Annotated in this window: 100 protein-coding genes, 1 tRNA gene and 3 pseudogenes (1 of these 104 cut by a window edge); 37 read left to right on the forward strand and 67 right to left on the reverse strand. The window is 41.0% G+C overall.

Features of this window, described 5'->3' with window-relative positions:
• On the reverse strand, positions 1-3,589 hold a 3,589-nt coding region (locus tag MTN96_RS11075), incomplete at its 3' end, for a retention module-containing protein (protein ID WP_248531572.1).
• Between the two features lie 224 nt (positions 3,590-3,813).
• Here MTN96_RS11075 and MTN96_RS37005 point away from each other — a divergent pair.
• Genes MTN96_RS37005 through MTN96_RS11100 form a run of 5 tightly spaced genes read left to right on the forward strand, consistent with a single transcriptional unit; the run spans position 3,814 to position 10,009 of the window.
• Complete coding sequence (locus MTN96_RS37005) at positions 3,814-4,095, forward strand: TolC family protein (protein WP_282452019.1); 282 nt, start codon at positions 3,814-3,816, stop codon at positions 4,093-4,095.
• Entirely contained in the window at positions 4,070-5,788 is a 1,719-nt protein-coding gene (locus MTN96_RS37010) for a TolC family protein (RefSeq protein WP_282452020.1), read from the forward strand. Before MTN96_RS37005 ends, MTN96_RS37010 begins: the two co-directional genes overlap by 26 nt.
• 53 nt (positions 5,789-5,841) lie before the next feature.
• On the forward strand, positions 5,842-7,980 hold the full coding sequence (locus MTN96_RS11090) for a type I secretion system permease/ATPase (protein ID WP_248531574.1): 2,139 nt from the start codon (positions 5,842-5,844) through the stop codon (positions 7,978-7,980).
• A complete protein-coding gene (locus MTN96_RS11095) occupies positions 7,977-9,398 on the forward strand; it encodes an HlyD family type I secretion periplasmic adaptor subunit (protein WP_055252885.1) in 1,422 nt (473 codons plus the stop codon). The genes MTN96_RS11090 and MTN96_RS11095 overlap by 4 nt, the downstream gene beginning before the upstream one ends.
• 23 nt (positions 9,399-9,421) lie before the next feature.
• Complete coding sequence (locus tag MTN96_RS11100) at positions 9,422-10,009, forward strand: LuxR C-terminal-related transcriptional regulator (protein WP_248531576.1); 588 nt, start codon at positions 9,422-9,424, stop codon at positions 10,007-10,009.
• A 134-nt stretch (positions 10,010-10,143) separates the two neighbouring features.
• Here the strand turns inward: MTN96_RS11100 and MTN96_RS11105 are convergent, their stop codons facing one another.
• The 3 genes from MTN96_RS11105 to MTN96_RS11115 all read right to left on the reverse strand — a co-directional run bounded on the left by MTN96_RS11105 (position 10,144) and on the right by MTN96_RS11115 (position 13,641).
• Complete coding sequence (locus MTN96_RS11105; protein ID WP_248531577.1) at positions 10,144-12,102, reverse strand: LapD/MoxY N-terminal periplasmic domain-containing protein; 1,959 nt, start codon at positions 12,100-12,102, stop codon at positions 10,144-10,146.
• Positions 12,102-12,809 carry a transglutaminase-like cysteine peptidase gene (locus MTN96_RS11110; protein WP_374275124.1) on the reverse strand — a complete coding sequence of 236 codons (708 nt, stop codon included), beginning with the start codon at positions 12,807-12,809 and terminating at the stop codon, positions 12,102-12,104. The genes MTN96_RS11105 and MTN96_RS11110 overlap by 1 nt, the downstream gene beginning before the upstream one ends.
• A gap of 376 nt (positions 12,810-13,185) precedes the next feature.
• Positions 13,186-13,641 carry an LPP20 family lipoprotein gene (locus MTN96_RS11115; protein ID WP_004589651.1) on the reverse strand — a complete coding sequence of 152 codons (456 nt, stop codon included), beginning with the start codon at positions 13,639-13,641 and terminating at the stop codon, positions 13,186-13,188.
• A 129-nt stretch (positions 13,642-13,770) separates the two neighbouring features.
• On the opposite strand from MTN96_RS11115, the gene MTN96_RS11120 reads away from it, so the two are divergent.
• Positions 13,771-14,964: a flagellar assembly protein FlgT gene (locus MTN96_RS11120; protein ID WP_248531579.1), complete on the forward strand. Its 1,194-nt coding sequence runs from the start codon at positions 13,771-13,773 to the stop codon at positions 14,962-14,964.
• Here MTN96_RS11120 and MTN96_RS11125 read toward each other — a convergent pair.
• Positions 14,961-15,851 carry a LysR substrate-binding domain-containing protein gene (locus MTN96_RS11125; RefSeq protein WP_171036133.1) on the reverse strand — a complete coding sequence of 297 codons (891 nt, stop codon included), beginning with the start codon at positions 15,849-15,851 and terminating at the stop codon, positions 14,961-14,963. The two genes, MTN96_RS11120 and MTN96_RS11125, sit on opposite strands and share 4 nt — an antisense overlap.
• Before the next feature lie 109 nt (positions 15,852-15,960).
• On the opposite strand from MTN96_RS11125, the gene MTN96_RS11130 reads away from it, so the two are divergent.
• The 3 genes from MTN96_RS11130 (at position 15,961) to MTN96_RS11140 (ending at position 19,470) form a co-directional block, all read left to right on the forward strand.
• Positions 15,961-16,689, forward strand: a complete 729-nt coding sequence (locus MTN96_RS11130) for a glutathione peroxidase (protein WP_138579905.1) — start codon at positions 15,961-15,963, stop codon at positions 16,687-16,689.
• A gap of 82 nt (positions 16,690-16,771) precedes the next feature.
• A complete protein-coding gene (locus MTN96_RS11135) occupies positions 16,772-18,220 on the forward strand; it encodes a dihydrolipoyl dehydrogenase (protein ID WP_029774513.1) in 1,449 nt (482 codons plus the stop codon).
• Between the two features lie 317 nt (positions 18,221-18,537).
• Positions 18,538-19,470 carry an exopolyphosphatase gene (locus tag MTN96_RS11140; RefSeq protein ID WP_248531581.1) on the forward strand — a complete coding sequence of 311 codons (933 nt, stop codon included), beginning with the start codon at positions 18,538-18,540 and terminating at the stop codon, positions 19,468-19,470.
• A 115-nt stretch (positions 19,471-19,585) separates the two neighbouring features.
• Here the strand turns inward: MTN96_RS11140 and MTN96_RS11145 are convergent.
• A pseudogene (locus tag MTN96_RS11145) lies at positions 19,586-19,852 on the reverse strand (integrase core domain-containing protein); the annotation flags it as partial.
• Between the two features lie 521 nt (positions 19,853-20,373).
• Here MTN96_RS11145 and drt3a point away from each other — a divergent pair.
• Both drt3a and drt3b read left to right on the forward strand, forming a co-directional pair.
• Positions 20,374-21,552 (forward strand): antiviral reverse transcriptase Drt3a, encoded by a 1,179-nt coding sequence (gene drt3a / locus MTN96_RS11150; RefSeq protein ID WP_248531583.1) that lies wholly within the window; start codon positions 20,374-20,376, stop codon positions 21,550-21,552.
• Positions 21,545-23,461, forward strand: a complete 1,917-nt coding sequence (drt3b, locus tag MTN96_RS11155; protein ID WP_248531585.1) for an antiviral reverse transcriptase Drt3b — start codon at positions 21,545-21,547, stop codon at positions 23,459-23,461. Before drt3a ends, drt3b begins: the two co-directional genes overlap by 8 nt.
• Positions 23,462-23,728: 267 nt before the next feature.
• Here drt3b and MTN96_RS11160 read toward each other — a convergent pair.
• From MTN96_RS11160 to rppH, 12 genes are all read right to left on the reverse strand, one after another.
• Positions 23,729-23,803, reverse strand: a tRNA-Arg gene (locus MTN96_RS11160).
• 108 nt (positions 23,804-23,911) lie between these two features.
• Positions 23,912-24,589: a FlgO family outer membrane protein gene (locus tag MTN96_RS11165; protein ID WP_004586249.1), complete on the reverse strand. Its 678-nt coding sequence runs from the start codon at positions 24,587-24,589 to the stop codon at positions 23,912-23,914.
• 8 nt (positions 24,590-24,597) lie between these two features.
• Positions 24,598-25,290, reverse strand: coding sequence for a FlgO family outer membrane protein (locus MTN96_RS11170; RefSeq protein WP_248531587.1), 693 nt, complete (start codon positions 25,288-25,290; stop codon positions 24,598-24,600).
• 13 nt (positions 25,291-25,303) lie between these two features.
• Entirely contained in the window at positions 25,304-25,897 is a 594-nt protein-coding gene (locus MTN96_RS11175) for a FlgO family outer membrane protein (protein WP_248531592.1), read from the reverse strand.
• Positions 25,898-26,056: 159 nt separating this feature from the next.
• Positions 26,057-26,635, reverse strand: a complete 579-nt coding sequence (locus tag MTN96_RS11180) for an SPOR domain-containing protein (RefSeq protein WP_004586246.1) — start codon at positions 26,633-26,635, stop codon at positions 26,057-26,059.
• 210 nt (positions 26,636-26,845) lie between these two features.
• Entirely contained in the window at positions 26,846-27,544 is a 699-nt protein-coding gene (locus tag MTN96_RS11185) for an SPOR domain-containing protein (RefSeq protein WP_029771919.1), read from the reverse strand.
• Positions 27,545-27,921: 377 nt separating this feature from the next.
• Positions 27,922-28,800, reverse strand: coding sequence for a UTP--glucose-1-phosphate uridylyltransferase GalU (gene galU / locus MTN96_RS11190; protein ID WP_004586244.1), 879 nt, complete (start codon positions 28,798-28,800; stop codon positions 27,922-27,924).
• Between the two features lie 19 nt (positions 28,801-28,819).
• Positions 28,820-29,671 (reverse strand): thymidylate synthase, encoded by an 852-nt coding sequence (locus MTN96_RS11195; protein WP_248531594.1) that lies wholly within the window; start codon positions 29,669-29,671, stop codon positions 28,820-28,822.
• Between the two features lie 12 nt (positions 29,672-29,683).
• Positions 29,684-30,487 (reverse strand): prolipoprotein diacylglyceryl transferase, encoded by an 804-nt coding sequence (gene lgt, locus MTN96_RS11200; protein WP_004586242.1) that lies wholly within the window; start codon positions 30,485-30,487, stop codon positions 29,684-29,686.
• A 10-nt stretch (positions 30,488-30,497) separates the two neighbouring features.
• Entirely contained in the window at positions 30,498-31,307 is an 810-nt protein-coding gene (locus MTN96_RS11205; RefSeq protein ID WP_248531596.1) for a sulfite exporter TauE/SafE family protein, read from the reverse strand.
• Between the two features lie 72 nt (positions 31,308-31,379).
• A complete protein-coding gene (ptsP, locus tag MTN96_RS11210; RefSeq protein ID WP_004586240.1) occupies positions 31,380-33,644 on the reverse strand; it encodes a phosphoenolpyruvate--protein phosphotransferase in 2,265 nt (754 codons plus the stop codon).
• Positions 33,645-33,673: 29 nt separating this feature from the next.
• Positions 33,674-34,192: an RNA pyrophosphohydrolase gene (gene rppH, locus MTN96_RS11215; protein WP_004586239.1), complete on the reverse strand. Its 519-nt coding sequence runs from the start codon at positions 34,190-34,192 to the stop codon at positions 33,674-33,676.
• 577 nt (positions 34,193-34,769) lie between these two features.
• Between rppH and mutH the strand changes: the two genes are divergently transcribed.
• Entirely contained in the window at positions 34,770-35,441 is a 672-nt protein-coding gene (mutH, locus tag MTN96_RS11220; protein ID WP_248462370.1) for a DNA mismatch repair endonuclease MutH, read from the forward strand.
• A gap of 292 nt (positions 35,442-35,733) precedes the next feature.
• Here mutH and eno read toward each other — a convergent pair whose 3' ends face one another.
• The 5 genes from eno to rlmD all read right to left on the reverse strand — a co-directional run bounded on the left by eno (position 35,734) and on the right by rlmD (position 43,247).
• Positions 35,734-37,032 (reverse strand): phosphopyruvate hydratase, encoded by a 1,299-nt coding sequence (gene eno, locus MTN96_RS11225; RefSeq protein ID WP_029771921.1) that lies wholly within the window; start codon positions 37,030-37,032, stop codon positions 35,734-35,736.
• A gap of 113 nt (positions 37,033-37,145) precedes the next feature.
• Positions 37,146-38,780: a CTP synthase gene (locus tag MTN96_RS11230; RefSeq protein WP_004586236.1), complete on the reverse strand. Its 1,635-nt coding sequence runs from the start codon at positions 38,778-38,780 to the stop codon at positions 37,146-37,148.
• Positions 38,781-38,957: 177 nt separating this feature from the next.
• Positions 38,958-39,755, reverse strand: a complete 798-nt coding sequence (gene mazG, locus MTN96_RS11235; protein WP_248531649.1) for a nucleoside triphosphate pyrophosphohydrolase — start codon at positions 39,753-39,755, stop codon at positions 38,958-38,960.
• Between the two features lies 1 nt (position 39,756).
• Positions 39,757-41,913 carry a GTP diphosphokinase gene (gene relA, locus MTN96_RS11240; RefSeq protein WP_024033076.1) on the reverse strand — a complete coding sequence of 719 codons (2,157 nt, stop codon included), beginning with the start codon at positions 41,911-41,913 and terminating at the stop codon, positions 39,757-39,759.
• An 8-nt stretch (positions 41,914-41,921) separates the two neighbouring features.
• On the reverse strand, positions 41,922-43,247 hold the full coding sequence (rlmD, locus tag MTN96_RS11245) for a 23S rRNA (uracil(1939)-C(5))-methyltransferase RlmD (protein WP_248531604.1): 1,326 nt from the start codon (positions 43,245-43,247) through the stop codon (positions 41,922-41,924).
• Positions 43,248-43,358: 111 nt separating this feature from the next.
• Between rlmD and barA the strand changes: the two genes are divergently transcribed.
• Positions 43,359-46,133, forward strand: coding sequence for a two-component sensor histidine kinase BarA (gene barA, locus MTN96_RS11250; RefSeq protein ID WP_096739223.1), 2,775 nt, complete (start codon positions 43,359-43,361; stop codon positions 46,131-46,133).
• Between the two features lie 104 nt (positions 46,134-46,237).
• On the opposite strand, the gene pdxJ is transcribed toward barA, so the two are convergent.
• From pdxJ to rpoE, 10 genes are all read right to left on the reverse strand, one after another.
• Positions 46,238-46,969 (reverse strand): pyridoxine 5'-phosphate synthase, encoded by a 732-nt coding sequence (gene pdxJ / locus MTN96_RS11255; RefSeq protein WP_248531605.1) that lies wholly within the window; start codon positions 46,967-46,969, stop codon positions 46,238-46,240.
• A gap of 21 nt (positions 46,970-46,990) precedes the next feature.
• On the reverse strand, positions 46,991-47,683 hold the full coding sequence (gene recO, locus MTN96_RS11260) for a DNA repair protein RecO (RefSeq protein WP_024033080.1): 693 nt from the start codon (positions 47,681-47,683) through the stop codon (positions 46,991-46,993).
• Between the two features lie 20 nt (positions 47,684-47,703).
• A complete protein-coding gene (gene era, locus MTN96_RS11265; protein WP_004586229.1) occupies positions 47,704-48,636 on the reverse strand; it encodes a GTPase Era in 933 nt (310 codons plus the stop codon).
• Complete coding sequence (gene rnc / locus MTN96_RS11270; RefSeq protein WP_004586228.1) at positions 48,626-49,303, reverse strand: ribonuclease III; 678 nt, start codon at positions 49,301-49,303, stop codon at positions 48,626-48,628. Before rnc ends, era begins: the two co-directional genes overlap by 11 nt.
• Before the next feature lie 2 nt (positions 49,304-49,305).
• Positions 49,306-50,241 (reverse strand): signal peptidase I, encoded by a 936-nt coding sequence (lepB, locus tag MTN96_RS11275; protein WP_004586227.1) that lies wholly within the window; start codon positions 50,239-50,241, stop codon positions 49,306-49,308.
• 16 nt (positions 50,242-50,257) lie between these two features.
• Entirely contained in the window at positions 50,258-52,045 is a 1,788-nt protein-coding gene (gene lepA / locus MTN96_RS11280) for a translation elongation factor 4 (RefSeq protein ID WP_248531606.1), read from the reverse strand.
• A 189-nt stretch (positions 52,046-52,234) separates the two neighbouring features.
• A complete protein-coding gene (locus MTN96_RS11285) occupies positions 52,235-52,684 on the reverse strand; it encodes a SoxR reducing system RseC family protein (protein WP_004586225.1) in 450 nt (149 codons plus the stop codon).
• A 19-nt stretch (positions 52,685-52,703) separates the two neighbouring features.
• Complete coding sequence (locus tag MTN96_RS11290; protein WP_054982697.1) at positions 52,704-53,654, reverse strand: MucB/RseB C-terminal domain-containing protein; 951 nt, start codon at positions 53,652-53,654, stop codon at positions 52,704-52,706.
• 4 nt (positions 53,655-53,658) lie between these two features.
• Complete coding sequence (locus MTN96_RS11295; protein ID WP_024033083.1) at positions 53,659-54,285, reverse strand: sigma-E factor negative regulatory protein; 627 nt, start codon at positions 54,283-54,285, stop codon at positions 53,659-53,661.
• Position 54,286: 1 nt separating this feature from the next.
• Positions 54,287-54,868: an RNA polymerase sigma factor RpoE gene (gene rpoE, locus MTN96_RS11300; RefSeq protein ID WP_004586222.1), complete on the reverse strand. Its 582-nt coding sequence runs from the start codon at positions 54,866-54,868 to the stop codon at positions 54,287-54,289.
• 245 nt (positions 54,869-55,113) lie between these two features.
• Here rpoE and nadB point away from each other — a divergent pair, with 245 nt between their 5' ends.
• Positions 55,114-56,724 carry an L-aspartate oxidase gene (gene nadB, locus MTN96_RS11305; protein ID WP_024033085.1) on the forward strand — a complete coding sequence of 537 codons (1,611 nt, stop codon included), beginning with the start codon at positions 55,114-55,116 and terminating at the stop codon, positions 56,722-56,724.
• Here the strand turns inward: nadB and MTN96_RS11310 are convergent.
• Together MTN96_RS11310 and MTN96_RS11315 are read right to left on the reverse strand one after the other, a co-directional pair.
• Positions 56,699-57,118, reverse strand: a complete 420-nt coding sequence (locus MTN96_RS11310) for a hypothetical protein (protein ID WP_248531607.1) — start codon at positions 57,116-57,118, stop codon at positions 56,699-56,701. The two genes, nadB and MTN96_RS11310, sit on opposite strands and share 26 nt — an antisense overlap.
• Positions 57,111-57,362, reverse strand: a complete 252-nt coding sequence (locus MTN96_RS11315) for a succinate dehydrogenase assembly factor 2 (protein WP_004586219.1) — start codon at positions 57,360-57,362, stop codon at positions 57,111-57,113. Before MTN96_RS11315 ends, MTN96_RS11310 begins: the two co-directional genes overlap by 8 nt.
• A 162-nt stretch (positions 57,363-57,524) precedes the next feature.
• On the opposite strand from MTN96_RS11315, the gene MTN96_RS11320 reads away from it, so the two are divergent.
• Positions 57,525-58,436 carry a folate-binding protein YgfZ gene (locus MTN96_RS11320; RefSeq protein ID WP_121637844.1) on the forward strand — a complete coding sequence of 304 codons (912 nt, stop codon included), beginning with the start codon at positions 57,525-57,527 and terminating at the stop codon, positions 58,434-58,436.
• A gap of 12 nt (positions 58,437-58,448) precedes the next feature.
• The gene (locus MTN96_RS11325) at positions 58,449-58,934 is read left to right on the forward strand and encodes a peptidylprolyl isomerase (protein WP_004586217.1); all 486 of its coding nucleotides are present in this window, start codon (positions 58,449-58,451) and stop codon (positions 58,932-58,934) included.
• Between the two features lie 42 nt (positions 58,935-58,976).
• Here MTN96_RS11325 and MTN96_RS11330 read toward each other — a convergent pair whose 3' ends face one another.
• The 3 genes from MTN96_RS11330 to MTN96_RS11340 all read right to left on the reverse strand — a co-directional run bounded on the left by MTN96_RS11330 (position 58,977) and on the right by MTN96_RS11340 (position 60,657).
• Positions 58,977-59,465, reverse strand: a complete 489-nt coding sequence (locus tag MTN96_RS11330; protein WP_004586216.1) for a hypothetical protein — start codon at positions 59,463-59,465, stop codon at positions 58,977-58,979.
• A gap of 16 nt (positions 59,466-59,481) precedes the next feature.
• Positions 59,482-60,261 carry a DUF481 domain-containing protein gene (locus tag MTN96_RS11335; RefSeq protein ID WP_276537847.1) on the reverse strand — a complete coding sequence of 260 codons (780 nt, stop codon included), beginning with the start codon at positions 60,259-60,261 and terminating at the stop codon, positions 59,482-59,484.
• A 66-nt stretch (positions 60,262-60,327) separates the two neighbouring features.
• Complete coding sequence (locus MTN96_RS11340; RefSeq protein WP_004586214.1) at positions 60,328-60,657, reverse strand: HI1450 family dsDNA-mimic protein; 330 nt, start codon at positions 60,655-60,657, stop codon at positions 60,328-60,330.
• 249 nt (positions 60,658-60,906) lie between these two features.
• Between MTN96_RS11340 and MTN96_RS11345 the strand changes: the two genes are divergently transcribed.
• From MTN96_RS11345 to MTN96_RS11360, 4 genes are all read left to right on the forward strand, one after another.
• On the forward strand, positions 60,907-61,698 hold the full coding sequence (locus tag MTN96_RS11345; RefSeq protein ID WP_248531608.1) for a crotonase/enoyl-CoA hydratase family protein: 792 nt from the start codon (positions 60,907-60,909) through the stop codon (positions 61,696-61,698).
• Between the two features lie 72 nt (positions 61,699-61,770).
• On the forward strand, positions 61,771-62,124 hold the full coding sequence (locus MTN96_RS11350) for a CidA/LrgA family protein (RefSeq protein ID WP_004586211.1): 354 nt from the start codon (positions 61,771-61,773) through the stop codon (positions 62,122-62,124).
• Positions 62,117-62,836: an LrgB family protein gene (locus MTN96_RS11355; RefSeq protein ID WP_121637848.1), complete on the forward strand. Its 720-nt coding sequence runs from the start codon at positions 62,117-62,119 to the stop codon at positions 62,834-62,836. Before MTN96_RS11350 ends, MTN96_RS11355 begins: the two co-directional genes overlap by 8 nt.
• Positions 62,837-62,873: 37 nt before the next feature.
• Positions 62,874-63,707: a mechanosensitive ion channel family protein gene (locus MTN96_RS11360; protein ID WP_029774567.1), complete on the forward strand. Its 834-nt coding sequence runs from the start codon at positions 62,874-62,876 to the stop codon at positions 63,705-63,707.
• Between the two features lie 42 nt (positions 63,708-63,749).
• Here the strand turns inward: MTN96_RS11360 and MTN96_RS11365 are convergent, their stop codons facing one another.
• The 4 genes from MTN96_RS11365 to MTN96_RS11380 all read right to left on the reverse strand — a co-directional run bounded on the left by MTN96_RS11365 (position 63,750) and on the right by MTN96_RS11380 (position 68,716).
• Positions 63,750-65,102 carry a magnesium transporter gene (locus MTN96_RS11365; RefSeq protein WP_024033089.1) on the reverse strand — a complete coding sequence of 451 codons (1,353 nt, stop codon included), beginning with the start codon at positions 65,100-65,102 and terminating at the stop codon, positions 63,750-63,752.
• Between the two features lie 270 nt (positions 65,103-65,372).
• Complete coding sequence (locus tag MTN96_RS11370) at positions 65,373-66,122, reverse strand: serine/threonine protein kinase (RefSeq protein ID WP_024033091.1); 750 nt, start codon at positions 66,120-66,122, stop codon at positions 65,373-65,375.
• Positions 66,123-66,268: 146 nt separating this feature from the next.
• On the reverse strand, positions 66,269-66,742 hold the full coding sequence (locus MTN96_RS11375; protein WP_052026274.1) for a MarR family winged helix-turn-helix transcriptional regulator: 474 nt from the start codon (positions 66,740-66,742) through the stop codon (positions 66,269-66,271).
• Between the two features lie 306 nt (positions 66,743-67,048).
• The gene (locus MTN96_RS11380) at positions 67,049-68,716 is read right to left on the reverse strand and encodes a methyl-accepting chemotaxis protein (RefSeq protein ID WP_248531609.1); all 1,668 of its coding nucleotides are present in this window, start codon (positions 68,714-68,716) and stop codon (positions 67,049-67,051) included.
• 405 nt (positions 68,717-69,121) lie between these two features.
• Here MTN96_RS11380 and MTN96_RS11385 point away from each other — a divergent pair, with 405 nt between their 5' ends.
• The 8 genes from MTN96_RS11385 (at position 69,122) to MTN96_RS11420 (ending at position 81,163) form a co-directional block, all read left to right on the forward strand.
• Positions 69,122-71,830, forward strand: a complete 2,709-nt coding sequence (locus tag MTN96_RS11385) for an endo alpha-1,4 polygalactosaminidase (protein ID WP_248531610.1) — start codon at positions 69,122-69,124, stop codon at positions 71,828-71,830.
• A complete protein-coding gene (locus tag MTN96_RS11390; RefSeq protein WP_248531611.1) occupies positions 71,830-75,117 on the forward strand; it encodes a tetratricopeptide repeat protein in 3,288 nt (1,095 codons plus the stop codon). Before MTN96_RS11385 ends, MTN96_RS11390 begins: the two co-directional genes overlap by 1 nt.
• A 14-nt stretch (positions 75,118-75,131) precedes the next feature.
• On the forward strand, positions 75,132-75,647 hold the full coding sequence (locus tag MTN96_RS11395; protein WP_055252862.1) for a hypothetical protein: 516 nt from the start codon (positions 75,132-75,134) through the stop codon (positions 75,645-75,647).
• A complete protein-coding gene (locus MTN96_RS37130; RefSeq protein ID WP_248531612.1) occupies positions 75,644-76,939 on the forward strand; it encodes a PelD GGDEF domain-containing protein in 1,296 nt (431 codons plus the stop codon). Before MTN96_RS11395 ends, MTN96_RS37130 begins: the two co-directional genes overlap by 4 nt.
• Positions 76,932-77,915, forward strand: a complete 984-nt coding sequence (locus MTN96_RS11405; protein WP_248531613.1) for a lipopolysaccharide assembly protein LapB — start codon at positions 76,932-76,934, stop codon at positions 77,913-77,915. Before MTN96_RS37130 ends, MTN96_RS11405 begins: the two co-directional genes overlap by 8 nt.
• Positions 77,908-79,425: a GT4 family glycosyltransferase PelF gene (gene pelF / locus MTN96_RS11410; RefSeq protein ID WP_248531614.1), complete on the forward strand. Its 1,518-nt coding sequence runs from the start codon at positions 77,908-77,910 to the stop codon at positions 79,423-79,425. Before MTN96_RS11405 ends, pelF begins: the two co-directional genes overlap by 8 nt.
• Complete coding sequence (gene pelG, locus MTN96_RS11415) at positions 79,413-80,777, forward strand: exopolysaccharide Pel transporter PelG (RefSeq protein ID WP_024033100.1); 1,365 nt, start codon at positions 79,413-79,415, stop codon at positions 80,775-80,777. The genes pelF and pelG overlap by 13 nt, the downstream gene beginning before the upstream one ends.
• A 68-nt stretch (positions 80,778-80,845) precedes the next feature.
• Positions 80,846-81,163: a hypothetical protein gene (locus tag MTN96_RS11420; protein WP_024033101.1), complete on the forward strand. Its 318-nt coding sequence runs from the start codon at positions 80,846-80,848 to the stop codon at positions 81,161-81,163.
• Between the two features lie 191 nt (positions 81,164-81,354).
• Here the strand turns inward: MTN96_RS11420 and MTN96_RS11425 are convergent, their stop codons facing one another.
• From MTN96_RS11425 to MTN96_RS11435, 3 genes are all read right to left on the reverse strand, one after another.
• Positions 81,355-82,356, reverse strand: coding sequence for a D-Ala-D-Ala carboxypeptidase family metallohydrolase (locus MTN96_RS11425; protein ID WP_248531615.1), 1,002 nt, complete (start codon positions 82,354-82,356; stop codon positions 81,355-81,357).
• A gap of 15 nt (positions 82,357-82,371) precedes the next feature.
• Positions 82,372-83,688 carry a murein L,D-transpeptidase gene (locus MTN96_RS11430; protein ID WP_248531617.1) on the reverse strand — a complete coding sequence of 439 codons (1,317 nt, stop codon included), beginning with the start codon at positions 83,686-83,688 and terminating at the stop codon, positions 82,372-82,374.
• A gap of 211 nt (positions 83,689-83,899) precedes the next feature.
• On the reverse strand, positions 83,900-84,877 hold the full coding sequence (locus MTN96_RS11435) for a DNA topoisomerase IB (protein WP_138684452.1): 978 nt from the start codon (positions 84,875-84,877) through the stop codon (positions 83,900-83,902).
• A gap of 343 nt (positions 84,878-85,220) precedes the next feature.
• Between MTN96_RS11435 and MTN96_RS11440 the strand changes: the two genes are divergently transcribed.
• Together MTN96_RS11440 and purU are read left to right on the forward strand one after the other, a co-directional pair.
• Complete coding sequence (locus tag MTN96_RS11440; protein ID WP_248531619.1) at positions 85,221-87,107, forward strand: hypothetical protein; 1,887 nt, start codon at positions 85,221-85,223, stop codon at positions 87,105-87,107.
• Positions 87,108-87,404: 297 nt separating this feature from the next.
• Positions 87,405-88,235: a formyltetrahydrofolate deformylase gene (gene purU / locus MTN96_RS11445; RefSeq protein WP_024033106.1), complete on the forward strand. Its 831-nt coding sequence runs from the start codon at positions 87,405-87,407 to the stop codon at positions 88,233-88,235.
• A 145-nt stretch (positions 88,236-88,380) separates the two neighbouring features.
• Here the strand turns inward: purU and MTN96_RS11450 are convergent, their stop codons facing one another.
• From MTN96_RS11450 to acs, 3 genes are all read right to left on the reverse strand, one after another.
• On the reverse strand, positions 88,381-89,976 hold the full coding sequence (locus MTN96_RS11450; protein WP_054982716.1) for an AbgT family transporter: 1,596 nt from the start codon (positions 89,974-89,976) through the stop codon (positions 88,381-88,383).
• Between the two features lie 274 nt (positions 89,977-90,250).
• Positions 90,251-90,901 (reverse strand): response regulator transcription factor, encoded by a 651-nt coding sequence (locus MTN96_RS11455; protein ID WP_004586197.1) that lies wholly within the window; start codon positions 90,899-90,901, stop codon positions 90,251-90,253.
• Between the two features lie 104 nt (positions 90,902-91,005).
• On the reverse strand, positions 91,006-92,946 hold the full coding sequence (gene acs, locus MTN96_RS11460) for an acetate--CoA ligase (protein ID WP_024033109.1): 1,941 nt from the start codon (positions 92,944-92,946) through the stop codon (positions 91,006-91,008).
• Between the two features lie 420 nt (positions 92,947-93,366).
• Here acs and MTN96_RS11465 point away from each other — a divergent pair, with 420 nt between their 5' ends.
• Positions 93,367-94,536 (forward strand): DcaP family trimeric outer membrane transporter, encoded by a 1,170-nt coding sequence (locus MTN96_RS11465; protein ID WP_004586195.1) that lies wholly within the window; start codon positions 93,367-93,369, stop codon positions 94,534-94,536.
• Between the two features lie 405 nt (positions 94,537-94,941).
• Positions 94,942-97,065 carry a TonB-dependent siderophore receptor gene (locus MTN96_RS11470; RefSeq protein ID WP_248531621.1) on the forward strand — a complete coding sequence of 708 codons (2,124 nt, stop codon included), beginning with the start codon at positions 94,942-94,944 and terminating at the stop codon, positions 97,063-97,065.
• A gap of 335 nt (positions 97,066-97,400) precedes the next feature.
• Here MTN96_RS11470 and recA read toward each other — a convergent pair whose 3' ends face one another.
• Entirely contained in the window at positions 97,401-98,444 is a 1,044-nt protein-coding gene (gene recA, locus MTN96_RS11475) for a recombinase RecA (RefSeq protein WP_004586193.1), read from the reverse strand.
• Positions 98,445-98,509: 65 nt separating this feature from the next.
• Positions 98,510-99,001, reverse strand: coding sequence for a CinA family protein (locus tag MTN96_RS11480; protein WP_004586192.1), 492 nt, complete (start codon positions 98,999-99,001; stop codon positions 98,510-98,512).
• A gap of 21 nt (positions 99,002-99,022) precedes the next feature.
• On the opposite strand from MTN96_RS11480, the gene mutS reads away from it, so the two are divergent.
• Positions 99,023-101,608, forward strand: a complete 2,586-nt coding sequence (mutS, locus tag MTN96_RS11485; RefSeq protein WP_248531623.1) for a DNA mismatch repair protein MutS — start codon at positions 99,023-99,025, stop codon at positions 101,606-101,608.
• Positions 101,609-101,740: 132 nt separating this feature from the next.
• On the opposite strand, the gene rpoS is transcribed toward mutS, so the two are convergent.
• From rpoS to MTN96_RS11540, 11 genes are all read right to left on the reverse strand, one after another.
• Positions 101,741-102,715, reverse strand: a complete 975-nt coding sequence (rpoS, locus tag MTN96_RS11490) for an RNA polymerase sigma factor RpoS (protein ID WP_024033114.1) — start codon at positions 102,713-102,715, stop codon at positions 101,741-101,743.
• Positions 102,716-102,750: 35 nt separating this feature from the next.
• Positions 102,751-103,575 carry a peptidoglycan DD-metalloendopeptidase family protein gene (locus MTN96_RS11495; RefSeq protein ID WP_248531626.1) on the reverse strand — a complete coding sequence of 275 codons (825 nt, stop codon included), beginning with the start codon at positions 103,573-103,575 and terminating at the stop codon, positions 102,751-102,753.
• Positions 103,576-103,616: 41 nt separating this feature from the next.
• Positions 103,617-104,195, reverse strand: coding sequence for a YqaA family protein (locus MTN96_RS11500; protein WP_248531628.1), 579 nt, complete (start codon positions 104,193-104,195; stop codon positions 103,617-103,619).
• A 9-nt stretch (positions 104,196-104,204) separates the two neighbouring features.
• Complete coding sequence (locus MTN96_RS11505; protein ID WP_004586187.1) at positions 104,205-104,843, reverse strand: protein-L-isoaspartate(D-aspartate) O-methyltransferase; 639 nt, start codon at positions 104,841-104,843, stop codon at positions 104,205-104,207.
• Positions 104,833-105,597: a 5'/3'-nucleotidase SurE gene (gene surE, locus MTN96_RS11510; protein ID WP_054982722.1), complete on the reverse strand. Its 765-nt coding sequence runs from the start codon at positions 105,595-105,597 to the stop codon at positions 104,833-104,835. Before surE ends, MTN96_RS11505 begins: the two co-directional genes overlap by 11 nt.
• Positions 105,578-106,627, reverse strand: a complete 1,050-nt coding sequence (gene truD / locus MTN96_RS11515) for a tRNA pseudouridine(13) synthase TruD (protein ID WP_054982723.1) — start codon at positions 106,625-106,627, stop codon at positions 105,578-105,580. Before truD ends, surE begins: the two co-directional genes overlap by 20 nt.
• Positions 106,624-107,121 carry a 2-C-methyl-D-erythritol 2,4-cyclodiphosphate synthase gene (gene ispF / locus MTN96_RS11520; RefSeq protein ID WP_096041260.1) on the reverse strand — a complete coding sequence of 166 codons (498 nt, stop codon included), beginning with the start codon at positions 107,119-107,121 and terminating at the stop codon, positions 106,624-106,626. Before ispF ends, truD begins: the two co-directional genes overlap by 4 nt.
• The gene (ispD, locus tag MTN96_RS11525; protein WP_248452033.1) at positions 107,118-107,819 is read right to left on the reverse strand and encodes a 2-C-methyl-D-erythritol 4-phosphate cytidylyltransferase; all 702 of its coding nucleotides are present in this window, start codon (positions 107,817-107,819) and stop codon (positions 107,118-107,120) included. Before ispD ends, ispF begins: the two co-directional genes overlap by 4 nt.
• The gene (gene ftsB, locus MTN96_RS11530) at positions 107,809-108,096 is read right to left on the reverse strand and encodes a cell division protein FtsB (protein WP_004586182.1); all 288 of its coding nucleotides are present in this window, start codon (positions 108,094-108,096) and stop codon (positions 107,809-107,811) included. Before ftsB ends, ispD begins: the two co-directional genes overlap by 11 nt.
• Positions 108,097-108,126: 30 nt before the next feature.
• Entirely contained in the window at positions 108,127-108,756 is a 630-nt protein-coding gene (locus MTN96_RS11535) for a hypothetical protein (protein ID WP_096739193.1), read from the reverse strand.
• 75 nt (positions 108,757-108,831) lie between these two features.
• Positions 108,832-109,311 carry a DUF2947 domain-containing protein gene (locus MTN96_RS11540; protein ID WP_024033120.1) on the reverse strand — a complete coding sequence of 160 codons (480 nt, stop codon included), beginning with the start codon at positions 109,309-109,311 and terminating at the stop codon, positions 108,832-108,834.
• Positions 109,312-109,371: 60 nt separating this feature from the next.
• Between MTN96_RS11540 and MTN96_RS11545 the strand changes: the two genes are divergently transcribed.
• From MTN96_RS11545 to MTN96_RS11555, 3 genes are read left to right on the forward strand one after another with little or no spacing between them, the layout of a single operon-like run.
• Positions 109,372-109,611 carry a DUF1653 domain-containing protein gene (locus tag MTN96_RS11545; RefSeq protein WP_248452032.1) on the forward strand — a complete coding sequence of 80 codons (240 nt, stop codon included), beginning with the start codon at positions 109,372-109,374 and terminating at the stop codon, positions 109,609-109,611.
• Between the two features lie 52 nt (positions 109,612-109,663).
• A complete protein-coding gene (locus MTN96_RS11550; protein ID WP_004586178.1) occupies positions 109,664-110,512 on the forward strand; it encodes a MoxR family ATPase in 849 nt (282 codons plus the stop codon).
• Position 110,513: 1 nt separating this feature from the next.
• The gene (locus MTN96_RS11555) at positions 110,514-111,701 is read left to right on the forward strand and encodes a VWA domain-containing protein (RefSeq protein WP_248531630.1); all 1,188 of its coding nucleotides are present in this window, start codon (positions 110,514-110,516) and stop codon (positions 111,699-111,701) included.
• Between the two features lie 31 nt (positions 111,702-111,732).
• Here MTN96_RS11555 and MTN96_RS37290 read toward each other — a convergent pair.
• Positions 111,733-111,879, reverse strand: a pseudogene (locus tag MTN96_RS37290) (RHS repeat-associated core domain-containing protein); the annotation flags it as partial.
• A 74-nt stretch (positions 111,880-111,953) separates the two neighbouring features.
• Positions 111,954-112,325 (reverse strand): hypothetical protein, encoded by a 372-nt coding sequence (locus MTN96_RS11560; protein WP_248531637.1) that lies wholly within the window; start codon positions 112,323-112,325, stop codon positions 111,954-111,956.
• A 39-nt stretch (positions 112,326-112,364) separates the two neighbouring features.
• On the opposite strand from MTN96_RS11560, the gene MTN96_RS11565 reads away from it, so the two are divergent.
• A protein-coding gene (locus MTN96_RS11565) for an IS3 family transposase (protein ID WP_248531639.1) occupies positions 112,365-113,512 on the forward strand; the annotation gives its coding sequence in 2 pieces (ribosomal slippage) (positions 112,365-112,602 and positions 112,602-113,512; 1,149 coding nt in all).
• 101 nt (positions 113,513-113,613) lie between these two features.
• On the opposite strand, the gene MTN96_RS11570 is transcribed toward MTN96_RS11565, so the two are convergent.
• From MTN96_RS11570 to MTN96_RS37020, 4 genes and pseudogenes are all read right to left on the reverse strand, one after another.
• Entirely contained in the window at positions 113,614-114,039 is a 426-nt protein-coding gene (locus tag MTN96_RS11570; protein WP_248531641.1) for a hypothetical protein, read from the reverse strand.
• A gap of 269 nt (positions 114,040-114,308) precedes the next feature.
• On the reverse strand, positions 114,309-114,731 hold the full coding sequence (locus tag MTN96_RS11575; RefSeq protein ID WP_248531643.1) for a hypothetical protein: 423 nt from the start codon (positions 114,729-114,731) through the stop codon (positions 114,309-114,311).
• Entirely contained in the window at positions 114,728-115,138 is a 411-nt protein-coding gene (locus MTN96_RS11580; RefSeq protein WP_248531645.1) for a hypothetical protein, read from the reverse strand. Before MTN96_RS11580 ends, MTN96_RS11575 begins: the two co-directional genes overlap by 4 nt.
• A gap of 57 nt (positions 115,139-115,195) precedes the next feature.
• Positions 115,196-115,343 (reverse strand): annotated as a pseudogene (locus MTN96_RS37020) (RHS repeat-associated core domain-containing protein); its annotated part runs 62 nt beyond the window's last position; the annotation flags it as partial.

A 115,343-nucleotide genomic window follows, 5' to 3' on the forward strand; every position in this document is an offset into this window, starting at 1 on the left:
CGGTAAATTCACCTTCACTTAGCTCATTCGGTACATCCACACTAAAGGTGCCATCGGCTTGCACTTCGGTAGTAATGGTTTGTGGGTTACCAGCTTCATCCGTCACAGTGATCGTAACAACTGTGCCCTCTGGCTCGCCCGTGGCAGACCCTGAAATAGTGGGTGTGGTGTCGTTTGTATCACCCACCGGATCTATTATTACTGTAGGCGCTGCGGTATCTATAACGCCTGTAGTTGTGGCTGAGGCTTCATTTCCAGCTGCATCAGTGGCTGTGGCCGTGATTGTAAACTCCCCCTCAGCAATTGCAGTCGTTGCACCTACTTGCCAAGAACCATCTTCTGCCACAACTGCCGTCAAGGTTTGCGAATCACCATTAGAGTCTGTTACTGATACAGTGATCAAGCTACCTGGCTCTACATCAGTTGTGGTACCACTAAATACAGGTGTTGAATCGTTAGAGTCAGTAAAGTCATTTACACTAATAGTTGGTGCGGTTAAATCTATAGTGCCAGTTTGTGAGTCTTGCGCGCTATTACCAGCACTATCACTTACATTTGCCACCACACTAAACTCACCCTCAGCTAATGCTTGTGGGACATCTATACTCCATGTGCCATCACCATTTATAGCAGTGACAAATTGCTGCTCAGCGCCAGCATCATCAGTCACAATCACTGTAACCACACTACCCGCTGCTAAACCTTGAGTAGAGCCGCTTATAGTAGGCGTTGTATCGTTTGTATCACCAATATTATCTATAGTTACGCTAGGTGCGGTTAAATCTATGGTGCCAGTAACCGTTGCTGTACTGCTATTGCCTGCTTCGTCACTTACACTCGCAGTAACTGTAAAGTCACCTTCGCTAAGCTCATTAAGTATATCGGCGCTATAGTTTCCATCGGCATTAGTAACCGCTGTAATAGTTTGTTGATTACCGTCACTATCTGTTATTAATAAGGTAACCTCAGTACCTTGAGGTACATCTACTACGCTACCTGTCACAGTCGGTGTTGTATCGTTTGTATCTGTAATTGGGTTAATAGTAATTGCAGGATCAGTTAAATCAATTTCCCCTACTTCTGTTGCAGAGGCTGTATTGCCAGCAGCATCGGTTACTGTTGCAACCACCGTAAATTGACCCTCTACCAACTCCTCGGTTGCTTCGATTGACCACGACCCATCAGCATTTGTGGTTACTTGCACAGTTTCTGTTGCGCCATCGCTGCCTGTAAAGGTAACAGTAACAACCGCACCTGCGTCAACATCTTGCGTAGTACCACTAATTGTTGGAGTGGTATCATTAGTATCAATAATAAAATTAATACTTACGGTTAAATCTACATTACCGACCGTACTTGCTTGTGCCTCATTACCCGCATCGTCTATTACGGCTGCAACTACGGTAAAATCCCCTTCAGGCAGAGGCTCTGTAACTTGAGCGCTCCAAGAACCATCTTCTTGAGTGACCGCTAAAAGATTAAAAGTACTGCCATCACTTGCGGTAATCGTTAGGGTTATAGTGGTACCAGCAGGCACGTTACCGGTATTACCGCTTAAAAATGGCGTGGTATCGTTTGTATCTGCAATAGAGTCAATTTGAATAGAAATAGGGGCAAATGTAACTTCACCACTTGTTTGCGCGGATGCTTCGTTACCCGCAGGGTCACTCACTGTCGCGGTAACACTAAACTCTCCGCCAGGAATAGCGTTGGGCGATTCAACACTCCACGTGCCATCAGCCTCAAGTGTCGTTGTTAAGGTTTGTATATTACCGTCGCTATCGGTTACTAAAACAGTAATTACAGAGCCCTCTGGTGCCCCTTCAACACGGCCTACAAAAGTAGGGGTTGTGTCATTAGTGTCTGCAATGGCCGTAACCGTTATCTCAGGGCTAGTTAAATCAACTAACCCTTGCTCTACAGCTTGTGCTTCATTACCTGCAGTGTCGGTCACGGTTGCATTAACTTCAAACTCACCTTGTGCTAAAGGTGTAGAAACACTTACAGACCAGCTGCCATCATCATTTGTTTGCGTTAACAGCGTTTGAACTTGCCCATTAATATCAGTAATAACCACGGTAATTACCGAGCCTGCTGGCACATCTTGCGCAGAGCCAGTAATAATAGGGGTTGTATCTTGCGTATCGGCAATCGCATTAATTTCTACAATTGGCGCCGTTAAGTCAATAACTCCAGCATCACTTGCAAGTGCTTGGTTGCCTACGCTATCACTCACCTGCGCATCAACAGTAAAATCACCTTCTGGTAGTGCCACAACCACATCAACAGCCCAGCTACCATCTTCACCGGTAATGGCTGTTAAAAGCTGCACTTCGCCTGCACTGTCGGTTACTGTGATTGTTACTTCAGTACCTTGTGGCACACCGGTTGTAGTACCAGTTAATGGTGGCGTAGCATTATTAGTTTCACCCGCTACTGTAACTGTAATTTCTGGAGCGGTTAAATCAATACTCGCAACAGCTTGGTCAATTGCTTGGTTACCAGCGGCATCAACTGCTATTGCGTTAACATTAAACTCCCCTTCTGCTAAAGGCGATGTAGTGGTAATACTCCAATTACCTTGTGCATCAACTTGTGTAACAATTGTTTGTTGTGTGCCTGTACTATCGGTAAGAGTTACAGAGACGTTGTCGCCAGTATTCAAACCCGCTACCGAACCCGTAACCGTTACTGTCTGAGATGCAGAGTCTGCAACTGGGTCAATATTAATCACAGGCGCTGTGGTGTCTATTTCAATAGAAATAGCATCGTTAAACGCATTACCATCTGGGTCGGTGGCTTCTACAACTACGCTCACGGGTCCATCGGCTATCGGGTTAGGTAGTGTAATTTCAAACGTGCCATCTGGGCCAATAACCGCGCTTACTACTTGAGAGTTACCATTTTCATCTGTCACAGTAATATTTACTGTTTCACCCACTAAGTTTTCACTTGTACCACTAATTGTTGGTTGAGATGAATTAGTTAAACCTACTTCATTTAATGATATAGACGCAGTGCCATCATCAGGAACTACCCCATCAGAGGTGTCGCGAATATTTAGCGCCTCTGTAGAATCAGGATCAAAGCTTGAATCAAATGCAACGCTATTAGGGTTAACCCCCTCCGCAATACGTGTAAGCTGAACAAATGAGCTTCCTCCACCAGAGCCCGCACCACCAGCACCACCTGCGGCTGTTGCTTCTAAATTATCTAAAATATCACCATCGCCCTCTAAGGCATCTAAAAAGTCAGTAACATCAGAATTAGCCGCCGTTTGGCCATCGTTATTATCAGTTTGTTCTAAGCTTGCAATGGCCGCATCTAGACTTTCGTCAAACACGGTGGTTTCGCTGCTATCGCGGGTTTCTTGTGCTAATAAATCAGGGGTGATCTTTACGTTTTGATTAGCAGGAATCGACAGTGTTTCTCCTTGCACATCAATTGTTAGCGATGAATTATCGGCGGTAACCACTAAATCGCCCACAGTAATAGTATCGCCCACTTCAAGTGGCTTAATTGTGCCATCTTCTAAAACAACACCAGCAGACCCTTTTAAGTCTATTACTAATAATTGATTAGATTCCATTTTACTTACCTCAAACATAAGAATTAAAAACTATTAATTAAAATGTAGAACAGCAAAACGCATTAGATACTGTACTCAAGTACAGTTTTTGAAAAAACATTAAAAATAAAAAAGTGGTAGATAATAAATTTTATGCTAGCCAAAACGATTATTTGCGAAATATGCATTTATTGACTAAACCATATGGTAGGTATTGATAGCCCAAGTAACCCTAAGAGGAAGAAATGATTACAAAAAATACTTTACTAAAGCAAAAAGGAAAGCTGCTTATAGGTTTAACGCTAAGTGCGCTTGGCGCAACTAACGTGGTAAAAGCCGATGACAGCTCTGTGGCACCGCTTACATACGTCACCAGTAAAGCAATTGAAAATAATCCAGAGGTACAACAAGCATGGCATACATTTAAATCCTCAATTTATGGCGTAGATGCAGCCCGCTCAGGCTACTTACCTAGCGTTGATGTATCTGCCAGCGCAGGTTATGAGCGCCGAAACTACGGGTATTGAAGACGAATACAACCGCAACACTGCAGAGCTTAGTGTTACTCAAATGCTTTACGACGGATTTAGAACATCTAACACCGTTGAAAGGTTTGAGCGTATTCAGCTCATTCGGTATTTTGAATTACTCTCACAAACAGAGCAAACTGCATTAGATGCATCTATTGCATTTTTAGATGTGCAAAAATTTAAAGAACTTGTGACACTCGCTGAAGAAAACCTGCAAGAACACGAGTCTGTATACCAACAAATTGAACAAAGTGTAGGAGCCGGTGTTGCCCGAGCAGCAGATCTAGAGCAAATTAGCGGGCGCTTATCGCTAGCGCAATCTAATGTGCTAACCGAGTACGCTAACCTGCACGATGTAACTGCGCGTTATTTAAGAGTTGTTGGCGAGCTACCCGTTAATGATATAAAACAAGCCAAATTAGATGAGCAAAACGTGCCCATTTCTATTAACCAAGCGCTTGATATAGCCTATAAAAACAGCCCTGCTTTTTACGCATCGCTTTATAATATAGAGGCGCAAGAAGCCAATGCTCAGGCACAAAAGGCTGCGTTTCATCCAAACGTAGACTTATCTGCCCGTTACGGCACACAAGACAGAGACGAGCTAGGTTTAAACGAAACAAGAACCGAAGCACGGGTAGGTATAGACATAACCTATAACCTTTACAACGGGGGCCTAGATAGCGCCAACCTTGAACAAGCATACCAAGATGTAAATATTGCCAAGTATCAACGCGATCAAGCTTGTGTTGATATTCGTCAAAGCCTACAAATTGCCTATCATAATGTGAACAATATAGAGCAAAAGCTACCCACGCTTGAAAGCTATAAAAACTCGTCAAACAGAGTAAAAATAGCCTACCGAGACCAATTTGATATTGGCCAACGGACCCTGCTTGATGTACTTGACGCTGAAAACGAAGCGTTTCAATCTAACCGCTCGTACATTGTTGCTCAATACGATAGACAAACAGCCATTTTAACTATGCTTAACGAAATGGGTAAACTATTGCCAGCTCTAAATGTTATGTCTGACAAGTACCCAACATTAACAGAGTTAACAGATGACCCAATCGTGCATAACGCACAAAATATATGCCCAAGTTACGATGTAGCTGCCACCTTTAAACGCAAAGCTTTTTTACAAAAAAAAGCCAAGCAAGATAACGCCTACATGAGCGTTACAGCAATGCCTAGGTATTTAGAAATGCCACCAGAGACCCCTAGCGCATCGAGTTTTGCAGATGACGATAACGACGGCGTACCTAACGAGCAAGACACCTGCCCAAGCACCCCAGCGGGAACAAATGTAGACCTGTCTGGGTGTACTTTGTATGACCAAGCGACCGACTCAGTTGAAATAGGCATTCCCTTTTCAGCCGACTCAAGCCAAGTGCGCCCAGAGTACTTGCAAGAGGTAGAAAAGCTCGCGGAGTTTTTAAAAAATAACCCTGACAAAAAGGTAGAGATCCAAGGTCACGCCTCATTAGATGGCGATAGAACATACAACCGCAAACTTTCAGAGCAACGCGCCTTTGCCGTAGCACAATTACTTATTGAGCAATTTGGTATAGCACCAAATCGTGTTCAATCATTTGGTTATGGTATTGATCAGCCACGCGTTAATGAAATTTCGGTACGTGCTAATGCGGCAAACCGCCGTATTGAGGCGGTTATTACCGATAGTTAAGAGGTGCTTAAAACAAATAAATTTAGAATGTTTTACATAACATTGGATGGTATATGGAATTAAATGATGTACTTGATCATGGCGGCGCACTGGTAAATTGCCTTGCAGTATTGTGCCGCTTTCATGATAAAGATTTTTCAAGGGAGGCCTTATTAAATGGCCTCCCACTAACAGATGGAAACTTAACGCCCTCAGGATTTGCACGTGCTGCAAAACGTGTGGGCTTTAAATCAAAAGTTGTAAATAAGCCTCTTAATCAAATTAATACTGCTTTATTACCCGCTATTATTATTTTAAATAATAACCAAGCGTGCGTGGTAACCGCTATTGATAACCAAAAACAAACAGCGCAAGTTACTTACCCCGAGCTAACCGAGTCTGTTGTAGAAGAAGACCTAGAACAGTTAATTGAAAAATCAACAGGTTTAATTATTTATGCTCATCCAGAGTTTATGTTTGATGAGCGCTCCCCGGTGCTTGAAAAGCTCTCTAAAGACGGCTGGTTTTGGGGCGTAATAAAAGAATGCCGCGCACTGTACAAAGACGTCATAATCTCCGCCATTGCATTAGGCGTTTTGTCTGTTGCCATGCCTTTATTTGTAATGAATGTATATGACCGCGTAGTTCCTAACCATGCAACAGAAACCCTCTGGGTTTTAGCCATCGGTATTTTAATAGCCCTGACCGCCGACTTTCTACTGCGCTTAGTACGCAGCTACTTTGTAGAGCTTGCGGCAAGTCGTATAGATGTAAAAGTGTCTGCGGTTATTATGGAGCGCGTACTTGGTATGAAGCTTAAAAATAGGCCCTCATCAGCGGGGTCATTTGCGAGTAACATACAATCGTTTGAAGCCGTACGTAACTTTTTTAGCTCAATAACCTTGGTCGCGCTGGTTGATTTACCCTTTGTTGCTATATACCTAATTGTTATTGCAATAATAGGTGTACCGCTAAGCCTACCCATTATCGCAGGTGCCCTAATACTTTTAAGTTATGGCATAGCAGCCCACAGAAAACTTGAAGCGCTGTCAGAGCAAACCATGAAAGCAAGCTCAATGCGCAACTCCATACTTGTAGAAAGCTTAACCAACATTGAAGATGTAAAAAGTTTTCACAGCGAGTGCAAAACCCAATCAGCATGGGAAAAATCAACTATTTATATTGCTCAGGTTAATGCGCAAAGTCGCTTAATCTCAAGTTCAATCTCTAATAGTGCAGCGTGGATACAACAATGTGTTGGCGTGATCATTATGATCATCGGTGTTCATTTAGTTATTGAAGGCGAGCTCACGCAAGGGGGATTAATAGCCGCTTACTTACTTTCATCACGTGCAATGGGGCCGCTTGGGCAATGCGCCGCCGTACTTGCGCAATATCATCATGCTGCTATTGCTATGCAATCGCTTAACGAAATAATGGAGAAAGACGTTGAGCGCCCGCCAAATAAACATTGGTTAAGCCACCCCGTATTAAACGGCGAAATAGAATTTAAAGACGTATGCTTTAAGTATGAAGACGACGCGGCCGATGCGCTTAGTAATATTAGCTTTAAAATAAAAGCAGGCGAAAAAGTGGCTATTTTGGGGCGCAATGGTTCGGGTAAAAGCACCCTCGAAAAACTTATTTTAGGCCTTTATGACCCAACCGCAGGCTCCGTAATGGTCGATAACAACAATATACAACAAATAGACCCCGCAGAACTTCGTCATAACATAGGGTACGTACCACAAAATATAGCGTTGTTTTTTGGTAGCTTAAAAGACAATCTCACTATTAGCGCATGGCATGCTAAAGATGAGCAAATAATTAGCGCATGCGAAAAAAGCCAGTTATTCGAGTTAATCAACTCTCACCCCGATGGGTTTGACCTACAAGTTGGTGAGCAAGGTCGCTTGCTATCTGGCGGCCAAAAACAAGCAATTGGTATAGCGCGTGCACTTATAAACGACCCCCCTATTATGCTGTTAGATGAGCCTACCTCATCGCTTGATCACAATAGTGAAAATAAAATTATTCAAAATTTAAAAACCGCCACCCAAGACAAAACCTTAATTGTAGTTACTCACCGCTCCTCTTTACTTTCGTTGGTTGATCGCATCATCGTGCTCGATAACGGAAAAATAGTTGCCGATGGGCCTAAACAAAAAGTAATTGCCGCACTGAATAATCAAACAGTGGAGCAAGCATCATGAGCGACAATAAAAAGCCACTAGAGCAGCGCTCTTTTGAATCGGTAAGTAAAGCGATAGAAGCACGTAAAAAAGGTAAGCCTTCGATCTTTAATCGCTTATTTAAAGGCTGGCTTTCGCCTCCTGAATCACAAGATTGGGTAGTCGATGCGCAGTGGGAAAAAATGCAGCAAGAGCCTGCCAGCGCACGTTTTTTGTTATACCTCATTTGCATTGCATTTATTTTGCTTACAATTTGGGCAGGCTTTGCGCCACTCGATGAGGTAGCTCGTGGTGAAGGACGCGTTATCCCATCAAATAAATTACAGTTAGTGCAATCTTATGATGGCGGTATGGTAGAAAAAATAAACATTCGAGAAGGGCAAATTGTTGAAGAAGGTGACGTATTAATAAAAATCGACCCTACTCGTTTTATTTCAAGCTTTAGAGAAAACCAATCTAAAGTGCAATCACTCACTGCAAAAGTAGCCAGATTACAAGCCCTTACCAGAAAAGAAGATCTCGTTTTTCCTGATGAGCTTGTTAAGCAAGTACCCGAGGCGGTCGCTCATGAGCGCTCAATATATTTAAGTAATCGCCAAGAATTAGAGCAGCAAGTGGCAATTCATAAACGCCAGCTAGAACAACGCAGACAAGATCACATTGAAGCAAAAGCCGCTTTGCAACAACACACTAGCGCTCTAAGGCTAAGTAATCGTGAGCTGCAAGTAACACGCCCACTGTTAAGAACCGGTGCTGTATCTGATATCGACATCATTAGGTTAGAGCGTGAAATAGTTGATTTAAACGGCGAAATAAACCGCACTAAAGCCGTTATTAACCGGAGTTTATCGGCTATCAACGAAGCTAAAAACAAAGTAACAGAAGTGGAACTTGCTATGATCAACCGCTGGAACAACGAGCTTTCGGAAGCATTGCTGCGTTTAGAGTCGATAAAAGAAACCGAATCAGGGCTTGCCGATAAAGTGGCCCAAACTGAGATCAAATCACCGGTTAAAGGCACGGTACAACGTTTATTGGTTAATACCGTAGGCGGCATTTTACAACCCGGCAGTGACGTTTTAGAAATAGTCCCTTTAGACGATCAACTTATTGTTGAGGCTAAAATACCGCCGAAAGATATTGCCTTTTTACGCCCTGGGCAGCCCGCCATGATTAAATTTAGCGCCTATGATTTTGCAGTATACGGCGGACTAGAAGCCGAGGTACTGCATATAAGTGCAGATACAATTACCGACGACAGAGAAAATACTTTTTATTTAGTGCAATTAAAAACCACTAAAAATAACTTTTCAGAAGAGTTGACTATAATTCCAGGAATGACCACACAAGTGGATATTATTACTGGTAAAAAAACCGTCTTGGAATATTTACTTAAACCCGTACTCAGAGCTACATCGCAAGCAATGACAGAACGCTAAACTGAATTTATTGGAGTAAATTAATGCGTCAAAGTATATTTATTACACAACCCGAACTTGAATCGAGCCACTGGCGAAGTGCGTTTGCAGGTTGTGTAATATGCACCAAAGAACCAAAACAAATTAATACATCAAGTATTATATGGGTTCTAGCGGGCACTTCGGGATGGCTTGAACTGGTAAAAAAATATGCCCACAAACGCTTGCCAGTTATTGTAATGACCACAAATCTAGAAATAGAGGAACTTAGAGCAGCCCTGCAAGCGGGCGCAAGAGGCTATGTAGAAGCACTTGCATCTAAAGTAATATTACAACAAGTACTTGAGACTATTTGCTCAGGCGGTCTGTGGTTACCTGGGCAATTGCTTTCTAATATTGTTGGGGCACTAAGCCAGCAGCAAATAAATTACACCCAAGCCTGCGATATTCAAAGCTTAACTAAACGCGAACGCCAAGTTGTTGATATAGTTATAACAGGGGCAACCAATAAACAAGCCGCTGAGTCACTTAATATTACAGAGCGGACAATTAAAGAGCACATGAGCTCAATTTTCACTAAGTTAAAAGTGCGCGACCGTATACAACTTATGTTAGCCGTTAAAGGTAACTAGCTTAAGCTGGAATAATAAAACCTTCGCCAGTTATAGTTAAACTTACTAAACAACGGCTTATAGGTTAAATACTGAATTGCATTTACCTATTCGCCGCCATTATTAAACCACTCCCCTTTAATTAAAGAGTCGCTTTACGACTCTTTAATAACTCCATCAAAGCCAAGATTAACCAGTGTATCTATATCGTCTTGACTTGTTACGCCCTGCGCGACCACTTTAATACCAATAGAATGTGCTAATGTGCAAACACCGCGTAAGAAGGTTTGATTGTCTTGGCTGTAACTAATGTTATGCGCGTAAATGCTGTCTATTTTAAGCATTTCTAAGCCAAATTCTTGAATGTTCTTAATCTTAGTAAATTCAGGCCCCACACGTTTAAGTGCCACTTTAGCGCCCATACAACGCACCTGCTCACAAAACTCCTTAAATATATCTTTTTCGTTTACGACAATGTTTTCGCGTATATCAAAACATATATTTTTTGCCAAATCAGGAAAGGCTGACACATAGGTTAATACCGAGGCAAGCGCGGTATCATCCATTAATGTTTGCGCCGAAAGCTCTACAGCAATCAATTCATTTGGCGGCGCTTCACCGTACTGTTTAACAATTTGCTTGATTAAACTCCAATCCAAACGCGCTAATAGGTTTAAGCGATTAGCCCATTGATAGTAGTAGCTGGATTTATAATGTTGGCCGCCAAATTCTAAACTTAAACTAAGCTGATGCTGCAACAAGGTGTCGTTAAAACCCATAACCTCTAAACAATTTAACTGTATAGTTTTTTGCTCAAGTGCATCCTCAATAGCCTTTTGCCAGCCAGTTGAGTCATCAAAAATTTCACTCTTTTGTTTATTATCAATGACTTTTGCTTGCACCCCAGGTTTGTTACCTGCTGTTTTTAATAAACCATCTACACGGCGTAATAAATCAAATCGGGTGTCGTTTTTCTCAATGTAGGTACAACTGTGTACAATGGCCAAATCAATATTTTTGTATTCATCAACAATCGATTTATGCAATGCGGTTATTTGCTCGCTAAGCGCTTGAATATCATCAGTATCGCTAAACAACACAGTAAAGTCGGTATGTGATATACGCGCAATATAGTTTTCTGAAAAGTGCGCCTGATTCGACTCTAAAAACTGCGTTAACACCTGAGAAAAACGGCGCAAAAAGTTAACCATTTCTACACGGCTAATCGATTCACTTATTTTATCTAAATTAACCACCCTAAATAAAAACAAAGCACCATGGGCATGATCTTTCACTTTTTGTAAATGAGCCTCTAATGTGGCACTAAAATACTCTCGATTGGCAAGCCCTGTTAGCTCATCGTGCTGTGCTTTAAAGCGCAACTCCTCTAAGCGTTTATTATCTTCTTTTATAATGCGGCTAAACCGTGTCGATAATAAATTCATCGACTGCACAAGGCGCGCAAACTCAAAGGTTTTTGGCACTTTTGATTTAATAAAGCGCTTATCGCCAAAGGCGTTAGCTTGGTACACCACATCATCAAGTGGCGTTAAAATTTTACGTAATAAATATGCACTTATGGCACAAGCAAAAAAGGCCACCACTAAAAAGCTAAAAAACAATTTGAGAGCGCTTTCCCACAATGCTTGCTCAGCATATTGGCTGTGGCTTTCAACAAATAAAGTGCCAAATTGCTGCCAACCGTTGTTAACCTGCCCTACACCTGGCTGTACATTAAGCCCATATACCGCTCTAAACCAAGCTGGTGCGGTATTTTCTAACGTGTCGGTAAATACGCGCTTTACAATAACCTCACCATTTGGGTCTTGCAGTTCTATACGTTTGTAGTGGCCGGTATCAAAAGTGGCCGACACTAACAGCTCAAGCTCTACAGGGTCTTTTTCAAGCTGACTAATCATCAGCGCTAAAGAGCTAGCATTATCAACATTTTTTAAATACAGCTGCGTAGAAAAATAGTTTCTAGCAGAGTTAGTACTTATTAACACGCTACTTATAAAGCCAACAAAAATCACCACCAGCAAAGTGATCCACAGCTCTTGCCTAAGAGTGATTTTTCTTTTTTTGAAAAACTTAAATAAGGAAAATGACGCCATTACCACATAACCCCTTCTTGTGATGTCTGCTCCAAAATTTTACGCCAACGCGATAGCCTTGCTGTCGGGCTGGCTACACTTTTAGTCGAGTTATTTGCCCATAAACCTTGGCTGTTAAAACTAAATACCGGGCTTAAATCAACGCGTTTTGCTGCAGGTAACACTTTTGTTATTAAACTATCTAAAATAAGCGGCTGAGCATTAGGCGTAGCAAAGTAGCCTAATACCATGTGTGCTTGTGTTTTGTTTGTACCAGCAAGCTTAGCTTTTACATATATAAGCCTAAGCTTGTCGTCGCTTACGCCTAAGGCGCGTAAACTAATGTATTTAGCAATGGCATAATCTTCACAATCACCTAAACCACGGCCAAGAGTTTCTAATGGCGTAGCCCAATAGTCGTTTTGCTTCCAAAGCTGTATATCGGTTTGGTATCGAAGATTGCGTGCAAAAAAGTCGTTAACAATTAAAATTTGTTGTTGTTCTGGTTTATTTTGGGTGCGCACCAGCATAGTTTGCCAATTACGCGCTACAGTGACTCGCGCAGGGCCATATTTTTGCCCCATTAATTCTATAAAGGTATTAAATTGAATAGTTAAACGGCTCGCAAACACGCCGCTTGAAAGTAAAAAAAATAGCAGTAAATAGCGCAAATTGCTTTTGCACCAAAAAAATAGCTTATTTGAGGAAAGAGTGAGCCTAAGTGTCATTCACAGCCCAAAAAAAGAAAAATTAAAAACATATACCAAACGCTACACTACTTGTTCAAATATTATTCGTAACAACAGCATAGCACTCAATATAAAAGGATGAGATATTTTGTATGTGTTTTTTTACTAGATTTAAATTTTAACTCGGTCATTTCAACTTTGCTTAATACATTAACTAACGTTTTGAATCATCGTTGTATTTAAAGCTGATTTATCAAACCCTAGATTTACAGAAAAACGCTCCAAACTCTCCCGTAAATAGCAAAGTTATGTATTGCTGTACGAGTATATTCCACGCGCACGCGCTTAACGCTAAAACCAGCTGCTAAAATAGCAGCTTAATATAGCTTTACTATTTAAAGTACTGGCCAGTTACTTAGTAGTAGGTCACTTTTTTAACTTCACGCGGCTTAATTTCACCTATGTATAAGTCGTGCACGCGCTTCATGTTTAGCTCAAGCTCGGTAACGTATACATCGTCAACTGAGTAAGTTTTAATAATTTGCGCACCTTTAATTATGCCCTGCACTTTACTTTCCATGTAATCGTTTTGAGCAATAGCTCCTGCTACAGACGTGCCCGCTGTAATTTTTTGGCCATAAACTTGCTCTGTCAGTTCACGGTACGCCTCAAGCTTAGAGGCCTTAATTGCCATTAATTGCTTTTGTGATTTATTAGCCCCTTGCTGCAAGCTAATAGGCGCATAACCAACCGCTTTAAGTATGGGATAATTATTTGGCTCTACATATTTGTACTCAACATGTTTATCAAACACGTTGCTGCAACCGGCAAGACCAAGGCCTGCTAAAGTAAGTAATATAATTGCACGCATTTATTTGCACCCTTTAAACTAATTGCGCAAATAAATGCAGGTTTAATGCCATTTGTTATAAAGTCCTCATATTGGTGCAGTCCTTGCTTAGCTAAAGCGTAATTAACTAATTTTATGTGGAGTACCAGTATGAACACGTTTTTATCATCACTATTTGCAGGTGTTACTAGCGCTGCATTATTAACGTTTTCTGCCAGTACTTACGCACAATGGTTTGAATCTACCGGCCATGCACAAATCCAAAATGGCGACATAAGCAGTGCTAAATCGGCCGCGATTAAAGATGCAATTACACAAGCATTAGTGTTTTCTGGCGCCCGGGTTAGCTCTGTACAAACCTTGGTAGATGGCGTGCTAACGCAAGATCAGCTAAAAATTAGTAGCCACGGCGAAATACAAAAAATAGAGCTGGTGAGCGAGCAACGCCAAAATCAACAATTTGCCATTACGCTTAGGCTTGATGTATTTGCCCAAACAGAGCAATGCCCACAAAGTAACTTTAATAAATTTGTTGCTGTAACCCAAAGCCAGCTTGTTCATCGTGAACATGCCTTAATGGGTCAAATATTTGACGTAAATAAAGCCATTAGTAAAAAGTTATTTAGCGCTTTGCAAAGCACAAAAATGAGCGCCCTGCCCGTTGCTTACTACAATAAAGCAATTAATGTAGACAATTACTTTAATCAGCAGCACGACTACTCAAATGCACAGCTAGAAGAGCTTTCAGCCAGAAGCAACGCGCAATATGTTTTATTAAGCCAAATAATCAATTTAGCGCCAAGCGATAAACTCAATAACGACTACGCCTTTTGGCAAGACGAAACCTACCAGCGCAGCTACGCTATTGAGTTTATGTTGTTTGATGGCACCACGTACGAACAATTATGGCAAAACAGCTATCATACCCAAGCTGTATGGCCATTTGAAAAAACAGCCATAGTTGATGTAAATAGTGATAGGTTTTGGCAATCACCTTTTGGGCAAAGTATTAGCGATATAAATCAAACGGTCAGTTACGATATACAAGCGGCTATGGCGTGTTTTCCTACTAAAGGAAAAATAATGCACATGGAAAACAATAAATTGGTGATAAACCTAGGCAAAGATCATGGCCTTAAAAAAGGCCAGCTATTAAGCATTGCGCACCATAACTACTTAACTGATGCACAAGGCAATACTATGCCGCATACCATTACCACGCTTAACACCATTGTGGTTGAGCAACTTTATAAACAAAGCGCCATTGCTGTAAGCCTTAACGATAAGCCTTTGCCTGGGGTACAAATAAACGATGTGGTAGAGGTTGCAAGCCAAGAACGCTAAATAAGCGCCCGCTTTAAATTTGGGTGCTCTGCCAACCACTGGGCTAATTGCTCAACGCCCGCCAAACGCGGGTAGTGTTTTCTGCAAGCAAATACCACATTACGTTGCTGATTAGGAAAAATAGCTAAATAATCAATCCCTACACGCTGTGTACACGCAAGCTTGGGCACAAATGTCACCCCGTCATCTATCGCCACCAACGCCAATAAAGTTTCTAAACTATTGCCCTGATATTGGTTTGATACATCCACTCCCGCAGCAAAACAAAACTTTTGGGCTTGATCTTTAAAGCAATGGCCATCACTTAACATTAATAGGCTACAACTTTGTAAATCGCTTAGCGCTACTTTTTTACGCTTAGATAACGGGTTATCGGTTGAAACAGCAACCATAAAGTCTTCTTTGTACACGTTAACCGTATGGTAGTTTTTAAGCTCGGGAACATCGGCCAAAATTGCAAAGTCGAGCTCGCCGTTATCAAGCGCCTCTAGCATAGTCGCTGTTTGCATTTCTATAAACGAAAAGTGGCTCTCGCTAAACGCCGCTTTCATAGAGGTCAGTAAAGCGCTGAGTAAGTACGGCGCAATAGTAGGAATAATACCAATTCTTAGCTTACCTTGTAGCGGCCCGTTTGAAGTAGCCGCCAGCTCTTTTAAGATTTCTGTTTGCTCTAAAATAACGTTTATTTGTGTCAACAAACGTTCACCTTGCGCTGTTAATGTAACTTGCTTAGTTGAGCGGTCAAATAAAACAACATTAAGCTCTTGCTCAAGCTTTTTTACTTGCCCACTTAGCGTAGGCTGGCTAACAAAACAAGCATCGGCCGCTTTGCGAAAATGCTTGTGGTGCGCTATTGCTTTTACATACTCTAAATCTTTTAAGTTCAAATTCATCTCCACCTGATAGGCTATACCTATTAGTTTAATACAAACAAACGATTGGAACTATATTTAAATTCTCGCCATAATGGCTCCAACAAATCAAGAGGAACAAACTATGTTAAAGAATATTGAAGGTCAAACAATCCCAAGCGTTACATTTGCAACACGTCAAAACGACGAATGGAAATCAGTAACCACAGACGAAATTTTTACAGGCAGAACCGTTGTTGTGTTTTCACTACCGGGCGCATTTACACCAACCTGTTCATCAACTCACTTACCACGCTACAACGAGTTAGCCGGTGTACTTAAGCAAAATGGCGTTGATGAAATTGTATGTGTATCAGTAAACGATACATTTGTAATGAACGCATGGGCAGAGCATCAAGAAGCGCAAAACATCACATTATTACCTGATGGCAACGGCGAGTTTACTGACGGCATGGGCATGTTAGTAGATAAAAACGATTTAGGCTTTGGTAAGCGCAGCTGGAGATACTCTATGCTAGTTAAAGATGGCGTTATCGACAAAATGTTCATCGAACCAGATTTACCAGGCGACCCGTTTGAAGTTTCTGATGCAGACACAATGCTTGACTACATCAACCCAAAACAAACTAAGCCAGAGCCAGTAACCGTATTTACTAAACCTGGTTGCCCTTTCTGTAAAAAAGCAAAAGAGCTACTAACAGAAAAAGGCTACGCATTTGAAGAAGTTGTTATGGGTGCAGGCGCTACATTAACAAGCCTTAAAGCAATTTCTGGCCGTGACACTGTTCCACAAATATTTATTGGTGGACAACACATTGGCGGCTCAGACGATTTAGAAAAATACTTTGCTTAATAAAGTAAAAAAATAGCAGGGGCGTACGCGCCCCTCTATATCAATCTCATCGCTCAGATTGAAAATAATAAAGGATACCACTATGAAAGAATTACAAACCGATGTTGTTGTTATAGGTGCAGGTACTGCAGGCTTAAGCGCATACCGTAACGCAAAACAATTCACCCCTAACGTTTTAATGATTGAATCAGGCCCGTACGGTACTACCTGTGCACGCGTTGGTTGTATGCCAAGTAAATTACTTATTGCCGCAGCCGAAGCCGCGCATTCAATTGAAATGGCACCTGCATTTGGTGTACATAGCTCAAAGCCAAGAATAGACGGCAAAGCAGTTATGGCACGTGTTAAAAGCGAACGAGACCGCTTTGCAGGATTCGTAGTAGAAGCCGTAGACGACATTCCTGATGAAGATAAAATTCGTGGCTACGCCAAGTTTTTAGACGCCAACCGCGTACAAATTGACGATGACATCATTATTACTGCTAAACGCTTTGTAATTGCCACCGGTTCACGCCCATCATACCCAGGCGTGTTTAATAACTTTGGTGACAAACTTATTATAAACGATGATGTATTTGACTGGGACGACCTACCAGAGTCAGTGGCTGTATTTGGCCCAGGCGTAATAGGCCTAGAAATTGGCCAAGCACTTAGTCGCTTAGGCGTAAACGTAAAATTATTTGGTGTTGGCGGCGCAATTGGCCCACTTACCGACCCAGTAATTAAAGACTATGCAAACACTGTTTTTGCTGAAGAATTTTTTGTAGATACCGACTCAAACGTATCTGACATGATGCAAGTTGGCGATAAAGCCCAGCTTACTTACACCGATAAAGACGGTGCTAAACACACCGAGCAATTTGACTACGTACTTGCAGCCACAGGCCGAGTACCCAACGTAGACAAGCTAGGTTTAGAAAATACCGGCATAGAGCTTGATGAGCGCGGTGTGCCACACGCTGACCCGCACACAATGCAATGTGGTAACTCAAATATATTTATAGCGGGCGATGCCAGCAATATGATCCCCCTGCTACACGAAGCATCTGATCAAGGCACCATTGCCGGACAAAATGCTGGGCGCTTCCCCGATGTACGCATTGGCCTTCGCCGCGCTAAAATAGCCGCAGTGTTTAGCGACCCACAAATAGCAATGGTTGGCGACAGCTATAAACAAATTACAGACCGCCTAGGTGAATGTGGTTGCTTTGAAGTAGGCGAAGTGAGCTTTGAAAACCAAGGCCGCAGCCGAGTAATGCTTAAAAATAAAGGCCACATGCGCGTTTACGCAGAGCAAGGCACAGGCTTATTTTTAGGTGCAGAATTTATTGGCCCACAAGCCGAACACCTTGCTCATTTATTAGCATGGGCTGTGCAAAACAAAATGACCGTACCAGAAATGCTGGATATGCCATTTTACCACCCAGTAATTGAAGAAGGTTTACGCACTGCCCTACGCGATTTAAATGCCAGACTTAAATTTGGCCCAGATATTATTAACAGCTGTATGGAATGCGGACCAGGCGCTTAACTTTTATACAGCAATAAAACAAATACATACTTGCTAACAAAAAGCCAAAACAGTCGTTTTGGCTTTTTTATGCGCTTTTTTAACGCTAATACCCATTGTATTAAATTATGAGGTATTGATAGCAACAGATAAACAGAGTACATACAAAGGCCTAATTTCGATAAGTATTTGTTCTACTTAAAAATTTATAACGCTGTTTACGCTTTATTTAGCACGCTAGAATGACTAAATTTTTAATTCGATTGCTATAACCTCTCAAAAATTATTTTAGCTGTTACACTTATTTGATAACTCAATCACAACAAGATGGAAAAGCTATGCCCAATAATAAATTTAGACTAGTCACCCGCAGCGATTTTGACGGCTTAGTATGTGCCGTACTGCTCAAAGACTTAGACCTAATTGATGACATTTTATTTGTACACCCAAAAGACATGCAAGATGGCAAAATAGACATAACTGCAAACGACATTACCACTAACCTACCCTACGTTGCTGGCTGTCACATTGCATTTGACCATCACTTAAGCGAAACCGTACGTAACGCAAGCGATATTAAAAACCACGTAATTGACCCTAAAGCTCCTTCTGCTGCACGCGTTGTTTATGATTATTATGGCGGCGCAGAAAAATTTCCAAACATCAGCACAGACATGATGGAAGCGGTAGATAAAGGCGATGCTGCGCAGTTCTCAAAAGACGAAATACTCAACCCTACATACTGGGTATTAATGAACTTTATCATGGATGCACGCACAGGCCTTGGCCGCTTCCGCGAGTTTAAAATTTCAAACTACCAATTAATGATGAAGCTAATTGATGCCTGTAAAGATCAAAGCATTGAAGATATTTTAAAAATGGAAGACGTAGCCGAACGCGTTGCGCTATATAACGAGCATAACGAAAAGGCCAAAGAGCAAATAGCACAATGCGCAACCGTGCATAAAAACCTCGTGGTGCTAGATTTAACTCAAGAGGAAACTATTTACGCCACCAACCGCTTTGTTATTTACGCCATGTACCCCGACTGCAATATATCAATTCACAAAATGTGGGGCCTTAAAAAACAAAACGTAGTATTTGCCATAGGTAAATCAATCACCAACCGCAGCTCAAACACCAATGTGGGCGAGTTATGCCTTAAATACGGCGGTGGCGGCCACTTAAACGCCGGTACCTGCCAAGTAGAAACCAGCAAAGCCGAAGCGGTGCTTGGTGAGCTGATTGATACGATTACGAGTGATGGTTGAGCTGTAAGCTGTAAGCTGTAAGCTGTAAGCTGTAAGCTGTAAGCTGTAAGCTGTAAGCTGTAAGCTGTAAGCTGTAAGCTGTCTGATCTGACCCCGATAAAGTAGACACGGGGTTTTAATTCATTGATTCATATTGTATGGGGCTAACATTTCCAATCGTCCCATGCATTCGCACTGAGTTGTAGTAATTCTCAATATAAAAACGACTTTGTATTGTCATTTCGCTACGACTCAGTTCATTTAGATTACTCATCCATTCTTTTTTGTACTGAGCAAAAAAACTTTCTGAACAGGCATTATCCCAGCAGTTCCCCTTTCTCGACATGCTAATCGTTACACCTCGCTTGTTCAACCACGATATAGTCTCTTTAGCTCGATACTGGCTTTACACACAAAACTAAAAGATCGACCTATCAAATTACATTACGATTTAAACATTGTTGAGGAAACTGGCGAGTGCTTGCAAAGCTATTACGATGGTGAACTCATACTTAAAGTAAAAGGCTTGTGGTTCGCTGGTAAAGCCATAATCACAAGGCACTACTCATGGAAGGTAGAAAAAGCATAATCTAAAGCTTTAGTGTATTAGCTAAAGCTCCATATTAACTAAAGAGAGCTAAAGCTACCTCTTTTAAATGGAATTGCAGTTAAATATAACATTTCAAATAGCTAAAGCTCTTAACTAAGCTTTAGCTCATATTAAATACCATCTCACATCCATAAACAGCCTTTAGCTTACTATTTGCCGGAATGGCAAAAAGGGTCTTACTTGGAGTTCTGTAAATAACTGTACTTAACCTTAATTTTATCCACTACATCTATGATTTAGTTGCTAACTATAATTATATACAGCACACTATTTAAAATGAAGGCACTTTAAAATGATATGGATCTCATTGAAACATGCTTAAACAAACATTCGATAACACCGCAATTAAAAAAGTACTCACATCCAAAGATGTATTCCGCTGGAATTTTCTAGATAATTTTGAAGATATTGAAGATTCTATCGATGAACTCGCTGAAGCTATTAAATCTAAAAATTACATAATATCTCCATTAAGATGCGAATCTAAAAGAGGAAAACCTACATATCAAGCAGCAGATATTGAAGATGCTATATCCATTAAAATACTCGACAGATACATCAGACGAATTTATAAGGTTAGGCAATCAGATAGAAATAGGATTATAAGTCAGGTATCTACATTGCTAAAAGATTCAGGTGATTATGCTGTAATGAGGCTTGATATAGAAAAATGTTATGAATCCATGAATTTTGAGAAAACCGTCAAAAAATTAGACGATGATATGATACTTGCCCCAACCTCAATGAAATTACTTCATTCAATCCTAAAGCACAGCAAAGAAACCGACATTAAAGGTTTACCTCGAGGCTTAGCCATTTCTCCAACATTAGCAGAACTCTATTTAGAACCAATAGACAAGTTTATCAAGCAGTTTGATGGTGTGATTTACTATACTCGTTACGTAGATGACTTGTTCATTTTAGTTGATAAACATACCCAGAACACTTTATTGGAAGCGTTAAAAAACGAGCTAAATAAGATCAATTTGGTTTTAAATGAGAGCAGTCATAAACAATATATTGGTTTATCTCAAAGTGCAAAATTTAATTATCTTGGATACCAATTTACCGTTACCCCCACAAGGAACAGAGCAAATAAGGTTGAGCTAACCATTTCCTTAGATAAGATAAATAAATTAAAACAAAAAATAGCAAAAAGCCTTAATGAATATAAAAAGACATCAAACCTAAGATTATTACAACAAAGACTTAACTATCTAGCTGTAATTAAAGTGATTAAAAAAAGTAAGAACGGTACTTTACTGAGTGGTATTGCACATAATTATAGGTTTGTATCTGATAACTATCACTGTTTAAAAATGCTAGATGGTTTTTTAATAAAAATGATCAACAACCCTATATATGGGCTTACTCCTGCTAATATTACTTCTCTATCAAAAATATCATTCTACGGCTCTGTTACAAATAAAAAACAGGGAAAGTTCACAAGAAGAAAAGCTTTTTTAATAAATCAGGTTTGGAAAAATGTCTAATTTAATTAATGTGGATACTCAAGATAAATTACGGACATTATTGACTGATGTTTTGCCTTATGAGCTCCCTCTTTGGTATACAAACTATGCCATGTATAACGCCTTAAAGAAGCGCTGTAGCCTATACGAAACGGTATCTGGATTAGGCAATAATTTTGCAGGAAGTAAAAATAACTTTATACCTTTGAATTACTCAATCTCTAGGGGAGGTGTTAAATTTCGTGAGCTATCAATTATGCATCCAGCTGCACAATTAAGAGTTTGTGATTTCTACGATAGCTTTTCAGAGCTCATAGAATATTATTGTAATAAATCAACTAAGTCCCTTAGGTTTCCAGCAAAAAAAACAACTAAATTCTATGGTAAGGTTTTTGGAGCAGAAAGTGGATACGCTGGAGTTGAGGGGGTCGCAGAAGATAGGGTTACATCTAGCTCATATTTTAAATATAAACGTTATTCTTTCCTATACAAATTTTTTGAATCATATGATTATCATAAATTAGAAAAACGATTTAGCTACATGATGCAAACTGATATTGCTAAGTGCTTCCCGAGCATATACACACACTCAATTGGTTGGGCAACAAAAAGTAAAAGATTAGCTAAAGATAAACCTTATGGTAGTTTTGATGGGGAATTCGATTCTTTAATGCAAGATATAAACTATAGGGAAACGAATGGAATAATTATCGGCCCTGAAGTGTCGCGTATCTTTGCAGAAATAATTCTGCAACAAATAGATTTGGATTTAATTAAAAGGTTAGATAAAGGTAGAAACGGTATTGAAAAACTAGTCGTTGGTCAAGATTACGATTTCAGAAGATACGTTGATGATTATTTCATATTTTATAGAGATGAAAGTGTACGTGATACGGTTTTTTCAGCCTTAGAAAAGTGCTTAATTGAATACAAATTATATCTCAATGATTCAAAAACATCTTATGTAAAGCGCCCCTTTGCAACTGAAATTTCCCTGTCAAAAAATGCGTTACGAACCACAATAAATGAACTTTATAAGAGTAGATATAAAGAAGATAAAACAATCGCATCATTACAGCACCCTGACTGGAAGGCAAATAAAACAATATCTTCGATTAAAATGTCACTTGCTGAATATGATGTTCAATATAACTCTATCTCTAACTACTTATTTAGCTCCATAGAAAAGAAAATGAAACTTTTTTTAAATAGAACTTCGCAACTTGACTCTATTGACATTGAGCATGTTAATTGGCTCCTAGTCGATCTTGACGTTCTATTTTTTATACATGCAATGGATATAAGAATAAGAACAACAGACAGATTAGCAAGAATGATTAATATCTTACTGTCACTAATTGCTAGTTGGTCTGAAAACTTCAAAGATTTAATCAATAAGAAAATATTCGATATGGTGTCACAAGCTATTAGTATAATTACTAGCTCCTCAAAAGGTATTGTAGGTTTAGAAACTCTTAACCTACTTGTGATACTTACTATGCTACCAAGCGCCTTTCATCTCACCCAGAGTAAATTAAAGCAGTATTATACTCATATTAGAAAGTCATCCGATACTCAAGATTTTTATTTTAGTTGGGTAACTTTCATGTTGTACATAAGAGATGAAATTGAATACAATGAATTTAGATTAGAATTAATCAAAGACGCTGAAGCTTTTATCTCTAATCATGCAGATAACTTTAAATCGACTGAGTTTTTTCTAATGTTTTTTGATTTCTCTTCTTGCCCTTTCATAGATAAACAGAAAAGAAAGGTAATAGTAGAAAAGATAAAAGCCAAAACTGGTAATACTTTTAACGATAATAAAATTAACGAAGTATTAAAGTATGATTTTGTTGTTAGCTGGAAAGACACTAAGTACTTACAAAACATTTTAAGTAAGAGAGAATTTGTTTTTTCTTACGACTAGTTCGACTACCCGTTTCGATATTGTTACTGTTTAGCTGCGTTTTTATAAGCATGTTAAATAAGGGCATGTTAATGCCACACACACGAAATGAAGCGGGTAGCCCCCAAAAAAATTAAATTCCCATTTCTAATTCAAACCAAAGCTTTTGTTTGGTGGAATATAATTTATATTTACTAGAGCAACAAGCACGTTGCTACACATGTGCTACACATGTGCTACACAGAAATAGAAAAACACAGAAGTCAACTTATAACCCATTGATTTTATTGGTAGCCCCTGCAGGAATCGAACCTGCAACTGCCCCTTAGGAGGGGGCCGTTATATCCATTTAACTAAGAGGCCGCATCGAGCTTACAGCTTACAGCTTACAGCTTACAGCTTACAGCTTACAGCTTACAGCTTACAAAAATTATAACGGCATCTTGTTTTTCATATCAAGCTAAAATTAACTTAATTGCTTGATAAATATATATCTTCTTTGTTTAACACGTACAGTGGTATGAGTTTGCGGCTGCTTGCTACAATATGTTTGCTGTGAACATTTATAACGCGGGTGTTTACTGCTACGCCATTTGGGCGGTAAATTAACGTACCTGCTAATACATAGTTAGCCATGCTGCTTTCGCTTAGCTTTTCTATATCGCGAGATAACACAAAGTCGCCTCTGTTTGATACATCAATGTTGTCCATGGTTTTAAAATCTACCACGCCGTAGCCAAATTTTTGCAGCTGATGAATAAACGTCTCTGCTAATTGATTACCCAACTGATTACTTTTATTAAGCGATGCGTCTAAATCTACAATGGTGGTAACCGCTATGTTGATGCTGTTGTTATCGGGCGCTTCGGCTTCAAGCGTATCGACTAAATCCAGCGCCATTTGCTCTACATAGTTTGCCAGCGTTTTGTGGTGTTTAAGCGGTGTAAACTGCCTTGCTGTGTCGTACTCACTTTGCTGCTGCACAGATTGGTTGGCATACATAGGCGTGGGTTGGCTACTTTGCGTTACCACGGTGTAGTCTGAGCGTGTGTTTATGCTTTCGTTATGCTCATTATTTTGCGTTATTGAACAGCCAGTTAATGCTAACGTTGCCGTTAGCCCCGCTATAGCAGATAGTTTGTAAAACATGGTCAACCTCACTCGCTGGCTTGTTTAAGCACAATTCCGTCGGTGCGATAGCTACTGTTTAGCGCATCAACCACTGATTGAGGAATAAACCCTTGCGCACTGCCCACTACCGCTTTACTTTTAATGCCCACTATTCGAGCATTTACCAGTACGCCGCCTTGGTGGCTCACAAGTGTTCCTGCTAATACGTAATTAAAGTTTTGATCTTGGTTTAGCTCTAGGTAGTCGCGGCTAAATACAAAGTCGCCTGCGGGGGTTACTCGCATATAATCGGTGGTTTTAAAATCGATAACCGGTACTCCAAAACTATGCAGCTCGTGCATAAAGCTTTCGGCTATTTGGTTACCTAACAGGCTTCCATCGCTGTAATCATCATCTAAAAATACAAAGCTAGAAACGGCAAGTGGCGTTTTGTCGTTTACGTATTGCAGGTTTTCGACCATGTCTTGCATTATACCGCGCACATAATGGTTTATATTTTTGCGTTTTGCAGGGGCACTTTTGGTGTAGTTACTTTGCTTGTTTAAATTAGACTGAAATAACGCTTCATTTGGTGCAGGTGCTTTTACCGCACGTTGCTCTGAAACAAGCTGGGCTGCATTATCTTGCTCAACTTTCTCCGGCTCTGAATGTAGCGAATTTAACATTTGCGAACAGCCAAAGCCTAATGGCAAACATAGGGTAATTAATAGGTTTCTCATGGTGTGCTCCTGATTAATATTCGCTGCGGTACAAAGAGCCGTCACGCTGCTGAATTTTTTCGTTTCCCCACATTACATTTATAGGGATCTCTGTGCTGCCTGCCGACAGTACTTGCTTGTTTTCAATATTAACGAGTCGTGCATTAACTATGTAAGCATGCTGTTGGCGCGTTACAGTGCCGGTGATGACTAAGTCAATATTTTGGCGATTGCGTAATTTACTTAAGTCGCGGCTTAATATGCTGTCTGCGTTGTGCGCTAATATAAGGTTATTGCCAAGGCGGTACTCAACGGTATGATAGCCAAGCTGGGTAAATTGCGTTAATAAGCTTTCTTGAATTTGTAAGCTCAAACCCGAGGCCTGCCCTGCTACTAGCTTAGTATCTAAAGCATCGGCATAAAAAAAGCTACTCACACCAATGCGCGCATTGGCATTTAAAGCGCCATTTACATGGTTAAGCTGCGAGGTTAGATTTGCTACATACTCGTTAACGGTATAGGGTGCCATTGCTGCTTTTGGCGCGTCAGTAGGCACACTCGGCTCTGGGGGCGGAACCAAGTTGCAAGCAGTTAAATTTAACAATACTAAAGGCAGTAAAAGGCGCATAGTTGCCGTCCTCTTTAAAACATACCGAGGATAAAGCAATTATTATGCCTAATTAACCTAAACTCTGGATAATAAACCTATCTCTAGCCAGAGATAATAAATTTAAGTATCAAGATAGTTCAATATGCTAGTAAGGCTCTTAACCAGAGTTCAGGTTAATTAACTTTGAGGCGTTTTGACGTAGTAGGTTACAAAGCAAGTATTATTGTTTATTAATGACTTACATGCATCCTTTGCTGCTTCTTTTGTTTTAAACGCACCAAGCTTTAATCTATAAAAGGTGTGCTGGTCAATCAATACTTGCTCGGTATTTACTTCAAGCTTATTTGAGGCTGATTGAAATTGCTTTATAGCCGCTTCAAGTACCGCTTTATTTTTATATGCCCCCACTTGCACAGCAAACAGCGCATTTGTATTCACAACAGCTAAGTGGTTAGTTTGCTGCGGTTTTGGCTGCGCGTTAAGTTGTTTTAATTTATCTACTGTGCGCTGTAATTCACTTTCTAGCTTTAACAGTCTTTCTAGTTGAGGCTTGGTTTGTTGCCACTGCTGCGCTGACTCTTTGAGTACGGCTAAATCATCTTTTTTAATGAGCACCGCCTGCTTTTGGGCCGTTGCTAGTGCGTGAGCACTGTTTGCTAATGCAAAGCCTAAAACTAATGTGGCTAAAAAATCCTTGTAGTGCAGCATAAGTATGTTGTTAATATGGGTAAGAGTGGGCGCTATTTTAACAGCCAATCAACGCTTAGCAAGTCACGCATGCTAGTACCTATTGCACTTTTAAATCAATTAGCTTAATTAAGTAATCTATTTTGAGGATAGTAAACGTATTGATAGCTAGGCAAAGAAATTCGCTATTTAGTTGCTCTAAACGAGATTTATTAACGCAGAACGCTACACGATTAGCCCCGTAAAGTGATTATTTATTATTGCGGGTTGGTATCACTATTAAAGTTTAATTGGCTTATCGGTGTAGTTACTTACAATGCAGTCGAGCTTATACATTTTAAATACTTCACAGTCGGCTTTGGCATTTTTAAGGTTTTTATAAGAGCCAAGCTTTAAGCGATAAAAGGTTTTATCATTTATTTTTGCGGTTTCTACGTTGGTTAATATTTTATCTCTAAATAGTGGCGCTGCTTTGGTATTTAGTTCTTGCCAGGCCTTAGCTACATCCTGCTTAGAATCAACCGAGGCAACTTGTAATGCAAATACATGTTTAGGGGTATTAAGCTTTATAGTTTGCTTTTGGTTATTGTTAGCAGCTTTGTAAGTTTGCTGACGACGTGGCTTATTACTGGTTGTACGCGAAGGCGTGCGAGTGTAACGGCTACTGTAGGCAGGGCTTGCATTAGATTGTGCAATAGCTTTAGAGTTTATTATATCTATATGATTAACCAGGTAAGTAATTTCTTTTTCAAGCTTTAAAATACGCTCTATACCGGCGCGTGCTTGCTGCCATTGCATTGCGGCATCTTTTAATTGCGCAAGCTCTAGTGCAGTTATCGATACGTAATCGGGCGTGGTGTTAGGTATTTCATTATCAACAGCAGGTTTAGCGGTAGGCGTAATAGAGCACGCCGTGCCAAACGTAAGCGTAAAAAGGCATACAAAAAAGTGTTTATAGTATTTTTTTAATTTAAGCATGTACCCGTTATCCTGAAAGCAGTGCCTGTGCACTTACATTTCAGTTAAACGTTCTCACAAGAAAGCGTTTAACTTATCTATTAAACAATGAGCAAATTTGCTCCTATACGTTAATTTACCTGCAAAGATAAAATTAACACGACCCTCCATGGGTGTGGCTTTTAATACAACTTTAATGCCAATTAACATAAACCTTTCAATATAAATTACGTTGTGTTTAAAAATAACGCAAGTCAAATTCAGAACATAATTAAGCGTAGCCCATCTTTATTACTCGCGTCGTTAAAATTGAGTAAAGCTATACTCATAGTGGCATTAATAATTTAGCAATAAAAAAGGCGCCTAAACAGGCGCCTTGGTGGGTAATTTAATAAAACCTAAATTAACGATTTAATAAATGTTTTTAAATCATCTGCAAACTCGTCGCGGCGCAAAGCAAACTCTATCGTTGCTTTTAAGTAGCCTATTTTACTACCACAATCGTGGCTGCGGCCTTTCATTGCGTACGCGTCTACTTTTTCTTGCTGCATGAGCATGGCAATTGCATCTGTAAGTTGAATTTCGTTGCCAGCCCCTTGCGGCGTTTTAGCAAGCAGTGGCCAAATGTTTTCGCTTAATACATAACGCCCTACTACCGATAGGTTTGAAGGTGCTTCATCTACTGGCGGTTTTTCTACCATGTTAATAATTGGCGAGCTTTCACCTTGGTGAAGCTCTACGTCACCTAAATCAACAACACCAAATTTGTCTACTTCGTCCATTGGTACTGGCTCAACCATAATTTGGCTGTGCTTAGTTTCTTCAAAACGGGCGATCATCTCTGCTAGGTTGTCTTTTTTAAGGTCGCTCTCTACGTCATCAACAATTACATCTGGCAAAATAACCACAAAAGGTTCGTTGCCAATAATTGGCGCTGCACAGTTAATTGCGTGGCCTAAGCCTTTAGCTTCACCTTGGCGTACGTGAATAATGGTCACATCTTTAGGGCAAATTGCCTGTACTTCGGCAAGTAATTGCCGCTTTACGCGTTTTTCAAGCGTGGCTTCTAGCTCAAAGCTGGTATCAAAATGGTTTTCGATAGAGTTTTTACTTGAGTGCGTTACAAGTACAATCTCTTTAACGCCTGCTGCTACCGCTTCATTTACTACATATTGAATAAGCGGGCGGTCTACCACTGGGAGCATCTCTTTAGGGATAGCTTTTGTGGCAGGTAACATACGCGTTCCAAGGCCTGCTACGGGGATCACTGCTTTCATCTTGTTCTCCTTAATCTTATTATACTGAAAACGGATATTGGATTGGTTCGTGGCATTGATAGCCTACTACTTCAAAATCGTCTCGTGTTACCCATGTTTCTATATCTTCTAGTGATTTTATGTTTGGGTTAATATTTAATTGCGGTGAGTCAAACGGCTCACGTGTTAGCTGTACATCGCGCATTAACGGTAACTGGTTTTCGTAAATATGCGCATTAGCAATTTTATGATACGCCTTACCTGCTTTATGGCCGGTAATTTGCGCTACCAATGCCAGTAATACAAAACACTGAATTTGATTAAAATTAAGCCCCAGCGGCACATCGCAACTGCGCTGATACGATGTTAAATACAGTGTGTCGCCAAGCAGCGAAAACGTATGCGTGTGCATACATGGGCGCAAGCAACCAAGCTCAAACTCACCAGGATTATAAAAGGTAATTATTTCACCTCTGTCATCAATCCCGTTTTTTAAGTTATTTATTACTTTAGCAAGCTGATCGAGCGTTGAGCCATCTGGGCGCTGCCAATTACGCCCTTGCACGCCATAAACGCGGCCCATGTCGTCCTCGCCTTTGCGGTTAGGGTTATTTAGCCATGCGTTATTATCGTTTGCGTTTGCATCCCACGTTTTACAGCCTATATCGCGAAATTGCGCTGCGCTATGGTACCCGCGTAAATAACCTAAAAGCTCTGCTATAGCGGCTTTGTAGTAACTTTTACGAGTGGTGATCATAGGAAATTTATTATTACCTACATCGTATTCTAAGTCGGCATTAATAACGGTTAAGCAGCGCGTGCCTGTGCGTTTGTTTTCTACCCATACACCTTCGTCAACAATGCGCTGACATAATTTTAAATATTGTTTCATGATCTGTTCTTACTATGCCTTTGCTGCGGTTACAGGTTGCGGTTTTTTGTACGCCCAAATTAATAGCCCTAGGCCACCAATTATCATAGGTAACGAGAGTATTTGACCCATTGAGATAAAATCGGCAAATAGGCCAAGCTGCGCATCTGGTTGGCGGAAATATTCAATACAAAATCTAAATACGCCGTACCCTAATAAAAATACACCGGCTACACTGCCTGCAGGGCGAGGCTTTTTAATAAACCATAATAAAATTAAGAACAGGACTAGCCCTTCAAAAAAGGCTTCGTATAACTGCGATGGGTGACGCGCAAGCGGCCCACCCGTTGGAAATACCATTGCCCATGGCACATCGCTTACACGGCCCCATAACTCGCCATTTATAAAGTTACCAATACGCCCTGCTAATAAGCCCACCGGAACCAGCGGCACCACAAAATCTCCCACTGCGAATAGTGATTTTTTGCGGGTTTTGGCAAATAGTATAATAGCGGTAATAACCCCTAATGTTCCGCCGTGGAACGACATACCGCCTTGGTCAATTCTAAATAAATATAATGGATTTTCTAAAAAGTAGCTAAACTGATAAAACAATACATAGCCAATTCTGCCGCCTAAAATAACCCCTAGCATGCCGTAAAAAAGCAAGTCGCTAACTTGCTCTTTAGTCCAGCCAGAGTTTGGTTTTTCGGCTTGACGATTAGCAAACCACATCGCAAATGCAAAACCAATTAAATACATTAAACCGTACCAACGTACGCTTAGCGGTCCAACAGAAAAAATTATTGGATCGATTTGAGGAAACTCAAGTGCCATAAATAAACCTTTAGCTAAAAACCATTTTAAGTGCGATGAGCACAAGCAACACCGCGAAAATTTTCTTTATTATATTAACAGGTAAATAATGAGTTGCTTTAGCCCCTAAGGGCGCCACAAACCACGATGTTATTACAATACCAAATAATGCAGGTAAGTATACAAACCCTACGAACCCATGGGCTAAATCGGTTACCTGCCAGCCTGCGCTTATATAACCAATAGAGCCAAATAGTGCGATAACAATGCCGCTCGCTGATGCACAGCCTATCGCTTTTTTCATATCAACTGAAAAGTAATTAAGCATAGGGGCAATAAGTGCGCCGCCACCAATACCTATTAAACCAGAAAGCGCGCCCATAAGAGCAGAAATGCTCCCTAAAATAATCCCTTTTGGTAGCGGTTTTTCTTTAAGCGATTTACTACGTGATGCCAACACCATTCTGCCTGCAATAAACACAACACTTATTGCAAACACGCTGCGTAATGCTTGTTCGGGTATTAAACTTGCGGCAAAGCCACTTATTAACGCACCTAAGCCTACACCCGACATAACCCACGGTGCAATTTGCCACGGCACATTATCATTTTTATGATGAGCCAAGACTGAAGAAGTAGAAGTGAATAAAATAGAGGCAAGCGATGTTGCAATAGAAATAACTAATACGTGATCAGGTGAAGTAACGTCAAACATCAGTAATAAGCTACTTAAAACAGGCACAATAATTAAACCGCCGCCTATCCCTAATAGCCCAGCTAAAAAGCCAACTACACAGCCAAGTAGCGCACAACTGGCCACGAGTAAAGCTAAGTCATACATAGTGTTCTCAAATACCTTTTCGTGCGCCTATATTAAAGGATTATAAAGTTAATAGCATCTTTAAGCGCTGCATTATTTGGCGGTATAAAACAGATCGCCTAATTGGTGTTCAATCATAAAATTGCGCGTTAAGCGCAGTACCTGTTTAGCGTTCGATTGCACTAAGCACTCTGCGAGTAATTGCTGCATATCGTTAATATTTAAGCGCCTTAAAATCCACTTTACTTTAGTTAACGACGACATGTTCATACTTAAATGCCTATAGCCCATGGCAATGAGTAAAATAGCGCCCTCTGGCTCGCCGCCTAGCTCGCCACATAAACTAAAGGGTAAACGGTGTTTATTACATTCATTCGCTACTTTATTTAATACCCTTAACACACCGGGGTGATATGGGTTAAATAACTGAGCCACGCGCGCATTTGCTCTATCGACAGCAAGTAAGTATTGCGTTAAATCGTTACTGCCTACTGAGCAAAAATCTACTTTTTTAGCCCACTCGTCGAGCATAAATATACTTGAGGGTACTTCAAGCATAATGCCCACTTCTGGGCGCTCCAAGTTTTGCTCTGGGTGTTTTTCTGCCAGTTCAAAATAAGCTTGTTCAAATAACGCGAGCGCTTCGTCTACCTCTTCTGTACCGCTGATCATAGGCAGCATTATTTTTAAATTACCTAAGCCCATGTTTGCTTTTAACATAGCTTTGAGCTGATCTAAAAACAGCTCTGGATGGTCAAGGCTTATGCGTATGCCGCGCCACCCTAAAAAGGGATTTTCTTCGGTGATATTAAAGTAATCTAAAACTTTATCGCCACCAATATCTAGGGTTCGCATAACCACAGGCGCTGGGTGGTAACTTTTTAGCACCTCCCTATACCAGTTTTCTTGCTCAGCTTGCGATGGAAATTGCCCCTTTTGCATAAACCATGCTTCGGTACGATAAAGCCCTACCCCATCGCAAATATGCGCACTGCTTTGCTCTGTATTAAGCTCAAGCCCTGCATTTAGCATTAAATTTATTTGCTCACCATCTAAGGTAACCGACTGCGCACTTTGCTCTGCTAAAAAGCGGTTATTGAGTAGTTTATCTTGGTGCTTTAACTGTGCGTATTCATCGAGTAACACTTGCGAAGGAGAAATATATAAACGCCCAGCAAAGGCATCTAAAATCATTGGTTTGGCATCAAATTGCAATAAGGGTAAATCTTCAATACCCCAAATAGCCGGTATTCCCATCGCTCGGGTTAATATAGAGGCATGGCTATTGGCTGAGCCATTCACACTCACTACACCGGCTAAATGCCCGTTAGGTACTTCAGCCAGCATGGCGGGCGTTAAGGTATTAGCAATTAATATGGTATTGGGTGGGTAATCTTTTACTGCGTGCTCTGTGTTTACAAGGTGGTGTAATACCCTTAAACCAATGTCTTTTACATCAACTGCGCGCTCTTTAATGTAGGGGTCTTGCATGGCATTAAACTGCGAAATAAGCCGCTCAATAACAATTTTTAAGGCGCTTTTTGCACACCAGCCCTCTTGTAACTGTACCTCAACATTGTGGCCTAAACTTTTGGCATCAAGTAATTGTTGGTATACATCAAATACCGCGAGTGCTTCTCGCGGAATTGAGTCACTCAAGGTCATAGACAGGGTATTAAATTCTTTGCGGGTGGCAGCAACGGCTTGTGTAAACAAACGGCGCTGCTCGGCGCTATCGGGATCTTTTTTTAGCTCTATAGATTTAAAATCAAGCTTAGGCAGTACCACAAAGGCTTGGCCAATCCCAATACCTGGTGCACTCGATACCCCTTTGAGCACTGAGGTTTGGTGTGATGATTCGTCTTGGCGTAAAAGCTCTTTTATTTCAGCATGCGCAAGTTGCGAGGCTAGCTGCGCTGAAAGGGTAATTAAAAACGACTCTTCGTCTTGGCTAAAAACCCGCGCCATTTTTTGTTGTACAACAATAACGCCCAATACCTTTTTTTGATGCACAACAGGTACAGACAAAAAGGCATTGTAACCTTCTTCGTTTACTTCGGGGGAGAGCTTAAAACGCGGATGAGATTTTGCAAAAGCTATATTAATAGGCTCTTCACGCTGGGCTACTAAACCTACAAGCCCTTCGGTAAAACCAATTCTAAACTTACCTACGGCATCGGGGTTAAGGCCTTCGGTTGCCATAAGTACAAAGTTATCTTGGCTGTAGTCGGCAAAATAAATAGAGCAGCACTGGGTTTTCATGGCCTCTTTAACCATTTTCACAAAGCACACTAAGGCACTGTCTAAATTCGCTTGTTGCGAAACAGACTCAGCAATAGTTCTAAGTGTTGCCAGCATTACCTGCTCCTTATTTTATAATTATGCTACTACCTTTTGTGTCGCCACTGTTCTTTATGATGTTCTCTTTTATTAAAAGGCATTGCAAACGGTGCAAACTCTTTCATCACCCGTCTGTATACATCGCGTTTAAACGATACCACTTGCCTTACTGGGTACCAATAACTCACCCAGCGCCAATCATCAAACTCGGGATGATGTGTTTTAAGCAAGTTTACATCTTCATCTTTGCAACGCAGTTTTAATAAAAACCATTTTTGTTTTTGCCCAATACACACCGGACTAGAGTCGCGGCGAATTAATCGCTTGGGTAATTTATAGCGTAACCAATGTTTTGAGCTTGCAACTATTTCTACATCTTCTGGTCGCAAACCTACTTCTTCGTGTAATTCACGGTACATGGTTTGTTCGGGTGTTTCTCCGTCATCAACACCGCCTTGGGGAAATTGCCAAGAATGTTGACCGTAACGTCTAGCCCAAAAAACCTGCCCCTGATTATTGCAAATTACAATTCCGACATTGGCACGAAAACCTTCGGCATCAATCACCTTAGTGCCTCATTTGTAAGTCGATTTTTAATGATTGTTCCACATTAGCTGCAATTCGGCAAACACTATTATCCCCAAAGTCATCACGCCCTAATCGCACGTTTACTATTTACACTGTGCATAACGACTTAACCTTAAATGAGCACTGAGTAATTACAAGGATAAAATAACCCTTAATTGACGCAACTTTTAGTAAAAAAAGCTAAGCTATGCCTTGATTATTATGTTTAGTGCTATTTACTCACAGCTTGTGTATAACTTTTGATAAACAAGGCTATTTTGCAAACAAGTCCACAATAGCAGATCTAAAAACTCGCTTTCTCCACAGATTCTGTGGATAAACATGTTTATATAGTTGTATTTATCCCATATAGAATTTGCTAACTTAATTAAAGCTGAATGAGTTAATTGAAAATATTAAAGCTAGTCAGTCACTTACAGTTAAACTGTGACTTTTTGGGGTGAGCAAAATTACGCCAAACACAGTGCGTATAAAAAACAACCAAAAGCAAAGATATCCACCTTACGGGGGTTTTGCTATCATGGCGCTGTTAATTATTCAAGGTAAATGAGTAGCATGCGACCAACAAAACCCCATTCAATTAATGACTTAATGCAACGCGTAAACGCTATTGCCGGTTTAACATTAGGGCAATTAGCCTCTCAATACAGCTTTAAAACCCCTGACGACCTATTACGCGAAAAAGGCTGGACCGGGCAACTTATTGAATACGTGTTAGGCGCTACTGCAGGCTCAAAACCCCTCCCCGATTTTGAAGATTTAGGCATTGAATTAAAAACACTGCCTATTTCGTATAAAGGAAAACCCTTAGAAACCACTTTTGTGTCGGTTACCCCCCTTATAAACGTAACCGGCATGACGTGGCATACAAGCGCTGTGCGTAAAAAACTCAATCATGTTTTATGGCTGCCTATATTGAGTGAGCGCGATATTGCGCCTTTTGATAGAACCATAGGCAGTGGTTTTTTATGGCAGCCTACGCCTGAGCAAGATGCGTTGCTACAACGAGACTGGGAAGAACAAATGGAGTTAATAGCGCTTGGGCGAGTTGATGAAATATCGGGCCATTTAGGTGATGCCATTCAAATTAGGCCAAAAGCAGCTAATAGCAAAGTGGTTACCGATGCTATTGGCCCAAATGGGCAAACAATAAAAACCTTACCGCGTGGTTTTTATTTAAAAACCAGTTTTACTGGTGAAATATTGAAGCAGCAATTTCAGCTCTGAGCTGTGCAGAAAATATTATGAGTTAAGCAAATCCTGTTTCGCACTACTTGCGCGTGTCAGCAAGCTTAACGCCTACAAGATATTTCACCTTTTTTAATAAAACAATTTGTGGTTTAAATAAAGAGTTTTCACTTTTCTTGTACCCTCTTTTCGCACTGCGTGCGCGCGTTAGCAAGCTTAACGCCTACAAAGCATTCTCATCTCTTTAAAAAATTATCAGGCATAAAAAATCCCCGCATTAGCGAGGATTTTATTATCTAAAATTAAAAATAAGATTCTATATAGAATAGAATTACTGACCTTTAACTTCTTTAAGACCGTTGTAAGGTGCTTTAGAACCTAGCGCTTCTTCAATGCGAAGAAGTTGGTTGTACTTAGCAACACGGTCAGAACGGCTCAATGAACCTGTTTTAATTTGACCTGCAGCAGTACCTACCGCTAAATCAGCAATAGTTGCATCTTCTGTTTCGCCAGAACGGTGCGAAATAACAACTGTAAAGCCTGCATCTTTAGCCATTTTGATTGCTGCTAACGTTTCAGTTAGTGAACCAATTTGGTTAAATTTAATTAGGATTGAGTTAGCAATACCGTTATCAATACCGCGTTTTAAAATCTTTGTGTTAGTTACGAATAAATCATCGCCTACTAATTGGATTTTATCGCCCATTAATTTAGTTTGGTGTGCAAAGCCATCCCAATCTGACTCATCTAAGCCATCTTCAATAGATACAATTGGGTATTGCTCAGTTAGATCTTTTAAGAAGTAGTTAAACTCTTCTGAAGTGAACTTTTTGCCTTCACCTTTCAGATCGTAAATGTTTGCTTCTTTGTCGTAAAACTCAGAGGCTGCACAGTCCATAGCCAGTGTAATATCTTTACCTAGCTCGTAACCTGCGTTTGCTACAGCTGTTTTAATAGCTGCAAGTGCCGCTTCGTTTGATGCAAGGTTTGGTGCAAAACCACCTTCATCACCTACCGCTGTAGAGTGGCCGTCTGCTTTTAATACTTTAGCAAGGCTGTGGAATACTTCAGCGCCCATACGTAGGCCTTCGCGGAAGTTTTCAGCGCCAACAGGTTGGATCATAAATTCTTGAATATCTACAGAGTTATCTGCATGCTCACCACCGTTGATGATATTCATCATAGGTAACGGCATTGAGTAAACACCTGGCGTACCGTTTAAGTCTGCGATGTGCTCGTAAAGCTCAACTTTTTTAAATTGTGCAGCGGCTTTTGCAGTCGCTAGTGATACCGCTAAGATAGCATTTGCACCTAGTTTTTCTTTATTTTCGGTGCCATCTAAATCTAGCATTACTTTATCTACAGCACTTTGCTCTAATGCATTTTGGCCTTTTAGCGCATCCGCAATTTCGTTGTTAATAAAACCAACTGCGTTTAATACGCCTTTACCTAAGTAACGGGCTTTGTCACCATCACGTAGCTCTAGTGCTTCGCGAGTACCTGTTGATGCACCTGAAGGAGCGGCAGCGCGGCCCCAAGAACCATCAGCTAAATATACATCAGCTTCAACAGTAGGGTTACCACGCGAGTCCATAATTTCGCGACCAATTACTTTTACGATTTCTGACATCTTGATTCCTCTATATTCCCAAAATGGTGAGTTCAGCTAACTTTACTACGTTTTATATCTTTTAGTCAGCCCTTTAGACAAAAAAGCCGTGCAATATGCACGGCTTTTTTTAATTACGAAGACGTTTTTTGATGAGTATGAGCAGCTGCTACAAACCCTTCAAATAACGGGTGACCATCACGTGGTGTTGACGTAAATTCCGGGTGGAATTGCGCGGCAATAAACCATGGGTGATCTTTATTTTCGATGATCTCTACTAGTTTTTTATCTTCTGATAAACCGGTAAAGCTTAAGCCTGCTTGCTCTAATTGCTCTACAAAGTTGTTGTTTACTTCGTAGCGATGACGGTGACGTTCAATAATTTCTGTATTGCCGTACACTTCGTGCACCTTAGAACCCGGCGTTAAGTGACATTTTTGTGCGCCTAAACGCATGGTGCCACCTAAATCAGATTTTTCATCACGTATTTCAATGTTACCCTCAGCATCTAACCACTCGGTAATTAAGCCCACTACTGGCGCTTTTGAGTGAATATTAAACTCAGTTGAGTTAGCGTCGGTTAAACCTGCAACATTACGTGCGTATTCAATAAGCGCTACTTGCATACCTAAACAAATGCCTAGGTAAGGTACTTTGTTTTCACGGGCATACTTAGCCGCTAAAATTTTACCTTCAACACCACGGCCGCCAAAACCACCTGGTACTAAAATAGCATCTAGATGAGAAAGCAGTTCTACCCCTTTGCTTTCTAGGTCTTGCGAGTCAACGTATTCAATATTAATGGTTAAACGGTTTTTAAGACCTGCATGTTTTAGTGCTTCGTTAACTGATTTGTATGCATCTGGTAGTTCAATGTACTTACCAACCATACCAATCGTTACTTCGCCAGTCGGGTTAGACTCTTGATAAAGTACTTGTTCCCATTCAACTAAATCAGCTTCTGGTGCGTCAAGGTGGAAACGACGACATACAAAGTTATCTAGCTCTTGTGATTTTAATAGCGCAGGAATTTTGTAAATGCTGTCTACGTCAGGAAGCGAAATAACCGCTTTTTCTTCAACGTTTGTGAACAATGCAATTTTTGCACGTTCGTTGTTAGGCAATTTACGGTCTGAGCGACAAATAAGAATATCTGGCTGAATACCTACAGAGCGTAACTCTTTAACTGAGTGCTGTGTTGGTTTAGTTTTTACTTCGCCTGCAGGGCCTAAGAATGGCACTAGCGTTAGGTGAATAAATAGCGCGCGTTCGCGGCCAATTTCTGTACCTAACTGACGAATTGCTTCAATAAATGGTTGTGATTCAATATCACCTACTGTGCCACCAATTTCTACAATCGCAATATCATGACCTTCAGCACCGTCGTATACACGTTGCTTAATGTCATTTGTGATGTGTGGAATAACCTGAATGGTTGCACCTAAGTATTCACCACGGCGCTCACGACGTAGTACATCTTCGTACACTCGCCCTTGTGTGAAGTTGTTGCGGCTGGTCATTTTGGTGCGAATAAAACGCTCGTAGTGACCTAAATCAAGATCCGTTTCGGCGCCGTCTTCTGTAACGTATACTTCACCGTGTTGAATTGGGCTCATTGTGCCTGGGTCAACGTTTATGTAAGGATCCAGCTTTAAAATGGTAACATCTAAACCGCGGGCCTCTAAAATAGCTGCCAATGACGCTGCTGCAATACCTTTACCCAACGAAGAAACAACCCCGCCAGTAACGAAGATAAATTTTGTACTCATGCGAACCCTAGAATATCAGGAATTAAAAGGAATATAACACCCGAGAAAGAGACTCTGGGTATATCATCAAGACGGGGCGAAATTGTACCAAAACAGCGTTGAGCAATCCAGCTAAAAATAGCGTTTACGTGCACAAAAAATGTTCGTTGATTAACATTAGGTTGTACTGAGCTAATCTTATTTCGCTTTTTTAATGGCTTCCCATCCTTCTTCCATTTCGTCAAGCGTTGCGCGCTCTAAACTTTTACCTTTTGCAATTAAATAACCTTGCACTTTTTCAAAGCGCGCCGAGAACTTATCGTTGGCTTGTCTGAGTAGTTGCTCTGGGTCGCGTTTAACATGGCGAGCCACATTTACTGTGGCAAATAATAAGTCGCCTATTTCTTCTGCTGTATGATCGGATGAAGGGTCGTTCTCAAGCGCTTCTTTTACTTCAAGTACTTCTTCACTTACTTTATCAAGTGCCCCGTGGTAGCTTGGCCAATCAAAACCAAGTGCGGCAACACGCTGCTGAATTTTTTTAGCTTTAGTTAGGCTTGGCATATTGGTGGGTATATCTTGCCAAAGTGAGGCTTTGCTTGGCTGTACTTTTGCTACACGCTCTTGTGCTTTAATTGCTTGCCATTGCTTTGCTAATTGCTCATCGGTTAATGCTTGCTTAGTGTTAAAAACATGAGGGTGACGGCGGGTAAGTTTACTATTTAGCTCACTAACCACGTCGTTAAAATCAAACATGTCCTGCTCTTTAGCAAGTTGTGCGTAAAAAACGATTTGAAACAGTAAATCACCCAGCTCATTTTTAAGCTCGTTTAAATTACCCGACTCTATGCAATCGGCCACTTCAAAGGCTTCTTCTAGCGTGTGCGGTACAATCGATTTAAAATTTTGCTTGCGATCCCACGGGCAACCGTCGGTAGGATCGCGAAGCAACGCCATAATATCGAGGAGTTGCTCAAGGGCGTTACTGTTTGCCATTTTATTGGTTTCGCTTGGCACTGTGCACACCTTCAATTTGATGCAGTTTAGACAAAACACGGTTTGTGCCCGATAGGTCATGCACTTCTATTTGCATAGTAAATACTGCTAACTGATCGGCCCCAACTGTATTGACGTTCATGTTGATCACATTTACTTTTTCGTTAGCCAGTACAGAGCTAATATCGCGAATTAAACCTGAGCGATCGCTGGCTTCTATTTTTATACTTAGCGCATAAGAGCCGTTTATTTCATCTGACCAACTAACCGATATTACACGCTCTGGGTGTTGCTCTTTTAAGTTGTTAAATGAATCGCAATCTTCTCGGTGTACCCCAATGCCACGGCCTTGTGTAATATAGCCAATTATTTTATCGCCAGGTACTGGGCGACAACACTTAGCAACGTGGCTCATTAAGCTGCCTACACCATCAACCACAATGCCGTTTTTATCGCCAGTTACTTTACTTGGCGCTTTAAAACGAATTACGGGTTCTTCTTCGGTACGATCACTGACAAAGTTAAGCATTTGGTTTAAGCGAACATCGCCGGCACCTATCGCAACCATTAAGTCATCTAGTTCTTTAAAATTAAAGCGCTTAATGGCTGGGTCTAAATCTTTGTAGGTTAAATCTAGCTTTTGCAGTTCGTTATCTAGAATCTCTTTACCGGCGCTTAAGTTTTTATCGCGGTCGAGCTGTTTAAACCAATGATGGATTTTAGCCCTTGCACGCGACGATTTAATATAACCAAGCGATGGATTTAGCCAATCGCGGCTTGGATTAGGCTGCTTTTGCGTGAGAATTTCTACCTGATCGCCCGTTGATAGCTGATGTGTAAACGGCACTATTTTGCCAAATACTTTAGCTCCTATACAGCGGTGCCCTACATTTGAGTGAATGTAGTAAGCAAAATCAAGCGGTGTAGCGCCAACAGGTAAATCGATGATATCGCCACTTGGGGTAAATATATAAACGCGGTCTTCTACAACTTGGTTTTTAAGCTCTTCGGCTAAATCGCCCCCATCAACCACTTCTTCTTGCCATTGCAGTAATTTGCGCAACCAGCTAATTTTTTGCTCATAGCCTGAGCCTCTCCCAGGTAAAGCACCTTCTTTATACATCCAGTGTGCGGCTACGCCTAGCTCTGCATCTTGGTGCATTTCGCTGGTGCGTATTTGTATTTCAACGGTTTTCCCTTCAGGGCCAAATACCACGGTATGAATTGATTGATAGCCATTTTGTTTGGGTGTAGCAACGTAGTCGTCAAACTCTTTATTAAGGTGGCGCCAATTAGTGTGCACAATACCTAGCGCGCCGTAACAATCTTGCAGGCGCTCTACAACAATTCGCATTGCCCTAATATCAAACAGCTGATCAAATTCGTAGTTTTTTTGCTGCATTTTTTTATAAATGCTGTAAATGTGCTTAGGGCGGCCATACACTTGCGCCTCAATACCGGCTTCGCTTAAGCGAGCTTTTACTTGCGCAACCATGTCTTCCATATAGGCTTCACGGGCAAGGCGTTTGTCATCAAGTTGTTTAGCAATGCTTTTATAGGTGTCGGGGTGTAAATACCTAAACGATAAATCTTCTAGTTCCCACTTAAGCTGGCCTATACCTAACCTGTTTGCTAACGGGGCAAAAATATCGGCGGTTTCTTTAGCGGCAATAACACGCTCTTCTTCATCGCCATTTTTTACATTGCGTAAATGGCATACTTGCTCAGCAAGTTTAATCACCACAGCGCGCACATCTTCAACCATGGTAAGTAACATTTTACGAATGTTATCTACCTGCATAGTGCCTTTACCTTGGTGCGATAAAGTACTAATAGCAGCCATTTGTGCAACCCCTGTTAAAAGCATGGCTACATTTTTGCCAAGTTGTGCTTCTACGGTTTCAAGGTCTACTAAGTCGTTTAAGTAGTAATGCGTGAGATACGCGGTTGCGAGAGATTCTGCATCTAAATTTAACTCGGCTAAAATCTCGACCATTTCTATGGCCGTGTTTTGCCGTGCTTGGTTGTCACATGTAACACACAATGCTTGCGCTTTGTTTAGTAGCGTTATTTTCTCTTGCGATAACGCTAACTGTTTTAGGCTAGTAGCAAAGTCACCTGTGTCGTCCTGCTGATGTGATTGACGTGTAGCGACCATAAAACGCTTTACCTCCGTTGAAATAACGCCATTGTTTCTATGTGTCCTGTATGTGGAAACATATTCATTAGCCCAATTTTAGTAACTTCAAAGCCTGCTTGCGAAATAATTGCACTGTCACGGGCTAAAGTAACAGGATCGCAAGAGACATATAAAATGGTTTTAAACTGCTTTAAAGGTAGTTGCTCTAAAACAGCCATAGCACCTGTGCGAGAAGGGTCTAATACTAATACGTCTAGCGCCTTATTAAACCATTGTGCTGTTTCAATTTTTTGCGTTAAATCAAAACAATGAAAGTGCGCATTAGTGATAGAGTTAGTTTGCGCATTTTGTGTCGCCATTGCAACCGCCGATGCAACCCCTTCTACTCCAATAACCGATTTAGCATGCTGGGCTAGCACTAATGAAAAGTTACCAATACCACAAAATAAATCCAATACTTGCTCGTTTCCTTGCAAGTTAAGCCAATTTACCGACTGAGCTAACATAGCTTGGTTAACTTCATCATTTACTTGAATAAAATTACCAAGGCCAAATTCAAATTTTAATTTAAACTTTTCTAAAAAATAATACGGCGTAGGCAAATGAGCTTGCTCTATAACATCGCTGTTGTCTTGCCAAGTAATTAACCATTGCTGTGCGTTTGCCGCTTCTTGTACGTAGCTTTTGGCTTCATCTGGTATCGCTTTAGTATGGCGAATAACAATAAAGTTCCCAGCTTCGTTTTGGCACAACTGTAAATGACTTATACTGTGTAGCGCTTTATATTGATTAATAAGCGTTTCAAAAATACTAAATACGTTAGTAAATGCCTCACTAAGCACATCACATTGCTCAATACTAATCACATTTTTAGAGCTAGGCGCACGATACCCAACTCGCATTTTTTTAGCAGCTTTATCATACATTACGGCAATACGGGCACTGCGTCTGTAATGAGTGGGCTTACTTAAAAGAGGCGCTTGCCAATTTAAGTCGCTTAATTTGGCAAATTTTTGAAACAATTGCGTCACTGCATTTTGCTTTTCAGCCACTTGCTGATTTATTTCTAGGTGCTGCAACTGGCAACCACCACAGTGATTATAATGCTGACAAAAAGGCTGCGTGCGTGCATCGCTTGGATTAATAACCTTAACCAGCTTTGCACTACTGTATTTGGCTTTATCTTCTATTAGGCTTGCCGTTACTTTTTCATTCATTAAAGCGCCGCTTACAAAGCACACTTTATTATTGTGTTTGGCAACGCCCCGCCCTTGATGATCCATGGCCGTAATATTAAGTGTGAGTGTTTGCTGTTTAAGTGGTTTTTTCTTTGCTTTAAAAATTTGCGCCATGCGGCATTACCTTAAATTTTGTATTACGTATAAGCAAATCAGATGCTTTGAGAATAGCCGATGAACCGTATATACTCGATCCATACTAATAATGATAATAACGCTTCCATTATGACCAAATTAGGCTTACGTGATTCTGTTTTAACCTTAACCTTGATCCCCACAGTGATCATTGGTTTGTTACTTGGCGGCTATTTTACAATAAATCGTTACATTGAGCTTGATGAAATTTTATATCAGCAAGGCAGCTCAATATCTGAACCCTTAGCAATTGCTTTAGAGCAGCCTTTACTTGAAAAAAATAAAAAGCTGCTCAACCGTCTGATTAGTTACACACACAATAAGCACTCCCCAACCATTAAATCGATTGCTATTTTTGATACCAGCAATCAGCTTATTATGACCAGTAACTATCATCGCTCGTTTGATGAACTAACTCAAAAAGAACAAATTGAAAATCTTCACACAACAAAAATTAATAAATCAGAAGAGTTAATCACGTTCTACACCCCTATTTTTAATCATTCTGCGCCGGTATCAAAATGGGATATTAATGATTTTCAAACCCCGCTTGGCACCGTTATTTTACAACTTAATAAAGACCAAGCGATTATAGGCCAGCAGCGAGCGGTTTTAATTAGCGGCATTGTTATTTTATTTTCAATAATATTGGCATCTATTTTAGCGCTTAAGCTTAGCCGTATGTTTATGAACCCGCTTAATAAGTTAGTACTTGCCACCGACAAACTAGTTGAGGGTAAAAGAGACACGGGTTTAAACGACACCATGATGGGCGAATTTGAACTTTTGCGTGAAGGGCTTAATACCATAGCCCACACTATGGTTATGCAAAAAGACGAAATGCAGAAAAATATTGATCAAGCCACGAGTGATTACCGCGAAACCCTAGAGCAATACGAAACCTCAAATATTCAGCTAACCATGGCCAAAAAAGAGGCGCAAGATGCTAACCGCGTTAAGTCCGACTTTTTAGCTAAAATGAGTCACGAGTTACGCACCCCGCTTAATGGGGTTATTGGCTTTACGCGCCAATTGTATAAAACACCTTTAAATAAACATCAAAAAGACTACCTCGATACCATAGAGCTTTCTGCCAATAGCTTATTGACGATTATTAGCGATATTTTGGATTTTTCTAAACTTGAAGCAGGCGCAATGGAGCTTGAATCAATCCAGTTTCAACTGCGCGATAGCGTAAACGAGGTTATGACATTATTAGCTCCCTCGGCGCATGAAAAACAACTTGAGCTATCTATTTATATCAACCCACAAGTGCCTGATGATTTAACCGGTGACCCCACTCGCCTTAAACAAGTCCTTATTAACTTGTTAAGTAATGCCATTAAGTTTACTGAAAAAGGCTCTATAAAAGTTGATATAAGCTACCGCTTATTAGATGAAGACCGCGCCTCTATTTTAGTATCAGTAACCGATACCGGTGTGGGTATTCCAATGGATAAGCAAGATGCGTTATTTACAGCATTTGGCCAAGCAGATTCATCTATCACCCGTAAATTTGGCGGCACTGGTTTAGGTCTCATTATTACCAAACACATTGTAGAGGCTATGAATGGCCGAATAACGCTAAATTCAGCCCCGGGAAGCGGCACCTGTTTTACCTTTAATGGTGTGTTTAGGTTGCCTGATCATACCTTTAGTAACGACTTACCTTCTAAATCACTTATTGGTAAACGCATATTATACTTAGAGCCACACGAGCATACGCATCACTCAGTGCTTTCTGTATTAAACGAGTGGGAAACTGTAGTAACCGCTTGTTTTAATGAAGGTGCATTTCTAGACGCTATTAAACATAAAATGTTTAAATATGATATTTGTATTATTGGTGATATGGCATCGGTAGATGATATGCAACGTTTAAAGGGCTATATAAATAGCGTACGTGAGTCAACTGATTATTTATATTTAATGCTTAATACTATTTCTCATAGTATGAGAGAGTCTTTCATTGGTAGTGGTGCAGATGTATGTTTAAGTAAGCCGCTTAATCATCGTAAATTATGTGAAGTACTGGCTGCGCCATATCGCCTTGATCATCCAACCTTAAATATTGAGCCAAGCGATCAAACATTATTGCCATTAAAAGTACTGGTGGTAGATGACAACGATGCAAACTTAAAACTTATTTGCACCTTGTTAAAAGAGCAAGTTGAATTTATAGACACCGCTTATAATGGCTCGCAAGCCTACAGCTTAAGTAAAAGCCATAAGTACGATGTTATTTTTATGGACATACAAATGCCGATTATGGATGGCATTACCGCGTGTAAACTTATTAAGGAGTCTTCTTTAAACGAAGACACACCTATTATTGCGGTAACCGCGCATGCACTGCACAGTGAAAAAGAGCAGCTATTAAAAGATGGCTTTAAAGGCTATTTAACTAAGCCTATTGATGAGGACATGCTGAGCCAAATTATATGCGATCATAGTCCGCAATCGCCCGTAAGCCGCGACAAAATTAAAAGTGTAACGTCACAAAGCCCAGCTCCATTTGAAAGTAACTGCTTAGATTGGTCGCTTGCGCTACAACGTGCAGGGGGTAAAGGTGAGCTGGCGCTGGAAATGCTCAATATGCTATTACAAAGTGTGCCAGAGACGCTCTCGCAGCTCAACGAAGCTATTGAGCAAAACGATTGCCAAACGGTATTAAGTGTTATCCACAAATTCCATGGCGCGTGCTGTTATACCGGTGTGCCTAAGCTTAAATCACTGGCAGAAACCATAGAAACCTCACTTAAAAGTGATTGCGTGCTAGATAACGTTGAGCCTGAACTATTTGAGCTTCAGGATGAGCTGGAAAACCTCATGGCAGATGCAAGTGCTACCGAGCATCAACGCTAAAAAACACGTAATAAAAAAGCGCAGTAAATGCGCTTTTAACAGGTTTTAATACCATTTTACTTAATTAAGTATTTCTATGAAATGGTGCCACCTTGGGGTTAAATTTATAACCTTGCCTCAATCATGAGGCGTTTCATGTCGCGTACTGCTTTTTCAAGGCCATCAATAGCTGCGCGCGCAATAATAGCGTGGCCAATGTTAAGCTCATAAATTTCAGGCATTGCAGCAATTGGTTTTACGTTATGATAATGAAGGCCATGCCCTGCATTTACAATTAAGCCTAAGCTCGCCGCGTATTTTACACCCTCTCGTATGTGCTCAAGCTCTTTGTGTAAATCTTCATCATTAGTGGCATCTGCATACGCGCCGGTATGAATTTCTACATACGGTGCACCACACGCTTTAGCTGCATCTAACTGTGCTTTATCGGCATCAATAAATAATGACACTTTAATACCCGCATCAGTCAGTGTTTTAGTGGCCGCTTTAATTTTATCTACGTTACCAGCCACATCTAGGCCGCCTTCGGTCGTAAGCTCTTCACGTTTTTCAGGTACTAAACATACGTACTCAGGCTGTACTTCAAGGGCAATGTTAATCATTTCATCTGTAACCGCTGTTTCAAGATTCATACGCGTTTGAATCGTTTTAGCCATTACGTATACATCGCGGTCTTGAATATGGCGGCGGTCTTCACGCAAATGAATAGTAATACCATCTGCACCGGCGTGCTCTGCCACACTGGCCGCATGTGATGGGTCTGGGTATGATGTACCTCGCGCTTGGCGAAGCGTTGCAATATGATCAACGTTTACGCCTAAAAGAATGTCTTTCATTTTGTTACCTGTAAAATATGTTTATTGAGAGGCCATAAATAATTCACGGCTTTTTAATGGTTTATTACCCAGTAAAGGTTTTAGTAAATAACGGCTTAATTGTTTTGCCATATAGAGTACATCGCTTTGGCTAAAATCATGATTAGCAATCGCTTTGAGCTGCGCGCCGCTAAAACCTGAGCGCGTATCTTGTTGCATCAAAAAACCCAACTCAGGAAAGTAACTATACGTTTGCCTTTCATCAATTGGCTCACCACTGGCATCAAAGCTAAAGTCGACGCCATAACCCAACAACTCTAATAGTTGAAATTCGTATGAGCGCAGCACCGATTGTAAATCGACATCGCTATTTAAGTTCTCTAGGTGAGTTTTGTAGAGCTCAAACACTTGTTCAAGTGGCTCGTTTACCGGCACAATGCGGTTAGTCAGCTCATTTAAATAAAAGCCACAGTAAAGCTTATCCTTTGTTAAATATAAAGGATTACCATGTAGCTCAAATTTATTAATGTATTTTAAATCGTACTTGCCACTGTAATGAACAAGCAGTGCCTGAAAAGGCTGTAATTGTGCTTTGTGTTTAGTGGCCTGGCGACCACTCACTCTGGCTAGCATTCTAAGCTGGCCTACGCCTTCTACCAGCATATCGAGCATTACTTGGGAGTCGCTATAAGGACGCCGATGTAATAGGTACGCTGTGTAGAAGTCGCTATCCATATTAGTTGGCTAAATGCTGGCTAATCTTCGCCATAGCCTAAACTTCTTAAGGCACGTTCATCATCTGCCCAACCCGATTTAACTTTAACCCAAAGCTCTAAAAACACTTTGTTATCGAGCATTTCTTCAAGGTCTTTACGGGCTTCACGGCCAATCACTTTAAGCTTTTCGCCTTTGTTACCTATTACCATGCGTTTTTGGGTTTCACGCTCAACAAGAATTAACCCGTTGATATGCCAAACACCGTTTTCTTGCCATTTAAACTGCTCAATTTCTACAGTAACAGAATACGGCAGCTCTTCACCCATAAAGCGCATTAGCTTTTCACGAATAACTTCTGCCGCCATAAAACGCATTGAGCGGTCGGTGACATAGTCATCAGGAAAGTAAAATTCGCACGGTGGTAAGCGTTTAGTTACTTCGGCTTTAATTAAATCAACGTTTTTACCTTGCGTTGCCGATACCGGCATTATGCCCACAAAATCAAATTTGTCGCCAAGCATCTTCATATGCGGTAATACTAAATCGCGGTCTTTTACTTGGTCTATTTTATTAATAACAAGTAAAACAGGCTTACCACTTTGCGATACTTTATTAAGTACCATTTCGTCATCGGCATTCCAGTGAGTGCCCTCAACAACAAAAATAATAAGCTCTACATCACCAATTGAACTCGATGCAGCACGGTTCATTAAGCGGTTAATAGCGCGCTTTTCTTCAACGTGTAAGCCCGGCGTATCAATATAAACAGCTTGGTGTTGCCCTTCTGTATGAATACCCATAATACGGTGGCGAGTTGTTTGTGGCTTGCGCGAGGTAATACTTACTTTTTGCTCAATGATTTCATTAAGCAATGTTGATTTACCTACATTAGGGCGGCCAACAATGGCAACCATGCCACAAAACGTATCAATATCACCTTCATGAGGCTGTATTAAGGTATCAAGATTCATTTTTTAGTATCTTCAATGCTTTTTCGGCAGCTTTTTGTTCGGCTTTACGGCGCGAGCTACCAACAGAAATAATGCTATCCATACCTTCAACTATACATTCAACCGTGAACGTTTGATTGTGCGCTTGACCTTTGGTATCAACAACGGTGTAGCCCGGTAAAGATAACTTACGCGCTTGTAGATACTCTTGCAGCAGGGTCTTAGGATCTTTTTGATTAAGCCCTGGTGAAATAGCATCAAGTCGAGATTCGTACCACGCTAAAATTAGCTCGCCACAGCGGTCTATGTTTGAGTCTAAAAACACAGCCCCTATAATGGCTTCTACAGCATCAGCTAATGTTGATTCACGACGAAAACCACCGCTTTTTAACTCACCCGGCCCAAGGCGCAAGTAGTCACCTAAACCAAACTCTAGCCCAAATTCAGCAAGAGTTTGGCCACGCACAAGCGTAGAGCGCATACGGCTTAAATCGCCTTCACGCGCTTTTGGAAATTTGTCGTACAAAGCATTGGCAATAACAAAGCTCAAAATTGAATCGCCTAAAAACTCTAAGCGTTCGTTGTGCTGACCTTTATGACTGCGGTGCGTCATTGCCTGTTCAAGTAAACCTTGATCAGCAAATTCGTAGCCAATTCGTTTATATAATTCTGTTACATTTTTTTTCATTGTTACTGAATATTACCTAGGCGTTCAAAACGAACACCAGTTGGAACCCATCCTGGTAAAACATCATCTGGGCCATTCTCAAATTCAAAACTCATCCATATAAAGACAGCTTTACCCACCAAGTTTTCTTTTGGTACAAAGCCCCAAAAGCGACTATCTTGGCTGTTGTCGCGGTTATCACCCATCATAAAATAATGATCAGCTGGTACAGTCCATTCATCCGAAGGAGTACCTGGTTGCTGATAGTAACGCCCTTTACGTTCAGGTGCGCGTGGGTTGATTAAAATGTCGTGCTTGAGTGTCGTTAAATCTTCATTTACTCGGGCAAGCGACATTTGGCCTTGTTTAAACTCATTATCGTTAATTAATTTAAAATCAATTTTATTAAACTCATTACAAAGTAGGTCACCCTGCTGGGTCTCGCCTTCTTTACAATTAGGTTGAATATATAAACGCTTATCACGATAAACAATTTTATCGCCCGGTAAACCAATAGCACGTTTTATATAATCTACTCGCTCATCTAACGGGTATTTAAAAACAACAATATCGCCGCGTTCAGGCTCGCCTACATCTACAAGCTGGCTACGCCATACTGGGTCTTTAATCCCGTACGAGTACTTTTGTACTAAAATAAAGTCGCCCACCAACAAGGTTGGCATCATTGAACCTGACGGTATTTGAAAAGGCTCAAAAATAAACGACCTAAAAATAGTAATAGCTGCAATCATCGGAAAAATCGATTTTGCAGTTTCTGTAATTGCCGGCTCAGGTGCTATTAACGCCGCTGTTTCTTCATCAAGCTGGCCACCGGCAGATGTTTGGGCAAGCGCCAAACGCTCTTGCCTTTTTGGCGCATACATTAGGTGGTCAATTAACCATATTAAACCTGAGCCTAACGTTAATAACACCAATAAAACTGAGAAATAACCAGCCATCTATAATCCTTTGTTTTTATTTACCAACTTTCAAAATAGCTAGAAACGCTTCTTGCGGTACTTCTACGTTACCCAATTGCTTCATTCGTTTTTTACCATCTTTTTGCTTTTGCAGTAGCTTTTTCTTACGGCTCACGTCACCACCGTAACACTTAGCGATTACATTTTTACGTAATTGCTTAACCGTAGTACGGGCAATAACATGTTGTCCTATTGCAGCTTGAATCGCAATATCAAACATTTGACGCGGAATAAGCTCTTTTAACGCATCAGCAAGTTGGCGGCCGCGTGATTGTGCACTGTCTCGGTGAACAATTATAGCGAGTGCATCAACACGTTCACCATTGATAAGTATATCAACACGTACCATGTCTGATGTTTGAAAGTGCTTAAAGTTGTAATCAAGCGATGCAAAACCACGACTGGTTGACTTTAATTTATCAAAAAAGTCCATAACCACCTCAGCCATAGGTAGCTCATAAGTTACAGCGACTTGCTTGCCGTGATAACTCATTTTAGTTTGCATACCACGCTTTTCTACACACAGAGTAATAACGCTACCTAAAAACTCTTGCGGTACAAGTATGTTTGCCTCTACTACTGGTTCGCGTATTTCAATAATATCATTAACCGCCGGTAAGTCAGACGGGTTATCAATTTGACTCGTACCTTCTTTGGTTACTACTTCGTAGATTACAGTAGGTGCCGTGGTAATTAAATCAATATCGTATTCACGCTCTAAACGCTCTTGAATAATTTCCATGTGTAGCATACCTAAAAAGCCACAGCGGAAACCAAAACCCAGTGCTGTTGAATTTTCAGGTTCAAAAAATAACGACGCATCATTTAAGCTTAGTTTATTAAGTGCATCGCGAAACGATTCATAATCATCAGAGGCAATTGGGAACATACCTGCATATACTTGCGGCTTAATTTTTTGAAAGCCTGGTAAACGCGCTGGTGCCGCATTTTTTTGATGCGTAATCGTATCGCCCACTGGGGCGCCGTGTATTTCTTTAATACCGGCAATAACAAACCCTACTTCGCCGGTACGTAAAATACCCGTGTTGGTTTGTTTAGGGGTAAAAATACCCACGTGATCAGCTGTATGTACTTGCTCGTTCGACATTATTTTTATTTTGTCGCCGGCACGTAGTTCACCGTGCTTAATACGCACTAGTGATACAACACCTTGGTATGGGTCAAACCACGAGTCAATAATAAGCGCCTGCAAAGGTTGATCTTTTTCACCTACCGGTGGTGGGATATCCTTTACAATCATTTCAAGTACTTCAGCAATACCAACACCTGTTTTTGCACTACATTGCACAGCGTCTAGGGCATCAATACCAATAATGTCTTCAATTTCTTCTGCTACACGAAGCGGATCGGCTTGCGGTAAATCTATTTTATTTAAAACAGGGATTACTTCTAAATCCATTTCAATGGCGGTATAACAGTTTGCCAGCGTTTGTGCTTCAACACCTTGTCCGGCATCAACAACTAAAAGCGCACCTTCACATGCCGCTAAAGAGCGAGAAACTTCATAAGTAAAGTCAACGTGCCCTGGTGTATCGATAAAGTTAAGTTGGTAGGTTTCGCCATCGTTAGCAGTGTAGTTAAGCGTTACACTTTGCGCTTTAATGGTAATACCGCGCTCACGCTCGATGTCCATTGAATCTAACACTTGCTTTTGCATTTCGCGGTCTGTTAAGCCACCACAAACCTGGATCAAACGATCTGAAAGGGTCGATTTACCATGGTCAATATGGGCGATGATCGAAAAATTACGGATATGCTTCATAAACTGGATTCTAAACTTCTATTTTAATAGGCTAAGTACGAACACCTGAGTGACTTGAAAATACTTATTGGGTATAAGTGCTATATAAGTGGCTAAATGCGCTTTAGATAATCAAATTTTTGATTGCCTTTTTACCCTGTATTTCCAAGTTACTCTGGTATAAAACGGCAATTTTACATTTAATTGGCCTTAATCACCATCTATTTGCGTTAAAGGAAGGCTAATTGGATGAATTTTTATCACTTTTACATCATGCCTGAGTGTTTTCACTTTGCTTTTAGCTAAAAAGTAACCACCTACACCGCCCAAAGCGGCGAATAATATTTGCCATCCCTGCGCTAAAAGTAGTAATTCGGCACTAATAAATGCAAGCGTTAATCCTAAAAATAAAGGCAGCATGTATACAGCAAAAGCATGTTTGACTAAATGCGAATCATCTAATGAAAGCGTTACTTTTTGGCCCACTTCTACAGGAGTATCAAATTGATAGGGAAAGGTTTTTTTATCGCTACCAAAGAGTTTGGCAAAGACTTGCGAGCCACAGCGACCATTACACCCTTCGCAGGCTTTTTTTTGCTGGGCTTCTAAGTGGGCAGTGGTGCCATCTAGGGCAACCACTGTAAGTGTTTGTTCAATCATAACAACCCTTACGAATTGTTTATAATGCGCGAGTCACTGACTCAGCAATTGCCTTTGCGGTTTGGCTTGGCACATTACCAACAACAGATACATCAAAGTTTCCGCCATTATGCACATAAATTGTCGTTGCGCCAGAAGTTAATGATCCGCTTAAGCGGCGACCTGGTAGGGGGCGCTGTACAAAAACAGAAATTTCCACAAACCCATCAGAATATAAATAATAGTCAGTAAGTTCGTTGTTTAAATCAAGTTTATGGCGGTCTGATTTTAGTAATTTAAAGCCATTAGGTAACCAACCAATGCGCCAGTTTGTGGCATTACTTTTTTCACCTTCCAGTGCGTTACCTGGTAACGGCGTTGGAAAATTACGGTTGAGCACTTCTAAAATCATCGGTGCTGGTTGCTCTGTTACGCTAATATGGGTTAACTGTAGCTGCTCTAATGCTTCACCTTGGTGGTTAACATAAGCGGCTTTTAATAACAGCGATGACTCTGTATCAAGCCAAATCCAATAGTTATATTTGTATTCATCTTTTGATTCTATTCTCACCAGTTGCGCCGCTCGCCCTGCAATACGGCCTTTACCACCTAGCACAAAATCATATTGGCTGCTTAGCGCTTCAATATCTTTAAATAATACTTCAGGTATTGGCCCAGCAATGGAGTCTGTATTTATAGAATATGGCTGCGATTGCGGTTCAAAGTAGGTTACTTGGTCGTTAATTCTCACCATTTCTAAGCCCGCGCCATTAAGTAAACTTAAATGCTCAAGCTCTGTTTCACCTTGCTTTGCATGCACCCAACGGTAAGGTTCCATGGCTTTACCCTTTACCACCACAAAAGAGGCGTCAAAATTACGGGTATGCACTGCATTCGCCATGTTTAGTAATAAATCTTTGGCGGGATTTGTGTCGTTAGCAAAAACATTAAAGCTTAATACTAACGACAGAACAAAAGTGATTACTTTCATTTAATTAGTTTTTTTCCTCTTGCGCTTTGTCACTATTTTGCGCTGTTTGCAAAGAGTGTGCAACACGTGCTTGACGTTGATGCTCTAAAACTAACGCGCCAATGCGTTGTTGCTGTAATTCGCGTAAACCTTGCTCAGCGTTTTCAAGAGCAGGTTCTGAAGAATAACTCACCGGCGACGCCATACCTGTTAATGGGGTAGTTTGTAAAAGCGGAATTTCGCTTTCTTGCTCGCCCGCACCTTGCGGCAAGGTATTTACGCCAACAATGGCAAACATAGCTACGCTTGCAGCAATAGCAAGTTGTGCAACCGGCTTGCGCCAATTAAACGCCACTACTTTGTTATCTTGCTGCGCTTCACTGTGCTCGGTATCAGGCGCTTTGTTTGCTGTCGATTGGGTGAAATCGGCATACACAGGCTCACTTTCAAGTGCTAAGGCGATGTTATCGCTTATATCGATGTGTATGTCGTTGTTATTTTTTTGAGCACGCATCGCATCACCAATTAGCGCATATCGACCAAACGTAGCAACATCCTGATCAGAAATTTTACCCTCTGCAAGGTGTTGTTCGCCGTCAAGTAATGCTGATAACGTTTCGCTATCCAACTTGTTAACGTGTGCTTTTGTCATACTAAGACTCGCCTATTAATGGGTTTAATTTATTATCTATTGCTTCTCGGGCTCTAAAAATACGCGAACGTACTGTCCCAACAGGGCAATCCATTACCACGGCTATTTCTTCATAGCTCATCCCTTCGATTTCTCTTAGGGTAATCGCGGTTTTAAGGTCTTCAGGCAAACTATCAATCGTATTAAAAATAACAGCGCGTACTTCGTCGCTTAACAGTAAGTTTTCAGGCGATGCGTTCGAACGCATCGAATCCGCACCGTCATAAAACTCGGCATCTTCAGCGTCTATATCGTTTGCTGGCGGTTTACGGCCCTGAGCTACTAAATAATTTTTAGCACAATTAACGGCAATACGGTATAACCACGTATAAAAGGCACTATCACCTCTAAAGTTTGGAAGTGCACGGTAGGCCTTAATAAATGCCTCTTGTGCTACATCTGCAATATCGCCTTGGTTAGACACATAACGTGAAATTAACCCTGCAATTTTGTTCTGATACTTCTTTACTAATAGGTTGAAGGCGTTTTTATCTCCTTGCTGGACCCTTTTTACAAGCGCTAAATCTAATTCCTGCTCGCTCATTCGAGCCGGTACTCCTCTGTTTGATTCTTGCTGGTTATTCATAGTGTCGCCATTGTTCACAAATACTCTGACCTCTTTATGAATAAAAAGTTCTGCTTAATATTATTTTTTTATAAAATAGTCGTAAATAACGGCGCTAAGCCATTAAAATCACTACGTAGTAATATGACAAATATGATACAACTACATTATTAAAAACAAATATTGCTCTAATTTGAGCATTGTAACCGCAAAGTACCTCTGACATGAACCAAAATAAACATCATATTGCTGATGTCGCTATTATCGGTAGCGGCGCGGCGGGCTTATCTCTTGCATTGTCTTTAGCTAACTATTGTAATGTTACTGTGATCAGTAAAGGTGCCCTCACCGAAGGCTCTACACTGTATGCACAAGGCGGGATTGCCGCAGTATTTGATAAAAAAAACGACAGCATAGAATCACATGTTGAAGATACCCTTGATGCCGGCGGTGGTTTATGTGACCGAGAAGCTGTGCATTATACTGCAAGTAATGCGCATCAGTGTTTACAATGGCTCATTGAGCAAGGCGTTCCTTTTGATATGGAGTTTGATAGCAAAGGAAAAGAGCGCTTTCATTTAACCCGCGAAGGCGGACACAGCCATCGCCGTATTTTACATGCAGCCGATGCCACTGGTAAGGCCGTACAAACCACGTTAATTAGTCAAGTTAAAGCGCATAAAAACATTACCTTGCTCGAGCAATACAATGCCATCGATTTGATTAGTGATAAAAGCTTAGGTAAGCCGGGTTCGCATATTCATGGCATGTACGTGTGGAATAAAAAAGCAAAAAAAGTAGAAACTATTTCAGCTAAATTTGTAGCGCTCGCAACAGGGGGGGCAAGCAAGGTGTATTTGTACACTTCAAACCCTGATGTATCTAGCGGTGACGGTATTGCCATGGCGTGGCGTGCAGGCTGTAGGGTAGCCAATATGGAATTTAACCAGTTTCACCCCACTAGCCTTTATCATCCAGAGCTACAAAACTTCTTAATTACCGAAGCTATGCGCGGTGAAGGAGCGTATTTAAAGCGCCCCGACGGCACTCGCTTTATGAAAGACTTTGACGATAGAGAAGAGCTGGCACCGCGCGACATAGTAGCCCGTGCTATCGACTTTGAAATGAAGCGTTTAGGTGCAAATTGTGTATACCTAGATATTAGCCACAAAGATAAAGACTTTATCATTGAGCACTTCCCTACTATTTACGCAAAGTGTTTAAGTGTAGGGCTTGATATAACCAAAGAAGCCATCCCGGTTGTTCCTGCCGCGCATTATACGTGTGGCGGTGTAATGAGCGACTTTAACGGGAAAACCGATTTAGATAACTTATACGCTGTAGGCGAAGTCGCCTACACAGGTTTGCACGGCGCTAACCGTATGGCGAGCAATTCATTATTAGAGTGCATTGTATTTGCTCACGCTGCCGCTAAAGATATTTTAAGTAAACTTGAGCATGCGCCAGCACCACTTGCGCTGCCAAGTTGGGATGAAAGCCGAGTCAGTAATTCTGATGAAGAAATTGTTATTACCCATAACTGGCACGAACTGCGGTTATTTATGTGGGATTATGTAGGCATTGTGCGCTCAACTAAACGCCTAGAACGAGCACTGCACCGTGTTGAGTTATTACAACAAGAAATACATGATTATTACGCAAACTTTAGAGTAAGTAATAACTTATTGGAGCTTCGTAATTTAGTGCAAGTAGCCGAGCTGATAATTAGAAGTGCAATGCAGCGTAAAGAAAGCCGCGGCCTTCACTATACGATTGACTATCCTGAGCAAAATGAAAACCCAACACCCACTATTTTGATTCCACCTCGCCATTAATGGCAATCAATGCTACGCGCTTTAAACGTGCGTAGCTTTGCTTATTTACGCCATTAGCTGAAATAATAAGCCATTGGCGTTTATTAAAACCTTTAATGTGTAACCACACACTGGTATTTAATATTTTTGTTTTAGGGGTTATTTGCCCCTGAACCTTTAAATTTTCGTTTTCAAAGCGTATTTGCTTAGGCTCTAAAATAATAACGCCACTTTCAGGGTGAATGGCCACTATTTTTTGCCATACCCAGCAAAACGCAATTGCATTTACAGTTATACAAACAACAATGCTAAAAAAAGAGCTTAAATAAAGCCCTAGTACCACACTTAATAAGCAGAAAAACAGCACCACAGGCCGCTGTTCTGCTTTATTATTTACTACCGTAAACCTATACACGAACTCGGTCTAAAATTAGCGATACCATGGTATTAAGCTCAGCATCTTTACATTCTTCATGGCCCATAAACCATGCAAATAAATCAGGGTCTTCTTGGGTTAGCAAACGCTGAAATACAGCCTGTTGCTGTGCATTTAACGAATCATACGCCTGCTCTACAAATGGCATAAACAAAACATCTAACTCTAACATGCCGCGGCGACAAGCCCAGCGTATACGTGCTTTACTATGAATTTCAGTCATTTTAAACCTCATACTTAATTGTCCCGAGTTTAACAAATACCCGCCTAATTAGCAGCTATTAATCTGTGTTCAAATAATAAAAAACTGCCCGCCTTCGTTGCTGTACCCTAGGTTATAACTGCGTTATTATGTCTACTCATTTGTATTGCACAGAAGGTTTTTATGTCGAGCGTTTATGCATGTCCGTTATCTCACCAACTTATTAGCCTAACCGGTGCGGATAAATTGTCTTATCTTCACGGACAAATCACTCAAGATCTCAATAAACTATCTAACAGCAATTATTTATGGGCTGGTCACTGCAGTGCCAAAGGCAAGTTGTGGGGTGTATTTAAATTATTTTCTCACCAAGATAGCTACTACTTAGCAGGTTCACAGCCTGAGGTAGAGAAGTCGCTCAGTGAGCTAAAAAAATACGCTGTGTTTGCCAAAGTAGATATTGATGTTTCTACGAACAGATTAATCGGGTTGATCAGTGACGATTTAACCCCAGTACTAGAAAAACTTGATATTCGTTTTTCTGATGACCAAACGGCCTGTGACTTCCCAAGTGGTAAAGCCCTTAAGTTAGCGCCAAATCGCGTTTTACTAATGGTTGATAGCCAATTTAGTATGCCAGATGATGTGTCTACATTAGATAACTGCGCACTATGGCAAGAAGCCGCTATAAAAGCGGGCGAACCACAATTAAATAATGACGCCATTGGCGAATACGTACCACAAATGGTAAACCTTCAAGCGATTAACGGCATTAGTTTTAAAAAAGGCTGTTACACCGGCCAAGAAACGGTTGCCCGTATGAAGTACCTAGGTAAAAACAAACGCGCTATGTATATTGTTACAGGTAAAAGCGATGGCCTACTTGAAGAGCCAGAGCTTGAAACCCAAGTGGGCGAAAACTGGCGTCGCGCTGGTAAACTAATTGCCCAAAGCTATAACGAAAATAGCCAAACCTTATTTGGCCTTGTTGTGCTGCCAAACGATACACCAAGTACACACGTACTTCGTGCAAAGCACACCCCTCAGGTAGAGCTAAGCATTCTGCCTCTACCTTACTCTCTTGAAGATGAATAAATAGGAATGACTATGATCGTTGCACCAAACACAGTAGTAAAAATGCATTATTCAGTACTGGATAACGATGGCAATACCATTGATAACTCTTTTGATGGCGAGCCACTGGTTTTTATTATTGGCACAGGCTACTTAATCCCAGGGCTTGAAAATGCACTCCAAGGCAAGCAAGCCGGTGATACATTAAATGTAAAAGTAGAACCTGAAGAAGGCTACGGCGAACGTCACGATAACCTAATGCAAGCGGTGCCTAAGTCGATGTTTGATGGCATGGAGATTGAAGTGGGTATGCAATTTAGAGCGTCGACTGATGATGGTGATCAATCTGTGATGATTATCGAGATTCAAGATGAAGACGTTATAGTTGATGGCAACCACCCGCTTTCGGGTATTACCCTTAATTTTGATGTAGAAATTTTAGAGGTGCGCGAAGCAACCGAAGAAGAGCTTGCGCACGGCCACGTGCACGGTGAAGGCGGTTGTGGTCACGATCACTAATCATACCGCCGTTTATAAAAAAAGCGCCTAAGGCGCTTTTTTTTATAACATATTGTTGTAGGTCGCGGTTTTTATTGGCGCCGGTTCCTCTAAAGGGGTTTCACTGGGTGTTATTTTACCCTCAAGCGCACGTAATAAGCCTTGCTGATCATTTGTTCCCACTCGGTACTTAGTACCGTCTTTTAAGGTTAACTGTAGCGCACTAAACCCGGATACAGAATACACCCACCCATCATGCGTAATACGAATACCAATACCATGGCGGTAAGAGTTTTGCACCGCTTTAGCCTCCACTATGTCCGCAAGTGCTAATCGTTGCCCCGCAACGCCAGGGCCAAAAGCCCAACTAATTGTTTGCTCATCAACTTTTACGGTTAAACCATGAAACAAAAAGCCGACTAAAACCAATACACCGGCAAATACCATTAATGGCACATCGGCGCCCATTAAGTTCCAGGCGAGGGCTACAAAGCCGCCTATCCATGCTAAAACAAAAAATATAAACACCGCATATTGTTTATGCTGATACATAACGCTCTCTTTATTATTAAAAACTGTACACCAACGTGGCGCTTAATTCTGAGTCGTATTTAAGGTTATCGTCTTCAGGTTTTGAATTATAACGATACATGTAGGCAAACTTTAACGATACCGCACCTATGACTTGGCTAATCAAAGCGGTTTCTGACTTCAAACGCGAATTTAACCCCGACAAAGACTGCTCAATACTCACATCTTGATTAAAGCGCGTGCGCTTTGATACCAAACGCTCCCACTGCATTGCAATACGAACTAAATAACCGGTTTTGTTTTCATCTTCTTCGCTTACCTCTGACTCATCATCAGCGACGGAGCGATATAAACCTGGGCCAATATCAATATCTACTTTATTTTTTACACCTTGGTAAACTCTGGCACCATAGCCAGTAGCCACCGTACTTTTGTAATCTAGGCCACTAAATTTATCTTCTTCGTAGTCACCGTAAATAAAAAATGAAGAGTTTTTAACGCCCACTTTGTAGTTACCCTGTGCAGAGACAAAAATACGGTCTGCCGTTACATCGGTTTGCCCTGTATCTTCGTTTTGATCTCGTTTATACAAGGTGTCTAATTTAAATTGGTTACGCCAATTTTCGAAGTCTTGGTATAAATTTCCTCTAAACTTAAAGCTGGTAGAGTTAGTATTACCCTTACTTAAAATCAAGCCAAATTCCGTATCGCCATAGAGCATTTCGCCTTTATGTAGCTCGTGAATTTCTTCATCAGAGAGTTGTCCATATTCATGAAAGTCTTCAAATGGATCAACAGCCCAACAGCGGCTGCTCATTATTAAAAACACGAATAGTAAATACTTATGCACGGTAAACTCTCTTGCACATACAAACAAAACTGCTTACTCAGCGTGCTCTGTTTCTTTCCACAAAATATGACAAAACGGCGCGTCTTTATCACGGCTAATTAAAATTTTTGCAAATAACACATCTTCGTTTTCAAACTCTAACCCCACTAGCACTTGCACAAATAACTCCGGCTCTATTTCAAGTGCTACAAAGTCTTGCCATTGCTCATCAGGCTCGCCCTCTTCAATAAACCCAAGTTCTTCTCGGTATTCGTTAAAGTCTTCAACATCTTGTTCGCTAAGATTATTTGGCGCCAGCTCTAAAAAAATATCGTACGCTTGATGGGTAACTTCTTCTTCGCTATATAAACGTGGGCCTGACATGGGTAAAACCTCAATGCATTTTAAGTGCGCACATAATATCAAAACTCATCTGTGTTTTGAGAAAAAACAGCTAAAAATAATGACTTTTTTGTTACCAGCTCATGCGCAGTTAAGCTTAAATAAGATTCAAAGTGCTTTGACTAAAAAAGTTAAAAATAATTCAATTTATTTTTTATTATAAAACAAACCGTTACTTTACTTAGTAAGGCGTACATCATAAGCTCAAACACATAATAATAGGAGAGCGCAATGATAAAACTAGAAATACAACAAGGCATTGCTAACGTTATTTTAAGCCGCGCAGAAAAACAAAATGCACTTAGCTTTGATATGTTCATGCAATTAAACAGCACTATTAAACGTATAAAAAAAGATAAAAGTGTTCGCGCCGTAGTGATAAAAGGTGATGGTGAGCATTTTTGCTCTGGGCTTGATGTGGCTGCAGTGATGGCCTCACCATTAAACATTGTTAGGCTGTTGCTAAAATGGCTACCTGGCAATCAAAACCTAGCGCAAAAAGTAGTACTGGGCTGGCAATCGTTAAGCGTACCTGTGATTGCGCAAATAAATGGAAATTGTTTAGGGGGTGGGCTACAAATAGCATTGGGCGCCGACTATAGAATTGTTGATACCCAAGCAAAACTGGCCATTATGGAAGCGCGTTGGGGGTTATGCCCCGATATGGGTGCTAATGTAGTGCTTGCTGGTTTATTAAAGCGCGACCAAGCACTGTGGCTGGCAAGCCACGCCAACCCGATTAGTGCATACACTGCCTACGAGCTGGGGTTAGTCACAGAGCTTACAGACAATACCGAACAGGCCACACAGCGCATGTTAAATATATTACGTGAGCGCTCCCCCGATACACTGGCAGCGATAAAGCGCGTTACTCAGCAAAGCTACACAACAAACCAGCGACAAATTTTAGCTAAAGAAACGTTTAGCCAAATTCGCTTGTTACTCAATCCTAATACTAAAAAAGCAATTGCCAAAGCAAAAGGGAAAACAGATATAAGCTATGCAAATTCAAAACGCTGGTAAGACTAAATTAGTATTTAATAATAGTGCGTATTTGCTAACGTTAATTTCTTTCTATATTAATGAGCCATTATCATGAAGTACTTGCTTAGCAGTGCAATTATTTTACTGTGCTTAGGGTGTGCTAAATTAATAATGCACTTAATTGGTGGCAGCTTCCCTGCACCGCTCCTTGGCATGGTTATTTTACTGAGTTTATTACTGTTAGGTGTAGTGAAAGAGCACCATATTAAACCCTCGGCCTCCCCTATTTTAAATATTATGCCAATATTTTTTATACCCGCGGGGGTAGGATTTATCGAGCACATTGCACTTATTAAGCTGCATTGGCCCTATTTGGTTTTGGTTATTTTGCTCGTCCCTGCCAGTACGCTTTTACTGGTAAGCAGTGTTGTTGGCTATGTTAAAGGTAAAAATAACAATGACTGAGCTGCACCTTACGCTATGGTACTTAACAACTCCCGCTATTATTTTGCTGTTTTTACTATTAAGAGCGTTTAATAAACACTGGCAGCACAGCATAGTAAAGTCGCTCACCAACCCGGTGTTTTTAAGTATTGCGATTATTGCCTTAGTACTTGTTAATTTAAAATTACCTTATGCTGATTTTTCCACGCATAGCCAACTACTTAGTTGGCTATTAGAGCCTGCTATAGTGGCACTGGCCTTACCTTTGTATCAGCAGTTTATACATGTCAGAAAAAACCTACTGTTAATAGTAAGCACGTGTAGCTTAGGCATTATTAACGCCACTGTGGTGGCTTTTATTTTAAGTATTTTATTTGATGTACCCGCCAATTTAAGCGCCTCCGTAGCTGCATTAAGTGTAACTACGCCTATTTCGTTAATAGTTACTGAGTCTTTAGGGGGGATTAGCTCTCTTGCCGCAGCATTAGTTATATTTATTGGCTTACTAGGTGCGCTCTTTGGGTTAATGCTCATTAAGTGGATAGGTGTTAATAACCAGCAAGCTCAAGGAATAGCAATGGGAACTGCGTGCCATGCTATAGGCACCGCAGCAGCACTGGACGAGCACCCAAAAATAGGCGCGTTTTCCTCGGTTGCTATGGCTTTAAGCGCATTATTAACCGCCATAATAGTCCCCGTGCTATATCCTTTTTTAGTCAACACTTTGCTATAGTTAGCAAAAAATAATTACGCAATATAAAGAGCCCACTATGATCAGTTCTGAAATAGAACAATTTGAAAAATACTACACCATGCTCACTGAGTATTTAGTTACCTACAGCATGCAAATTGTGGGTGCCGTTTTTATTCTTATACTGGGTTTGTGGGTGGCTAAAAAACTCTCAAATTTAGTCGCTAAATTGATGGCTCGTCACAATGTCGATATCACGCTTACCAGCTTTGTCAGTAACGTGGTAAAAGTATTGCTTATTGTGATGGTTGTAGTGATAGCACTTGGCAAAATAGGCATTAGTGTTACCCCCTTTGTAGCGGCTATAGGTGCTGCCTCTCTAGGTGCGGGTTTAGCCTTACAAGGAATGCTTTCAAACTATGGCGCAGGCCTTGCTATTATTGCCACGCGCCCTTTTGTGGTAGGCGATACCATTGAAGTAAAAGGGGTCAGCGGCCAAGTAAAAACAATTGAGCTGGGTTACACCATTTTAATTGATGAAGAAAAAGTAGAAATCACTATTCCTAACAAGCACATAGTGGGTGAAATTATTCACAACTCGTTTAGCTACTCGTTAGTTAAAGGAGAAATAGACATAGCCTATACTGCCTGCGCTGATACCGCTGTTAGCCTTATTGAAGAAGTATTAAAGGCTCATGATCAGGTGGCTCAAAACCCTATTTCTCAAGTAGGCATAGAGCGCTTTGCCGATAGCGGCGTAACCATTAGTTATCGCTATTGGGTGCCTACAACCAAAATAATAGAAACCAAGCTTGCTATTAACGCAGGCGTTTATAAAGCTATTAATAGCGCTGAGATAGAAATACCCTTTCCGCAGCGGGTGGTTACTATTAAAGAACGCGACCTTTCTTAATAACAAACAAAGCCGCTTAATGCGGCTTTGTTGTTTTATAGCTTAAAGCAGTAATAAACTGCCTAACCCTAAAAAGGTCACAAACCCAACTATATCGGTAACCGTGGTTAATATTACCGAGCCAGAAAGCGCAGGGTCTATTTTCATTTTGTCTAAAATAGACGGTATAACAACCCCAGCTAACGACGCAGCAACTAAATTAAGCAATATAGCAACGGTAATTGTAATGCTTAGCATTATGTCGCTAAACCAAACAAAGGTGAGCGCGCCAATCACTAATGCCCACACTAAGCCGTTCACCGCCCCCACCCGTAGCTCCTTTTTTAAAAGTGCATTGCGGTTAGAGTCGGTTACCTGGCCAAGCGCTAAACCGCGCACTATTACCGTTAAAGTTTGACTCCCGGCGATTCCGCCCATAGAGGCCACCACAGGCATAAGTACCGCCAGTGCCACAACCTGCTCTATTGTTGCGCCAAATAAGCCAATAAACCAAGATGCTAAAAACGCAGTGGCTAAATTTATACCCAGCCAAATTCCCCGGTTTTTAGCACTTTTTCTTACACTGGCAAACAGGTCTTCGTCTTCGCGTAAACCACCAGCTTTGGCAGCAGCTTCGTCGGCAATTTCTTGGCGTAGTTCGTATGCCGAGCTAATGGTTAAACGCCCGACTAATTTGTTATCGGTATTAACCACCGGCATGGCCATTTTTTCACTGTGAATAACCACTTCTGCCGCTTCGTATAAATCATCATCAGCATGTAATGATGAAAAATCATAGTTTGCCAGCGCCAATAGGTTATCGCCTTCATCGGCTTTTATTAAATCATTTACTGCAAGTTCACCTATTAGGCTGCCTTGGCGGCTAACTAAATACACAACTTCGCTGTATTGCGGCAAACCTTTGTGCAGTAATTTTTTAACGCCTGCAATTGTTGCTTTTTCAGTTATTTTTAGAAAGTCGAAACCAACCCAGTGACCTAATTGCTCAGGCGGATACTGCTGAGCAAGATCGTATTGTTTCGTTTGTGCTTCATCGAGTTGCTTTTTAGCATAATCAACAAAGCGCTCAGGAATAACCTCTTCAAGCTCAAGTAATTCTTCAACATTCACTTCATCTAATAGTGCGTATGCCTCGCTATCATCTAAGGTTTGTAGTAACCATAAGCAGCTGTCATCGCTCAGGGTGACGAATATTTCATGCTGCGTGTCTTTATCTAATAGCTGCCAAATTTCTAGACGCTGTTCTTTTGGGATGGCTTCAAAAAGTAGCGATAGGTGCTCAGTAGATAAATTAAGCTGTGCATCGGCTAAAAGCTGACTTTTTTGCGTGTGTGTTTCGCATTGTAATAAATCGTTTATTAGCTGCGGTAGTTGGTCGACTGGATACTCAATCATCTTGAAACCTTAAATTTAAAAATGCACATTGCTTATAGTTTACTTGAACAATAAAAAATTGCAGAAAAAACCTGAACTTATTAAGACGTTTTAAGCTTTGATGGTTGAAACTGCGCTCATTATTTTTGCGCATTGTAGGGGTAAAAACACCAGCGATACTACTGTTTATTTTAAAAATTAAAAAAGAAATTATTGGCCTTATTTTTAACCAAAAAAAAGCCCATAACGCTAAGCTGTTATGGGCAAAGTCACACAATGAAAAAAGGGGAATTAAAATCTATCGGTTAAGTTACGTATTAGGTCAGAGTCTACAAACTGCGTGACCATTGCAGCACCCCATGCATATGCACGTTGTATTGGGTAGCCTTTAAATATCCAGCGTTTACGAACATGGTTAAAACGCTGTAAATACTGCTGCTTAGCACGCGGCAAAGGTGTACTACTTAGCTTATCCCACGCTTTATATACGCCCGACATGTCAGAGCCGCGCATAAAACGTTGCAACCAACGCGCAAAGCGCGAAAAGCTAATGGTTGACTGAAAATCAATGATATAAGGCTTGCCATCGCTACCACATAATATATTGCCCATATTACGTAAATCTAAATGCACAATGCCTAGGCGGTGCATTTTTGCAACTTGGCGTTCAAGCTCAATAAAAAATTCAACAGGCAACGTCTCACCCTGGTGTATTAAGCTCCTAAGCGGCGTGCCTTCTATGTAGTCATACGCCACCGCTATCGGCGATAAACGGCTAAACCGATTAGCAACTGCATCAAGCTGTGCTAAGCGGCTCAACCCTTTAAATTCTTGATTTACAGAAAGCTTGGCAAAGGTTTTACGAATAAACCACGGGCTTTGGCTAAAGTCTTTTACTATTAAGTCAAACGTATCATCTTTGTACCTGTATACAATTGCGTTCGCAAAACGCCCTTTATGAACAACACTTAAATACTGTTGCATAAATACATGCTCAGGAAACTGCTGCTGTAATTGTGATAACAACTTATTTTCAATCATAACAAACCTAACAAGATGATAACTTTAATTGCCTAGGCAACTATATTAGCAAAGTTGGATTTGCCGCACAATTAGATCTAGTACTTAGCAGGCTAAGTTTTTATTGAAACAGTATCGCTAAAATGTTGATAATCTTTTTTAGAGATTTATGAGGGTGTATCTAGGTTGTTTATTGCTCGGTTTAGTAAGTCCATAACGCTGTGTTTTTCATTTTCAGAAAAGCCGCTAAGTGCTTTTTCGTACACTTGATTTACTAAGGGCATTATTTGCGGATAAAGCGCTTTACCTTTATCACTTAAACTTAAAAGTGTAGAGCGCTTATCAAACTCACATTGTGTTTTTTCAATTAAGTCTTTTTCTTCTAAACGCTTTAACAAACGGCTCATCGCGCCTTTATCGTACACCATATGATCGCTCAGCCCAGCTAATGTGTTTACTGAGCCACGCGCTAATAGCACCACCACAATATATTGCGCAGAGGTTAAGTCCATACAATCGAGTTGGGCATCAATGTGTGTAGCAATTTTTGAACGTAAAAACGATATCAACCGGCCTAGGTCTTGCTCTGCTACGAGTGTTTCGGGGTCGGCGTTTTGTACTGAAGGCATACTTTGTTGCATATAAGGGTTACTCTGTTTATTCAAAATGCGTGTAATAGACTACACATAATTAATAAAATTCCCTAGGGTTAGCGTACTTTCAAAAATAAAAATTTGTTCTAGCTAGGGTCTGGCATGTTTGGCGTTAATACTGCGTTATCGCCTATGCCTCTGCAACAACCTTAAAATATAAGCACAGCTTTACCAAATAAAAGTACCTTACTAAAAATTCAACCTCAAAAAGCAAACAGCCCCTAAACCATTTTGTATTTAAAATAAAAAGCCGCAACATAAGTTGCGGCTAGTAGTGGTTTATGCAATGACGTTTTAAACCTTGAACTGCCCTATTAATTGTCCTAAGTTCTCGCCGCGCCCTGCTAAATGCTGGCTAACCTCAGAGGTGGCCTTACTTGCTTGGGTTAGTTCATTAACAATTTCTTGAATGGCAAACACATTACGGTTTATCTCTTCTGTCACTGAGCTTTGCTCTGTTGCAGCGGTTGCAATTTGCGTACTCATGTCGTTAATGGTGGTAACCGACGTAGTCACAGCACCTAAACTTTGCGATATATCTCGCGATGACTCAACTGAGCGATTACAACTTGCTTGGCTCGCCTGCATGGCATTTACCGCGGCGCCTACTAAGTTATGTAATTCACTTAGCATTTCACTAATTTCATGGGTACTAAGTTGTGTACGACTCGCTAAGCTCCTTACTTCATCAGCCACCACGGCAAAACCCCGGCCTTGCTCGCCGGCACGTGCGGCTTCTATGGCGGCGTTAAGTGCAAGCAAATTAGTTTGCTCGGCAATGCCACCTATTACACTAAGTACACTGTCTATTTTTTTAGATTGCTCACTTAAAGAATTTACCTGATCAGCAGCTAGGTTAATTTCGCCCATGAGGTTGGAAACTTCACTTAGTGAAATATCTACGCACTCTTGCGCTTTTGCCACTTCTAGCGTTGCCGTATGAGTAGACTCAGCAACTTGCGTGGTATTTTTAGCTACTTCGTGAGAAGTAGCCGACATTTCGGTAATCGCTGTGGCAACTAAATCTGTTTCGTGGTTATGATTAAGCAGTTTATTTTCAAACAGTTTTGTTTGCGAATTAATATCGCTTGAGGCGTTTTTTACATCATTAGTAACATCAGCCACATTACTTATAATGCTTTGCAGCTTGCTAACAAACACATTAAACGATTCGCCCAACTGCCCTATTTCATCGTGCGTATGTATAGCTAAGCGTTTTGTTAAGTCGCCTTCACCTTTAGCAATATCATCTAAGCTTTGGCCCATTATTTGGATAGGTTTAACCATAGCGTTAGACGCTAAAAGTGCGCCCACTACGCTAACCACAACCCAAAATAAGGCAATTAATAACAAGGTGGTTATTTTTTCGCGAGTATGCGATTGCATAGTTTGTTTATAATTTGCAAGCTCTGTTTGTATATCATCCATATAGGCACCCGTACCAATCATCCAATCGCTACCTGGTATCATTACGGCATACCCTATTTTCTCTACTAACCCGTTGGTATTTGGCTTTTGAAAATGGTAATTAAATGCCCCGCCACCTTTACGTGCTTGCTCTAATAATCCAACAATTATTTTTTTACCATTTGGGTCTGTCATCCCTATTTTATTTTGCCCCTCAATAGCACTTCCTAACAGGGCATGGAACACGCTAACGCCACGTGTGTCGTAAATAAAAAAGTAACCGTCGTCACCAAAAGTAAGCTCCCTAAGAACATTTTTAACACTTTGTGTTGATCCGTTATCTAACTGATGGCGTACCAACTTGCTTGCTATTTCCACTTCAGTGGCAAGTAGCGTGTGTTTGTCTTTAATGAGTTTAGATTTAATTGTTTCAAAATTTTGTTGCTGGTTTTGCGATTCTAAATAGTACGAGCTGGCCATTAAGCTAATTAATAACAAGCTCAACGGTAAAATAGCCAGTAGTAAAAGTTTATTTCTCAAGCTTAAGTTACTCATTAAATCTCCACAAATAGGTATGCACGTTATCACTGTCTGCTTTGCAGTAATCAACGCAATAAAGTAAGCATTTAATATGTCACTATTTATATCAATTTATAAATAGCGCAGGGGGTTGCCAAGGGCTGGCAAGGTGGGCGCATTATAATTAGATTACAGCGCTTTAGATATACATTATCACTCGACATTAGTCGCAATTTCCTATCGAAAACACTGTGCAGTAAGGCGTTTTCATTACCTTTTACTTAGTTAATACCCAAGCAATTCCACCACTATTCATCTCACATTAAGGTAGCCAGGCATTTTTATTTAACATATAATCATCACAATTCTAATAATAAATACTTATACAAAAAGCGGGACAATGTTCAACGTTAACTTAGGCTGTGGTTTTTAAAAATAATAATGAAGTACTTCTTATATCTAACGTTGTTGATTTGTTTAAACGTGTGCGCTCAACCTGCTAACAAGAGCATTGCCTTTTATTACTCATCCCCCATGCCGCTGGCTGAAATGACCTTTTATTCACGGGTTGTTGTGCAGCCGCAAAGCATCACTCAACACGAACTTAATTGGCTTAAAGAGCGCAACATTAGCGTATTCGCTTATTTAAGTGTGGGAGAATCGTTTACTGAAAATGAATCCTCAGTAGCAAAAAATCCACACTGGAATAGCCATATTGCTGATTTAACCGCTGAGCATTGGCAACAACACCTGCAAAAACAAGCACGTGAATTACAACAACGAGGCTTTAACGGTTTATTTTTAGATACGCTCGACAGCTACCAATTATTAAAACCCGATTACGATAAAGCGGCTCAACAAGTGGGGCTTGTGAATATAATTAAAGGTTTGTCGAGTACATTTAACAAACACTTAATTTTAAACAGAGGGTTTGAGCTACTGCCACAGCTTAACGATTACGCCTCTGATTTAGTTGCCGAGGGGCTATTTAGCCACTTTAATCCAGTAGATAACAGCTACAAACTTACTACTGAGAACGATCAAGCTTGGTTAAATGAAAAGCTCCATAAAGCACAATCACTGGGCTTTAACGTACAGGTAATTGATTACGCTAAACCACAGCAGCGCCTTGCGATGGCTAAGCAAATTATTGCCCAAGGTTATGCTCCTTGGGTTACTGATGGGCACCTTCAAACTTGGGGGACATCAAATATACAGCCAGTGCCTAGGCGCATACTTATTCCATACAACAGTAATGTAAAGCCACTTATATACACCACGGTTCACTTAAAGCTTGCCACAATGATTGAGTATTTAGGCTACATACCTGATTACATAGACATGGCTAACACGCCCTTACCTAAAGTAGATACCAGCCTCCATGCTGGCATTATCTCTTGGACGACGAGCGATCAATTTTATAATGCACAGGTTATTGAGTGGCTCGAAAGTAATTTAGGCGTGGTACCGCAACTGGTGCTCGGCGAGCTCCCTTCTTCTAATAAGTTACTTAAAAGCTTAGGAGTAGAGCCTTTTAATTTGCCTTCAAATGGGCCTTATAAACTCGCAGCTATGACATCTTGGCTTAAAGGTGAGTCAACCACTGCGCCCGCTATTGTAAAGCCCTATTTATTAACACTTGCAGAGAATGCGCAATCATTAATATCAATACACGCTGAAGATGGCACCACCCTAACCCAAGGAAGTAAAACTAAGTACGGCGCACTTATCGCGGCACCTTGGCTTATAGATACACTGCCTATGGAGGGCAGTAACTGGGTTGTAGACCCCAAAGCCGTGTTAACTAAGGCAATGGGGCTTGCGCCTATACTTGCCCCAGATACAACTACATTAAGCGGTCGGCGTATGCTAACCCTTCATATTGATGGCGACGGCTTTACGAGCATTGCGCACTTTGCAGGTAAACCTTACGCAGCAGAAGTTGTGCGCGATGAAGTTATAAAAAAATACAAGCTACCACTTACCTCCTCAATTATCCAAGCCGATATTGAGCCTAACGGATTGCATGGCGCTGACAGCCCAAAGCTTGAAAAAATAGCCAAAGAAATTTTTGCGCTTCCTTATGTCGAAGTGGCATCACACACTTACAGCCATCCCTATTTTTGGACAGCCTTATCAGGTAGAAAAGAAATAAATAAAGACGACACCGACTACGGGTTTCATTTAGATGTACCCGGTTATGACGCCATCGATTTAAATAAAGAAATAACGGGCTCAATAAATTACATTAATGAGCGACTCGCACCAAAAAATAAAAAAACAGTGATGATGCTATGGTCGGGTGATGCAACCCCAGGCCCAAAAGCCCTAGAACTTGCGCGAGATGCCGGTGTAATTAACGTTAATGGAGGAAATACCGACGTCAATGCCGATAATCCAAGCTTGTCGCATATATCACCTATTGGCCGTCCTGAGCGAGATTTGCTGTATCAAATATACGCGCCCATTTTAAACGAAAATGTTTACACCAATTTATGGCACGGCCCTTACTATGGTTTTAAACGCTTAGTAGAAACATTTGAAATAACCGAAAAACCATACAGGTTAAAGCCTTACACAATTTACTTTCATTTTTACTCTGGCGAAGTGCCAGCAGGGCTTGATGCGCTGCATTACAATATTGATTACGTATTAGCCAGAGAAAATACCCCGGTGCATTTAAGTCAATATGCACGCATTGCCAAAGATTTTTATTTTTCTGCGCTTGCTAAAAATACGCGTGGCGAATGGCTATTTAGTTCTAAATATATAAAAACGCTGCGCTTGCCTACTATTTTTGATGTGCCCAATATGACTAACAGCCAGGGTATTTTAGGGGTAACCGCGCAAGGAAACTATATTCACGTGGGCGATGAAATAGCGACTATTAACTTTGATCATACAACGCCAGATAACCAACCTTATTTGCTCTCTGCTAATGTCGCGTTTAGTAATTGGCAGGTAAACGGCCCTGTCAGCTTTAAAGCGTGGATTAAGGCTAAAATTGAGCTTGAAAATGCTCGCAATTGTCAATTCATTTCGCATATGGGAAAGCGCTTTAGCGGAAAAACCTTTGGCAATACAACGCAGTTTACATTACCTGCTGGCGAATTTTATGGCTATTTAAACTGCACAACAAGGGCTCAATAATGAATAACAAAAAGCGCCCTCACTTAGTATCAGTTAAAACCATTTTAATTATATTAGCGGTTAGTTGCTTTTCACTTTACGCGCTGTTTCCGCACACCTTATTTTTTGAAGACGACTCGCTATCGCAAGATTATACCTTTGAAAAAACCTACTTAAATGCCGCATTAAGTAGCGACCCTAATAATGAAAAACTACGCGCCAAAAAAATAGCCATTCACCTGGGCTTAAATGAGTATTCGCAAGCGACTAACGAGCTTGAAAAACTCCCTAAGAGCGATACAAAAACTAAATTAGAAATAAAACTTTTATACGCATTGTGGGTTGATAGTGGCGCAAATAAAGATGACCGTTTTGAAGAACTAACACTTAAACTTGCGGCATTTAAACACTGGGATAGCCAGTTATTAAATATAGCTAAAGCCACGGGGCTCAATGTAAACGTAGCGCAATATTATGAGCAACACGCACAGCCATTATTAGCCGCTGATTTTTGGTTAGGCGCAGGTGAGCCTGGCAAAGCGCTCGCTATTTATAAAACCCACATTAATGCCGATGTAGCCCAAAAAGCCATTGAAACCGCACTGGGTGCTAACAATCCAAAACAAGCTTACACATGGTGGAAAAAATACGGTGATACCGCTAATACCGAGCGTACATTATATTTTGCAAGCTTAGCGGGTGATAATAAAGAAGCCTTAAAAGCAGTAGAAAAATTATTAAAAACTCAGCCTAATAACAGCGAATATTTAACCAAAGCCATGCATTTAAACTTAGCCAATGGCAATGCAAACGCAGCTGAACAATTAATCGCAAAGTTATTACTTAAAACACCCAATGATAAAGCGCTGAGGCTTTTAAATTGGAAAATTATGCGCTGGCAAAATAAGCCTAAACAGGCGCTTAAAGAATTTAAATGGTTAATGGCCCATAAAGCCGTTGATGTAGCTATGCTGACCGACAGCATTAATGATGCGAATGCCTTGTACTTATATCAAGATGCCAACGACATTTACGAATATAAAGCGCAAAACCGACAGCTTAAAGACAACGGATTTGCAAATTGGATGCAAACCAACGAATTTATTGGTAACGCAAAACAAGAGCTTAATCATATTGAGCGCTATGAGCAAATAAACGGAAAAACACCTCTTTCACAATATTGGAAAGCCAAGGTGTTACATGATACCGGTAATTTAGCTGGGCTGAGAGCCTTGTGGCCTCACTACGCAGGGCCGAAAAACGAAGAAGACTTACTTTGGCTTGCAAGAGCGCATTGGTTAAACGATGACTTTACAACCGCTTTGGCCATTTTAAAGCAAAAAGCACGTAGTAACGATGATGAGTTTTGGGGCGCCCGCGTTGATATGGCTTTGCGTGTAAATGATAAAAAAGAAGAGTTATATGCTTTAGAGCAATTAAAAAACATTAGCCCACTGAGTGTAGGTGATATGCTGCATTATCAGCAGCTAAAATTTGCCGACAACCCACAAGGGTTATTAAATTACCTATGGCAACAAACAGCACTCACTGATAGACAGTTAATCCAAATTACCTTATTAAGCACGCAAATTGGCGATGAAGAACACGTTACTCGTGCTCATCAGGCTCTTGAAAAACAACGTTATAATAAAGCGCTTTACCCTGCATGGTTAATATTATCAAACTGGTACCAAAATCAAAGTGACTTAAATTACGCATACACAACACTTAACCGCGCAGCAAAACTAAGTGAATACAATCCCGATGTGGTACTAGCGCAAGGCTGGCTTGCATTGCAAATGCACGACACCATTATGATTAAGCGTATTTTAGCTAACTACTCAAGCAATGAACCCAGCCGAGAGTGGGCACAATTACTGGCGAGTTTATCTATTCATCAAAAAGCCTTTAATAGTGCTTATTTTTATCTGCGCCAATTAGCCATTAGTAACCCTCGAGATTTAACTACTTTAGTAAATTTAGCCGATGTTATGAACCAGTTAGGCTACTACGCTAATGCCAGCGAACTTAAACATTATTTATTAAACCATTTACCAAAAGACAAATACGCATACCGAGGTTTAATGATCCAATGGGCCGGCGCAATGGCCGTGCCCCACTTACGCCAATTTAGCAGCTTAGATGACATAGCGCCTGAGGCTATAAACAACGCAACCGCCAACTGGTGGTTAGCCAGACGCGCAGCACAAAAACTTGAGCCATGGCAAAAGCTACAACTGGCTATGAGCAACGGCGAGTTTAATAAAGTAAAGGCACTGGTAAATACGCAAACGTTAGGCAAAATAGATGAGCTAAGTGCTTTGCTCTATTTAAGGCAGCCTTATGCAACTATGCAGCGTTGGTATGAGGAGTTAACACACGAGCCAACACAAGCCGAAACGTCTTTATTACGTAACGCCCGCACCAGCTACTTTAGAGCATTAGAGATCAACCTATCCCCTGAGGCCGGTTTAAATACCAGCCAGTACGATGTAAATGTTTATTTTCCGTATGCTAAAGGGCAATGGAAACTTAGCATTAGCAATCAACAAAACTTAAATAACAACGGGTTACTGTTTGCCATAGAAGATAAAATGACATGGGGTCGTTGGTACTTTGCTGCAAAAGTAGACTCTCATCAGGGCAATTTAATGAGCCGCCAAGGCTTGAGCCTAGATGCGCGTTACCAGTGGGACTCGCGCACGCAGGTAGGCGTAAAACTTGAGCACAACGTTGAAAACCGCCAATCAGAAACCTTACTTAGCTTTGCCAAATTAAATAAAACCACGGCTTATATAAATTACGCTATTGATGGGCGTCAAAACATGCAGTTCTCGGCAGCCGCCATGGCATTTAAGCGCCGCAGTGATAGCTCAACGCTTGTCAGCGGTCAAGAATATAACGCCCGTTATCAATACACTATTTTAAAAGACCGCCCTATTTGGAGTACTTATTTTAGTGCTCAATGGCAAGACTTTGAACGCACATTAGCCCCTTTAGGCATAGATCAAAGAGCCAGACCGCTGCTTATTGATATACAACCTTTTAGGCGCTTTGCTCTGGGCACTTCGCTTTCGTCAAACTCAAACTTAGCCCCCCCATATTTAGGCGAAAGCCCCTCGTGGTTATTCGACATCAGTACGGGTTATCAAACGTTAAACGACACCCTCGACATTTCAGTATCAAGTGGTGCAGGCTGGTCAGTGCTAGGGGATGATTTATTTAAATTACAACTGGGTTATCAAAGTAGTAATAAAGTGGGTAACTCAGATACACAATTACAATTAGGCTATTACGTACATTTTTAATGTTAGGAGAGAATATGTTTCGTTTAATCATACCGTGTTTGGTATTAGTGCTCAGTGCATGTACCACCAGCCGTGTGGCTGATGATGTAGAGCTAGGTCCATCAACTACCGTGGCTTTAATGCCTTTGGTAAATCATGCGCAAACCCCCTTAGCCGGTGAACGTGCAGAAGATATACTTGCAAGTATTTGGCAGCAAAATAAGCTTCCTACGTTATTACGTGCACCACGCAGTAACACTAAAGACCTTCCGCCACTTGACGATCAATACCGTCTTGATAACGCCATGCAGTGGTTAAGCACACAGCAAACAGACTATGTGTTATCAGGTAGCATAGAAGAATGGCGTTATAAAGCGGGTCTAGACGGCGAGCCGGTAGTCGCACTTACACTTAGCTTAACGGCTAAAGGTCAAACAACCCCACTTTGGACAGGCACTATCGCAAAAAGTGGCTGGGGGCGCGACAGTATTGCCGCGACAGCACAAGATGTCATCGCCGATTTAATTTCGTACATTGAGGTTAGTGAGTGAAAACACATTTTTTTCGACCAAGAGAGGTCCCTGAGCTACAAATTTGGGCTGATGTAATTGTATTTACCGCGCTTGCAATTGTGCTGCCGGTTATATTTAACGCCGAAGACCCCTTTTGGACGGAAAATGGGTTTTCGTGGCCGGTACTTGGGCCGCTGTTAGTAGCTTTGCGCTATGGTTTTTCAAAAGGCTTTATAAGCATATTATGTTTATTAGCCGGGCAATTGCTGTTAAGCAAAAGCGAAGTATTAGCGCAACCTAACGAATTTAATATTAACGCCATGATTGGTTATTTAATTGTAATTATGATTGCTGGCGAATTCAGAGATGTATGGGAGCGCACTAATCAGCAGCAAAGTATTGAGCTTGAGTATGTAACTAACCGATTAGAAACCTTTACCCGCCAATACCATTTAATAAACTCATCCCACGACCGGATTGAGCAAATGTTAGCAGGTCATACTCTTAGCCTGCGCGAATCGCTCCAAGCGGTACGGGCCGTTATAGGGCAACTAACACAAAGACGCTTAGACAGTGCGGCAAATAGCATTTTAAACTTATTTGTTGAATATGGCTCACTTGAAAAAGCAGCGCTTTATAAAGTAGAAAACCACACCATAATAGAGCAGCCATTAGCAAGCATAGGTGCTATGGGCGAGCTAAATAGGGAAGACCCCCTTATTAAAGCCATGTTTGAAGAGCGCGAGCTGGTTTCTATTAAAGAGGTTAAAAATAAATTTAGCCAATACCATATTGCTATCCCACTGGTTGATATTAATAACACTATTTACGGGGTAATTTTAGTACAAAGCATTCAATTTTTTGCCCTTAAAAACACCACACTTACTTTGCTAGCCGTTATGGCCGGTAACATTGGCGATTTGCTGCATCATGAAATTACCAACCCAGTAATGACCCCACAAGAAACCCCTTATTTTGTAAGGCAACTACGCAGGGCGAACAAAGAAGCTAAACGCTATAATATTCCCTCGCAGCTGCTTAAACTCAAAGCAATGCAAACAAGTGAAGAGTCGCGCCAATTATTAGAGTATTTAAGTGAAGCTCGCAGAGGTTTAGATATTTATCTTTACGATAGTCAAAACCACACTCTATTACTGCTTATGCCAATGGCAAGTGAACTGGACAAAAGTGGCTTTATATCGCGTATTAATACTTGGTGTATCGAGCACTTTGGTAAAACCGTTGAGCAACTGCAAATTAAAATAGAAGAACAAATGGCATTGCCTATAAGCAGCGAACACATCGCTAAGTTAGTTGCATCCCATGATTAAAATTATCGTTGCCGCTTTTATTGGCTGTTTATGTGAATACTTTGCTTTTGCGCATATTTTAGATGCGCCTAACTGGCTGTTGATTGTTTTATTACATGGCATTGCTTGCCTGTGCTTTACCTTTGTAAGCCATGCATTTATTCCTAACAAATACAAAACCACCTTAAAAAGTGGTTCGGCACTGTTATTTTTACTGCTATTTACCTTGCCTGTATTTGGTATTTTAGGGGTGGTATTTGCCATTACTTTTGCCCTTAGTAAACCGCTTAAAAACAACGATATTGATATTGTAGAGCACAAGGTTCCTGCCCTGCCTTTTGAAGCAAGAAGTGTTTCAGCAACGCCTATTTACTCAATGGGTGGACTAAAGGCTATTTTAAAACACGCCAGTGAGCCAAATAAACGCCTAAGTGCAGTAATGGCTGCACGGCACATGAGCGATGCCCAAGCTATTCCTATACTCAAACTGGCATTAAGAGACTTAGAAGATGATATTCGCTTACTTGCCTATTCAACTCTTGATAGCAAAGAAACTAAACTGAACGAAAAAATAAGCCAGTGCCAACACGCTATAGCCAATACCACGCAACAACCTAAATTGAGCAATTTGCAACGCCAACAAGCCGAGCTTTATTGGGAGCTTAGTTACTTAGGCTTAGCACAAGGCGCACTAAAAAAGTACGTACTAGAAAAAGCAGAAGCATTAACCTTAACAAGTATAAAGTTTAACCCGCAGCCAGCAAGCTATGTGTTTTTAGGGCGAATTCAACTTGCGCTCGGTAAATTAAATGAAGCGCAGCAAAACTTAAATTTAGCCACGCAATTAGGCATGGCCAGACGCCATGTCCTACCTTATAAAGCCGAAGTCGCCTTTGGATTACACAATTACACAGACTGTCAGCGCTATCTTGAAGAGCTAGCACTACAGCCTAAAGGCTCTGAGTTACGCCATTTACAGGAGTATTGGCATGAGTGAAAAAAAAGCCGACATTTTACTCTTACTTGAAGGCACTTACCCTTATGTACGGGGCGGCGTATCTAGCTGGGTACACCAAATTATAGAAGGCCTGCCTCACTATAACTTTGAATTAGTGTTTGTTGGTGGCGCACCCGAACACTACGGCGACATTCAGTACACGTTACCGAGTAATGTGACTAAGCTGCATGTGCATTATTTAGTTACGCAACACAGTACAAAAATAAAAGCGAAACATGACGTTAAATATAAAAAAGAACTGTTTGATTTTTGGCAGCAATTGCAAGGGTATTTCCGTGACTGTAAAGACCCAATACCTACGGAGCTTTTAAAGTTTGCCTTTGAAAATCTAGCTAAAAAAGACGGTATCAACGAAGCCGATTTTTTATACAGCGAGTCGTCGTGGCAAGTGCTGGCAAACTATTATTTAACCTATTGCGATGAATCGTCATTTATCGACTTTTTTTGGTCGTACAGAAATTTGTATAAACCACTGTTTAAAATAGCCGAAATAGCCCGTTCACTCCCCGATGTTAAACTTATTCATTCTATTTCGACAGGCTATGCTGGCATATTGGGCGCAGGTGCAAGCGTTATACACAACACGCCATTTTTGCTTACCGAGCACGGTATTTACACTAAAGAGCGTAAAATAGATTTAATACAGGCCAGCTGGATAAAAGAGTCTGAACAAAGCCTAGGTAAAAACCTAAATACTGAAATGGGCTTTATTCGCCGAATGTGGATCAGCTTTTTTGAGCAAATTGGCCGCACTACTTATCATCAAGCCGACAAAATCATCTCGCTTTATGAAGGGAATAGACAAAGGCAAATTAAAGATGGAGCCAGCGAAAGTAAAGCCTCGGTAGTGCCTAATGGTATAAAAACAAAACGCTTTGTTGATGCGCTTAACGCGAGACCTAAATCGGTCCCTATGGTGGTTGGGTTAATCGGCCGTGTAGTGCCAATTAAAGATATTAAAACCTTTATTCGTGCCATTAAAGAGGTCCAAGCCGAACTGCCAGACATAGAAGGCTGGATCATAGGCCCTTTTGAGGAAGACCCACAGTATTATAAAGAGTGCCAGCTACTAGTAAGCAGCCTAGATTTAGACAAAAACATTACGTTTACCGGCATGAAAAACATCGTCGAAATACTCCCAAAGCTAGGTATTGTTGCGTTGACTTCAATTTCTGAAGCTCAACCATTAGTGCTGCTTGAAGCAATGGCAGCAGGCGTACCTGTACTTGCAAGTGACGTGGGCTCGTGCCGAGAAATAATAGAAGGGGCAAGCGAGGAAGATAGGGCCCTTGGTAAAGCTGGCGAAGTAGTTTCTATTGCCTCACCCAGCGAAACCGCACAGCAAATAATCACCCTATTGGAAAATGAGCAAACATGGTATCAGTACCAACAAAACGGCCTCAATCGCGTTAAAACATACTACGACGAGAGCCATATGTTTGCCCGCTACGATAAACTTTACAAGGATACAATCGCATGGCCGGAATAGGTTTTGAGATACGTAAAATTCTCAAAAAAAACACCCTACTCTCTGTTTTTGAAGCATACGGTTATGCGGGATTAATAGGCTCAGGCCCTTGGCTGCTTTCTATCATTGCGCTCATGCTAATTGGTATTTTAAGCCTAGGTGTCGTGCTACCTAAAGTATTAATTATTCAGTTTTTAACGCTTATTACGTATATGATGGCAGCGTCCCTTATATTAACCGGCGGTCTGCAGCTATTATTAACGCGTTTTGTTGCCGATCTGTTTTTTCAAAAAAAGGACGAGCAGGTACTGCCTAATTTACTTGGCGCGCAGCTAGTTACCACCCTTGCCGCATTACTGATTGGCTTAGCTGTATGGCCAATACTACCGCTACCTGTTGTGACTAAAATAATAATATTAGGGGCGTTTGTAAGCTTATGTAACCAATGGCTTGGCGCTATATTTTTGTCGGGAATGAAGGAGTACCGGCTTATTTTAGTGACCATGTTAAGCGGTTACAGCTTTATGGTGTTACTGGCATTTTTACTGCGCGACTGGCAAATAGACGGGTTGTTTTTTGCTTTTTTTGCCGGTGAAGCGCTGCTCTTTTTTAGCTTTTTGTTTATGATTATTCGTCGCTACCCTGGCGGTAAACTCATTAGTTTTGATTTTTTAAACAACAAAAAAGTGTATTACAGCCTATTTTTTTGTGGGCTTTTTTACAACATAGGCGTGTGGGCCGATAAAATTATTTTTTGGTACTCCCCCGCTACCTCTATTCAAATTATAGGCACATTAAGAGCAAGCCCTATTTACGACTTGCCTATATTTTTAGCCTATTTAACCATTATTCCAGGAATGGCGGTATTTTTAGTCAGAATGGAAACCGACTTTGTAGAACAATACGACCGTTTTTATACCGCCATTAGAGGTGGCTCATCGCTTGAAGAAATTTTTTACCTAAAAGATAAAATGGTGCAAACAGCGCAAGGCGGCCTTTACGATATATTTAAAATCCAAGGTATAACCGTTGCGTGCTTATTACTGTGGGGCGAGCAAATACTGACCTTTATAGGCATAGACCCTAACTATAAAACATTACTGTTTATTGATGTGGTGGGTGTAGGTGTACAGGTTATATTTTTGTCTATTTTAAATATTTTATTTTACTTAGATAAGCGTGCCACCGTATTATTTTTATCTGGGCTGTTTTTGTTTATCAATATCGTATTTACGATTGCCTCAATTGCATTAGGGCCACAGTTTTATGGTTACGGTTTTGCGCTCTCGACCATAATTACATCTGTAATTGGTCTGTATTGGCTATCAAAACAATTTGAAGAGCTTGAGTACGAAACTTTTATGCTGCAGTAGAACCGCCGTACCATTAATGGTAACTTACAAAAGTAAAGCTAACTTTAATTAAAAAGGACTTATCTTTAATGAAAAAAGGAATTACCACGCGCTTTAATATCTTTGCAACCATAGCTTTGTGGGCTATTAGCTTGTTGTATACGTTAATGACGTTTGATGTAGGGAATGCATATCAAAGGAATAGCCTTATTGATATTTATATACAAACATTCACAGTAAAAATGGTGCTACTGCTAGCAATGTGGATTATAAGCGCCTGTATTTTGTCGGCACTATTTAAAGAAGTTTGGAACCGTTTAATTTCAGACATCTTCAACCTTCGCTTAATTGGTTTGAACGAGTCTTATACCTTATGTGTTTTAATAACATGGCTGTTATTGAGTTAAATCTTTGCACTTAAATTTTAAGTAAAAGGTAAAAGGTAAAAGGTAAAAGGTAAAAGGTAAAAGGTAAAAGGTAAAAGGTAAAAGGTAAAAGGTAAAAGGTAATCAATATTTAACAATGACCTGCTTAGTATTGGCAAAAAAAATTGCCAATACTTTTTATGCTAACGTGATTACTAACCATGAAACATATATTACTTACTCACCCAGCGCGCTTTAAAACCACGCGTATCAACATGTATAAATGCACCGCGATGCGATTTTGGCCCGTAAACACCTAAACCGCCAAGTAAGCCTTTAAATGATTCTCGCTTAGCGAGCGACTCCACTATACCAGCCATAGCTTGTGCATCACCAATAGAGTGCTTGCCGTCTTTGTTTATATCATCCATACGGTAGTCGCCATCGTTATCTATAAATATATCGGCAGCGTCGCCAAACACATGACGGCTAAGCTTTACGTTACCAATGGCTTTGTTGTAATAAGGGGTGCGGTAACCGCTCATTACCACCATATTTTTAACCGGTATGTTTTCTAAAATCAGCTCTTTGCGTATTTTTTCAAGTTTAAGTAACAACTTGTTTTGTAAAAATAAGTATTTAGGGTGCTTACTTCGTTGCTTACTCACAAATTCTTTAAGAGAAAAATGCGGTGATATTTTTATATTTTCGTTCTCTGGGGTCACCTTTACAAAACCATCGGGCACTATGTAATGCTTACTATCCTTAATTTGTGAGGGCGTTGGGTAATGACCAATGTGGTAATATTTAAGCTTTCCACCTTGTACTTCAGCTGCAGGTACTTTAACAAAAACATTAATTGTCATACGTTGCTTTTTGTCGGGGGATTCAATAATTACCCGTGTTAAGCCAGGCTTTTTAGGCGCATGCCACTGCCAGCGGTTTGTATCAGTTAAGGTGGCATTGCTATGGTTATTAAGTAATGAATATGGTCGTTTTGATTGTGCGTAAAGCACTTCAAATTCAACGGCCTCATTAGGCATCACAAATACAGAAAACACCGAATACGGCATTACTATGTCGTTAATTTTTAGGCTAAACTCTGCATCTTCAAAATTTGCTTTATTTTGAATATCAACGCTTGGGTGTGCTTTTTTCACGGGCTCGGCGGCATAACTACTTACACTTACGCAAAGCGCTAATACGCCCCCTAAAATACACGGTATAAACGGCATAAATCCTCTCATAGTCTATTTTATCAATGCAGCAATGACTGACTGATCTTCGTTTTTAAGTAATGCTTTTGCGTCATGTTGATAAATATCGTCTCTAAAATTAACGAGCATGTCTTCATCAACCCACGCCGTCCAATACACCAAATGAATAGGTAAGGGCTCATTTAAATAAAAGGTTTGAGTGGTATCGGTATCTCTGGCTTTATCCACTTGCTTAAGGGTGCGCTCTTCACCTTGGTGCTTAATTATTTCACGCGCCAATGAAAATGGCTCTTCAACCCTTATACAGCCATGTGATAACGCACGCTGCGCTTGGTTAAAACGCTGCTTTGCTGGAGTATCGTGAACATAAATGGCTTCAGGATTTGGAAACAGATATTTCACTTCGCCAAGTGGGTTTTCATCCCCTGCACGCTTAACTAAAAAATGATCAAACTGATAGGGCTTAATAGCCTGCCAATCAATATTACTGGGGTTAACTGTTTTAGAATCTAGGTAGCTGTTTTTTCTAATTTCGATATTATTTTTAGCAAGGTACTGAGGATCTTTTGCCACTTTTGGTGCTATTTCTTTGGTTGCAATAGAGGTTGGTATACGCCACTCAGGGTTTACTACAAATTTTTCGATTTCGTCACTAAAGGCAGGTGTTTCCCAACTCGGCTTACCCACAATAACGTTATTTTGTAGTTTTACTTCGCCTGCTTTTACATAGCGCAATGTGTACTCAGGTATGTTTACATACACATACTGCGAATCACTTGAGCCTGCGAAGTTAGTTATGCGGTAAAAGTTAAGCTTTAATTTAGCCAATTTTTTCTTAGCGGGTACATTAAGCTTAGCTAAGGTGCGCTTGCCTACTCGCCCATCAACCTTTAAACCGTGGCGACGCTGAAACTGTTGCACAGCCTGCTCAATGGTTTTATCAAATGTGCACATTGCGGTGTCACATACATTGCTGGTTAAGTCACGCTCTTGATACAAACGCAGCGCTAACTGACTCACCGCCTTACTGGTGCTGCCAAGTTCAAGCAACTCATTGGTGTATAAAGGGCTAAACCCGCCACTGTTAACTATTTCTGTGTACCAGTTAATTGCTTTTTCGGTGCGCGCTATTAACTGTGCTGCATTTTGATCAAAATAATAATCGCCATTTTGCAATTGTTGTTGCGAGTTGTAAGTGGTTAATGAAGAGTTGGCAAGTGCCACACTTTCAAGATCTGCAGTGCCTAGCGCTTGCCCTGTTAGCATGGTGCTAACGCAGCCTGCGAGCGTAGCGTGTAACGTAATGTGTTTTACCTTTGTAGACAATGCCTTTGAAAATAACCCCTTCACTTTGTACCTCCTCGCTAAATATCATTGATAAATGCTTTTGTACTTACTGCTTAACAGTAATTTGAAGGTGCAATGCAGGTGCCAAAATAAAATAAAAACACAAAACACTGAAATCTAATAACTTTTTAAACTTTTACATGGTAATTAAAAAACACTTCAACTACGCAATTATGTAATTTGGTTGCTGTAGTGTGTAAAGTTGCTATAGCAATTAGTCTTTTAAAAAGGCCAAAAAGCCACGCTCATAACGACTCAAGTATTTTGTTTTTCGCGGTAAAGAAAGCGACTCTCGCCACGCTGTTTGGGTTTGTTCATCCTCTTTACACAAGGCAATTAAGTCCGGGTGAACATACGATTTACGGGCAATAGCGGGCGTATTACCTAGCTGCTCAGACACGCTCTCGAGCATACTTTTTAAACTAAGTGCGCCTTTTGCTTTTACAAGCTGCTTAAAGGCAATAACACTGGCTCGCCAGGTTCTAAAGTGCTTAGCGCTAAAGTCCTCACCCATTATTTGTTGAATATACTGGTTAATTTCACTAGAGGTTACGTTTGTACGCTCTCCATCGCTTATATATTGAAACAAATGCTGACCGGGTAAATCTTGTAGGTCTTTAATTACATGGCTAAGCACTCTGTCGGTTATGTTTACCTCGCGCTCTTTGCCCGATTTAGCCCGATACCGTAGCTGTATATTTTTACCCGTAAGCTTAGCATGGCGATTGCGCAGGGTTGTGGCGCCAAAACTTTTGTTTTGCTTTACATTTCGCTCGTTACCTACCCGCAATGCACCTAAGTCCATAAGCCTAACTACCGCAGCTAATGTGCGCTCTACGCTAAGCTCATCCCCTTGTAAATCGTTTTCTAAACGGGCGCGCAGTAATGGCAGCTTATTGCCAAACACCCCACAGGCTTGGTATTTTTTCGCCTCTTGTTGAGCTCTAAAATCTTCATGGTAGCGGTATTGTTTACGGCCTTTACTATCTATCCCGGTTGCTAAAATATGGCCATTTTCTTCAGGGCAAAACCAAGCATTTTTGTAGGCGGGCGGAAACGCTAACGCATTTAAACGATCAATCACTTTTTGATCGGTAATTTGCTTTCCTATTGGGTCAAAGTACAGCCACGTTTTGTTTTTACGCTTACGGGTTATACCGGGTAAATTATCATCTACGTAGATTAGTTTCATTTATGCTCCTAGCAACTTAAACCATCATCAATAAAGGTATCACTGTAAAATAACCTTAAACTGAACAACGTTATTGATATATAATCAAAAATTGAACAATAATATAAAAATCCGTTTAGTTAATTACCTGCTTAAGTATATAAACTGCACCTTTTGGTACCGTTTAGCTATGCTCATTTTGGCCAAAATATACACGGATAATAATACCAACTCGCTTAATTAATTAGTCTATTTGAGCCCGGAAAAACATAGCTTACACTAGGTTTGCCCCCGCAAATGATTAAGTATTATTGCAAAACTGGTAACCCCCCTTAAATAATGTGCTGTTTACAAGGAGCATACAATGGCATTTGATTATGGTTCTATTGATCTTGGGTTAAAAAACCCCTTTAAGTTGGAAGGTAAAGTAACCGCGCTAAGAGGTATTATTGAGTCGGTAGCAGGCGTAAGTTTACTTGTTATAGCTGCAAGCTCGGTGAAAGAAAGTACCACCGCAGGCTGGATTTTAATGCTATTTGGCATGTTTATTTTAGCGCTGGGTATTCGCTCTTTATCGTCAGGTATTTATGCCACCTTAAAGTACTTTGTAGGCAGAAACCACCCTACATCGCTTGCGTATAATTTTAGTAAGTCTGAGAGCTCTACCGCGCAAGAAGAAAAAAAAGAAGTAGCCTATAAAGCCCAATCACTCGAAGAAATGCTGGTTGGTCGTAAAAACAGTACCTTTAAAGAGCCTAACGGATTTTTATCTCGTTTGTTACACAGCTTAATTCCCAAACTGTTATTTTTACCTTACCCAATTCGAAATGTTGCGCAGCGATTATTTGGCTCATGGGTGAGCACGCTTGTTGCCTTAATTGCTTATGGGCTTGTAGCGTTTGTTTCGCTGTCGGGCTTTACTGGGGAAGCTGGCGAATTAGCCTTTCCGGTTTACAGTGCTATTTTAATGTTTTATGTGCTTTTTTCTTGGCGCTCAAGTAGCAAACCTATCTCTCGCAATGCTGAAAGAAACATTGAAGCGCTGGGAGGCGGTACATTAGCTAAAATTATTTCGTTGTCGTTTATTTTGCCTATTGTTATTGGCCTTTCTATGTCGTGGCTAATGCAAGAGCAACATATCAGCAAACAAGAAATAGACGCGTGGATGGCACAACTGCCAAACTTGCATGCTGGCATATACCTCATTGCCATTATTATATTAGCAACGTTAAGCTGCGCATTAGTATTTACAATGATCAAAGCACGCTTAAACGCAGTGACCCCTACCGCCGAAGTGTCAGAATTACGTGAAAACTGGCAAGAGTCTGTTCACCCTGATGAAGTATTTATAAACCTTGATAATCTTGTCATGGCAAATAGACGCTACAAAGAAGTGCCTAATAGAGTTTACCGCGAGCTAGACCCAAAACTGCAAGAGCAAATAGAAGGTAAAGGCGGTTTTAAAGGCGAAATGATTCAAGAGGTTCAGCCTAAGCTACACGCTATGGAGCTAGGTAAAAACTTTACCCTAGCCAGATTAGTTGCGCTAATAAGTGCTAATTTACTTTATATTGTGGCATTAGTATTAACGGTGTTGTTAGCCTATTCATTAATAGATATTTATTACTACATAGATAGCGCTAATATTAATAATTTACAGCAAGCGTTTAATAATCAAAACGTTATACAGTTTAGTAGCTTACTAATGAGCAGTGTTCATATTTTAATAATAGCAGTGATTATTAAAGCCTTTGCTCGTTTATTGGCTAACTGTGCTCATTTATTTTTTGCCGAAATGCAGTTTGAATCATTACTTGTGTACTTTAAATGTGAAGGCACATTTACCGAATCTAAAATTTCAACGGGGACAGGTATTCATGACAGCACCCGCTCAGAAAACACCTTAGTGCGCAGCAGTATCACGCCATGGGTCATTGTCTCTCGTGTTATTACGAGCACGTTTGCTGCCACCGGTATGAAAAACCTTGAGCATCCTCGCCATATAATGGAAATGCACAAAGATGAAGGTCAATTACAAGCCATTAAAAATGATGTAATTGCCTTTCTAAAAGACCGCGAATCGATTGCTTCAATTACCAGTGAGCGCGATTTAGGCAATGCATCGCAAATACATCAATTAAACCAACAAACCCGTGCAATACCTACTCAGCAAGCAATAACAAAAGAAGATGAAGAGGCCGCTGGTTACCTAAGGCAAGAAGAGAACTTAACACCAGAGCCTAAAGCTTAATAATCGCTTTGCTATATTTGTAAAAGCTAAACTGCGCCACGGTTTGTAATCTAGGCAACTAGGTTACAAACCGTGCGCGCACTAATTACTTACCGCTAAACCTTTTTTAAATACCCGCTTGTTAAAATTTATGGTGTTTATCTGCCTTATTATTAACGTATTTTTAATTGTCCTTCACTTTATTGAATCATTTATACCTATTTGACCGATTAATTCTAAATTTACGCATAAACCCCTTGCTTTATGCGTTAAAAACCAAATAATGAAGCAATTATAAACTGGGTAAGAATGAGGAAAATGAGCTATATACTAACCACCCAATGTGCCGACGATGTAGGCCTAATCGCCAAAATTACAGGGCTTTGCCACGCGCACAATTTAAATATTACACGTAATAACGAATTTGTAGATAAAGACGCCAAGCGCTTTTTTATGCGCACTGAACTAACCGGCGAGCCACAAAGTGACTTTTTATCGCAATTACGCGCTTTATTACCTGAGGGTGCACAACTTGCTCTACATGATGATACAAAAACTAAAGTGGTACTGCTTGCAACAAAAGAAGCACATTGCTTAGGGTCTGTATTACTTAAACAGTTTGAGCAAGCGTTAAATATTGAAGTATTAGCTGTGATTGCCAACTACCCAGATTTAGAGCCATTAGCAAAAGGCTTTGATGTGCCTTTTCATGTTGTTTCGCACGTAGGCCTAAGTCGCGCCGAGCATGATGAAAAAGTAGGTGATTTAATTGCCTCTTATAACCCTGACATTATTGGCTTAGCAAAATACATGCGCATACTAAGCCCTGAATTTGTGGGTCGCTTTGAGAACAAAATTATTAATATTCACCACTCGTTTTTACCGGCCTTTATTGGCGCTAAACCGTATCATCAAGCATTTGAGCGCGGCGTAAAAATTATTGGTGCTACGGCTCACTTTGTAAATAATGAGCTAGATGAAGGCCCTATTATTTTACAAGATGTCACCAGCGTAACACACGCTAACACCGCTGAAATGATGGCTAAAATGGGTAAAGACGTAGAAAAAACAGTGTTTAGTAAAGCCTTACAACTAGCTTCTGAACACAAACTATTTATTAACGGTAATAAAACCGTGGTATTTAGCTAAGACCCCTTTTTACATACTATAAAGCCAGCAATAGGGCTCTCCCCTTTTGCTGGCTTTTTTATGCCTAACAGCTTAATTAGAGTCAGATATTAGCTGTGCTGTGTTTTATCCGACACCGTATTTAATTGTAAATTGGCATCCACCATTAAGGTGTGTAATAAATAGGTGACTCAGGCCCTACTGGCAAGCCTAAAGCAAACACCCATACGTAAAATAAAATGACCCAACCGATAAAAAACACAATACTGTATGGCAACATGGTGGCCACTAACGTTCCTATACCCATGTCTTTTTTATATTTAACTGCTACCGCTAAAATTAAGCCAAAATAGCTCATCATTGGGGTGATTAAGTTAGTCACAGAGTCACCAATACGATACGCCGCTTGAATGGTTTCTGGCGCGTAACCAATAAGCATAAGCATAGGCACAAAAATAGGGGCTGTAATCGCCCACTGCGCCGATGACGAGCCTAAACTCAAGTTAACCATTGCACACATTAATATAAACAATACAAACACTTCTGGGCCGGTAAGGTTTAACGCTTGTAATAGTGCTGCACCATTAATTGCCAAAATAGTGCCTAAATTAGTCCATTTAAAAAAGGCCACAAACTGGGCTGCAAAAAATACTAATACTATATATAAACCCATTGAGCTCATGCTTTTGCTCATTGCGTTAATAATGTCTTTATCGTTTTTCATGCTGCCAACAACACGCCCGTAAACAAAGCCTGGCACACTAAAAGTTACAAATATAATTGCGACTATTCCTTTTAAAAAAGGCGAGCCTGCCACTTGGCCTGTTTCTGGGTGGCGTAAAATACCATCGGCAGGAATAATCGTCCAAGCAAATAACGACAGCACCACTAATAGAGCAACACCCGCCCATTTTAGACCGGTTTTTTCTAACGCGGTAAGTGTATCAATATTGTTTTGTGACAAGTCGATACTGGCTTCATCGGGGTTATATTTACCTAAACGCGGCTCTACTATTTTTTCGGTTACGAGTGTACCCAGTGCGGCAATAAGTAATACTGATATCATCATGAAATACCAGTTAGCCTCGGCGCCAACCTCGTACGTTGGGTCAATCATTTGCGCTGCAGGCGTAGTTATACCTGCTAATAATGGGTCTATTGTGCCAAGTAGTAAATTAGCGCTATAGCCGCCAGAAACACCGGCAAAAGCAGCCGCTAAGCCAGCTAAAGGGTGGCGCCCCAAACTATGAAATATCATGGCTGCAAGCGGAATTAACACCACATAGCCAAGCTCAGAAGCTGTGTTAGACATTATGGCCGCAAACACCACCATAAAGGTAACTAAACGCTTTGACGCGCCCATAACCATGCCTCGCATAGCAGCAGAGAGTAGCCCTGAATGCTCTGCAACACTTACCCCAAGTAGTGCCACTAAAACAGTGCCTAAAGGCGCAAAACCGGTAAAGTTAGTAACCAAGCCAGCCATAATACGCTGTAGCCCCTCAGCACTGAGTAAACTAACAACTTCAATTACTCCATCAGGCGCACGCCCTGCTGCCCCAATCGGTCTTGGGTCAATTGCGCTTAGCCCAAACCAATCGGCAATACCACTTATTAGCACAATTGAAACCGCAAATATCGCAAATAAAGTAATGGGATGAGGAAGCATATTTCCTAAAAACTCAACGGTTGCTAAAAAGCGATTAAATAAACCGTTATTGTCTTTAGGTTGATTATTAGGTGAGTGTGTGGAGTCTGTCATACTTGGCTCTATAAATTACAAAATTGCGCTAACCTAGCATTGTTTGCAAAAGAGATCATGTATAAAAGGTAAATGACGTGTAGGTTTTAAGTTTAAAAAGCGCTGCTTGAGTGTATTGGCTTTTGTGGATTGAAGTTTTTTCAGTCTTGCCATATCACCCAGAGCAGCGCATATCTGGTATTTGTAAGCGCTTATCACCTATTAACAGGCAATAAGCTCATTAGCTAGGCGCGGCTTTGCCTAACGATAAACAGATTTTAGCGCTTTTAATATTTTAAGCTTGCTCTATTGGTTCTAGTTGTAGTTTAGCTGCAATAAGAACGGCTTGAGTACGGTTGTAAACGCCAAGTTTTCTAAAAATTGCGGTAATATGTGCTTTGACTGTTGCCTCAGAAATATGTAGTTCGTACGCTATTTGTTTGTTTAGTAACCCTTCATGAAGGTATTGCAATACACGATATTGCTGCGGCGTTAACGATGCAACCTGCGCGGCAATTTCTCTGTCTTCTCCTTCTATTTCGGCTACTTTATTTTTTAACTCTTTTGGAAGCCACGTATCGCCTTCTAGTATTTGGTTTATAGCATTAGCAATATCATCTGAAGATGATGACTTAGGAATAAAGCCCATTGCGCCATAACCCATTACCTTAGACACTATGTTTATGTCTTCACTTCCTGAGACAACCGCTATGGGTAAGCTTGGGTAGTCTTCGCGAATGCGGATCAGGCCATATAAATCACCATTACCTGGCATGTGTAAATCTAGCAGTAATATATCAAGATCTTCTTGTTCGCTAAGTACTTGCAGTGTGCTGTCAAAATCTGATGATTCAAATACCTCTAAATCGTCAAACTTAGCACTTAATGCTCCTTTTAGTGCCTCGCGAAATAACGGATGATCATCCGCTATTAAAAACTGACTCATGGTTCGCTCCTAATAAATTCGGCTGCCAATAAGGTATAAAGTACTTACTGACAGCCGATATACTACGTTTAGAATCAACTTGTAATCAAGTTTTTAACGCGCATTTAACGATTTAATCGGTTTTCTATGAGCTCATCTACCACGGTTGGGTCTGCAAGTGTTGATGTGTCCCCTAGCTGTTGATGTTCATTTGCGGCTATTTTACGTAAAATTCGACGCATAATCTTACCTGAACGCGTTTTTGGTAAGCCAGGCGACCATTGAATCATATCAGGGGAAGCTATTGGGCTTAGCTCTTTACGTACCCAATTACGGACTTGAGTTGTCAGCTCATCACTTACAGTAACGCCTTCATTTGGCGTAATGTAAACATAAATACCTTGGCCTTTAATATCATGCGGATAACCTACTACGGCGGCCTCTGCTACAGCTTCATGCGCTACTAGCGCGCTTTCTATTTCAGCGGTACCTAAGCGATGCCCTGATACATTAAGCACGTCATCAACACGCCCTGTGATCCAGTAATAGCCATCTTCATCACGACGACAGCCGTCACCTGTAAAGTAAACACCGGGGTAAGCACTAAAATAGGTTTGTTCAAAACGTTCGTGGTCGCCATAAACAGTACGCGCTTGTGAAGGCCAGCTATCTAATATCACTAAATTACCGTCAACGGCACCTTCTAGTGTATTACCCTCTGCATCAAATAGAGCCGGCGCAATACCAAAAAACGGATGCGTTGCTGAACCTGGCTTAGTTTGGGTGGCACCAGGCAGTGGGGTGATCATAATGCCGCCCGTTTCGGTTTGCCACCACGTATCTACGATTGGGCAATTAGCATTACCAATATTTTCGTAATACCACGTCCATGCTTCAGGGTTGATGGGTTCTCCCACCGAGCCTAAAATGCGTAAACTTTGACGATTAGATGACGCGGTTGGCTCATCGCCTTTGGCCATTAACGCTCGAATAGCGGTTGGTGCAGTATATAAAATGGTTACGCCGTGCTTATCAATCACCTCACCCATGCGCCCTGCGGTTGGGTAGGTAGGCACACCTTCAAATACCACTTGCGTACAGCCATTAACCAGTGGGCCATAAGCAATATAGCTGTGGCCGGTGATCCAACCTACATCGGCGCTACACCAATATACGTCGTCTTCTTGTAAATCAAATACGTATTCGTGGGTCATTGATGAGTAAACTAAGTAACCCCCTGTAGTATGCACAACCCCTTTTGGTTGGCCGGTAGAGCCCGAAGTATATAAAATAAAGAGTGGATCTTCTGCATTCATTGGCTCCGGTTCGCACTGCGCCGGTTGGTCGGCAACAAGCTCATGCCACCAAATATCGTGCTCGTTCCAATCAACTTCGCCACCGGTTAGCTGATGTACAATAACGTGTTCAATGCTTGTCACCGACTCTTGTGCTACGGCTTCATCAACATTCGCTTTTAAAGGAACACAATTACCAGCTCGGCGGCCTTCATCGGATGTGATCACCACTTTAGCGCCTGAATCTTTAATTCGATCTGCAATGGCAGAGGGAGAAAAACCACCAAATACAACCGAGTGAATAGCACCAATACGTGCACAGGCCTGCATGGCGTAAATGGCTTGCGGCGTCATCGGCATATAAATAGCAACTCGGTCACCTTTTTGTACGCCCAGTTTTTTTAAACCATTAGCAAAGCGCGCCACTTCATCATGTAATTGTTGGTAGGTAATATTTTCACTTTGGTTTGGGTTGTCTCCTTCCCAAATAAGCGCAACTTTATCGGCTTTGGTTTTTAAATGGCGGTCAATACAGTTATAAGAGGCATTTAAAACGCCATCTTCGTACCATTTTATATCGATATGGCCTTTATCAAATGAGGTGTTTTTTACTTTAGTATACGGAGTAAACCAATCTAAGCGCTGGCCATGTTCACGCCAAAACCCTTGTGGGTCATCAATCGACTGTTTGTAGAGTGTATTATATTTTTCGTTATCAACTAACGTCGTTTTTTCAATATGTGCAGGAACAGGATAGATACTTTGTGACATCTCAGTCTCCATTTTAATAACTTGCCATGATTAAAGGATTACTCAGCAGTACTTTATTAAGTATTAGACCTTAGTTGTACAACCCTTCTAATTAACATTTTGTGGTTTATAATCTCGCCGCTCATGACTTTTTTACATAGAAATACAGTATGTTAAATATAAGTAAGTGGCCATTGAATTACTCTTAAACCTTCGTCTTATAGACCAATAGGTAATTGAGTAAATTTTGCACATATTTAAAAGTGGTTTTCGGACATTAAAAAATAATGATGCAGCCATGCAAGTTAAACACTTATTTAACGAACTCATAGCGTGATGCAAGATAAATAAATTTTTATTCGTAAGTAATACCTGTAGCAAGTAATACATTTGAACGTTTAAAAAGCAACAAACAACAAGTAGCCTTTAAAGGACACCACAATGAAATTTACCCCATTAAAAACTCTTGCAGCGAGTGCTGTATTATGTGCTTTAACAAGCACAGCTTATGCGGCAACTGCAGCTAAAGTAGGTAACACCGAATTTACTTACGGCGGATACATTAAGCTAGATACAATGTGGAGTGATTACTCTGCAGGCGCTCCTGATGGCTCAAATGTAGGGCGTGATTTTTACGTACCAAGCACACTGCCAGTAGGCGATGACGATGATTCGGATGCCGTATTTGATATGCATGCACGTGAGTCACGTTTTAACTTTGGTACGTCAACGTTAATGGATAACGGTAAAACAGTTAAAACTAAAATTGAGTTAGACTTTTTAGCATCTGCACCTGGCGGTAACGAGCGCGTATCAAACTCTTATGCTCCACGTATTCGCCATGCATTTGTAACTTACGATGGCTGGTTATTTGGTCAAACATGGTCAAACTTTCAAAACGTGGGTGCACTTGCAGAAACACTTGATTTTGTAGGCCCTGCTGAAGGCACTGTTTTTGTTCGCCAAACGCAAATTAAGTACACAACCGGTGCTTGGTCGTTCTCACTAGAAAACCCAGAAAGCACAATTACCACTCAAGGTGGCGCACGTGTAGAAACAGATGATGCGTCACTTCCTGATTTTACTGCGCGCTACACACACAACGCCGATTGGGGTAACTTTGTAGTTGCAGCACTTGCTCGCCAACTTACTTATAAAGTAGGCGATGTTGACGCTGATGAAACCTCCTTTGGTATTAGCGCTTCGGGCCGTGTAAATTTTGGCGAAGACTATCTTAAATTTATGCTTACACAAGGTAAAGGCCTTGGCCGTTACGTGGGCTTAAATGTTGCCCATGGTGCAGTGCTTAATGGCGATGAACTAGATGCAATAGACTCAACATCTGGTTTTGTTGCTTATCAACATAAATGGACAAGCCAGTGGCGCTCAACTTTCTTATATTCTTTCTTTAGTGCTGACAACAACACCGATCTATTAACAATATCAGGCGACCCTGTTGAATCAAGCCAAAGCTTTAGTGCAAACATTTTATACTCACCGGTTAAGCGTTTAACATTTGGTGCAGAGTTTAAACATGCCGAGCGCGAAACAGAAAGTGGTATTGACGGCGATTTAGAGCGCTTACAATTTTCTGTAAAATACAATTTTTAATTAAACATAGTGATCACAATAAAGCGGCTTAGGCCGCTTTTTTTAGCTATACAATTTGAACTTTGTTTAAAAGGTTTAATAGTACTGTGATAGTAATGGTATTTAAGGGTGCTTTTTTGTCTGAGATTTTCAGTAAATTAAACACGGTTAGCGATTAAACAAGCTTAAATAGCAGCATTTGGAAGAGCTCAGATAAAAGTTTGTACAGAAATAACACTCTCTTTGCGATTAAGTAATATTACCTTAGCGCTAAACTAAGTGGCTATTTAGTTGCTAAAATCCACTAAATTCCCACAATTTCGGATAACTATTAATTATTTTGCACAAACAACAAACACGTTATTGAAAATCACTCTCATTTAGATTATGTTATGCACTTCTTTTTTGAACCTATTGGAAAAACACATGTCGTCCCAACAAATTTTGCGTTTATCTAAGCTAAGCCTTATTACTTCACTTGTTTTATCTGGTCATGCATTTGCACAAGAAACTACAACAAATACAGATGACTCATTAGAAAAAATAGCAGTATATGGCCAGCATCATAAAAACTACATCACCGAAGATGCGCAATCTGCTACAAAATTAGGCCTAACAATCAAAGAAACCCCACAAAGTATTTCTGTTGTTTCTCGCGCTTTAATGGATGATTTTTCATTAGATGATATTAACTCAGTGCTAGAGAGCACCCCCGGTGTAACTGTAGAACAAATAGAAACTGACCGTACTTATTTTAAAGCCCGTGGCTTTGAAATAACAAACTTTCAGGTTGATGGTTTAGGCATCCCTCAAAGCTCAGGCTCTATTCAGGGCACTTTAGATACGTCTATTTACGACCGTGTAGAAATTGTACGTGGTGCAAACGGCCTTATGACTGGCGCAGGTAACCCATCAGCAACCGTAAATATGGTATTAAAAAAACCAACTTACATAACTCAAGCGCATGCATCTGCATCGTATGGTTCATGGAACAACAAACGTTTAGAAGTAGATGTTTCAACGCCAATTAACGACGACCACGCTGTACGCGCCGTATTTACCAAGCAAAAAGCGGAGTCATACCTAGATCGTTACGAAACAGATAAAACAATTGCTTATCTTGCTTACGAAGGCAAGCTAACCGACGACACGACATTAAGCATCAACTATGTTAACCAACAAAAAGATGCCGATAGCCCACTTTGGGGCGCACTCCCTCTTTATTACACCGATGGCACAGCAACAAACTACGACGCCTCTACAAGTACGGCATCTGATTGGTCTTACTGGGATAACAGCGCTGAGCAAGTATATGTAACACTTGAGCAAAACCTATCGGCTACGTGGGTTGCAATAGCGCGTTATGCACACATAGAAAACGAGCAAGACTCAGAACTATTTTACGTATTCGGTACACCAGATAGCGAAACTGGCCTTGGTTTAACCGGTTACGCAAGCCGTTACGACTACGAAGATAAGCACGACCTGTTTGATTTATACGCCAGCGGTAAATTTGATTTATTTGGCCAAGAACACGACCTGTCATTTGGTGTTAGCCAAGCAAAAATGGACTATAACGAACAGTCGCTTTACGATTACACCACGGGCAACGGCTTCCCAGCCATGCCTTCGCTTGATACGTGGGATGGCGTAGTACCTGAAGCAACCCTTGCTGATGGCTTAAATGGCAGTGACATAGAAAACAAACAGCAATCAGCTTATATATCTACACGTATAAAGTTAGGTGAACCATTAAGCGTACTAGCCGGTGTGCGTTACACTGATTGGGAAACTTCTGGTAGTGCTTATGGTGTAGAACAAACACGTAACGACAGCGAAGTTATTCCGTATGTTGGAGCTGTATACGATTTCAATGAATCACTTTCAGCTTATGCAAGTTACACTGAAACCTTTGTGCCGCAAAAAGAACTAGATATCAACAATGAGCAGCTTGCACCAATAACAGGTAAAAGTAGCGAGATTGGTTTAAAAGCACAGCTTTTAGACGATCAAGTATTTGTCACCTTTGCATACTTTGATGCAAAACAGGAAGGACTTGCCGTTGAAATAGCAAACACAGCACCAAATTCTCGTTACTATGCCGCTGATGGTATTAACAGTGATGGGTTTGAAATTGAGCTAAGTGGTAAAGTAACCGACGATTTAAGTGCAAGCATCAGCTTTAGTAACTTAAGTATTGAGGGTGATGATTTAGTTGAAGATTACACGCCAGAGAATCAGCTAAAACTGGCTGCAACTTACCAAGTTCCATTTGTTGAAGGCTTAACTTTTGGTGCAAATTATCGTTGGCAAGACTCGGTTAGCCGCGTACAAGTTGAAGATGCAACCGGCGCTGCACTTGTAACCACGAACCAAGATGCTTACGGTATTCTTGATTTAATGGCTAACTACAAAATTACAGAAAACGTTGGGGTTACTTTTAACGTTAATAACACCACAGATGAAAAATACCTACACAGCCTATACTGGGCTCAAGGTTATTACGGTGCGCCGCGTAACTACGCGCTATCTGTAAACTGGCAGCTATAAGTCGCTTTTTTAAAGTACGGCTTTTAAAATTAAACGGCACTTTTTAGTGCCGTTTTTGTTTTAAGCCCCTTTAAGTTAAAGCGCATATCCACCCTTCTTGCGCTATCTACCTTATGCAAAGTACTAGCAATACCATGCTTTTATTACGCGCCTCAATTAAAACGCGAACTTGTTAGCCAGCCTCACTGTAAATATGGCTAAGTGCTATTTAAACTGCATCTGTTAAAGCTTGTAAGGTTATAGTTTTAGCGTGCTTTAAACACAAAAAGGCGCTAACCATTGCTGGTTAGCACCTTTAAAGCTCGGGTCAAATCAAGCTTAGAGAACGTTTACACTTAAAGGTCAGACTCAGCGCCTAATACGTCTTCGCCATCTTCTGGCTCAACCGTTGCTTTTAATAGCAACATATCACGTAACTTACCTTCAATTTCATCTGCAATTTCTACGTTTTCTTTCAAAAACTTAATAGAGTTTGATTTACCTTGGCCTACTTTATTGCCGTTGTAGCTGTACCAAGCACCTGCTTTTTCAACAATTTTGTGCTTAACACCTAAATCAATTAACTCACCTTGTTTAGAAATACCTTCACCATACATAATGATGAACTCAGCTTGTTTAAACGGTGGTGCAACTTTGTTTTTAACTACTTTAACGCGGGTTTCGTTACCGACTACCTCATCGCCTTCCTTTACAGAACCAATTCGACGAATATCAATACGCACTGACGCGTAAAACTTAAGTGCATTACCACCGGTTGTTGTTTCAGGGTTACCAAACATTACACCAATTTTCATACGAATTTGGTTAATGAAAATACATAGCGTGTTAGAACGTTTAATATTACCTGTAAGCTTACGTAGTGCTTGCGACATTAAACGTGCTTGTAAGCCCATGTGCGAGTCGCCCATGTCGCCTTCAATTTCAGCTTTTGGTGTAAGCGCTGCAACAGAATCGACAATAACAACATCTACAGCACTTGAACGTACTAACATGTCACAAATTTCTAGTGCTTGCTCACCGGTATCTGGCTGAGAAACTAACAGCTCATCAATGTTAACACCTAACTTTTGTGCGTATACCGGATCAAGAGCATGCTCAGCATCAACAAAGGCACATGTTTTGCCTTCTTTTTGAGCCTGCGCGATAACTTGCAAAGTAAGCGTTGTTTTACCTGAAGACTCAGGGCCATACACTTCAACAATACGCCCCATAGGCAAACCGCCTATGCCTAAAGCAATATCAATCCCAAGTGAGCCTGTAGATACAGCATCAATATTTAGGGCTTTGTTATCGCCCAGTTTCATAATTGATCCTTTACCAAATTGACGCTCAATTTGTGATAGTGCAGCGTCCAGCGCTTTTTGTTTATTATCGTTCATTCTGTTCTCCAAATCCGGCTAATGCGAACAAGTATACTGTATGAAATCACAGTATCAAGTGAAATTTATAATTTTATCTTCTCGATCGTACTTTTCAATGCAAATTCAATAGCTTGCATTCTAACTTGCGCTCTATCGCCGTTAAATATTTGCTTAAACGTAAATTGTTCATTGGCAATTTGTATGCAAAACCACACAAAGCCAACTGGTTTATCGGACGTAGCGCCACCTGGACCTGCAATGCCCGAAATTGCCACTGCAACATCAGCTTTGGCTACGCTTGCGGCACCAAAAGCCATCTCTTTTACTGTTTGCTCACTCACCGCACCAAATTGCTCTAGCGTAGTATTGGCCACATTAAGCAGTTCATGCTTAGCTTCATTACTATAAGTAACAAATGCGCGGCCCAAATAACCTGAGCTACCTGGCGTATCTGTAAGCGCATAACTCACCCCGCCACCAGTACATGATTCAGCGGTAGTGATCCATAAGCGTTTATCCGTTAAAATAACGCCCAATTGCGCAGCAAGTGTTTTAATCTCTTGATGTAATTCCATATTCAGCCTTTGGGTAAATACATGTCGTTTGATCTTTATGCACCGCACACTATAAAACAACAAACCCCTATGATGCAGCAGTATCTAAAAATAAAATCAGAGCATCGCGATATTTTATTGTTTTATCGTATGGGGGATTTTTATGAACTCTTTTTTGACGACGCTAAACGCGCGGCCCAACTACTCGATATTTCGCAAACGCATCGCGGTAAAGCCGGCGGCGATCCTATCCCTATGGCGGGTGTCCCTTATCATGCAGTAGAAAACTATTTAGCTCGTTTAGTGCAAATGGGCGAATCGGTTGCTATATGTGAGCAAGTTGGCGATCCTGCAACCAGTAAAGGGCCAGTAGAGCGCAAAGTCGTACGTATCGTTACTCCGGGTACTATTTCAGATGAAGCGCTATTGCAAGAACGCCAAGATAACTTACTCACTAGCGTATGGCAAAATAAAAAAGGGCTATACGGTATTGCCTACCTTGATATAAATTCAGGGCGTTTCAACGTAGTTGAAGTTAACACCGACGAAGCATTTACTTCAACCCTACAGCGCTTAGCACCCGCTGAGCTTTTATACTGTGAAAGCTTTGAAAACACACACTTAATTGAGCATATAAAAGGGGCACGGCGACGCCCTGAGTGGGAGTTTGACCTAGACACCGCTCAACACTTACTGTGCGAGCAGTTTGGCACCAAAGATTTAGTGGGTTTTGGTGTAGATAAAGCGCATGCTGCTTTGGTCGCTGCGGGTTGTTTAATGCAATACGTAAAAGATACACAGCGTATTGCCCTACCTCACATTCGCGCTATTACGCTTGAGCATAACGAGCACGCAGTTATATTAGATGCAGCAACGCGAAAAAATTTAGAACTAACCGTTAATTTATCGGGCGGCTTTGAAAACACCTTAGCGCAGGTACTTGATAAAACCGCTACGGCCATGGGGTCGCGTTTACTTAAACGCCGTATTCATACACCTGTGCGTAATAAAAATGAGCTTAATTCACGTTTAAATGCCATTAGCGCTATTTTAGATGTGCAGTTATATGGCGAGTTACACGACTCATTAAAAGAAATTGGTGACATAGAACGCGTAATAGCACGTCTTGCTTTATGCACCGCACGCCCGCGCGATTTAACCCGACTGCGCAGTGCCCTACAAGCACTCGCACCACTGCACGCATTATTAAACGATGCTAATGATGAGCGTATCGCTAGCATTGTTCGCCATTCTCCAGAGCTGCCTGAACTACAAGCTTTACTTGAGCGTGCTGTTATTGATAACCCACCGGTCCTAATTCGCGATGGGGGCGTTATTGCACCAGGCTACAACAGCGAACTCGATGAATGGCGAAACTTGAGTAAAGGCGCTACTGATATACTTGAGCAACTAGAACTTAGAGAGCGCGAGCGCACCGGGATCAGCACATTAAAAATTGGCTATAACAAGGTACATGGCTTTTTTATCGAGGTAAGTCGTGCAAATTCACACTTAGTACCTGCTGATTATATTCGCCGCCAAACGCTTAAAAATAATGAACGCTACATAATACCTGAACTAAAAGAGCACGAAGACAAAGTGCTTGGCAGCCAATCAAAAGCTCTTGCGCTTGAAAAACAATTATATGAAGAGCTATTTGAGTTTATAGCCCCGCATATTGAACAGCTTCAAATGATGGCTGGCGCATTAGCTGATTTAGATGTATTGAATAACTTAGCAGAGCGAGCCCAAACGCTTAACTATGCTAAACCACAGCTATGCGATGATGACAATATAAGTATTAAACAAGGTCGCCACCCTGTGGTAGAGCAAGTAATGAAAGAACCTTTTATTGCCAACCCTGTGGAGCTAAATAGCCAGCGTAAAATGTTGATTATCACCGGTCCAAACATGGGTGGTAAATCAACCTATATGCGCCAAACAGCACTTATCGTATTGATGGCGCATATTGGCTGTTATGTCCCTGCTGATAGTGCAAAAATTGGTAATATTGACCGTATATTTACACGCATTGGTGCAAGCGACGATTTAGCCTCTGGTCGCTCTACTTTCATGGTAGAAATGACAGAAACCGCCACAATATTAAATAATGCAACTGCGCAATCTTTGGTATTAATGGATGAAATTGGCAGAGGTACCAGTACCTACGATGGCTTGTCACTTGCTTATGCAACGGCTGATCATCTGGCACAAAAAATATCTGCTAAAACATTATTTGCTACGCACTACTTTGAATTAACGGAACTTGCTGAGCAAAAAACTGGGCTGGTGAATGTGCACTTAGATGCCATAGAGCACAACGACACCATTGCATTTATGCATACTGTGCTTGATGGTGCAGCAAGTAAAAGCTTTGGCTTACAGGTCGCAGCGCTTGCCGGCGTGCCTAAAGCCGTGATAGCCCAAGCAAAACAAAAGCTTAAACTGCTCGAAAACCACCAAAGTGTAACAGCGCCTAATGCTGAGCAGCAGGCGTTTTCATTTGCTAATGAGTTACCTGCGCCTGAGCCTTCTGAAGTTGAGGAGCAGCTCGGTGCCATTGACCCTGATAACCTATCGCCGCGTCAAGCACACGAACTTCTTTATAAATTAAAGGCTCTGCTTTAAATATAGCTAACTTGAGCGGTGGTTAAGAAGCTGATAACACAGTGAATAGTATTTCTTGGGGGTCGTAAGACATAAAAAAAGCTGAAGGTTTTATCCTTCAGCTTTTAAACACATAGACAGTATAAAAGGGAGTTACGAGAACTGGTCAAACAAACTTTCTGTGCTTAACCCTTCTTGTTGTAAAATATCTTTTAAACGACGTAATGCTTCTACCTGAATTTGTCTTACGCGCTCTCGTGTTAAACCAATTTCGCGGCCAACATCTTCAAGTGTTGATGGCTCATAGCCAAGTAAACCAAAGCGACGCGCTAATACTTCACGTTGTTTAGGGTTTAACTCACCTAACCAATCAACAATATGTTTGTTAATATCATTGTTTTGAACTTCGCCCTCAGGGCCTGCGCTTTTTTCATCGGCAATAATGTCTAACAGTGCGCTGTCGTTCTCACCGCCAATTGGCATATCAACTGAGGCAATTTTTTCGTTTAAGCGTAGCATTTTAGTTACGTCTTCTACGGGTCTACCTAAGCTTTCAGCAATTTCTTCAGCAGTTGGCTCATGGTCTAGCTTTTGTGTCAGCTCGCGTGCTGTACGCAAGTAAACATTTAATTCTTTAACTACATGTATTGGCAGGCGAATTGTGCGCGTTTGATTCATAATGGCGCGTTCAATTGTTTGGCGTATCCACCACGTTGCATAAGTCGAAAATCTAAAACCGCGCTCTGGGTCAAACTTTTCAACAGCGCGAATTAAACCTAGGTTACCTTCTTCAATTAAATCTAGAAGTGCTAATCCTCGGTTGTTATAACGGCGGGCAATTTTTACAACTAAACGTAGGTTACTTTCAATCATACGCTTGCGAGATGCTTCACATCCACGTAGCGATTTGCGGGCAAAAAAGACTTCTTCTTCAGCGCTAAGTAGGGGAGAAAAACCAATTTCTCCTAAATAAAGTTGGGTTGCATCAAGATTTTTAGTTACTTCCTCTTTTGCAAATATCTCTTCTTCGTTATCAACCTCTTCAAGTAATGCTGCAGTTTCTTCTACTGCGGTGTCATCAAATTTTTCGTCGGTGGTGTTTTTGTCAAGTTTTGCTGCGTTAGCCATAAGCCTTCTCCCGAGCAATTATCAATACCTAAAAATTAGGGAAGGTATTTAGCAGGATTGACAGCTTGCCCACGGTAGCGAATTTCAAAACGAAGCGCAGTGACCGAAGATTCTGACTTGCCCATTTCTGCTATTTTTTGTCCTGCCTTAACTTTCTGCTTTTCTCTAACAAGTAGTTTCGAGTTATGTGCATAAGCACTTAGGTAATCATCATTATGTTTCAAAATGATTAAATTACCGTACCCTCGAAGCGCATTACCCGCATACACCACCGTTCCTTGTGCTGCGGCTAAAACTGAAGCCCCTGTACGGTTAGTAATCTGTAAACCCTTGTAACCGTTTTCCTTATTAGAAAAGCGTTTAGTCACTTTGCCCTTTGCAGGCCAAAACCACTTTACTTTACTGCTCGACGAAGGTTTAGCATTACTAACTATTTTATTGGCTTGTTTTCGAACATACTCTCGTTGTTTCGGCTGATCAAGATTTTTCTTTAATTTTTTGTTAGTTTTTTGTTTTATTTTAGTAGATGCTATTTTTTGTTTAACGGGTGAATTGCTAGCAATCGCATGACTACTGGTGGCTACAAGCGAAATAACTTGCCCAGGATAAATAACATAAGGTGATGGAATTGAGTTGTTTTTTGCAAGTGTTCTAAAATCTTTGCCTGCACTAAAGGCAATGGAATATAAAGTATCACCCTTTTGTACTGTGTATTTATTGCCATTAATGTTAATACCTTTTTGGAAATCATTAACATTAGTATTGAGGCTGCTAACAGGAGCAGGAATATGGCGAGATGAACACCCCGGAAGCAAAACAGCAATAAATACAACTACATATAATACGTACTGACTATTCAAGGTGTTTTGCTCCGAAATTTAAAAAGTACTACTTTTGCTAATTAGCGTAATAAAAAGTAAGCAACCGCTATTAATATAACTAAACCCCAGCCAAGTACTTCAACATATTGACGTAATTTTTGCTCCATTTTAACCCCGCCCCACTTCATTAAAGCAGAAACTAAAAAGAAACGCGCACCACGGCCAACGGCAGACGCTATTAAAAATGGTAAAAATGCCATTTGTAATACCCCTGCACCAATAGTAAATACCTTATAAGGGATAGGTGAAAAGCCCGCTAAAAATACCACCCACACGCCATACTCTTTAAACCATGTAAGCGCTGTTTCAAATTTTTCTTGCCAGTGCACCTGCTCAATAAAGGGCTGTACAACAGGCTCAAATAACCAGTAACCTAAAAAGTAACCTACAATCCCCCCAAGTACTGAAGCAACTGTTGCAAAGCTTGCAAAGCGCCACGCTTTACTTGGCTGAGCAAGCGACATAGGAGCAAGCATTACATCTGGTGGTACCGGAAAAAAAACAGACTCAGCAAAGCTCATGGCTGCTAAATAGCGCTCAGCAAAGCGGTGTTTTGCCCACACTAGGGCCATATCGTATAACTTAGTAAACAATTTCAACGTGAATTCCTATTCAATATCACCAGGGACGAGAGGGACAAACCGAACTGGTGCAATAACATGCTCTGTGAAGCTATCGCCTTGGCGAATAACCATGGTTAATTTTTGTTCTTGCTCTCCAATGGGGGCAAGGAGTACACCGCCATCAGCTAGTTGTGCAAGTAAGTCTTGAGGTACTTTCGATGCGGCCGCGGTAACTATAATACCATTAAATGGGGCCTGCGATTGCCAGCCTTGCCAGCCATCTGCGTGTTTCATGGTTACATTGTATAAATCAAGTTGATGTAAACGGCGTTTAGCCTGCCATTGCAGTGCTTTTATACGCTCGACCGAATACACCTTATTAAAACACTTGGCTAACACTGCGGTTTGATAACCAGAGCCTGTGCCAATTTCTAACACTTTGTCGCGTACGCCAGCCAAATGAAGCAGCTCGGTCATACGCGCCACAATATAAGGCTGCGAAATAGTTTGCCCTTGCCCTATTGGCAACGCCGTGTTTTCGTACGCCTTGTGTTTTAGTACATCATCAATAAAGGCATGACGTGGTATATCAGCAATGGCTTTTAATACCTGTTTGTCTTCTACCCCTTCTTGCTCTAACAGCTTAGAAAGCGCAATAGCACTGCGCGAGTAATTAGCCAGCACGGTTTATCTCCATTTCAGCTAACCACTGCCCAACCGCTTCAATACTTTCTTTTGCTGTCATATCAACACTTAACGGTGTAACTGAAGCATAGCCATTATTAACAGCGTAAAAATCAGTGCCCTCACCGGCATCGCTTTCAATACCAAGCGAGCCATACCAAAAAATATCACGCCCCCATGGGTCAGTTTGTTTGGTCATGGTTTCGGCTTTATGTCGAGCGCCTAAACGCGTAACTTGCACCCCTTTTAGCTCAGTTAGAGGTATATCGGGTACATTTACATTGATAATTTGATCTTTAGGCAGTGGGTGCGATGCCAGCCCTTTAATTATGTTAACGGTCACAGCTGCTGCGGTTTCAAAGTGCTCACCATGGTGCGAGCAAAGCGACACGGCAATAGCAGGCAAGCCTAAATGGCGCCCTTCGGTCGCCGCTGCCACAGTGCCTGAATACAATGTATCATCGCCCAAATTAGCGCCGTGGTTAATACCTGCTACGACTAAATCAGGCGTTTCATCTACTAACTGATTAACCCCTAAATGAACACAATCAGTAGGCGTGCCATTAACCGATATAAAGCCGTTTTCAAGCGTGGTAGAGCGCAGTGGGTTTATTAACGTTAACGAGTTACTGGCACCACTACAGTTACGATCAGGGGCTACAAGGGTTACATCGGCAATTTGCGTAAGAGCCTGGTATAAAACAGCAATCCCTTTAGCGTTTACACCGTCGTCGTTACTTAGCAGTATCTTCATTTTGACTGTCCTTTTCTTTTCGCTCATTAGGGCTTGCATCGGTGTAATCCACCAGCTCACGTAAAAGTGCGGTAGCAAAACACCCTTTAGGCAATCCAAAGCTTAATTTTAAAGTCGTTTCGTCTAGTGTTTCTATGGTTAAATCTTGCGGAATGAGGCGCAGCATACGGCGCTCATTTTTAAGGCCTAATTCGCCTAAGCCCTCACACCATGCTTGGTATGGTTTTAGCCATATTTTTTCTTGATCAGTTAAGCCCTTTTCGCTTTTACCAACCATAGGAGCCGACATCATAATATCGCCAGAGGCTAAACGTGCTATGTTTTCATCGCTTATTGCATCTTCAAAAAATGCGTTACTACCGCTTAGCATAAATACTTCACGGTGCATGGTTTTAGCTAACCCATGCTCTTTAACACGTAAGCTCACTATTTGATTAAATACATGTGAACGGGCAGCGGAGATAATAATACCGCGTAGTTTTTTATCGCGAATGCGCTCGCCGGCAAACATTTTTTCGGCCATAACTAAATTATGCCCATCGCGGCCAAAGCGCTGCTCGCCAAAGTAGTTAGGCACACCCGCACGTACGGCATTAATGCGGCATAAAATATCAAGCGGCTGGGTTACATTACGAAGCGTAATTGTGAATCGGTTTCCTTTGTGGCAACCGGTGCGTAATTTACGTTCGTGGCGCTGTTGCGAAACCACAAAAATGCTGTCGCTATTGAGTTCACTAAAATCAATGTGCTTTTTAATGGGTACTTTTACGCTAAACCATTGGCTACACACGCCGTGACGGTCTTTCATGCCAGCATAGCTTACTTCGCGCGGTGACACTCCAGCCTTTTGTGCAATTAACTTGGCCACATATTGCGTGTTTTCACCTTTTTTAACGACCTGTAAGCATACATGCTCACCACTGCCGGTAAATTCTATGCCGAGGTCTTCATCAACCATAAAATCTTCAGCAACGGTTTTAAAGTCTGCTTTTGAAAGGGGTGCACCGTATAGGTAATTTAAATCGCTCATGCGTTTGCTGTACTCTCAGGCGCTTTGCTCATAATAACCACCGCATGGCTAGAAATACCTTCTTTACGCCCTTCAAAGCCGAGCTTTTCAGTGGTGGTCGCTTTAACATTGATTTGTGAAAGCTCGCAATTTAAATCGCTGGCTAAATTAGTGCGCATAGCGTGAATGTGTGGCAACATTTTAGGAGCCTGCGCCACAATAGTGACATCGCCATTGCCCAGTACATAACCTTGCTCTTTGGCTAGGCCTACAACATGGCGAAGTAAAATACGGCTGTCGATATTTTCATATTCGCTCGCCGTATCCGGAAAATGCTTACCAATATCGCCCATTGCCAACGCGCCTAAAATAGCATCGCATAATGCATGAATAGCAACATCGCCATCTGAGTGTGCTAAAAAGCCCTGCGGGTAATCTATTTTTTCGCCGCAAATTGTTATTGGGCCTTCGCCACCAAATTTGTGTACGTCAAAACCATGGCCAATTCGAATCATAATGCTTGCTCGTTTTGTTGTTTGTTTAATAAAAACCCCGCTAGGTCTAAATCCTCCGGCGTGGTTATTTTAATATTGTCGCTGCGCCCTGTAATTAGCTTAACGGGTTTATTTGCCCACTCAATGGCACTGGCTTCATCGGTAATAGTTACGCCCTCACAAAGCGCACGTTGCAACGCATTTTTAAGCTCGTCATATTTAAAAAACTGCGGTGTAAGCGCTTGCCATAAATCATCTCGAGGCACGGTTTGCTCGCTATGCGTGTTACCACGCTTTATGGTGTCTTTTACCTTGCTTGCTAAAATACCGCCTTCGTCGTCGGCTATACAATGCGCTATTAAGGTTTCAATATCGTTAATAGTGACTAAGGGCCGGGCTGCGTCGTGCACCAGCACCCATTCAGGAGGGTTATTTTCTAAAAATAATAGGCTATTAAGTACTGAGTCTGCTCGCTCTTGCCCGCCGCTGGCGCGTAAAATTCGCGAGTCTATATGCGCAAGCGAGTCAAAATAAGGGTCAGTTTGACTAACGGCTACAACTATTTGGCTTAAGCTTTGTAATTGCGAAAGCTTACAGAGCGTATGCTCTAAAATAGTTTTTCCTGCCAATTTAATATACTGCTTAGGTGCACTGTGCTGCATTCTGCTGCCTACGCCGGCAGCGGGTACAATGGCAGCTATTGAATTATTATTTTTCATGTTGTTTGCCCGGTAAAACACGTATAAATGTTTCATCCGGTTTAATCATTCCTAATTCGTTACGAGCGCGCTCTTCTATGCCTTCTTGGCCAAGCTTTAAATCTTCTATGTCGGCGGTAAGTACTTTATTGCGCTTAATTAGTTTTTCATTAGTTTGTTGATGAGAAGCCACGGCTGCTTTTAAACGCGTATAGTCTTGCACCCCGTTATGACCAAACCAAAGTCGGTATTGTATAAACAGTGCTAAGCACAACAGGCCAAGCTGAAAAAACCGCATTTAACACTCCCTATTCGTTTTTAAATAAAATTAGGCTCGTGGGCGTTTTATATTACGCCAATTAATATTACCCGCTAATAGCATTTCTCTAAGTGAAAGCAACCTAGGTGCGCAGCGTTTTGAAAATTGCCACTGATGCCCGCAACACGCCGCTGTTAAACTCATTTTACTGGGTTTTACCAACTGCGTATTTGCTTGCTCTAGGCCCTTGCCAAAAAAATCAAACCAGCCTAGTTCATTACAGTGCAGTTTATTGTCGCTTACTTGATCTATGCTGTCTATTCTTAGCCTCACTTGGTCATGGCTATTTATTAACACCGGCACTATTAGCCCCACTTGGGCATATTTTTTATAAAAAAGTTCATTTGCCTGAGCGTTAACCTCTGGCGGTGTTGGCTTTTGTTTTTCAAGCCAAGAGCCATTTTGTGAGTCGAGCGTAAACGGCGAACTCCCATTGGCAACCAAAGTGGCCGCCCGTTCTATATAATACGGTAAGCTTTTTAATTGACGGCGTAGTTTATCGGCATTAGGCTCAGCAACTAAGCGCTGTACCTCTCGCTGATAAAACGCATTGCACAATTGTGCATACAGCACTTTTTGCGCATCACTTTGCCATATTTCTTGCTGCTGAGCTGCAAGTGGCTGACTCTTCGCTACCAATAGTTATACTCAAAAAACAATTAGGTAGCTGTTTTATAGCACAATAGCGGCTATTTTTTAAGCGTACTAGGCAATTTAAGCGCTTGGCTTTTCACCTAATTTAGCAATGCCGCTTTCTAAAAATTGCACCACGGTATTACGCTTTTTACCAATTAATAAACTGCCATCAGCTAAAAACATAAAGTTTTGCCAATTACGTTTAAATACATCAAAGGTGGTTTCTATAACGTTATCGCGTGCCATACAAAAATAAACGGTGGTATTAGCCTGCCAATCTAAATGATCCAAAATGGCTTGCGGTAAGCTTTCGTCGCCATTTTCCCACGCATCTTCCCAATTTACTTCATCGCTAAAGCTTTCTTCTTTACCGCACCAATCAGTTTTATCAAAAAAATCGGGGTGGTCGAACTCGCGGCTCACCATAGTGCTCCAAAGCACCGCAGCACGTTCGCTGGTCATTGGCTTAATACGCGCAGCGTCTTCTTCAGATACAGGGAGGTCCTTATGACGAAAAACCCAGGCTTTTTTGTGATCATCGAGCGAAATATAATTCATAGTGTTGGTGTATTCTTTGGCATAATAAAAAGCAAACGCAATTATACAAGAGATCAAAACATGACTACAGCAATAAAACCGCTTTCCCTCAAACCAGGGATATATCAACACTACAAAGGCCCACAATACAAAGTATTTTACGTAGCAACACACAGTGAAACCGACGAGCAACTAGTTATATACCAAGCCCTGTATGGCGACTACGGCATGTGGGCACGCCCACTAAGTATGTTTTTAGAAACCGTTGAAAAAGATGGACACACTATTCCACGCTTTGCCTACCTTGGAGCTGCAGATTAACTATGGCATTATAATCACATACAACACTGATCAGACCAGGCAAGGGGAACCCGTGCAATTTAATTCTACCGACAACTACATCGCTAGCAGCTCGCTTAAACAGGCTGTAAATGCCGCTATTATGCTTGAAAAACCCTTATTAATTAAAGGTGAGCCAGGTACAGGTAAAACCATGCTGGCTGAAGAGCTTGCTAAAAGCTTAGATACCGAGCTTATTCAGTGGCACATTAAATCAACCACCAAAGCACAACAGGGCTTGTATGAATACGACGCGGTATCGCGCCTACGCGACAGCCAATTAGGCGATGAGCGCGTACATAATATTGGCAACTACATTGTTAAAGGTAAACTGTGGCAAGCGTTTAACTACGCTGAACTTAACGGCAAACGGCCAGTGCTTTTAATCGACGAAATAGACAAAGCCGACATCGAGTTCCCAAACGACTTACTGCTCGAACTTGATAAAATGGAGTTTCATGTTTACGAAACTAACGAGCGCATTGTAGCGAAAGAACGCCCTATTGTGATCATCACGTCAAACAACGAAAAAGAACTACCAGATGCCTTTTTACGCCGCTGCTTTTTTCACTATATTGATTTTCCAAGCAGCGAAGAAATGCAGCAAATCGTTGATGTGCACTACCCTAACGTTAAACAAGATTTAGTTCGCCAAGCACTCGAAGTATTTTTTAACTTACGTGAAGCCAACGGTCTTAAAAAGAAACCTTCCACCAGCGAACTGCTGGATTGGTTAAAGCTTTTAATGGCCGAAGATATAGACGCTAAAACACTGCACGATAAAGCCCAAAAAGGCGGCTTAATGCCGATGTTTGGCGCACTGCTTAAAAATGAGCAAGACATAAGCCTCATCGAAAAACTTGCGTTTATGAGCCGTCGCTAACATGCTAGTACAGTTTTTCTTCACGCTGCGCAAATACCGCTTACCGGTAAGCTTGCGCGAGCTACTCGATTTAATAAACGCCTTAAAAAAAGGCGTTATATTTGCCGATGTAGATGGCTTTTACCATTTAGCCCGCACCATAATGGTAAAAGACGAAACCCATTTTGACCGGTTCGACAAAGCGTTCAGCGACTACTTTAGCGGTATTGCCGACCTTGATTTGCTCGAAAGTTTAAAGCAACAGCACAACTTACCTAAAGATTGGTTGCGTAAAGAGTTTGAAAAACACCTAAGCGATGAAGAAAAAGCCCAGCTAAAAGCCATGGGCGGGCTCGACGAGCTAATGAAAACCCTAAAAGAGCGTTTACAAGAGCAACAAAAGCGCCACGCAGGCGGTAATAAATGGGTAGGCACTGGTGGTACATCACCTTTTGGTGCATACGGCTATAACCCAGAAGGCGTGTGTATAGGGCAAGACGGTAACCGTAATCGCCAAGCGGTAAAAGTGTGGGATAAGCGCGAATACCGCAATTTAGACTCTGATCGCGAAATTGGCTCTCGTACTATTAAACTGGCCCTTAAAAAATTACGTAAATTTGCCCGCACAGGCGCAAGTGACACCCTTGATTTAAACGAGACCATTCGCGCTACCGCCAAACAAGGCGGCATGCTGGATGTAAAAATGACGCCCGAGCGCCACAATGCCGTTAAAGTATTAATGCTGTTTGATATTGGCGGCTCGATGGATGACTACATTCATACCTGCGAAGAGCTATTTAGCGCAGCCCACAGCGAGTTTAAACATTTAGAGTTTTACTACTTTCATAACTGTTTATACGAGCACGTTTGGCAAGACAATGCGCGGCGCCATTCAAACATCATCGACACCATGACGCTGATTAATAAATTTACCAGCGACTACAAAGTGATATTTGTAGGTGATGCCACTATGGGCCCATACGAAATAGCCTACCCCGGCGGCTCGGTAGAGCACTACAATGAAGAGCCCGGCAGTGCATGGTTGCAACGTATAACAAATCACTTTGATAAAGTCGCCTGGCTCAACCCACAACCTGTTGAACACTGGCCTTACTATCAATCAATTGATTTTATTAAGCAGCTGATGGATAACAGAATGTACCCATTGAGCTTAGATGGGATTAGTAATGCGATCAGGGAGCTGAGTTAATTATAATAAACGACAGCCAATAATATTGATTTCACTCTGACTGACCAATCTCTGGGTCATAGTATCTGTGCCAGTTGTAATAGAGTCCCGTTTCTGCATCAAAATACTGCCCTGGAAAACGAAGATTACTCGTTATTTGTTCAGCGACTGCTTGTTGAGTAATTATCTGGGTTGTACCAAAGGCATTATACTGGGCTTGCCAGAGCGTTTGTTTATATTCATCGGTAAGCCTTTGTGTGGCGCATAGTTTAACTACTTTTCGTAAAGATTTTTTACCACTATAAAAGCTTCACCATCACATGCACCTATCACAACCTCCTTTACTTTTAGAGAGTCAGTCTCATAATATTCAGGGGTCGTAAAACCTTTATCCGTATAAGCAATTACACATACAAAATGCCAACTCACCTTTGATGCAAAAATCAATTTCATCAATTCATTTTTTGAACTAATATTTTTTTTACAAGCAATATGCACCATCTCTTCATGTTTATTTATAAATGAAGTTTTTTCAAAACCAACTAAATCCCTCTCCGTACCCATTACATCATCAAAAATACAAATTACATCTAACTCTATTATTTTTTTATATAAATAATGGACTTCCCATAGTTTGCTAGACACCCAATGAGTTACATTGTAACTTCTAATAAGAGGTGTTTTATGAGCAAAGGCAAGCGTTATACCCAAGAGTTTAAAGCAGCGGCTGTTAAACAAATTACTGAGCGTGGATATTCAGTTGCTGAAGTCGCTGAACGGTTAGATATTTGTACCAAAACGTTATATCACTGGCGAAGCCAGTTATCAGAGAAACCCAAACAAACCAAATCATCAGATGAACAGCTAAGGATCGCCAAATTAGAGGCTGAGTTAAAACATGTCACGGAGGAACGAGACATTTTAAAAAAGGCCGCAAGGTACTTTGCCAGCAACCCCGAGTAAAGTACGGCTTCATTCGTGATCACCAAGATGAATTTTCTATCACTACGATGTGCCGCCTTTTTAAACTGCATCGCAGTGGTTTTTATGCGTGGTTAAAAAAGCCCTTAAGCGATAGAGCGCTTGAAGATAATCGTTTGTTGAAGCTCATTAAAGAGTTTTATGTAGCCAGTGGAGGCACGTATGGTAGTCCTTGGATACATGCAGACTTACGTGAAGCAGGTGAGCAATGCAGCGTAAACCGTGTTGCGAAGATCATGCGACAACATAAGCTTAAAGCGCAAATTGGGTATAAGCGTCGCCATCTTAAAGGCGGTAAGACATCGCGGATTGCAGATAACTTATTAGCGCGTCAATTTAACCCGCCAGCGCCGAACCTGTCGTGGGTGAGCGACATAACTTATATAAGAACTTATGAAGGTTTTTTATATGTGGCAACAGTAATGGATTTATTCTCTCGGCGTATTGTGGGCTGGTCGATGGATAAAAATATGGACAAGCACCTTGTTATAAACGCATTGTTGATGGCTGTATATCAACGTCAACCGAAGGCTGAGGTAATGGTACATAGTGATCAAGGTAGTCAATACGGTAGCGCAGACTATCTCGCATTTTTGAAAGAACATAATCTTGTGCCTTCGATGAGCCGCGCTGGGAATTGTCACGATAATGCAGTTGCTGAAAGCTTTTTTGCGACAATTAAAAAGCGAACAGTTAAGCGTAAGATATACTCGACACGCGAAGATGCGAAAGCTGAGATATTCAATTTTATAGAAATGTTTTACAATCCAAAAAAGCGCCATTCACACACAGGCGGTGTTTCACCTGCTAAGTTTGAAGAAGCGTATTATTCTGAGTTAAAAACTGTCTAGTAAAAGCTGGGAAGTCCATTAAGCCTTTGTGGGGCGCCTAAGTGTGAGTTATGAAATACAACAAATTAAAACACCGTTTTTATTAGCAATAATATTTAACATTAATTCTCACTACGTTTACTATTTCGTAGCCACTTGAGTAGTATAAGTACTTTTGCAACCTCCAAAACTATTAACAATGTTATAATTACGATTGCAAAAGAAGGGATTATACTTTTTAAGGCGCTAAAAAAGAAAAATGTTGGCGGTATTATAAGTAGCAACCTAAATGGGAGTTGTATTAGAGCTACGTACGCACCAAGTTTCCTCTCCTTAATTAAAAGATAACCAGAAGCAATTATTGACACTTTAACTAAATGAGCCAAAATTGTAAAAGAGACAGCCCATATAACAAAACCGCCTGACGATTTAATATCATCGAGTAAACCTGTGTAGAATGGAATACTCCCATTTATAACCGACGAAATAACCAACCAAGAAATAAACAGCAAATCTATTGCGCCAAAAAGTTTAATTATTTTATTCATTTAATTGCTCGGAAAATGTTTATAAGTTTTATTGGGGACAGCAGGAGCCCAATGCCAAGATTTACCACTTACAGACCAATCATCTTCATAGTTACCAAATGTTTGTTCAATCTTTCTGTAATCACCATCTTGCACGCCATAATTAGTCGAGCATTGTCCATTTTCATTGTATTAATCTTCAATACGTTTATCTTCCTTTGTACCGTACCACTGCTGCACCACATCCCTCGTCGAATGTTCCAAGTTGTGAGCGTTCATCACAGTCCTTATTAATCTTCACCTCCATAAAAATCGAATTTAACTTTCACTTTAGACTTACTGAGGCGAGCAAGTAAATCTGCAGAAAATTCAAACATCACATTTTCTGATGAGAATATGCCCAGTAAATAATGGCACTCTCCACCAGTATCATTAAGTAACTTCAAGTAACTTGAATCAAGGTTATTTAAATTTTCATTAATGATACTTTCAATACAGTATTCATCGAAGTTTAATGGGTCTTCATGTATGCGAAAACTAACGTTAGTTTTAGTGTAAGCGCCCTTTAAGGGCTTTCCTGATTTTGTTTTCTTTGTACATCCAACCGACTGAGAAAAGTGAGGGGACATAGCAATACCTACTTCCACTTCCTGAGCGTCAATAAATGGGTGCGATACATGAAACGTTACTCTGAATGAATTTTTAGAAGTCATAATAAATCTGTCCAATGTCCTTGAGGTGACCAGTGACCACCCTCATTTATACCAACCGTCCCATCCGGTGCAACCCCCGTCCACGACTTACCGTTCCCTATACCACCATGTGCACCATCTTTTATACCATGGAGCTTATCTTTATCCCAATCGTACTTATTTTTAACCTTATCAATAGGTTTAGTGCCTGATGGGCAATTTTTGGGCTTTTTTTCATTCTGATTACCATCTTTAGCATATTGATTTGCATCACTCTCATTAAACGCACAGTTAAACAGAGCCTGAGCAATTGGGTTTGGTCTAAATAAACTACCAATATCCAAGGTGTGAGCTGGGCGGGTATAACTAGTTGGTAGTCCAGTAACACTTTGTCCTCCTTGGTAAACAGGAGAAGCCGTTGGCGCCAAAGGTGATATGTAAGGCCTATTAATTGGCGTAACGGGGATGGCTCTTAAACCATTCGCATCGACATAATTAACTGGATTCCCCCCAACATACCCATAGGTGTTTATGCCTCCTGCTAATCCTATTAGATCTGATTGTAAGTACCGACCAATTTCTGGGTCGTAGTATCTGTGCCAGTTGTAATAGAGACCCGTTTCTTCATTAAAG

Source organism: Pseudoalteromonas sp. 2CM28B, assembly GCF_023161935.1.

Excerpts from the sequence above, each read along its gene's own strand:
- MTN96_RS11435 (WP_138684452.1), bottom strand. The coding sequence starts at position 84,877 with ATGAAACTAATCTACGTAGATGATAATTTACCCGGTATAACCCGTAAG.
- MTN96_RS37010 (WP_282452020.1), top strand. The coding sequence starts at position 4,070 with ATGAGCGCCGAAACTACGGGTATTGAAGACGAATACAACCGCAACACT.
- MTN96_RS11545 (WP_248452032.1), top strand. The coding sequence starts at position 109,372 with ATGACTACAGCAATAAAACCGCTTTCCCTCAAACCAGGGATATATCAA.
- truD (WP_054982723.1), bottom strand. The coding sequence starts at position 106,627 with ATGAGCGATTTAAATTACCTATACGGTGCACCCCTTTCAAAAGCAGAC.
- pdxJ (WP_248531605.1), bottom strand. The coding sequence starts at position 46,969 with ATGAAAGACATTCTTTTAGGCGTAAACGTTGATCATATTGCAACGCTT.
- MTN96_RS11315 (WP_004586219.1), bottom strand. The coding sequence starts at position 57,362 with ATGACTGAAATTCATAGTAAAGCACGTATACGCTGGGCTTGTCGCCGC.
- MTN96_RS11320 (WP_121637844.1), top strand. The coding sequence starts at position 57,525 with ATGTCGAGCGTTTATGCATGTCCGTTATCTCACCAACTTATTAGCCTA.
- MTN96_RS11100 (WP_248531576.1), top strand. The coding sequence starts at position 9,422 with ATGCGTCAAAGTATATTTATTACACAACCCGAACTTGAATCGAGCCAC.
- MTN96_RS11230 (WP_004586236.1), bottom strand. The coding sequence starts at position 38,780 with ATGAGTACAAAATTTATCTTCGTTACTGGCGGGGTTGTTTCTTCGTTG.
- MTN96_RS11450 (WP_054982716.1), bottom strand. The coding sequence starts at position 89,976 with ATGACAGACTCCACACACTCACCTAATAATCAACCTAAAGACAATAAC.
- lgt (WP_004586242.1), bottom strand. The coding sequence starts at position 30,487 with ATGGCACTTGAGTTTCCTCAAATCGATCCAATAATTTTTTCTGTTGGA.
- MTN96_RS11335 (WP_276537847.1), bottom strand. The coding sequence starts at position 60,261 with ATGAGCAGCCGCTGTTGGGCTGTTGATCCATTTGAAGACTTTCATGAA.
- MTN96_RS11205 (WP_248531596.1), bottom strand. The coding sequence starts at position 31,307 with ATGTATGACTTAGCTTTACTCGTGGCCAGTTGTGCGCTACTTGGCTGT.
- ptsP (WP_004586240.1), bottom strand. The coding sequence starts at position 33,644 with ATGCTGGCAACACTTAGAACTATTGCTGAGTCTGTTTCGCAACAAGCG.
- era (WP_004586229.1), bottom strand. The coding sequence starts at position 48,636 with ATGAATCTTGATACCTTAATACAGCCTCATGAAGGTGATATTGATACG.
- MTN96_RS11185 (WP_029771919.1), bottom strand. The coding sequence starts at position 27,544 with ATGCTTAAATTAAAAAAATACTATAAACACTTTTTTGTATGCCTTTTT.
- MTN96_RS11135 (WP_029774513.1), top strand. The coding sequence starts at position 16,772 with ATGAAAGAATTACAAACCGATGTTGTTGTTATAGGTGCAGGTACTGCA.
- MTN96_RS11395 (WP_055252862.1), top strand. The coding sequence starts at position 75,132 with ATGTTTCGTTTAATCATACCGTGTTTGGTATTAGTGCTCAGTGCATGT.
- nadB (WP_024033085.1), top strand. The coding sequence starts at position 55,114 with ATGAACCAAAATAAACATCATATTGCTGATGTCGCTATTATCGGTAGC.
- ftsB (WP_004586182.1), bottom strand. The coding sequence starts at position 108,096 with ATGCGGTTTTTTCAGCTTGGCCTGTTGTGCTTAGCACTGTTTATACAA.
- MTN96_RS11440 (WP_248531619.1), top strand. The coding sequence starts at position 85,221 with ATGGCATTTGATTATGGTTCTATTGATCTTGGGTTAAAAAACCCCTTT.
- MTN96_RS11290 (WP_054982697.1), bottom strand. The coding sequence starts at position 53,654 with ATGAAAGTAATCACTTTTGTTCTGTCGTTAGTATTAAGCTTTAATGTT.
- pelG (WP_024033100.1), top strand. The coding sequence starts at position 79,413 with ATGGCCGGAATAGGTTTTGAGATACGTAAAATTCTCAAAAAAAACACC.
- MTN96_RS11095 (WP_055252885.1), top strand. The coding sequence starts at position 7,977 with ATGAGCGACAATAAAAAGCCACTAGAGCAGCGCTCTTTTGAATCGGTA.
- MTN96_RS11385 (WP_248531610.1), top strand. The coding sequence starts at position 69,122 with ATGAAGTACTTCTTATATCTAACGTTGTTGATTTGTTTAAACGTGTGC.
- rlmD (WP_248531604.1), bottom strand. The coding sequence starts at position 43,247 with ATGGCGCAAATTTTTAAAGCAAAGAAAAAACCACTTAAACAGCAAACA.
- MTN96_RS11330 (WP_004586216.1), bottom strand. The coding sequence starts at position 59,465 with ATGTATCAGCATAAACAATATGCGGTGTTTATATTTTTTGTTTTAGCA.
- mazG (WP_248531649.1), bottom strand. The coding sequence starts at position 39,755 with ATGGCAAACAGTAACGCCCTTGAGCAACTCCTCGATATTATGGCGTTG.
- acs (WP_024033109.1), bottom strand. The coding sequence starts at position 92,946 with ATGTCACAAAGTATCTATCCTGTTCCTGCACATATTGAAAAAACGACG.
- rpoE (WP_004586222.1), bottom strand. The coding sequence starts at position 54,868 with ATGAGCGAGCAGGAATTAGATTTAGCGCTTGTAAAAAGGGTCCAGCAA.
- MTN96_RS11115 (WP_004589651.1), bottom strand. The coding sequence starts at position 13,641 with ATGCGTGCAATTATATTACTTACTTTAGCAGGCCTTGGTCTTGCCGGT.
- MTN96_RS11130 (WP_138579905.1), top strand. The coding sequence starts at position 15,961 with ATGTTAAAGAATATTGAAGGTCAAACAATCCCAAGCGTTACATTTGCA.
- MTN96_RS11405 (WP_248531613.1), top strand. The coding sequence starts at position 76,932 with ATGATTAAAATTATCGTTGCCGCTTTTATTGGCTGTTTATGTGAATAC.
- MTN96_RS11105 (WP_248531577.1), bottom strand. The coding sequence starts at position 12,102 with ATGGCGTCATTTTCCTTATTTAAGTTTTTCAAAAAAAGAAAAATCACT.
- MTN96_RS11390 (WP_248531611.1), top strand. The coding sequence starts at position 71,830 with ATGAATAACAAAAAGCGCCCTCACTTAGTATCAGTTAAAACCATTTTA.
- MTN96_RS11380 (WP_248531609.1), bottom strand. The coding sequence starts at position 68,716 with ATGAGTAACTTAAGCTTGAGAAATAAACTTTTACTACTGGCTATTTTA.
- drt3a (WP_248531583.1), top strand. The coding sequence starts at position 20,374 with ATGCTTAAACAAACATTCGATAACACCGCAATTAAAAAAGTACTCACA.
- barA (WP_096739223.1), top strand. The coding sequence starts at position 43,359 with ATGACCAAATTAGGCTTACGTGATTCTGTTTTAACCTTAACCTTGATC.
- pelF (WP_248531614.1), top strand. The coding sequence starts at position 77,908 with ATGAGTGAAAAAAAAGCCGACATTTTACTCTTACTTGAAGGCACTTAC.
- MTN96_RS11455 (WP_004586197.1), bottom strand. The coding sequence starts at position 90,901 with ATGAGTCAGTTTTTAATAGCGGATGATCATCCGTTATTTCGCGAGGCA.
- MTN96_RS11370 (WP_024033091.1), bottom strand. The coding sequence starts at position 66,122 with ATGATTGAAAATAAGTTGTTATCACAATTACAGCAGCAGTTTCCTGAG.
- recA (WP_004586193.1), bottom strand. The coding sequence starts at position 98,444 with ATGAACGATAATAAACAAAAAGCGCTGGACGCTGCACTATCACAAATT.
- MTN96_RS11195 (WP_248531594.1), bottom strand. The coding sequence starts at position 29,671 with ATGAAACAATATTTAAAATTATGTCAGCGCATTGTTGACGAAGGTGTA.
- mutS (WP_248531623.1), top strand. The coding sequence starts at position 99,023 with ATGTCGTTTGATCTTTATGCACCGCACACTATAAAACAACAAACCCCT.
- MTN96_RS11350 (WP_004586211.1), top strand. The coding sequence starts at position 61,771 with ATGAAGTACTTGCTTAGCAGTGCAATTATTTTACTGTGCTTAGGGTGT.
- MTN96_RS11090 (WP_248531574.1), top strand. The coding sequence starts at position 5,842 with ATGGAATTAAATGATGTACTTGATCATGGCGGCGCACTGGTAAATTGC.
- lepB (WP_004586227.1), bottom strand. The coding sequence starts at position 50,241 with ATGGCTGGTTATTTCTCAGTTTTATTGGTGTTATTAACGTTAGGCTCA.
- MTN96_RS11555 (WP_248531630.1), top strand. The coding sequence starts at position 110,514 with ATGCTAGTACAGTTTTTCTTCACGCTGCGCAAATACCGCTTACCGGTA.
- MTN96_RS11480 (WP_004586192.1), bottom strand. The coding sequence starts at position 99,001 with ATGGAATTACATCAAGAGATTAAAACACTTGCTGCGCAATTGGGCGTT.
- MTN96_RS11345 (WP_248531608.1), top strand. The coding sequence starts at position 60,907 with ATGATAAAACTAGAAATACAACAAGGCATTGCTAACGTTATTTTAAGC.
- galU (WP_004586244.1), bottom strand. The coding sequence starts at position 28,800 with ATGAAAGCAGTGATCCCCGTAGCAGGCCTTGGAACGCGTATGTTACCT.
- MTN96_RS11140 (WP_248531581.1), top strand. The coding sequence starts at position 18,538 with ATGCCCAATAATAAATTTAGACTAGTCACCCGCAGCGATTTTGACGGC.
- MTN96_RS11420 (WP_024033101.1), top strand. The coding sequence starts at position 80,846 with ATGAAAAAAGGAATTACCACGCGCTTTAATATCTTTGCAACCATAGCT.
- MTN96_RS11470 (WP_248531621.1), top strand. The coding sequence starts at position 94,942 with ATGTCGTCCCAACAAATTTTGCGTTTATCTAAGCTAAGCCTTATTACT.
- MTN96_RS11360 (WP_029774567.1), top strand. The coding sequence starts at position 62,874 with ATGATCAGTTCTGAAATAGAACAATTTGAAAAATACTACACCATGCTC.
- surE (WP_054982722.1), bottom strand. The coding sequence starts at position 105,597 with ATGAAGATACTGCTAAGTAACGACGACGGTGTAAACGCTAAAGGGATT.
- ispD (WP_248452033.1), bottom strand. The coding sequence starts at position 107,819 with ATGAAAAATAATAATTCAATAGCTGCCATTGTACCCGCTGCCGGCGTA.
- recO (WP_024033080.1), bottom strand. The coding sequence starts at position 47,683 with ATGGATAGCGACTTCTACACAGCGTACCTATTACATCGGCGTCCTTAT.
- drt3b (WP_248531585.1), top strand. The coding sequence starts at position 21,545 with ATGTCTAATTTAATTAATGTGGATACTCAAGATAAATTACGGACATTA.
- MTN96_RS11110 (WP_374275124.1), bottom strand. The coding sequence starts at position 12,809 with ATGACACTTAGGCTCACTCTTTCCTCAAATAAGCTATTTTTTTGGTGC.
- ispF (WP_096041260.1), bottom strand. The coding sequence starts at position 107,121 with ATGATTCGAATTGGCCATGGTTTTGACGTACACAAATTTGGTGGCGAA.
- MTN96_RS11175 (WP_248531592.1), bottom strand. The coding sequence starts at position 25,897 with ATGCGCCTTTTACTGCCTTTAGTATTGTTAAATTTAACTGCTTGCAAC.
- MTN96_RS11165 (WP_004586249.1), bottom strand. The coding sequence starts at position 24,589 with ATGTTTTACAAACTATCTGCTATAGCGGGGCTAACGGCAACGTTAGCA.
- MTN96_RS11375 (WP_052026274.1), bottom strand. The coding sequence starts at position 66,742 with ATGCAACAAAGTATGCCTTCAGTACAAAACGCCGACCCCGAAACACTC.
- MTN96_RS11170 (WP_248531587.1), bottom strand. The coding sequence starts at position 25,290 with ATGAGAAACCTATTAATTACCCTATGTTTGCCATTAGGCTTTGGCTGT.
- MTN96_RS11285 (WP_004586225.1), bottom strand. The coding sequence starts at position 52,684 with ATGATTGAACAAACACTTACAGTGGTTGCCCTAGATGGCACCACTGCC.
- MTN96_RS11425 (WP_248531615.1), bottom strand. The coding sequence starts at position 82,356 with ATGCCGTTTATACCGTGTATTTTAGGGGGCGTATTAGCGCTTTGCGTA.
- MTN96_RS11325 (WP_004586217.1), top strand. The coding sequence starts at position 58,449 with ATGATCGTTGCACCAAACACAGTAGTAAAAATGCATTATTCAGTACTG.
- rnc (WP_004586228.1), bottom strand. The coding sequence starts at position 49,303 with ATGAAAAAAAATGTAACAGAATTATATAAACGAATTGGCTACGAATTT.
- eno (WP_029771921.1), bottom strand. The coding sequence starts at position 37,032 with ATGTCAGAAATCGTAAAAGTAATTGGTCGCGAAATTATGGACTCGCGT.
- MTN96_RS11120 (WP_248531579.1), top strand. The coding sequence starts at position 13,771 with ATGAACACGTTTTTATCATCACTATTTGCAGGTGTTACTAGCGCTGCA.
- MTN96_RS11540 (WP_024033120.1), bottom strand. The coding sequence starts at position 109,311 with ATGAATTATATTTCGCTCGATGATCACAAAAAAGCCTGGGTTTTTCGT.
- MTN96_RS11575 (WP_248531643.1), bottom strand. The coding sequence starts at position 114,731 with ATGACTTCTAAAAATTCATTCAGAGTAACGTTTCATGTATCGCACCCA.
- lepA (WP_248531606.1), bottom strand. The coding sequence starts at position 52,045 with ATGAAGCATATCCGTAATTTTTCGATCATCGCCCATATTGACCATGGT.
- MTN96_RS11295 (WP_024033083.1), bottom strand. The coding sequence starts at position 54,285 with ATGACAAAAGCACACGTTAACAAGTTGGATAGCGAAACGTTATCAGCA.
- MTN96_RS11465 (WP_004586195.1), top strand. The coding sequence starts at position 93,367 with ATGAAATTTACCCCATTAAAAACTCTTGCAGCGAGTGCTGTATTATGT.
- MTN96_RS11365 (WP_024033089.1), bottom strand. The coding sequence starts at position 65,102 with ATGATTGAGTATCCAGTCGACCAACTACCGCAGCTAATAAACGATTTA.
- MTN96_RS11355 (WP_121637848.1), top strand. The coding sequence starts at position 62,117 with ATGACTGAGCTGCACCTTACGCTATGGTACTTAACAACTCCCGCTATT.
- MTN96_RS11340 (WP_004586214.1), bottom strand. The coding sequence starts at position 60,657 with ATGTCAGGCCCACGTTTATATAGCGAAGAAGAAGTTACCCATCAAGCG.
- MTN96_RS37005 (WP_282452019.1), top strand. The coding sequence starts at position 3,814 with ATGATTACAAAAAATACTTTACTAAAGCAAAAAGGAAAGCTGCTTATA.
- rpoS (WP_024033114.1), bottom strand. The coding sequence starts at position 102,715 with ATGGCTAACGCAGCAAAACTTGACAAAAACACCACCGACGAAAAATTT.
- relA (WP_024033076.1), bottom strand. The coding sequence starts at position 41,913 with ATGGTCGCTACACGTCAATCACATCAGCAGGACGACACAGGTGACTTT.
- purU (WP_024033106.1), top strand. The coding sequence starts at position 87,405 with ATGAGCTATATACTAACCACCCAATGTGCCGACGATGTAGGCCTAATC.
- MTN96_RS11570 (WP_248531641.1), bottom strand. The coding sequence starts at position 114,039 with ATGAATAAAATAATTAAACTTTTTGGCGCAATAGATTTGCTGTTTATT.
- mutH (WP_248462370.1), top strand. The coding sequence starts at position 34,770 with ATGCGACCAACAAAACCCCATTCAATTAATGACTTAATGCAACGCGTA.